Annotated in this window: 105 protein-coding genes, 1 tRNA gene and 1 riboswitch (1 of these 107 running past the window's edge); of the genes, 60 read left to right on the plus strand and 46 right to left on the minus strand. The window is 51.9% G+C overall.

What is annotated here, in order from left to right:
• The first annotated feature begins 294 nt into the window (after positions 1–294).
• The 11 genes from BCF53_RS07180 (at position 295) to BCF53_RS07230 (ending at position 10,775) form a co-directional block, all read left to right on the plus strand.
• A complete protein-coding gene (locus tag BCF53_RS07180) occupies positions 295–1,023 on the plus strand; it encodes a DUF1223 domain-containing protein (RefSeq protein ID WP_132700954.1) in 729 nt (242 codons plus the stop codon).
• 152 nt (positions 1,024–1,175) lie between these two features.
• Positions 1,176–1,364, plus strand: a riboswitch (cobalamin riboswitch).
• A 118-nt stretch (positions 1,365–1,482) separates the two neighbouring features.
• Positions 1,483–3,753 (plus strand): class 1a ribonucleoside-diphosphate reductase subunit alpha, encoded by a 2,271-nt coding sequence (gene nrdA, locus BCF53_RS07185; protein ID WP_132700955.1) that lies wholly within the window; start codon positions 1,483–1,485, stop codon positions 3,751–3,753.
• 38 nt (positions 3,754–3,791) lie between these two features.
• Positions 3,792–4,904 carry a class Ia ribonucleoside-diphosphate reductase subunit beta gene (gene nrdB / locus BCF53_RS07190; RefSeq protein WP_132700956.1) on the plus strand — a complete coding sequence of 371 codons (1,113 nt, stop codon included), beginning with the start codon at positions 3,792–3,794 and terminating at the stop codon, positions 4,902–4,904.
• Positions 4,905–4,977: 73 nt separating this feature from the next.
• On the plus strand, positions 4,978–5,484 hold the full coding sequence (cobU, locus tag BCF53_RS07195; RefSeq protein ID WP_132700958.1) for a bifunctional adenosylcobinamide kinase/adenosylcobinamide-phosphate guanylyltransferase: 507 nt from the start codon (positions 4,978–4,980) through the stop codon (positions 5,482–5,484).
• A 52-nt stretch (positions 5,485–5,536) separates the two neighbouring features.
• Positions 5,537–6,547: a nicotinate-nucleotide--dimethylbenzimidazole phosphoribosyltransferase gene (gene cobT, locus BCF53_RS07200; protein WP_132700960.1), complete on the plus strand. Its 1,011-nt coding sequence runs from the start codon at positions 5,537–5,539 to the stop codon at positions 6,545–6,547.
• Positions 6,544–7,281, plus strand: a complete 738-nt coding sequence (locus tag BCF53_RS07205) for an adenosylcobinamide-GDP ribazoletransferase (protein WP_132700961.1) — start codon at positions 6,544–6,546, stop codon at positions 7,279–7,281. Before cobT ends, BCF53_RS07205 begins: the two co-directional genes overlap by 4 nt.
• Complete coding sequence (locus BCF53_RS07210; RefSeq protein ID WP_165901835.1) at positions 7,272–7,787, plus strand: histidine phosphatase family protein; 516 nt, start codon at positions 7,272–7,274, stop codon at positions 7,785–7,787. The genes BCF53_RS07205 and BCF53_RS07210 overlap by 10 nt, the downstream gene beginning before the upstream one ends.
• Positions 7,788–7,947: 160 nt before the next feature.
• Positions 7,948–8,799, plus strand: a complete 852-nt coding sequence (locus BCF53_RS07215) for a 6-pyruvoyl trahydropterin synthase family protein (RefSeq protein ID WP_132700964.1) — start codon at positions 7,948–7,950, stop codon at positions 8,797–8,799.
• Between the two features lie 121 nt (positions 8,800–8,920).
• A complete protein-coding gene (gene cysS, locus BCF53_RS07220; protein WP_132700965.1) occupies positions 8,921–10,309 on the plus strand; it encodes a cysteine--tRNA ligase in 1,389 nt (462 codons plus the stop codon).
• A 3-nt stretch (positions 10,310–10,312) separates the two neighbouring features.
• Entirely contained in the window at positions 10,313–10,576 is a 264-nt protein-coding gene (gene yidD, locus BCF53_RS07225) for a membrane protein insertion efficiency factor YidD (protein WP_132700967.1), read from the plus strand.
• Positions 10,566–10,775, plus strand: coding sequence for a Trm112 family protein (locus BCF53_RS07230; protein WP_481404354.1), 210 nt, complete (start codon positions 10,566–10,568; stop codon positions 10,773–10,775). The genes yidD and BCF53_RS07230 overlap by 11 nt, the downstream gene beginning before the upstream one ends.
• Before the next feature lie 34 nt (positions 10,776–10,809).
• On the opposite strand, the gene BCF53_RS07235 is transcribed toward BCF53_RS07230, so the two are convergent.
• Together BCF53_RS07235 and BCF53_RS07240 are read right to left on the minus strand one after the other, a co-directional pair.
• Positions 10,810–11,922 carry a mechanosensitive ion channel family protein gene (locus BCF53_RS07235; RefSeq protein ID WP_132700969.1) on the minus strand — a complete coding sequence of 371 codons (1,113 nt, stop codon included), beginning with the start codon at positions 11,920–11,922 and terminating at the stop codon, positions 10,810–10,812.
• Positions 11,923–12,056: 134 nt separating this feature from the next.
• Entirely contained in the window at positions 12,057–12,362 is a 306-nt protein-coding gene (locus BCF53_RS07240) for a hypothetical protein (protein WP_132700970.1), read from the minus strand.
• Positions 12,363–12,565: 203 nt separating this feature from the next.
• On the opposite strand from BCF53_RS07240, the gene BCF53_RS07245 reads away from it, so the two are divergent.
• The 3 genes from BCF53_RS07245 to BCF53_RS07260 all read left to right on the plus strand — a co-directional run bounded on the left by BCF53_RS07245 (position 12,566) and on the right by BCF53_RS07260 (position 17,250).
• Positions 12,566–13,930 (plus strand): adenylate/guanylate cyclase domain-containing protein, encoded by a 1,365-nt coding sequence (locus BCF53_RS07245; protein WP_132700971.1) that lies wholly within the window; start codon positions 12,566–12,568, stop codon positions 13,928–13,930.
• Positions 13,931–13,942: 12 nt separating this feature from the next.
• Entirely contained in the window at positions 13,943–14,992 is a 1,050-nt protein-coding gene (locus tag BCF53_RS07250) for a tetratricopeptide repeat protein (RefSeq protein WP_132700972.1), read from the plus strand.
• Between the two features lie 341 nt (positions 14,993–15,333).
• The gene (locus BCF53_RS07260) at positions 15,334–17,250 is read left to right on the plus strand and encodes a VacB/RNase II family 3'-5' exoribonuclease (RefSeq protein WP_165901836.1); all 1,917 of its coding nucleotides are present in this window, start codon (positions 15,334–15,336) and stop codon (positions 17,248–17,250) included.
• 31 nt (positions 17,251–17,281) lie between these two features.
• Here BCF53_RS07260 and BCF53_RS07265 read toward each other — a convergent pair whose 3' ends face one another.
• Positions 17,282–18,217, minus strand: coding sequence for a metal ABC transporter substrate-binding protein (locus BCF53_RS07265; protein WP_207902672.1), 936 nt, complete (start codon positions 18,215–18,217; stop codon positions 17,282–17,284).
• A gap of 115 nt (positions 18,218–18,332) precedes the next feature.
• Here BCF53_RS07265 and BCF53_RS07270 point away from each other — a divergent pair, with 115 nt between their 5' ends.
• Entirely contained in the window at positions 18,333–18,800 is a 468-nt protein-coding gene (locus tag BCF53_RS07270) for a Fur family transcriptional regulator (protein WP_132700977.1), read from the plus strand.
• A 2-nt stretch (positions 18,801–18,802) separates the two neighbouring features.
• Here the strand turns inward: BCF53_RS07270 and galE are convergent, their stop codons facing one another.
• The 8 genes from galE to BCF53_RS07310 all read right to left on the minus strand — a co-directional run bounded on the left by galE (position 18,803) and on the right by BCF53_RS07310 (position 26,735).
• The gene (gene galE, locus BCF53_RS07275) at positions 18,803–19,819 is read right to left on the minus strand and encodes a UDP-glucose 4-epimerase GalE (RefSeq protein WP_132700979.1); all 1,017 of its coding nucleotides are present in this window, start codon (positions 19,817–19,819) and stop codon (positions 18,803–18,805) included.
• Positions 19,820–19,980: 161 nt separating this feature from the next.
• The gene (gene rplT / locus BCF53_RS07280) at positions 19,981–20,337 is read right to left on the minus strand and encodes a 50S ribosomal protein L20 (RefSeq protein ID WP_132700980.1); all 357 of its coding nucleotides are present in this window, start codon (positions 20,335–20,337) and stop codon (positions 19,981–19,983) included.
• 26 nt (positions 20,338–20,363) lie between these two features.
• Positions 20,364–20,558, minus strand: coding sequence for a 50S ribosomal protein L35 (gene rpmI / locus BCF53_RS07285; protein ID WP_132700982.1), 195 nt, complete (start codon positions 20,556–20,558; stop codon positions 20,364–20,366).
• A 181-nt stretch (positions 20,559–20,739) separates the two neighbouring features.
• Entirely contained in the window at positions 20,740–21,282 is a 543-nt protein-coding gene (infC, locus tag BCF53_RS07290) for a translation initiation factor IF-3 (RefSeq protein ID WP_132700983.1), read from the minus strand.
• Between the two features lie 12 nt (positions 21,283–21,294).
• Positions 21,295–23,214 (minus strand): threonine--tRNA ligase, encoded by a 1,920-nt coding sequence (gene thrS / locus BCF53_RS07295; protein WP_132700984.1) that lies wholly within the window; start codon positions 23,212–23,214, stop codon positions 21,295–21,297.
• A 216-nt stretch (positions 23,215–23,430) separates the two neighbouring features.
• Positions 23,431–24,060, minus strand: coding sequence for a cytochrome b/b6 domain-containing protein (locus tag BCF53_RS07300; RefSeq protein ID WP_243645792.1), 630 nt, complete (start codon positions 24,058–24,060; stop codon positions 23,431–23,433).
• Between the two features lies 1 nt (position 24,061).
• On the minus strand, positions 24,062–25,636 hold the full coding sequence (locus BCF53_RS07305) for a tetrathionate reductase family octaheme c-type cytochrome (RefSeq protein WP_132700987.1): 1,575 nt from the start codon (positions 25,634–25,636) through the stop codon (positions 24,062–24,064).
• Positions 25,637–25,640: 4 nt separating this feature from the next.
• Complete coding sequence (locus BCF53_RS07310; protein ID WP_132700989.1) at positions 25,641–26,735, minus strand: cytochrome c3 family protein; 1,095 nt, start codon at positions 26,733–26,735, stop codon at positions 25,641–25,643.
• A gap of 570 nt (positions 26,736–27,305) precedes the next feature.
• Between BCF53_RS07310 and BCF53_RS07315 the strand changes: the two genes are divergently transcribed.
• Positions 27,306–27,695, plus strand: a complete 390-nt coding sequence (locus BCF53_RS07315; protein WP_132700990.1) for a VOC family protein — start codon at positions 27,306–27,308, stop codon at positions 27,693–27,695.
• A gap of 117 nt (positions 27,696–27,812) precedes the next feature.
• On the plus strand, positions 27,813–28,310 hold the full coding sequence (locus BCF53_RS07320) for a GNAT family N-acetyltransferase (protein ID WP_132700992.1): 498 nt from the start codon (positions 27,813–27,815) through the stop codon (positions 28,308–28,310).
• Positions 28,311–28,658: 348 nt separating this feature from the next.
• On the opposite strand, the gene BCF53_RS07325 is transcribed toward BCF53_RS07320, so the two are convergent.
• Positions 28,659–28,735 (minus strand) — tRNA-Met (locus BCF53_RS07325).
• 113 nt (positions 28,736–28,848) lie between these two features.
• On the minus strand, positions 28,849–31,581 hold the full coding sequence (locus BCF53_RS07330) for a DUF349 domain-containing protein (protein WP_132700994.1): 2,733 nt from the start codon (positions 31,579–31,581) through the stop codon (positions 28,849–28,851).
• A 137-nt stretch (positions 31,582–31,718) separates the two neighbouring features.
• On the opposite strand from BCF53_RS07330, the gene sbcB reads away from it, so the two are divergent.
• Both sbcB and BCF53_RS07340 read left to right on the plus strand, forming a co-directional pair.
• Positions 31,719–33,278 (plus strand): exodeoxyribonuclease I, encoded by a 1,560-nt coding sequence (sbcB, locus tag BCF53_RS07335; protein WP_132700995.1) that lies wholly within the window; start codon positions 31,719–31,721, stop codon positions 33,276–33,278.
• An 11-nt stretch (positions 33,279–33,289) separates the two neighbouring features.
• Positions 33,290–34,801: a YiiX/YebB-like N1pC/P60 family cysteine hydrolase gene (locus tag BCF53_RS07340; protein ID WP_132700997.1), complete on the plus strand. Its 1,512-nt coding sequence runs from the start codon at positions 33,290–33,292 to the stop codon at positions 34,799–34,801.
• Between the two features lie 20 nt (positions 34,802–34,821).
• On the opposite strand, the gene BCF53_RS07345 is transcribed toward BCF53_RS07340, so the two are convergent.
• The gene (locus tag BCF53_RS07345) at positions 34,822–35,565 is read right to left on the minus strand and encodes an enoyl-CoA hydratase (RefSeq protein WP_132700998.1); all 744 of its coding nucleotides are present in this window, start codon (positions 35,563–35,565) and stop codon (positions 34,822–34,824) included.
• Positions 35,566–35,795: 230 nt separating this feature from the next.
• Between BCF53_RS07345 and BCF53_RS07350 the strand changes: the two genes are divergently transcribed.
• The 4 genes from BCF53_RS07350 (at position 35,796) to BCF53_RS07365 (ending at position 40,404) form a co-directional block, all read left to right on the plus strand.
• A complete protein-coding gene (locus BCF53_RS07350; RefSeq protein ID WP_132701000.1) occupies positions 35,796–37,307 on the plus strand; it encodes a fumarate hydratase in 1,512 nt (503 codons plus the stop codon).
• A gap of 367 nt (positions 37,308–37,674) precedes the next feature.
• Positions 37,675–39,177 carry a lytic polysaccharide monooxygenase gene (locus tag BCF53_RS07355; RefSeq protein ID WP_132701001.1) on the plus strand — a complete coding sequence of 501 codons (1,503 nt, stop codon included), beginning with the start codon at positions 37,675–37,677 and terminating at the stop codon, positions 39,175–39,177.
• 197 nt (positions 39,178–39,374) lie between these two features.
• Positions 39,375–39,794, plus strand: coding sequence for a DUF4174 domain-containing protein (locus tag BCF53_RS07360; RefSeq protein ID WP_132701002.1), 420 nt, complete (start codon positions 39,375–39,377; stop codon positions 39,792–39,794).
• Positions 39,795–39,858: 64 nt separating this feature from the next.
• On the plus strand, positions 39,859–40,404 hold the full coding sequence (locus BCF53_RS07365; protein ID WP_132701004.1) for a dihydrofolate reductase family protein: 546 nt from the start codon (positions 39,859–39,861) through the stop codon (positions 40,402–40,404).
• 39 nt (positions 40,405–40,443) lie between these two features.
• Here the strand turns inward: BCF53_RS07365 and BCF53_RS07370 are convergent, their stop codons facing one another.
• Together BCF53_RS07370 and BCF53_RS07375 are read right to left on the minus strand one after the other, a co-directional pair.
• Positions 40,444–41,757 (minus strand): MFS transporter, encoded by a 1,314-nt coding sequence (locus tag BCF53_RS07370; RefSeq protein ID WP_132701005.1) that lies wholly within the window; start codon positions 41,755–41,757, stop codon positions 40,444–40,446.
• Between the two features lie 168 nt (positions 41,758–41,925).
• Positions 41,926–42,813 (minus strand): DMT family transporter, encoded by an 888-nt coding sequence (locus BCF53_RS07375; RefSeq protein ID WP_132701007.1) that lies wholly within the window; start codon positions 42,811–42,813, stop codon positions 41,926–41,928.
• A gap of 139 nt (positions 42,814–42,952) precedes the next feature.
• Between BCF53_RS07375 and BCF53_RS07380 the strand changes: the two genes are divergently transcribed.
• From BCF53_RS07380 to BCF53_RS07395, 4 genes are all read left to right on the plus strand, one after another.
• On the plus strand, positions 42,953–44,632 hold the full coding sequence (locus tag BCF53_RS07380; RefSeq protein WP_132701008.1) for a vWA domain-containing protein: 1,680 nt from the start codon (positions 42,953–42,955) through the stop codon (positions 44,630–44,632).
• A gap of 64 nt (positions 44,633–44,696) precedes the next feature.
• Positions 44,697–45,302 (plus strand): sigma-70 family RNA polymerase sigma factor, encoded by a 606-nt coding sequence (locus BCF53_RS07385; RefSeq protein WP_132701009.1) that lies wholly within the window; start codon positions 44,697–44,699, stop codon positions 45,300–45,302.
• Positions 45,299–45,976 carry a hypothetical protein gene (locus BCF53_RS07390; protein ID WP_132701011.1) on the plus strand — a complete coding sequence of 226 codons (678 nt, stop codon included), beginning with the start codon at positions 45,299–45,301 and terminating at the stop codon, positions 45,974–45,976. The genes BCF53_RS07385 and BCF53_RS07390 overlap by 4 nt, the downstream gene beginning before the upstream one ends.
• Positions 45,977–46,110: 134 nt before the next feature.
• Positions 46,111–48,834, plus strand: coding sequence for a polysaccharide lyase 6 family protein (locus tag BCF53_RS07395; RefSeq protein ID WP_165901838.1), 2,724 nt, complete (start codon positions 46,111–46,113; stop codon positions 48,832–48,834).
• 75 nt (positions 48,835–48,909) lie between these two features.
• Here the strand turns inward: BCF53_RS07395 and BCF53_RS07400 are convergent, their stop codons facing one another.
• Complete coding sequence (locus BCF53_RS07400) at positions 48,910–50,289, minus strand: response regulator (RefSeq protein WP_132701013.1); 1,380 nt, start codon at positions 50,287–50,289, stop codon at positions 48,910–48,912.
• A gap of 313 nt (positions 50,290–50,602) precedes the next feature.
• Here BCF53_RS07400 and BCF53_RS07405 point away from each other — a divergent pair, with 313 nt between their 5' ends.
• The 5 genes from BCF53_RS07405 to BCF53_RS07425 all read left to right on the plus strand — a co-directional run bounded on the left by BCF53_RS07405 (position 50,603) and on the right by BCF53_RS07425 (position 54,906).
• The gene (locus BCF53_RS07405; RefSeq protein ID WP_132701015.1) at positions 50,603–51,370 is read left to right on the plus strand and encodes a substrate-binding periplasmic protein; all 768 of its coding nucleotides are present in this window, start codon (positions 50,603–50,605) and stop codon (positions 51,368–51,370) included.
• 231 nt (positions 51,371–51,601) lie between these two features.
• Positions 51,602–52,102 (plus strand): thiol peroxidase, encoded by a 501-nt coding sequence (tpx, locus tag BCF53_RS07410; RefSeq protein WP_132701017.1) that lies wholly within the window; start codon positions 51,602–51,604, stop codon positions 52,100–52,102.
• Positions 52,103–52,334: 232 nt separating this feature from the next.
• Positions 52,335–53,558, plus strand: coding sequence for an MFS transporter (locus tag BCF53_RS07415; protein ID WP_132701018.1), 1,224 nt, complete (start codon positions 52,335–52,337; stop codon positions 53,556–53,558).
• A gap of 90 nt (positions 53,559–53,648) precedes the next feature.
• Positions 53,649–54,122, plus strand: a complete 474-nt coding sequence (locus BCF53_RS07420) for a peptide-methionine (S)-S-oxide reductase (RefSeq protein ID WP_132701020.1) — start codon at positions 53,649–53,651, stop codon at positions 54,120–54,122.
• Between the two features lie 217 nt (positions 54,123–54,339).
• Positions 54,340–54,906 (plus strand): hypothetical protein, encoded by a 567-nt coding sequence (locus BCF53_RS07425; RefSeq protein WP_132701021.1) that lies wholly within the window; start codon positions 54,340–54,342, stop codon positions 54,904–54,906.
• Positions 54,907–55,023: 117 nt separating this feature from the next.
• Here BCF53_RS07425 and BCF53_RS07430 read toward each other — a convergent pair whose 3' ends face one another.
• Together BCF53_RS07430 and BCF53_RS07435 are read right to left on the minus strand one after the other, a co-directional pair.
• Positions 55,024–55,770 carry a substrate-binding periplasmic protein gene (locus BCF53_RS07430; RefSeq protein ID WP_132701022.1) on the minus strand — a complete coding sequence of 249 codons (747 nt, stop codon included), beginning with the start codon at positions 55,768–55,770 and terminating at the stop codon, positions 55,024–55,026.
• A gap of 119 nt (positions 55,771–55,889) precedes the next feature.
• Complete coding sequence (locus tag BCF53_RS07435) at positions 55,890–56,348, minus strand: YbjN domain-containing protein (RefSeq protein ID WP_132701023.1); 459 nt, start codon at positions 56,346–56,348, stop codon at positions 55,890–55,892.
• A gap of 156 nt (positions 56,349–56,504) precedes the next feature.
• Between BCF53_RS07435 and BCF53_RS07440 the strand changes: the two genes are divergently transcribed.
• Positions 56,505–57,689, plus strand: coding sequence for an amino acid aminotransferase (locus BCF53_RS07440; protein WP_132701025.1), 1,185 nt, complete (start codon positions 56,505–56,507; stop codon positions 57,687–57,689).
• Positions 57,677–58,597 carry a VanZ family protein gene (locus tag BCF53_RS07445; RefSeq protein WP_132701026.1) on the plus strand — a complete coding sequence of 307 codons (921 nt, stop codon included), beginning with the start codon at positions 57,677–57,679 and terminating at the stop codon, positions 58,595–58,597. The genes BCF53_RS07440 and BCF53_RS07445 overlap by 13 nt, the downstream gene beginning before the upstream one ends.
• Before the next feature lie 24 nt (positions 58,598–58,621).
• Here the strand turns inward: BCF53_RS07445 and hisI are convergent, their stop codons facing one another.
• Together hisI and BCF53_RS07455 are read right to left on the minus strand one after the other, a co-directional pair.
• Positions 58,622–59,032, minus strand: coding sequence for a phosphoribosyl-AMP cyclohydrolase (gene hisI, locus BCF53_RS07450; protein ID WP_132701027.1), 411 nt, complete (start codon positions 59,030–59,032; stop codon positions 58,622–58,624).
• Between the two features lie 55 nt (positions 59,033–59,087).
• A complete protein-coding gene (locus tag BCF53_RS07455) occupies positions 59,088–60,251 on the minus strand; it encodes an aminotransferase class I/II-fold pyridoxal phosphate-dependent enzyme (RefSeq protein ID WP_165901840.1) in 1,164 nt (387 codons plus the stop codon).
• Positions 60,252–60,330: 79 nt separating this feature from the next.
• On the opposite strand from BCF53_RS07455, the gene gluQRS reads away from it, so the two are divergent.
• The 18 genes from gluQRS to BCF53_RS07540 all read left to right on the plus strand — a co-directional run bounded on the left by gluQRS (position 60,331) and on the right by BCF53_RS07540 (position 82,205).
• Positions 60,331–61,218 (plus strand): tRNA glutamyl-Q(34) synthetase GluQRS, encoded by an 888-nt coding sequence (gene gluQRS, locus BCF53_RS07460; RefSeq protein ID WP_132701030.1) that lies wholly within the window; start codon positions 60,331–60,333, stop codon positions 61,216–61,218.
• 38 nt (positions 61,219–61,256) lie between these two features.
• Positions 61,257–62,882, plus strand: a complete 1,626-nt coding sequence (locus BCF53_RS07465) for a sensor histidine kinase (RefSeq protein WP_165901841.1) — start codon at positions 61,257–61,259, stop codon at positions 62,880–62,882.
• On the plus strand, positions 62,875–64,416 hold the full coding sequence (locus BCF53_RS07470; RefSeq protein ID WP_132701033.1) for an HD domain-containing phosphohydrolase: 1,542 nt from the start codon (positions 62,875–62,877) through the stop codon (positions 64,414–64,416). Before BCF53_RS07465 ends, BCF53_RS07470 begins: the two co-directional genes overlap by 8 nt.
• Positions 64,417–64,529: 113 nt before the next feature.
• Positions 64,530–64,685 (plus strand): hypothetical protein, encoded by a 156-nt coding sequence (locus BCF53_RS19195; protein ID WP_165901842.1) that lies wholly within the window; start codon positions 64,530–64,532, stop codon positions 64,683–64,685.
• Positions 64,685–67,636 carry a sensor histidine kinase gene (locus BCF53_RS07475; protein ID WP_132701034.1) on the plus strand — a complete coding sequence of 984 codons (2,952 nt, stop codon included), beginning with the start codon at positions 64,685–64,687 and terminating at the stop codon, positions 67,634–67,636. The genes BCF53_RS19195 and BCF53_RS07475 overlap by 1 nt, the downstream gene beginning before the upstream one ends.
• Before the next feature lie 60 nt (positions 67,637–67,696).
• Positions 67,697–69,154, plus strand: coding sequence for a sigma-54-dependent transcriptional regulator (locus BCF53_RS07480; RefSeq protein WP_132701035.1), 1,458 nt, complete (start codon positions 67,697–67,699; stop codon positions 69,152–69,154).
• Between the two features lie 608 nt (positions 69,155–69,762).
• Entirely contained in the window at positions 69,763–71,106 is a 1,344-nt protein-coding gene (gene pcnB / locus BCF53_RS07485; protein WP_132701037.1) for a polynucleotide adenylyltransferase PcnB, read from the plus strand.
• A complete protein-coding gene (folK, locus tag BCF53_RS07490; RefSeq protein WP_132701038.1) occupies positions 71,103–71,588 on the plus strand; it encodes a 2-amino-4-hydroxy-6-hydroxymethyldihydropteridine diphosphokinase in 486 nt (161 codons plus the stop codon). Before pcnB ends, folK begins: the two co-directional genes overlap by 4 nt.
• A gap of 99 nt (positions 71,589–71,687) precedes the next feature.
• Complete coding sequence (gene panB, locus BCF53_RS07495; protein ID WP_132701040.1) at positions 71,688–72,485, plus strand: 3-methyl-2-oxobutanoate hydroxymethyltransferase; 798 nt, start codon at positions 71,688–71,690, stop codon at positions 72,483–72,485.
• Positions 72,486–72,534: 49 nt separating this feature from the next.
• Entirely contained in the window at positions 72,535–73,377 is an 843-nt protein-coding gene (gene panC, locus BCF53_RS07500; RefSeq protein WP_132701041.1) for a pantoate--beta-alanine ligase, read from the plus strand.
• 186 nt (positions 73,378–73,563) lie between these two features.
• Positions 73,564–73,944, plus strand: a complete 381-nt coding sequence (panD, locus tag BCF53_RS07505) for an aspartate 1-decarboxylase (protein ID WP_132701043.1) — start codon at positions 73,564–73,566, stop codon at positions 73,942–73,944.
• Positions 73,945–74,309: 365 nt separating this feature from the next.
• Complete coding sequence (locus tag BCF53_RS07510) at positions 74,310–74,837, plus strand: prepilin-type N-terminal cleavage/methylation domain-containing protein (RefSeq protein WP_165901843.1); 528 nt, start codon at positions 74,310–74,312, stop codon at positions 74,835–74,837.
• A 112-nt stretch (positions 74,838–74,949) separates the two neighbouring features.
• The gene (locus BCF53_RS19530; protein WP_132701047.1) at positions 74,950–75,393 is read left to right on the plus strand and encodes a prepilin-type N-terminal cleavage/methylation domain-containing protein; all 444 of its coding nucleotides are present in this window, start codon (positions 74,950–74,952) and stop codon (positions 75,391–75,393) included.
• A gap of 53 nt (positions 75,394–75,446) precedes the next feature.
• Positions 75,447–75,980, plus strand: a complete 534-nt coding sequence (locus tag BCF53_RS07520; RefSeq protein WP_132701241.1) for a pilus assembly FimT family protein — start codon at positions 75,447–75,449, stop codon at positions 75,978–75,980.
• Positions 75,964–76,545 carry a prepilin-type N-terminal cleavage/methylation domain-containing protein gene (locus BCF53_RS07525; RefSeq protein ID WP_165901844.1) on the plus strand — a complete coding sequence of 194 codons (582 nt, stop codon included), beginning with the start codon at positions 75,964–75,966 and terminating at the stop codon, positions 76,543–76,545. The genes BCF53_RS07520 and BCF53_RS07525 overlap by 17 nt, the downstream gene beginning before the upstream one ends.
• A 1-nt stretch (position 76,546) precedes the next feature.
• A complete protein-coding gene (locus BCF53_RS07530; protein WP_132701050.1) occupies positions 76,547–77,410 on the plus strand; it encodes a type II secretion system protein in 864 nt (287 codons plus the stop codon).
• Entirely contained in the window at positions 77,407–77,832 is a 426-nt protein-coding gene (locus BCF53_RS07535) for a hypothetical protein (protein WP_132701052.1), read from the plus strand. Before BCF53_RS07530 ends, BCF53_RS07535 begins: the two co-directional genes overlap by 4 nt.
• A gap of 29 nt (positions 77,833–77,861) precedes the next feature.
• Entirely contained in the window at positions 77,862–82,205 is a 4,344-nt protein-coding gene (locus BCF53_RS07540; RefSeq protein WP_132701053.1) for a DUF6701 domain-containing protein, read from the plus strand.
• Positions 82,206–82,378: 173 nt separating this feature from the next.
• On the opposite strand, the gene BCF53_RS07545 is transcribed toward BCF53_RS07540, so the two are convergent.
• On the minus strand, positions 82,379–82,723 hold the full coding sequence (locus BCF53_RS07545) for a hypothetical protein (RefSeq protein ID WP_132701055.1): 345 nt from the start codon (positions 82,721–82,723) through the stop codon (positions 82,379–82,381).
• Between the two features lies 1 nt (position 82,724).
• On the minus strand, positions 82,725–83,645 hold the full coding sequence (locus BCF53_RS07550; RefSeq protein ID WP_132701057.1) for a flagellar protein MotY: 921 nt from the start codon (positions 83,643–83,645) through the stop codon (positions 82,725–82,727).
• Between the two features lie 327 nt (positions 83,646–83,972).
• Here BCF53_RS07550 and rnt point away from each other — a divergent pair, with 327 nt between their 5' ends.
• Together rnt and BCF53_RS07560 are read left to right on the plus strand one after the other, a co-directional pair.
• On the plus strand, positions 83,973–84,635 hold the full coding sequence (gene rnt / locus BCF53_RS07555; RefSeq protein WP_132701242.1) for a ribonuclease T: 663 nt from the start codon (positions 83,973–83,975) through the stop codon (positions 84,633–84,635).
• On the plus strand, positions 84,632–84,955 hold the full coding sequence (locus tag BCF53_RS07560; protein ID WP_132701058.1) for an MTH1187 family thiamine-binding protein: 324 nt from the start codon (positions 84,632–84,634) through the stop codon (positions 84,953–84,955). The genes rnt and BCF53_RS07560 overlap by 4 nt, the downstream gene beginning before the upstream one ends.
• Here the strand turns inward: BCF53_RS07560 and BCF53_RS07565 are convergent.
• The 4 genes from BCF53_RS07565 to orn all read right to left on the minus strand — a co-directional run bounded on the left by BCF53_RS07565 (position 84,952) and on the right by orn (position 90,929).
• Positions 84,952–85,986 (minus strand): LuxR C-terminal-related transcriptional regulator, encoded by a 1,035-nt coding sequence (locus BCF53_RS07565; protein ID WP_132701060.1) that lies wholly within the window; start codon positions 85,984–85,986, stop codon positions 84,952–84,954. The two genes, BCF53_RS07560 and BCF53_RS07565, sit on opposite strands and share 4 nt — an antisense overlap.
• A 114-nt stretch (positions 85,987–86,100) precedes the next feature.
• Positions 86,101–87,810, minus strand: a complete 1,710-nt coding sequence (locus tag BCF53_RS07570) for an FAD-dependent oxidoreductase (protein ID WP_165901845.1) — start codon at positions 87,808–87,810, stop codon at positions 86,101–86,103.
• A gap of 10 nt (positions 87,811–87,820) precedes the next feature.
• Positions 87,821–89,473 carry an FAD-dependent oxidoreductase gene (locus BCF53_RS07575; protein WP_132701063.1) on the minus strand — a complete coding sequence of 551 codons (1,653 nt, stop codon included), beginning with the start codon at positions 89,471–89,473 and terminating at the stop codon, positions 87,821–87,823.
• Between the two features lie 916 nt (positions 89,474–90,389).
• Positions 90,390–90,929, minus strand: a complete 540-nt coding sequence (gene orn, locus BCF53_RS07580) for an oligoribonuclease (RefSeq protein WP_132701065.1) — start codon at positions 90,927–90,929, stop codon at positions 90,390–90,392.
• Between the two features lie 69 nt (positions 90,930–90,998).
• Here orn and rsgA point away from each other — a divergent pair, with 69 nt between their 5' ends.
• Both rsgA and BCF53_RS07590 read left to right on the plus strand, forming a co-directional pair.
• Positions 90,999–92,021, plus strand: coding sequence for a small ribosomal subunit biogenesis GTPase RsgA (rsgA, locus tag BCF53_RS07585; RefSeq protein ID WP_132701067.1), 1,023 nt, complete (start codon positions 90,999–91,001; stop codon positions 92,019–92,021).
• A 2-nt stretch (positions 92,022–92,023) separates the two neighbouring features.
• Entirely contained in the window at positions 92,024–92,524 is a 501-nt protein-coding gene (locus BCF53_RS07590) for a DUF7931 domain-containing protein (protein WP_132701069.1), read from the plus strand.
• A gap of 22 nt (positions 92,525–92,546) precedes the next feature.
• Here BCF53_RS07590 and BCF53_RS07595 read toward each other — a convergent pair whose 3' ends face one another.
• The 4 genes from BCF53_RS07595 to purL all read right to left on the minus strand — a co-directional run bounded on the left by BCF53_RS07595 (position 92,547) and on the right by purL (position 99,124).
• Complete coding sequence (locus BCF53_RS07595) at positions 92,547–92,888, minus strand: hypothetical protein (protein WP_132701070.1); 342 nt, start codon at positions 92,886–92,888, stop codon at positions 92,547–92,549.
• Between the two features lie 36 nt (positions 92,889–92,924).
• The gene (locus BCF53_RS07600) at positions 92,925–93,863 is read right to left on the minus strand and encodes a trypsin-like serine protease (protein ID WP_132701072.1); all 939 of its coding nucleotides are present in this window, start codon (positions 93,861–93,863) and stop codon (positions 92,925–92,927) included.
• An 83-nt stretch (positions 93,864–93,946) separates the two neighbouring features.
• Positions 93,947–95,062, minus strand: a complete 1,116-nt coding sequence (locus BCF53_RS07605) for a S1 family peptidase (RefSeq protein ID WP_132701073.1) — start codon at positions 95,060–95,062, stop codon at positions 93,947–93,949.
• A gap of 162 nt (positions 95,063–95,224) precedes the next feature.
• Positions 95,225–99,124, minus strand: a complete 3,900-nt coding sequence (gene purL, locus BCF53_RS07610; protein ID WP_132701075.1) for a phosphoribosylformylglycinamidine synthase — start codon at positions 99,122–99,124, stop codon at positions 95,225–95,227.
• A gap of 103 nt (positions 99,125–99,227) precedes the next feature.
• Here purL and mltF point away from each other — a divergent pair, with 103 nt between their 5' ends.
• Positions 99,228–100,661 carry a membrane-bound lytic murein transglycosylase MltF gene (gene mltF / locus BCF53_RS07615; RefSeq protein WP_132701077.1) on the plus strand — a complete coding sequence of 478 codons (1,434 nt, stop codon included), beginning with the start codon at positions 99,228–99,230 and terminating at the stop codon, positions 100,659–100,661.
• A gap of 16 nt (positions 100,662–100,677) precedes the next feature.
• Here mltF and BCF53_RS07620 read toward each other — a convergent pair whose 3' ends face one another.
• Positions 100,678–101,550 carry a hypothetical protein gene (locus tag BCF53_RS07620; RefSeq protein ID WP_132701078.1) on the minus strand — a complete coding sequence of 291 codons (873 nt, stop codon included), beginning with the start codon at positions 101,548–101,550 and terminating at the stop codon, positions 100,678–100,680.
• A complete protein-coding gene (purU, locus tag BCF53_RS07625; RefSeq protein WP_132701080.1) occupies positions 101,550–102,404 on the minus strand; it encodes a formyltetrahydrofolate deformylase in 855 nt (284 codons plus the stop codon). The genes BCF53_RS07620 and purU overlap by 1 nt, the downstream gene beginning before the upstream one ends.
• Positions 102,405–102,642: 238 nt before the next feature.
• On the opposite strand from purU, the gene BCF53_RS07630 reads away from it, so the two are divergent.
• Positions 102,643–103,050, plus strand: a complete 408-nt coding sequence (locus tag BCF53_RS07630; protein WP_132701082.1) for a TraR/DksA family transcriptional regulator — start codon at positions 102,643–102,645, stop codon at positions 103,048–103,050.
• Between the two features lie 107 nt (positions 103,051–103,157).
• The gene (locus BCF53_RS07635; RefSeq protein ID WP_132701084.1) at positions 103,158–103,586 is read left to right on the plus strand and encodes a hypothetical protein; all 429 of its coding nucleotides are present in this window, start codon (positions 103,158–103,160) and stop codon (positions 103,584–103,586) included.
• A gap of 43 nt (positions 103,587–103,629) precedes the next feature.
• Here the strand turns inward: BCF53_RS07635 and BCF53_RS07640 are convergent, their stop codons facing one another.
• Complete coding sequence (locus tag BCF53_RS07640) at positions 103,630–103,989, minus strand: response regulator (protein ID WP_132701085.1); 360 nt, start codon at positions 103,987–103,989, stop codon at positions 103,630–103,632.
• A gap of 252 nt (positions 103,990–104,241) precedes the next feature.
• Here BCF53_RS07640 and BCF53_RS07645 point away from each other — a divergent pair, with 252 nt between their 5' ends.
• The gene (locus tag BCF53_RS07645) at positions 104,242–104,658 is read left to right on the plus strand and encodes a TetR/AcrR family transcriptional regulator (protein ID WP_132701087.1); all 417 of its coding nucleotides are present in this window, start codon (positions 104,242–104,244) and stop codon (positions 104,656–104,658) included.
• Between the two features lie 49 nt (positions 104,659–104,707).
• Here the strand turns inward: BCF53_RS07645 and dinB are convergent, their stop codons facing one another.
• From dinB to nadD, 12 genes are all read right to left on the minus strand, one after another.
• The gene (dinB, locus tag BCF53_RS07650; protein ID WP_132701089.1) at positions 104,708–105,772 is read right to left on the minus strand and encodes a DNA polymerase IV; all 1,065 of its coding nucleotides are present in this window, start codon (positions 105,770–105,772) and stop codon (positions 104,708–104,710) included.
• 67 nt (positions 105,773–105,839) lie between these two features.
• The gene (gene lipA / locus BCF53_RS07655; RefSeq protein WP_132701090.1) at positions 105,840–106,814 is read right to left on the minus strand and encodes a lipoyl synthase; all 975 of its coding nucleotides are present in this window, start codon (positions 106,812–106,814) and stop codon (positions 105,840–105,842) included.
• The gene (lipB, locus tag BCF53_RS07660) at positions 106,815–107,384 is read right to left on the minus strand and encodes a lipoyl(octanoyl) transferase LipB (RefSeq protein ID WP_243645797.1); all 570 of its coding nucleotides are present in this window, start codon (positions 107,382–107,384) and stop codon (positions 106,815–106,817) included.
• 68 nt (positions 107,385–107,452) lie between these two features.
• Positions 107,453–107,728 (minus strand): HP0495 family protein, encoded by a 276-nt coding sequence (locus BCF53_RS07665; protein ID WP_132701094.1) that lies wholly within the window; start codon positions 107,726–107,728, stop codon positions 107,453–107,455.
• Positions 107,729–107,834: 106 nt separating this feature from the next.
• Positions 107,835–109,007 (minus strand): D-alanyl-D-alanine carboxypeptidase family protein, encoded by a 1,173-nt coding sequence (locus tag BCF53_RS07670; RefSeq protein ID WP_243645793.1) that lies wholly within the window; start codon positions 109,005–109,007, stop codon positions 107,835–107,837.
• A gap of 101 nt (positions 109,008–109,108) precedes the next feature.
• Positions 109,109–109,912, minus strand: a complete 804-nt coding sequence (locus tag BCF53_RS19540) for a septal ring lytic transglycosylase RlpA family protein (RefSeq protein ID WP_132701097.1) — start codon at positions 109,910–109,912, stop codon at positions 109,109–109,111.
• Positions 109,912–110,883 (minus strand): lytic murein transglycosylase B, encoded by a 972-nt coding sequence (gene mltB / locus BCF53_RS07680; protein ID WP_132701098.1) that lies wholly within the window; start codon positions 110,881–110,883, stop codon positions 109,912–109,914. The genes BCF53_RS19540 and mltB overlap by 1 nt, the downstream gene beginning before the upstream one ends.
• A 48-nt stretch (positions 110,884–110,931) precedes the next feature.
• Positions 110,932–112,062, minus strand: a complete 1,131-nt coding sequence (rodA, locus tag BCF53_RS07685; protein WP_132701100.1) for a rod shape-determining protein RodA — start codon at positions 112,060–112,062, stop codon at positions 110,932–110,934.
• Positions 112,052–113,905, minus strand: a complete 1,854-nt coding sequence (gene mrdA, locus BCF53_RS07690) for a penicillin-binding protein 2 (protein WP_132701102.1) — start codon at positions 113,903–113,905, stop codon at positions 112,052–112,054. The genes rodA and mrdA overlap by 11 nt, the downstream gene beginning before the upstream one ends.
• 15 nt (positions 113,906–113,920) lie before the next feature.
• Complete coding sequence (rlmH, locus tag BCF53_RS07695) at positions 113,921–114,388, minus strand: 23S rRNA (pseudouridine(1915)-N(3))-methyltransferase RlmH (RefSeq protein WP_132701104.1); 468 nt, start codon at positions 114,386–114,388, stop codon at positions 113,921–113,923.
• Positions 114,389–114,391: 3 nt separating this feature from the next.
• Positions 114,392–114,766 carry a ribosome silencing factor gene (gene rsfS, locus BCF53_RS07700; protein ID WP_132701105.1) on the minus strand — a complete coding sequence of 125 codons (375 nt, stop codon included), beginning with the start codon at positions 114,764–114,766 and terminating at the stop codon, positions 114,392–114,394.
• A 16-nt stretch (positions 114,767–114,782) separates the two neighbouring features.
• Positions 114,783–115,343, minus strand: the 3' portion of a protein-coding gene (gene nadD, locus BCF53_RS07705) for a nicotinate (nicotinamide) nucleotide adenylyltransferase (protein ID WP_165901846.1). It continues 96 nt past the right edge of the window; the window shows 561 of its 657 coding nt (coding positions 97–657); its start codon lies beyond the right edge, outside the window — the gene reads right to left on this strand; the stop codon is at positions 114,783–114,785.

A 115,343-nucleotide genomic window follows, 5' to 3' on the forward strand; every position in this document is an offset into this window, starting at 1 on the left:
TCTACAAAGCAGTGTCAAAGCACTAAGGTCGGTCTCAGATTCACCTGGCTCTCGGAAAGTTATCAGCTAAACAACTTCCCTGGAGAGATACAAGGCCGGGCTTCAGCCCGACAAAGTCAGCCTAAGATGTAAAAGCAACCCTGTTGGCCTAAAGACCAACCTACAAACACACCTCACCCTGTAGGTCGGGCTTCAGCCCGACACCCGCCCGCGTTCCTTAAGCCCTCCCAAAAAAATGAATTTTTCCGGGATTAAGCTGTCCAACTTCCCACATCAGCAACTAACCCTCCCACTATGAAAAAACTCACCACAATCCTCGCCACCCTGCTCACCAGCACCCTGATACACGCCCAGGAATTCCAAAGCGAAGCCACCGCCAGCGTGGTGATAGAAATGTTCACCTCTGAAGGTTGCAGCAGCTGTGTACCGGCCGATAAGTGGATGGGAACCCTCACGGAACACCCGGCGCTGTTTTCCAGCATTGTGCCAATGGCTTTCCACGTCGATTACTGGGATTACATTGGCTGGATAGATCCGTTGGCTAAACGCGAGTACAGCCAACGTCAGCGCGCCTACCAAACGACCGGGGCAATTCACTCGGTTTACACACCAGGGTTTGTAGCCAACGGGAAGGAGTGGCGGGATTGGTTTTTTGACCGCAGCGCTATTCCCGAACAACCCCAGGCAACCCCCGGTGTTTTGCGCGGCACGCTCGCAGATGAAACCCTAACGGTCACCTTTGATACCACCGAGCCATTGCAGCTGAACATGGCGTATCTGGGCATGGGCCTGAGCAACGATATCACCGCCGGTGAGAACAGAAACCTGACGCTGCACCATGATTTTGTGGTGCTTAAACACTGGCGCAGCCGGCAGTCTGATTTAACAGACAACACCCGAACCTGGGTAGCCTCTTTGCCCGAAATACCGCAGGCTTCTCAGCAACGAACGGCATTGGTTATATGGCTTGCAGAGCGCGGCTCTGATGCCCCGATTCAGGCAACGGGCACCTACATCGATTAAACAAACAGGCTTGTGTGGCACTGCGTTTGCCACCTCCTACAAAGGTCGCAATATCTGCCAAAACACCCATATATGGTTTGACTAAAGCCAAACACCACCATATCTTGTGCGCATTCTCATCGACGGTTCTTCAGCCACCGGCATTTGTGGCTGAAAGTAAACCCGCGCTAAGTTCTAAGTATGCGCATGTTTATTCGGGAATTCGGTGCAAATCCGAAGCTGCCCCCGCAACTGTAAGGGTTGAGCAAGGCTTAAGTATTTAACCACTGAGGACGCCCTCGGGAAGGTTTAAGCCACGCGTCGACGCCCAAGCCAGGAGACCTGCCGCGATGACCATGCGATTAGTGTTAATCGTTGTGTTTAACATCGGGCGGGGTGATCCGATACAAGTGAACGCGTCTACGTTTTCTCTTGTCATGTGACATTGTCACATGCCCTGCCTTGTTCTGGAGAAACAAGGTGAACCTGCAAATTCAAAAAAGAGACGGCCGTCTCGAACCCCTGCAATTAGAAAAAATCCACAAGGTGCTCGATTGGGCACAATCAGGCCTGAGCAAGGTGTCTGTTTCGGAAGTGGAACTGAAAGCAAAAATCCAGTTCTACGATGGCATGACCACCACCGAAATTCATGAAATGCTGATCCGCTCGGCAGCCGATTTAATCAGCGAGCAGCAACCGGACTACCAGTATTTTGCAGCCCGCCTGGCCATTTTCCATATGCGCAAACAGGCCTTTGGCCAGTTTGAGCCACCGCACGTGTTTGATTTGGTCGCCAAGTTGGTGGCCGAAAAACGCTACGACCCCATTCTGCTGAAAACTTATAACGAAGAAGACTGGAATGAACTGAACGACGTGCTCGATCACAGCCGCGATCTAAACTTTGCCTACGCCGGTGTTAAACAGCTTCAGGGTAAATATCTGGTGCAGGATCGCGTGACCGGGCAGATTTTCGAATCGCCGCAGTTTGTTTACCTGCTGATTGGTGCCTGCCTGTTTTCCGGTTACCCACAAGCTGAGCGTCTGCACTATGTGAAGCGTTTCTATGAGGCGGCGTCCACTCATAAGTTCTCGCTGCCGACGCCGATTATGGCCGGCGTGCGCACACCGACACGCCAGTTCTCTTCGTGCGTACTCATTGAATGCGACGACACCCTGGATTCCATCAACGCCACGACGTCCAGTATCGTCAATTACGTCAGCCAGCGCGCGGGCATTGGCATTAACGCCGGGCGCATTCGCGGTTTAGGCTCACCCATTCGCGGTGGCGAGGCGTTCCACACTGGCTGCATTCCGTTTTACAAACTGTTCCAGTCGGCCGTGAAGAGTTGTTCACAGGGTGGTATTCGCGGTGGTGCGGCCACCATGTTTTACCCGCTGTGGCACATAGAAGTGGAAGACCTGCTGGTACTGAAAAACAACCGCGGCGTTGAAGAAAACCGCGCCCGCCATCTGGATTACGGCGTGCAGCTGAGCAAGCTGATGTATCAGCGATTGATTCAGGATGGTCATATCTCGCTGTTCAGCCCGAGCGAAGTCCCCGGCCTGTACGATGCGTTTTTTGCCGATCAGAAAACGTTTGAAGCGCTGTACGTTCAGTATGAAAACGACCCGGCCATCCGCAAGCGCAAGGTCAAAGCCAAAGAACTGTTTTCACTGCTGATGCAAGAGCGCGCCTCCACCGGCCGTATTTATATTCAGAACGTAGATCACTGCAACGAGCATGGCCCGTTCGACCCGGCCAAAGCGCCGGTACGCCAGTCTAACCTGTGTATGGAAATCGCCTTGCCGACAAAACCATTGCAGGATTTAAACGATGAACAGGGTGAAATTGCCTTGTGCACGCTGGCAGCAATCAATTTAGGCGCGTTAACGTCGCTGGATGACATCGACGATTCTGCTGATATTCTGGTGCGCGCACTCGATGCCCTGCTCGACTACCAGAACTACCCGGTAAAGGCGGCAGAAATCTCCACCATGAAGCGCCGCCCACTGGGCATTGGTGTCATCAACTACGCCTACTATCTGGCGAAACACGGTGCCAGATACGGCGACGAAAAGGCCCGCGATTTAACCCACCAAACCTTTGAGCGCCTGCAATATGCGCTGCTGCAAGCCTCGAATAAACTGGCCATCGAACAGGGTGCCTGCGAAGGCTTTAGCGATACCAAACTGGCCAGCGGCAGCCTGCCGGTTGATCACTACAAAGCCGAAGTGGATGGCCACTGCAACACCGCCCTGCTGTGCGATTGGGATGCCCTGCGCAAAAGCATTGTTACCCATGGTGTACGCAATTCAACGCTCTCGGCACTGATGCCATCAGAAACCTCAGCGCAGATTGCCAACGCCACCAACGGCATTGAACCGCCACGGGCACTGGTGAGCATTAAGGCCTCCAAAGACGGCGTACTGAAACAGGTAGTGCCGGAAATCGAAACCCTGGCCGCCAGCTACGACACTCTGTGGCAACAAAACGGCAACACCGGCTACCTGACTTTGGTGGCGATTATGCAGAAGTTTGTTGATCAGGCGATTTCCGCCAACACCAGCTATCAGCCCGATCTGTACGCAGACCGAAAGGTGCCAATGCAGCTGTTGCTGGGTGATTTACTCACTGCCTACAAGCTGGGTGTAAAAACGCTGTACTACCACAACACCCGTGATGGCTCGCAAGCCAACCACCTGCAGGAACAGGCCGCTTCCAGCTGTGAATCCGGCGCGTGCGCTATTTAATTTTTTAAGCAAATAACGAATTTAATTTGGAGAGCACCATGGCTTACCAATCTTTTAACCAGAAGCGTTTCGATGCCTTCACACAGCCCATGTTCTGTGGCGAGCAGGTGAACGTTGCCCGATACGACCAACAACGCTACCCGGTTTTTGAGCAGCTGATTGAAAAACAGCTATCGTTTTTCTGGCGACCGGAAGAAGTCGATTTGCAGCGTGACCGCAAAGACTTTATCGCCCTGCCGGAAAACGAAAAGCACATTTTCCTCAGTAACCTGAAGTACCAGACGCTGCTCGATTCTGTACAGGGGCGTTCACCGAACATGGCGTTTTTACCCATCGTCAGCCTGCCGGAACTGGAAACCTGGATAGAAACCTGGGCATTCAGCGAAACAGTCCATTCACGTTCGTACACCCACATTATCCGCAACATTGTCACCGAGCCGAACCTGATTTTTGAAGACATTATTGAAACGCCGGAGATTATCGAACGCGCGGAAACCATTTCGGATTATTACGATCAGCTGATCAATGCCATTCAGCGTTACCAGTCTGCCGATGACGGCACGCAAACCAAAGAGCAGCTGCGCAACATTAAACGCCTGTTGTTGCTGACTATGGTTTCGGTCAACGTGCTGGAAGCCATCCGCTTTTACGTCAGCTTTGCCTGCAGCTTTGCCTTTGCCGAAGGCGCAAAAATGGAAGGCAACGCCAAGCTGATTAAACTGATCGCGCGCGATGAAGCCTTGCATTTAAGCGGCACGGAATTCATCCTTCGCCAATGGCGCAGCGGCATGGACGACCCGGACATGCGTGATCTGTTTGAGCAGGAAAAAGACACCATCACCAGCCTGTTCCGCGATGCAGCCGAGCAGGAGAAGGCCTGGGCCAACTACCTGTTTAAAGATGGCTCGATGATTGGCCTGAACGCCAATATACTGCACCAGTACATTGAGTATCTGACCGATGAACGTCTGAAAGCCGTCGGTTTAGCGCCTATGTATCAGCGGGCCGATAACCCGCTGCCGTGGATGAACAACTGGCTGAGCAACGACCATGTCCAGGTTGCACCGCAGGAAGTTGAAATTTCCAGCTACCTTGTCGGGGCTATTAAGAGTGATATCGATATGGATGCGTTGTCATCGTTTGAGTTATAAACGACCGCAGTGACACCTATCGAACAGAAGCGAGCATTGGCTCGCTTTTTCATTTATCAGAATCAAGGAAATCATGGCAAACATTACCCTGATCACCGGCGGTGTAAAATCCGGCAAAAGCCGCCTGGCCATGCGCCTGCTCGAAGAGGCCACCGACAGCCCCTGTCTTGTCGCCACCGCCCGCCGTACCGATGCCGAAATGAACAGACGCATCGAGCACCATATAGCCTCGCGCGGCGAGCACTGGCAATGCATTGAAACACCGCTAGAATTACCTGAAACTCTAACCGAATTTCAGGGTGCCGTTGTTGTCGATTGCCTGGGTACCTGGGTGACCAACCTGCTGATTGAAACGCCCGGCCAACTTGAACAGCGCATCCAGGATTTCACCGCAGCCCTGCAGCAGCGAACGCAGCCTACCCTGCTGGTCAGTAACGAATGCGGCCTGGGTGTGATCGGTGCCGATGCACTGACGCGCCGCTTTGTGGATGAGCTTGGTCTGCTGAATCAGCAGGTTGCCGGCTTGGCCGACCGGGTGTGCTTCTGTGTTTCCGGGTTGGAGCACTGGATCAAAACTTAACCGACAGAATTTTTTTTGCCTGCTAAAACCGCAACCTCATTTAGGGACAACGATGACTAAGAACGACCTGAAAATAGAAATTCTTCATAAAATCAACAACAAGACCAAGCCACCGGGCTCGCTGGGCCAAATAGAAGAGATTGCCCTGCAGGTAGGCATGGCGCAGAAGACCGAAGTACCTAAGGTAGATAAACCTCAGGCATTGGTTTTTGGGGCCGATCACGGCGTATGCGCCGAAGGTGTCAACCCCTTCCCGCAGAAGGTCACCGAACTGATGATGGCTAACTTCTCCGCCGGCGGTGCCGCGATGAACGTATTCTGCCGCAGCAATGATATTCCATTGCAGATTGTGAACCTTGGCATCGTAAACCCTGAAGCCAAATGGCCCAACGTACTTGATAAAACCATTGCCGCCGGCACTAAAAACCTGCGCCGTGAGCCTGCCATGAGCATGATAGAGTGCGAACGCGCGATGGCGGTGGGTGAACAGCTGGCACGCGATGCCGTTGCAACCGGCTGCAACCTGCTGATTATCGGCGAAATGGGGATTGGCAACACAACGAGCGCCTCGGCACTGCTTTCTGCACTGACGGCACAAAGTGCCGAATTTACCGTTGGACCGGGCACCGGTGCCAGCCCGGAGCAGATAGAAACCAAAATCACCGTGATCAATGAGGCGCTGAAACGCTGCCAAAGCACCGATCCGCTGACCATCCTTGCCGAAGTGGGCGGTTTTGAAATTGCGGCTATGGTGGGTGTGTTGCTTACCGCTGAAGATCTGGGCTGCGTTGTCATGGTTGATGGCTTCATCTCCACCGCGGCCGCTCTGGTTGCCTTTAAGCATCAGCCGAGTGCCCGCGACTACTGGCTGTTCAGTCACGCCTCTGCCGAACCGGCGCACCAGCTGATGATCATTGAGCTGGATGCAAAACCGATTCTGAACCTGTCGTTACACCTCGGCGAAGGCACCGGTGCAGCACTCGCCTACCCCTTGGTTAAGTGTGCAGTGGCCATGCTCAATGAAATGGCGACCTTTCAGTCGGCCGGCATCATCACTGAATGATTCGCGACTTCCTGCTGGCGCTGGGCTTCTTTACCCGTATTCCGGTGCCGGCACACCCCAATTACAGCGATGACGCCATGCGCCGCAGCGCGCTCTACTACCCGTTGGTTGGCTTGTTCGTGGGTGCCCTGCTTGCTGCCATCTACGGGTTTGCTCAGCTGTTCTGGTCTGTAGAGGTTTCCGTACTGCTTACCCTGAGCGCAGGCTTTCTGCTCACCGGCGGCTTTCATGAAGACGGCTGGGCCGATACCTTCGATGGCTTCGGCGGCGCGTTCAATAAAGAGCGTAAGCTCGACATTATGACCGACTCGCGCCTGGGCACCTATGGCAGCCTGGCACTGTGGGCCATGCTCAGCCTGAAGGCCTTCACTCTGTTTGAACTGCTGCCCCAGGCTGGCGTGATCTGCCTTATCGTCGCCCATTGCCTGAGCCGATGGTCATCGATGACAGCAATGGTGTTTGCCGATTATGTGCGGGTAAACCCAAGCAAGGCCAAACCGGTGGTTTCGCAAATGAGTTTCGGTCGCTGGCTGGCGGCCCTGCTGTTCAGCCTGCCGGCGCTGGTCTTTGTTCCACTGCACATAGCACTGGTGCTCACAGTAACTGCACTGATTGTGGCAGCGCTGTGGATCTGGCAGACGCGGCGACAGATTGGTGGTTACACCGGCGATACCATGGGTGCCGGCCAACAGCTGGCAGAGCTTGCGCTCTACCTGGTGTGGCTGTGTTTCTGATCCGTCACGACGCCGTTGCCGTCCGCGGCATCTGCTACGGCCAAACCGACATCGATGCCGCCATCGCCTACACCGAGAGCGCGCAAAAGGTGAAGGCTCACTTACCGGCAACGCCCGCAGTGGTTTACAGCAGCCCGCTTAAACGCTGCGCCAAACTGGCCGAAGCCTGCTTTCCTGCTCAACACATCGCGTTCAGCCCCGAGCTGATGGAAGTAAACTTTGGTGACTGGGAAATGAAACCCTGGAGTGAAATAAGCCGCGCCAGCATCGACCGCTGGGCACAATCGCCTACCAGCTTTCAGTTCCCGAACGGTGAGCACTTACTCGCCTTTCAGCACCGGGTTGAAGCGATCTATACCGAACTAACCGGCCTGCCGCAGGATACCTGTGTGTTTACTCACGGCGGGGTCATTCGGCTGATGCAGGCGCTGCGCGCCAATGAGCCCTGGCAGAACTGGCTGCAAACACCGGCACCCTTCGCCGGGGTGGTTGAATTAACTGGCTAGAACGGAAAAGAGATGTCAGCCAATTGCCTGTACAACCCAATGACTGGTTCGAATGAACGGTCAACTTTTAAAGTTTAGCGCTTAGCCAACAATTGAATTTCTGTTAGACTGCCGCGCCCGCCTATAATGGCTAAAACAGCAACCGGAGCATGCCAGAACCATGAATCGTCTTTTCGTAGACAACCTGACCGTTCTCGATTTCAGCTACTTTCATCCCAAGCGCGGCGTGGTGGGCGAAAGCTGGATTGTTGATGTTGAACTGATGGGCGAACTGAACGAAGAAGGCATGGTGTTCGATTTCGGCCATGTGAAGAAGCTGCTCAAGCAGGCGCTTGATGGCGGGCTTGACCACACCCTGGCCATTCCGACCGAATTAGCCGGTGTCAGCATAGAGATGCTGGAACTGAACGATGAGATCAAGGTGGAATACCGAGACAGCAAAGGTGAACTGGCCTTTGCCTACCAGAGCCCGCGCGATGCCGTGTATCTGGTGGATGCTGAACGTATCACCATTGATAGCGCCCTGCCGCTGCTGGAAAACCACCTCAACAGCCTGGTCCCCAGTAATGTAAAGCAGGTAAAACTGAACCTGCGTACAGAAGACATCAACGGCGCGTTTTACCACTATTCTCATGGTCTGAAAAAGCACCTGGGCGATTGCCAGCGTATTTGCCATGGCCACCGCTCTAAAATCGAAATATTCAAAAACGGCGTACGCGATACCGATACCGAACAGGAATGGGCACAGCGCTTTGCCGATATCTACCTGATTACCGATGAAGACCTGCTCGAAAGCGAGCACAAGGGCCTGAACCATGCCGGGTACGACTCTGAACAAGGCCGCTTTGATGTGTGGTTGAACCCGAAGCAGTGCTACATGATGCCGACCGACACCACGGTAGAGCTGATTGCTACGCATATCTGCAGCTCTTTAGCGGCTGAGCAGCCAGACTACAGCTGGCGTGTTAAGGCGTTTGAAGGTGTGCAGAAAGGCGCGATTGCGGGTAGTTAAGCACCGGAAATCCTGAAAAACCGAGGTTAATCCGGGCGACTTTTAATAGTCCATCTGCCCAGATTCTCAACTCCAATGGTATACTCGCGCGAAATTCGATTAACTGATTGCTGGAATTTCAATGTCGCTGGTATTGCACAATAGCCTGACAGGCAAAAAAGAACCGTTTGAACCTTTAGACCCCAATCGCGTCACTATGTATGTCTGTGGCCCAACGGTTTACAACTATATTCATCTGGGCAACGGCCGCTCCGCGACAGTGTTCGACCTGCTCTACCGGGTACTGAAAGAGCTGTACCCAACCGTTGAGTTTGCGCGCAACTTCACCGATGTTGACGATAAAATCAACGCCGCCGCTGCCGAGCTGAATGCCGAGATCTCCGTCATTACCGATAAGTACATCGCCGCCTACGATGAAGACATGGCCGCGCTCGGTAACCTGGAGCCCACCCTAAAGCCAAAAGCCACCGAGCACATTGGCGACATTATTAGCACCATTGAAGCGCTGATTGAACGTGGCCACGCCTATGCCTCGGAAGGTCATGTGCTGTTCGCGGTCGATTCCATGGCCGATTACGGCAAGCTTTCCAAGCGCAATATCGACGATATGATCGCCGGTGCCCGCGTAGAAGTGGCCAGCTACAAAAAGAACCCGATGGATTTCGTACTGTGGAAGCCTTCCACCGATGACCTGCCCGGCTGGGACAGCCCCTGGGGCCGTGGCCGCCCGGGCTGGCACATTGAATGTACGGCAATGATCCAGAAGCATTTGGGTGAAACCATCGACATTCATGGCGGCGGTTCTGACCTTTTATTCCCGCACCATGAGAATGAACTGGCTCAGGGCACCTGCTGCTCGGATCATTCCGGTGGCTACGCCAAATACTGGGTACACAACGCCATGCTCGATATCGAAGGCGAGAAGATGTCGAAATCACTCGGCAACTTTATTGTGCTGCGCGATATGTTGGCCGAACAACCGCATGAGCTGGTGCGCGTAGCGCTGCTTTCAGCACACTACCGCTCCAACATGAACTGGTCGGAACAGCTAATTCACCAGAGCCGCTCGCTGCTCGACCGCATTTACACCATCAAGCGGGACAGCGCAGATATAGCCGCGACCCCGGTTGAAAACTTTATTGAGCTGCCATTTGCACAAATGCTGCTCGATGACCTGAACACACCGAAAGCCTTTGCCGTACTGCATGAACTGACCAACCAGTTCTTTAAAGCCGAAAATGCAGAGCAGCAGGCCAAGCTGAAGGGTGAAATTGAGGCGATCTGCAACTTCCTGAACATTGCGCAACTTGAGCCGAATGCCTGGTTCCAGGGCCAGGTCAGCGAAGGCGATATTAGCGCCGAAGAAGTCGAGGCCCTGATCGAAGAGCGTAAGCAGGCGAAGAAAAATAAAGACTTCGCCCGTGCAGACGCCATTCGTGAAGAACTGGCTGCGCGCGGTGTGCAAATTAAAGACACCCGCGAAGGCACGCTTTGGTCACGTGAAGGCTAAGCCATGAAGTGGCTGCTCATTAAGCTGGTGCAATTCTATCGATTTGTCATCAGCCCAATGCTGGGGCCACCGCGCTGCCGCTACTACCCAAGCTGCTCTGAATACGCGATTATCGCGCTGAAACATTATGGTGCCTGGCAGGGAAGCAAGCTCACCATAAAACGCATACTGCGCTGTCACCCGGGCTGCGAAGGCGGAATTGACCCGGTACCCGGCGTACCACTGGAATCGAATGAATCTGAGGAAAGAAAAAACGATGCTAATTGATAAACAGCTGCTGACGTTTCTGGTCTGCCCTGCCACCAAAGCGCCCTTACAGGTCGATAAAGAAAAACAGGAACTGATCTCCACAGCCGCCAAACTTGCGTACCCGGTACGCGATGGTATTCCTGTCATGCTGGAAGAAGAGGCGCGTGCCCTTACCCAAGATGAATTTGAGTTCTGGCACGCGAAAAAGAGCAGCTAAACGCTCAACCCTGCATGGTTCACCGGTTTAACAGTTACTTCATACCAGCCGGTTCCGGCTCTTCGTTCAGCAGGTGTAATGTCTGCGTTGGGAAAGCAAACTCAGCGCCATTACGCTGAACGATATCAATAACCTTCAGCATCACATCCTGTTTAATTTCGTGAAACCTTATCCATTCCGTGGTTTTGGTAAAGGTGTAGATAAAGAAATCAATCGATGACGAGGCAAAGGCGTTTACGTTCACAATCAGCGTCTGTTCGGTATCGATCTCCGGGTGATCGAGCAGCATCTGTTTTACATCGGCCACAATAGCCGCCACCTTATCGGCATCGTCATAGCGCACCCCAACGGTTTCTTTAATACGGCGGTTACTCATGCGCGACGGGTTTTCCACCGAAATACTGGCAAAGGTGGCATTCGGCACATACAGCGGTCGTTTATCGAAGGTACGAATACAGGTTAAGCGCCAGCCGATATCTTCAACGGTGCCTTCAATGTCTTTATCCGGCGAGCGTACCCAGTCACCCACCCGGAAGGGCTGATCCATGTAGATCATCAGGCCGCCAAAGAAGTTAGACAGCAGGTCTTTAGCAGCAAAGCCAATCGCAATACCACCGATACCGCCGAAGGCGAGAATGCCCGAAATACTGAAACCCAGCGTTTGCAGGATGACCAGTGCGGTGGTGATGATGACCGACAACCGGAACAGTTTACCCAGCGCCGATGCTGTGGTGGCGTCCATCTCTTTCTTCAGCACGCCCGGCTGCTGAACCAGGTCTTCCGCCTGGCGGATAAGCCGCACCGCAAACCAGGCGAAAATAGTAATGAAGGAAACTTCACGGATTGGGTCGATCAGTGAAAACACCGCCTCATCGGATACCCGGCGTACGACATCGGCCGCCAGAAGAATACCTTCAAACCAGATAAAAACACCGACCGGTTTGCGCGCGGTATCTATCAGCAGGTCATCAAAAGCGGTGTTGCTGTTTTTAGCCTTTAACGCCAAGCGGTCGAACAGCTTTTTCATCAGGTAGGCGGCCAGCAGCGTCGCCAGTACAATCAGAAACACCTGCCCCACCCAGGGAAACTTTGAACCAGACTCTAAAATAGCCTGGAAGCTTGCCATGGCGTTCGTTAACACTTCCATTCAATATCTCCCTAAGGAACGTTAGTTGGATCCAGAAAAGCGCACCATGTTAAGGGTGGCGTTGCGCAGAAATCAACAGAAGGGTTATCAAAGCGACAGAAGCAGGCATCACTCTCTTTAGTGATGCGTACTCATCAGGGGTTTTCTTTATTCGCGGGAACGGGGATCAGCGCTTTAGCAGGCCACAACAATGCCGTTGAGTAGATCCACATGCAGCCGGCAAGCGTCGCAAACAACACCAGCAAGTTAGAGCGGAACCCAACATCATCAAGAATCAGGTAAAAGCCGATCTGAATAACATAGCCGGAAAGCAGCACAACCCAGCGGCACAGAAAAGAGGACCTGTGCGTGTTCAGCCAGCAAATAAGAGGGATTAGCAACAAGGCCGCGCCGACCTGGGCTAGTTCAAGGTTTGAGAGTACAGCGTATACATCAATCATGGGGCGATTCTAACGATCAAAACAGGAAACAAACAAGTGAATAAAAAGAAATAATCATGACTTTCTTCACATTTACGGCGTCTTTCAGCTCATATGCCCGTATGCTAGCGCAAATTACTTTGCAATTACTTCAATCGGATACCGATTTACCTTTAGCAGAGTATTATTCAATCTTCCTCTAAGATTACTTTACAAAACCGGGAATGACCTTGCAGAACCTGAACTACGCACACCGGCTGGCCCTGACTATGACTGCCCTGATCCTGCTGGCTGCGGTAACCATCGGCTACCCGCTGATCTACAGCCAGTTCTCGATCATGGAAGAGCAGTTCAACTACAATGGCGAAACGCTGGCCAGCCAGGTTGCTGCCAACTCGGTGAGCATGGTGTTCTCTGAAGATCAGCAGTCACTGAACAACCTGGTGCAGTCGGTGGCGACTCAGAAGAACGTCATCTCAGTCATTATCATTGACCGGGACTACGACCTGACCGCCGCCAGCGGCCCGCAGCCGGATATGGCGATTCTGCACAACGAGGCAAACTTCTACAGCGCGACCAGCTTTACCGGCAGTGATAATCAGGTGTGGTTTTCTGCGCCGATCCTCTTCAAAGAGGTTTCCGGAGGCGTTGCCTGGATTGGTCTTGATAAGTCACCGCTGATAAAAAACCAGACCATTGTGGTCAGCTCTGCACTGACCCTGGTGGCACTGCTGGTTTGCGCCATCATCTGGCTGGGCATCCGCTTAAGCCAGCGACTCAGCAAGCCCATCAACGACCTGATCACCGCCGCCAAGGCCATCGGCTCCGGCAATTACAGCTATCGGATTGACGATAACAACGCCGGTGAATTTGCCGACCTGGAAGAGGCCTTCAACAAGATGGCACAGGGGCTGGAGCAAAAACTGACGGTCGAAAAGAACTTCTCGCGCTTTGTTTCCGGCCCCGTTGCCAGCCACTATATGACACGCGACGACTCCGAGATCACCCTCAAGGGCGAGCGGGTGGAAGCCAGCATTCTGTTTGTCGACCTGGTCAACTACACGGCGTTCAGCAACAAGCACACTTCCGAGGTGGTTGCCGATGTGCTGAATTTCTACTTTTCAGAGTTTTCTGACGCCTGCCACCGCTTTCAGGGCAATGTCGATAAGTACATAGGCGATTGCGCCATGCTGGTATTCGGTTGCCCGGCTGCAGATGCCAAGCACCGGCAGCATGCACTGCAATGTGCCATCTTCATTCGCGACCGCATTCAGCTGCTGAACGAAGGCCGCAAGGCTGCCGGCCTGCCATGGATGGACATCCGCATCGGTCTGGCTGGCGGCACAGTTCTCGCAGGCCTGCTGGGCTCAGCGGAGCGACTCAACTATTCTGTGGTTGGTGAGGCTGCGAACCTCGCCGCCCGGCTCTGCGCCAAGGCGCCACAGGGCGGCATCTTAACCGACCGGGCATTTCTCAACCTGTTAGGTGATAAAACCCGCATCAGTACGCACGAAACCCAGCGCATTCAGGTGAAGGGGTTTAGCGAAGAAATAGAAACACTGGTAATTGACGAACTGATTACCACGTAAGGATTAAACCAGATGACAGCTCTTTCCCGACTTTACCCGCTTCTGCTACTCAGCCTGCTAACCGGCTGCACCACCTTTTACGCCAACAGCGACAGTGCCAGCAGCCAGATTGACAGCTGGGTAAGCGAACATAAATACGACAAAGCGCTGGAAACCATTGCCGCCGTTCCTGAAGACCACCCGGACTACAAATCGCTGAACAACGCCATTGCCGGCATTGAAAAAAACCGTCAGCGCTACATTCAAAACATCGTTAAAAGTGCTCAGGCGTTTGAACCCGCCAATGACTGGGTAAGCGCCGAATCACTGATTGATGAAGGCCTGAAGAACCTGCCGGACGCACCCGAGCTGATGACTCAGAAGTCGTTTTATCAACACAAGCGGGCCGAGCGAATCTACAAGGATGAAACCGCCGTGTTGCTGGCGAAAGCCCACTACCTGATTACCTCCCGGCCTTATCAGGAGTCGGCACTCTACAACGCCCGCGGAAAGTATTCTGCCGAGCAGACCTTTAACCGCTACCTGCAGGAATCCAAGCAGGTCTCGCGAGAACTGTACGCGGTTGGTTATAACTACTGGCAGGAACAGAAATACACTCAGGCAAAGCAGGCCCTGACGCTGTCTATTGAAACCTCTGCCAACGACCTGAGCTCTGAATTGCTCAGCGAAATCCTGGCCATTGAGAGCACACAGCGGGCAAATGCACGAACAGCGCAATCAAAAAAGGCGCTGGAGCAGCTGCCTGAACTGGAACGGAGCTTTAAGGACCGGCTGTTTGCCAATGATTTAGCCGGTGCACAGAAGGTGCTGAACGAAATCCGCGCCATGCAGATCACCGATGTTGCCGACTATGAGGAACAACTGAAGAGCCACCGCCAGCTGCGAATTGACAGCCTGATCAAAAGCGGCGATACGCTATACACCGCTGGCTATATCGGCGAAGCCGTCATCCGCTGGCAGCAGGCGCTGAACCTCGACCCGGGTAATCAGGTGATACAGCAGCGTATAGAGCGTGCCGACACCTTCCTGAAAAACCTTGAACGCTGGAAAGACCAACCCTGATTTAACTATTGAGCGCTGGTTTTAATCTTGCCACAGCGAGTGCAACGGTACCGATTGACCAGCTTGCCCTGCTTGCTATCGAACACGGTCTCTTTATCGATTTGCCATTTGTGACGGCCACTTCTGCATAGCGTATGACCGGCCGCCTGCTTTTTTTGTTGCGCTTTTTTGAATGCATTTAACGATCGGACTTCTGCCATACCGGGGCCTGCGGGTTAATAATTGAATTTCTGAGACGGAAGTATAAAGCGATACTGACCGCAAATCTGCCGCTAAACATTTCTCGTCACGGCAGGATGCGTATAATGTGCCGCTCTTGTAAAATTGATCTGGTACCCGCAATGCTCGATGCAAAGTCTCTCGCTGTCTTACAGACACTGAAAACCGAAATCAAAGCCAGTAAAGAAATCTTTAATGGCATAGTAAAAGGCACGGGCAAATCCTTTGGTTTTGTCGTCAGTGATCAGGGCGAGGAACACTTTCTGCCACCGGATCAGATGAGTAAAGTCTTTCCCGGCGACAGAGTCACCTACACCGTTACAGAACAGAACGATGGAAAAACCCGCGCTGAACTGGAATCTCTGGTGTCGTCTGACTTCAAAGAATTCACCGGCGTTTATGTCGTACGCGGCAAAGCCCAGGGTGTAGAACCGTTCAGCGATAAATTCTCCGGCTGGCTGTTTGTACCACCCAAGCAGACCGGCGGTGCAGCCAGTAACAGCCTGGTCACCGCCCGTGTTACCCGCCACCCGTGGGCCAGTGGCAAGGCGCAGGCCGAAGTGGTCACTGTTCTCGGTGATGTAAAGAACAACCGCTCCTGGTACAGCGTTGCGCTGAATGAATACGGCATACCCGAAACCTTCACAGAGCAGGAGCTGCAAGCTGCCGAGCAAACCGCCGCCGAAAATCCTTACGATTACAGCAGCTATAACGACCTGACAGAACTGCCGTTTTTAACCATCGATGCCACCACGACCCGCGATATCGACGACGCCCTGTACGCCGAAGCCACCGAAAACGGCTGGCACCTGTGGATCGCTATTGCGGATGCGGCAAGCTTTATCAGCAGCGGTTCCATTCTCGACAAAGCCGCGCTGCAACGCCTGAACACCACGTACCTGCCCGGCCTGGTTTTGCCCATGGTGCCGCAAAAGCTCTCCAACGAAGCGATGTCGCTGGTAGAGAACGAGGTGCGCCCGGCTGTCGTGTTTAAAATGGCACTGACTAAAGATGGCAGCATCACCCGTTTTGAGCCTTCGCTGGCGAAGGTTAAAAATCACGCCAAACTGAACTATGCCGAGGTCAGCGAATGGCTGGATACCGGTGCAGAGCTGCCTGAAAACGCCAGAGCGCTGAGTACAGTATTCGATGCAACCCGTGCATTGGCGCAGTGGCGCAGGGCCAACTCCAACCCGCCGCTGGACCGTGCAGACTTCCGCATCCGCGTTGATGAGCAGTTCAACGTGAGTGAAATCGAAAAAGAACTGCGCAACAGCGCGCGTGATTTAGTCGAAGAAGCCATGGTCGCCACCAACTATCAGGTTGCGTTGTGGCTGAAGGATTCGGCAGCGCCGTTTATGACCCATGCCGGCTTTAAGGCCGACCGCGAAACCGAACTGAAGGGATTACTGCGCGAGTTCGCTCCTGCGGTTTCCGAGCTCGATGGCGCTAATCTGGAACAATTCATTCAGATTATGAAGGTCGCCAATGAAACAACCGGCTTCCCTTTGGCCAGCGTACTGCAAAAGCGCTTCGACCGCGGTCAATGGCAAACACAGGCGGCACCGCACTTCGGCCTTGGCCTGCCCTGCTACACCAATGCTACCTCTCCAATCCGCAAATACAGCGACTTGGTCATTCACCGGATCATCAAAGCCAAGCTGCAAAATGAAGAGTTCAACGCTGACAATGATCTGGTCGAACAACTGAATGAAAGAGGCAGTGCCTCGCGCTTTGTCAGCCAAAACATTGAAAACCGCCTGCGCTATCAGTGGCTTGCCAAGAACAAGGCTGCGGAATTCGATGGCACCATTGCGCACATCAATGCCAGTGGGCTGAGCATTGAGCTAAATGACAACGGTGCCCGTGGCTTTATTGATCTGCGCAAGAAGAAGGATCAGTTCAGTTATGACCCACTGCGTATGCTGCTGAAGTTTGAAGATCATCAATTCCAGCTGGGCATGCAGCTAAAGGTTAAAATCAGCCAGATCGGTGATGATTTTATGAACCTGGTAATTGTAGAGCCCAGCGAAAGCTGAGGGCTCTGTTTAGCAGCGGATTGGGACGGCACTAGTCTTGCGACAGTGCCTGCACCAACGTTGTGACGTTATGACGCATCATATCGAGATAGGTTGGTGCGGGGCCGTTTTCATCCGAAAGCGCTCCGGAATAAAGCGTGCCGCCAATGGTGGCACCGGTTTCCTGAGCAATCTGCTTCATTAACCGGTCATCCGAAATATTCTCCAGAAATACTGCCGCGATATTCTGCTCGCGGATTTGCCGGATCAGCATAGCGACATCACGGGCAGACGCCTCCGACTCGGTGCTGACATTCTGCGGTGAAATAAACTCCAGGCCGTACGCCTCACCCAAATAAGAAAACGCATCATGCGATGTAATCACGCGCCGATTGTTTTCCGGCAAGCTTGATATCATCTGCTTTAACTCCACATCCAACTGCTCTGCCTGCTCAGTAAAACTCGCTAAGCGCTGCTGGAAATAGGCCTGGTGTTCAGGAACTGCTTTCTTCAAGCCATCGGCAATCGCCGTTGCGTAGGCGATGCCGTTATCAAGGCTGTGCCAGGCATGAGGATCGTCGTCATGGTTATGCCCGCCCAACTCAAAGTGATCGCCCTCTTCTGACTCGTCTTCATCGTGATGGATCACTGTCAGGCCATCGGTTACCACGATCTTCTGCCCCTGAAAACCGGAGGACTGCACCAGTCGTTCCAGCCAGCCTTCAAAGCCCAGGCCATTCATCACCAGGATATCGGCATGCACTACCTTTCTGGCATCCGCCGGACGCGCCCGGTAAACGTGAGTATCGCTGTTGATACCGACGATTGAGGACACCTCAACATACTCGCCACCAATCTCTTCGGCGATGTCTGCCAACACCGTAAAGCTGGCGACCAGCTCGATCTTTTTTTCTGTATTATCTGCATTGGCTGCGCCTGCTGTCAGGGCAAAAACCAGCAAAAATACCCGGGATATAATCTCTAACACTCGATTACTCATAAGCTAATAACATTGATCAATGAAAAAGGCCGGAAATGATATACCATATCATTATCGGTGAGAAATCATCATGAAGTTGTAGCAGGCACACAGGAGATTCATCATGCTATTGCAGTCAGCACTTTCCCGCGCAGAACAAGCCTCTGAACGTGCCGAAATATCATTAACCTCTAAACGCAAAAACGTACTGGCACTGCTAATGGCGGCCGAGCGCCCGGTTTCTGCCTATGAGCTGGCGGATCTCTACCGCGAGGGGTTTGAACAATCCGTGCCCCCAATGTCAATCTACCGCATGCTCGATTTTCTGACCGAAAACAACCTGGCCCACAAACTGAACTCAGAAAACAAGTTCATCAGCTGCGCACATGCCACCTGTGAGCATTCGCACGGTGCGCCGCAGTTTCTAATCTGTGAGCAGTGCCATAAGGTCAAGGAAGCCGCGATCGACAAAAGTATTTTTATTGAGCTGGAAAAGGCCGTGGAAAAAGCGGGTTTCGTTTTAACCAACCCGCAATTGGAACTGAAGTGCCTGTGCAACGAATGCGCACAGGCAGGAAAGCAGACCGATTAATATCAGGCCGGGTCGTACCCATTCGGGTTTTGGCTCTGCCAACGCCAGGAATCTGCCATCATTTCTTCCAGGCCACGCTCAGCCTTCCAATTCAACTCTGCCTCGGCAAAAGTCGGGTCTGCATAACAGCAGGCAATATCACCCGGGCGGCGAGTCGTAATCTTATATGGAATAGGTCGGTCGGCGGCCTTTTCAAATGCCTTCACCATATCCAGAACACTGTAACCCTGACCGGTTCCCAGGTTGTAAGCTACGCAACCCTCCTGAACGCGGGTTTTCTCCAGCGCTTTCAGGTGGCCAATGGCCAGGTCGACAACGTGCAGGTAATCGCGAACACCGGTGCCATCAGGGGTATCGTAGTCATCACCAAATACCGAAAGGAATTCGCGCTGACCAATCGCCACCTGGGAAATATAAGGCACCAGATTGTTCGGTATACCATTGGGTTGCTCGCCGATGCGGCCGCTGGAATGCGCGCCTGCCGGGTTAAAGTATCGCAGCAGTGCGATCTTCCAGCGAGAATCGGACGCCGCCAGATCACGGCAGATATCCTCTACCATCAACTTGGTACGGCCATAGGGGTTGGTGACGCTGAGCGGGAAGGTTTCGACAATGGGGACAGTGTGCGGATCGCCGTAAACCGTTGCCGAAGAACTGAATACAAAATTAAAAACACCCGCATCTTTCATCGCCTGCAGCAAAGTAACGGTACCGGAGACGTTGTTTTCGAAGTAGTCGAGCGGAATTTGAGTGCTCTCACCCACGGCTTTTAAACCGGCAAAATGCACCACCGATTCAATATCATTTTTGCTGAAAATTTGATCAAGCAGGGCGCGATCGCGAATATCACCCTCGATAACCCTGAGTGTGCGACCGGTAATATCCATAACCCTGTTGAGAGACTCTTTAGAGCTATTCACATAGTTATCTAAAACCAGTACATCCTGCTCATCCTGAAGTAACTCCAAACAGGTATGGCTGCCTATGTAGCCTGCTCCACCAGTAACCAGAACTGTCATACATTGCTCCCTTTTATTCAGAGCTAACATGATAGGGTTGAAAACGTTTTCAACGCAAATGAATTTTTAAAGCCAACTGGCAGAGTCACGTTAAAATAAACCGACAGCCCAAAAAAAACCCGCCGAAGCGGGTTTTTATAAAGCTTGAAAAGCGCCAGGTATTAAGCCAGAGCAGCTTTTGCTTGCTCAGCGATAGCTGCAAATACAGCTTTATCGTGAACAGCGATATCAGCCAGAACCTTACGGTCAATTTCAACTTCGGCTTTTTTCAGGCCGTTGATGAACTTGCTGTAAGAAAGACCATTAACGCGAGCTTCAGCATTGATACGAGCGATCCACAGAGCGCGGAACTGACGTTTACGCTGACGACGGTCACGGTAAGCGTATTGACCCGCTTTGATGACTGCCTGTTTAGCTACGCGGAATACTCGTGAACGAGCTCCGTAGTAACCTTTAGCTTGCTTTAATACTTTCTTGTGACGACGACGAGCGATTACACCGCGTTTTACACGTGCCATTATTTAGTCTCCTTAAGATTCAGCGATTAGATGTAAGGCAGCATGCGCTTAATAAGCGGCTTATCTGCATCAGCAATTTGCAAGGTGCTTCGTAGTTGACGAATACGCTTGCTGCTTTTCTTAGTGAGAATGTGGCTACGGAAAGACTGCTTGTGTTTGAAGCCGTTCGCCGTACGCTTGAAACGCTTTTTAGCGCCAGAGTTACTTTTCATTTTTGGCATTTTCAATCTCCTGATTTACTTCAATTACCGCGTTGCGTTCGTACTGCAGGGGTTCGTTCTTAGAACCAACCTCGAAGCTGACGGTTGCCTTAAAATTAAAAAACGACCATTCAATGAATAGCCGCTTGTGAAACCGAAAGTTTCCCTTCGGGTTTAGCCAGAAGGAGCTCTTCTGACTAAATTACTTCTTCTTGACCGGCGCAAGCACCATAGTGAGCTGCCGACCTTCCATCTTAGGGCGCTGTTCAACAGTGCCGTAATCTTCCAGGTCGGTCTCTACGCGCTTCAGCAGTTCCATACCCAATTCCTGGTGCGCCATTTCACGTCCGCGGAATCGAAGCGTGACTTTCGCTTTGTTGCCTTCTTCAAGAAAACGAGTCAGGTTACGCAACTTAACGTTGTAGTCACCAATGTCAGTGTTCGGGCGGAATTTAATTTCCTTAACCTGAACCTGTGCCTGTTTCTTACGGGCTGCAACTTTCTGCTTTTTCTCTTCGTAGAGTTTTTTACCCAAGTCCATTATTTTGGCAACGATCGGGTCAGCATTCGAGATCTGAACCAGATCTAACCCAGATTCCTGAGCTTTAGCAATTGCTTCTGAAAGAGGAACAATCCCTAACTGCTCACCGTCTGCCGCAATTAAACGGACTTCGTTGGCATCAATCTGCTCATTGATAACATGGCGGCTGTCATTTTTAGCCTGTCTAGCGTTGCGTTTTATAATCTGATCTCCGTATTAGTTTGTGCGACCTTTGCGTGCAATATCGGCACTCAATAGTTCGCTGAATTCAGCCAACGGCATAACACCTAAGTCTTTACCATCGCGGGTTCTTACCGCCACAGTGCCGTTTTCGACCTCTTTATCGCCAATAACCAGCAAATAAGGGATGCGCTGAATCGTGTGCTCGCGGATTTTAAAGCCGATCTTCTCATTTCTCAAGTCGGCTTTGGCCCTAAAGCCCTGATTTTCCAGATTTTCGGTGATTTTTTGCACTGTTTCTGACTGAGCATCGGTAATGTTACAAATCATTACCTGAGTCGGCGCTAACCAGGCAGGCATTGCACCGGCGTACTGCTCAATCAGAATACCGATAAAGCGCTCAAAACTGCCAACAATGGCACGGTGCAACATCACCGGCACCTTACGCTCACCCTGCTCATCAACAAACTGAGCATCCAATCGGCCAGGCATCGAGAAATCGACCTGAATGGTACCGCACTGCCACAGACGGCCAATGCTGTCTTTCAGAGTAAACTCAATTTTAGGGCCGTAGAAGGCACCTTCACCCGGAAGAATATCCCATGGCTTGCCAGTGGCGTTCAGGGCGTCTTCCAGCGCCTTTTCTGAACGATCCCAGTCGTCGTCAGAACCAACACGCTTCTCAGGGCGTGTAGACAGCTTAAGGATGAAGTCGTCATAGCCGAAGTCGTAATAAACTTCTTCCAGCATCTTAATGAAGCTGGCGACTTCATCCTGAATTTGCTCTTCCGTACAGAAGATGTGCGCATCGTCCTGAACAAAGCCACGCACGCGCATAATACCGTGCAGTGCACCGGAAGCTTCATTACGGTGACAGGAACCAAACTCAGCTAAACGCAGCGGTAAGTCACGGTAGCTTTTAAGACCCTGGTTAAATACCTGAATATGACACGGACAGTTCATCGGCTTAACGGCGTTATCGCGCGATTCACTGTGTGTTGTGAACATGTCGTCGGCAAATTTATCCCAGTGACCGGATCTCTCCCACAGTGAGCGGTCGACAATCATAGGGGTTTTGATTTCCTGGTAGCCATGCTTACGTTGCTTCTCGCGCATGTACTGCTCAACAATCTGGTAAATGGTCCAGCCATTCGCATGCCAGAACACCATACCCGGTGCTTCTTCCTGCAAGTGGAACAGATCCAGCTTCTTGGCGATCTTGCGGTGATCGCGCTTGGCGGCTTCTTCCAGGAAGTTCAGGTGCGCTTTCAGTTGCTTTTTATCGGCCCAGGCGGTGCCGTAAATACGCTGCAGCTGAGTGTTGCTGCTGTCACCACGCCAGTATGCGCCGGATACACGCATCAGCTTAAAGTGCTGGCAGAACTTCATATTCGGCACATGCGGACCACGGCACATGTCGACATACTCTTCGTGGATGTACAGTGCCGGCGTTTCGTCTTTCGCGATGTTCTCGTTCAGAATTTCCAGCTTATAGGATTCGCCACGCGCTTCGAACGCATCGAAAGCGTCTTGCCAGCTACCTACCTTTTTAACCACATCGTAATTGGTTTTTGCCAATTCCATCATGCGCTTTTCCAGCGCAACCAGGTCTTCTTCGGTCAGGCGATGTTCCATTTCAACATCGTAATAGAAGCCGTTCTCGATGGTCGGACCAATGGCCATTTTCGCATCCGGATACAGCTGCTTCAGTGCATGGCCGATCAGGTGGGCGCACGAGTGACGGATGATTTCCAGACCGTCTTCGTCTTTTGGCGTGATAATTTCGATGTTGGCGTCTTCGGTCACCCTATCGCAGGCATCGGCACGCTCACCATTAATGCGACCGGCAAGCGTATTGCGCGCTAAACCCGGGCCGATATCTTCAGCAATTTGCATAATGGAAACAGGTTGGTCGAATTCGCGTTTGGAACCATCAGGTAAAGTAATAACTGGCATGTTGCTCTCCTTCAGTGGTGACCTCTACCAAAGGCCACATGGGGATACATTTATAGATGTAAGAAAATATTTGGACGATGGCTGCGCCGTCTACCTTTACCAAAGGACCGCACGGACACAGCGCCAGCGCTGCAACAGCGCTGGGCGGGGGATAATAACAACATGTCAGCTACAGAACAACGTGAGCCGGGCACGGCAGACCGTTGAGCTACGAGCTCAGTTTTTGATGGATTCCTCTTCAGACACCTCTTCCCAGCCAGTAATCATAGAGCGGGTGTGCTGACCAACGGTCTTACCGGTAGTGATGAGATACAGGTGAGCGACCAGAAAGATTAATACCAGAAATGCCGCCACTGTATGGATTAAGGCAATCTCTGAAAGCCCCAGCCCCAGGCTCTGCAGCCAGGAGTCGGCAAGCTCGTTATAGAACAAGTAACCTAAGCCGCTAATCCAGACCAACGGCAGAAGAAAGGCAGACACACCAAGATAAGCAAGGCGCTGTAACGGATTGTGCTTAGCCTGCTCAGTGGCATGAAACGGCTTTTCAGCGCCGGAAAAAATACCCACAAGGTAATATTGCACCTGAGGAATTACGCCTTTCATCGAGGGTAAATAGTGTCGAAACTCCCCGGTCGTAAAGTGCCAGAATATAGATAGCACCCACAGTACCATCAAAATCCAGGCACTGGTTGAATGGATATCGACCGCTTTTGCAAATCCAAACAACGAATACAAACCATGAATCTCAAAGCCGGTAAGCATCATTAAAATAATAAGTACCGCCTGAGACCAGTGCCAAATGCGCTCAAAACGCTTAAACAGATAAATTCGCTTCGCTTCACTCACGCTACTTCCTCCTGTACGAGAAGATGATGCGCAAAAATCCATGCAGCAATACACCTATAAGGGTTATCAACGCTATGCCTAAACCAACCTTGGTCAGCCAGCCCGGTTGATTGGTGCCCGGAGTGTAAAGACCTGCTATGCCTGCCATAGCACTTGGCGCGGTGTGGCAGTCGTTACAATTCAGTGCCATTTCTGCCGGTGCAACGGTGTGATTAATGACCCGGCTCATAACCGTTGAGGTAAAGCCATATTCACCGGAAAACTCCATGCCCACAGCATCTGCTCCAGCCTGCAGCGAATCTACCCACTGATAGCCATTCCAGAAGGCTGTTCTGTCGCTGCCAGCTAAATGAATAGGCAACAGCTGATTGGTGGCGGTATCGTAAGGCAGCTGCGATTCAAACTGATGGAACGGATAAATCTTAGACTTTCCATCTTCCGCACTGCCCTGCGGAGAATTAATTTCATTCAATTGGGCAGGGTCGACACTCATACCAACCCCCTGATAATTCATTTCACCATTAAACCAACGGTATACCGGAGTCAGATCTTCGCCATAGCTCATATCGCCTTTCTGGCTGCTGTAAGTCACCCTTCCTTCATCATCGTAATGGATAAGCGGCTTCTGTTTACGAGCCAGCTTACCGGCGGTAGACCAATCCCAGCTGGTTTTGGTAGCAATGCCGTTTCGCGCATAAGTTGGGATGTGGCAGGTTTCGCAGGCAATGGTATCGGTATGCTCGTTCAGCCGCTCATCTTTCATAGGAGCCAGGCCATGACAGGAAACACAGGTCGCCTGCGGGCCTTTTAAGGCGCTCACATGGCCGTCGTCTGTTGGGCCGGCAAAAGAATAAAGACTTCCTGCCATCTTGTGATCGACTGTCTGGTGACAATCTGAACAACTCAGATTTGCACCCTCTGCGCTCATATGAACGTCCATCTCGAAGGTTGCGTTAATGAGCGCGCTATCAAGATCTCCATGCTTTGCGCCGTCGGCACCACCATCGAAAAAGTGACAGCTGCCGCAGCTGGCCACACTGGTTTCACCGACCATTTGCGCCATTTCAGCAAGAGAGAAGTTTTTAAAGCGGTAGCCTTCTTCGTCTACCTGATTCTTCAATGCTTTAGCGCCATCATCGTGACACATGGTGCACTCAGCGCCATCCTGATGGAAACGGCTGAAAAAGTATTCACCGCTGGTATCGTGACAGGCCAAACAATCAACCGCCGCAGGCTCTATCCCCCCGGTCAGGTTTTTCGGAAGGCCGTAACCTATATGGCAACTGCCGCAAGCGTTGGAGTTAGAAGCGACATTCGGATGATAGTTGTTGATAACGTCCAACTTGCCATCCCACTGCCAGTGGATAGTATCGTGCAGCTCGCTTTCGCTTAAGTTATGGCAGCCAACACAGGCTGTGTTTATATCTTCAATTGAATCGAACGGGCCTTGCAGCTCTTCATACAATGAGTGGTCTGAAGACATAGAGGCAGAGTTGGCAAACCCTGCCGTCAATAATGCAAGGCAAACCCCGGCAAACCCTTTCAGCACAGATATTTGCATTCCGAATAAATTCATATATTTACTCCGGCCGTGCAGTGGAAGGTACCGAAACCTGCTCACCCAAGTCCTGGATACTGTCGTTTAACAACTGAATAACATACTGCGGGTTATGCACAAACGCGCCGTGATCTTTAGTGGCAACCTGATAGTTGTACGCCGCTTTCAACAACCGCGGAGTCCAGCTGGAGTAGCCATTAGAGCGCGCCATTTCATCGCCATCTGCTGTGCCATTTCCATTCTTATCGTTAAAGAAGTATGGATACCCATTCCCGTAGGCAATTGAAGAGCCGGCTACATCGGTCGCGTAGGTTGTTATTGCTGAGAACAGCGATTCACGCAGACCTTCAATCTCGTACTTAATGCCTTCCTGCTCATCACCATCACCATCAAAGTCACCTTCCGTGCTTCTTATAGCGGCAATATCTTCAAACTCAGTAACACCCTGGTGGCAATCGGTACACAGCTGAACCCTCACTTCTGTAGAGTGCGGGCTATGACAATCGTTGCACTGCGTTGCGTAATCATCATGGTAGAAAAATTCCATGTACGATTTGCCATCGTATTCAAAGCCGCCGCCGGCTTCGGCACCGAAACGGCTAACTGCTGCGGTCGCATAATGAACATTCAGGAAGTGCAGATCAGAACTGACTTGATCGTCTGGTACACCAGCCTCTTCAATGGCCGCTCTGACACTATTGCCAGACTCGCGGCCACTGTGACAATTCATGCAACGGGCATCGGCCTCTTCGCGTACAACTGTCTTGCCGGAAGGGAAAGTCACCTCGGTTAAATGCATAGCGACCTGGTTGTGACAAGCCACACACTGCACGCCTTCTTCAATAGGAGTAGATGATTCAACCACCCAGGCTTCAGAGCCATCGGCACCTAAAAAGTCTAAACGCCCCGTTGTCGAGTGACAGGCAGCGCAGCTTTTAGGAACCTCACCATCTTCATTCCAGTGAGCAAACGGCTCACCGGTAAAATCCCCATGAGGCGAATTTACCCAGACGTGATAAAAAGGAATGTCTACGTCTTTATCCTGAGCAAAAGCAGAAGCCAGTACGAAGGTTGTTAAAAAACAAAGTAAGAACGTTTTGCCGCTGAACTTCATCATCTGCACTCCTGATTTTGGTCGATAAACCGATAGAGATAATTACGTAAGTTTAACGTTTTATGGCAAAAACTTTGAAAACCTTAACTGATACAGATCATCCTCCCAAAAAGTATATAACCAAATTAAATAGGTAATTTTATTACCTGTAATTATTTTAATCACAACTGAGAGGTTTCACTGCATTAATAAGATCGACACTCAAATGCAAACATTTACCATTCAGACAAATACCGCGCTTGGGTGATACCTCAACAACCACAGTCACCATGAGGCATGGTAGTTCTTTTTTGACTGGCGGGGCTTTGGAGCAAAACTGAAAGAAAGAGCTCTTGTACGGTGGGAAGTCTTTCAAAACAGAGCCTCAGGACGTTAACCTGTTTGACTCTATGTACGAAGAGCCAACCGCCGACTCATATGACCTATTGGTGGAGCATTAAAGAGAAATAGCTACAGTAATTAAAGGCCTGTTGATGCCGTACTTTGAAAGCACATAAGCACTGAAACACCCTGTAAATTTCACTGATGAGATAACCCCAGACATTGCTTAACCCAACCCCGGAGAACGCTGAAATGGATAGAAATGCCGTATGCTGGTTTGAAATCTATGTAGACGATATGCCACGCGCTAAAGCCTTTTATGAGTCTGTCTTTAACCTGAAACTGACTCGCCTGGACACCCCCGAACAATCAAAAGATTTTCCGCAACCTGAAATGTGGGCCTTTCCCATGGGTGACCGACCCGGCTCCAGCGGCGCAATCTGCAAGATGGCGGGCGTTAGCGCAGGTGGCAACAGCACTTTGGTGTACTTTGATTGCGATGACTGTTCGGTTGAGGAATCGAGAGTGGGGAGTGCTGGTGGCAAAGTCGTCGTTTCTAAAATGGCCATTGGAGAGAGTGGATTCATTTCCATAGCGCAGGATACAGAAGGCAATTCTATTGGCTTTCATTCTATGAAGTAGATATTCACTGAGAGCTGTAAATTTCGGCATCGGGTCGGTATAACTGCAGATGACAGTCGTCAGACTCAGGTTTTCTGGCACAAATTTAGAGATACGTATTAAAGGGAACAATTGAAGATGGTAATCAAGGTAAGAAGGGCCGAACCTGCCGATGCTCAGGCAATTAAAGAAATTTACGAACACCCCAACGCCTACAGCGGTACTTTGCAGCTTCCCCACCCTTCCGTTGAGCTGTGGGAAAAACGCATATCGAATGTTCCGGACAATGTATATTCCTACGTAGCTATGCTAGATGACCAGATAGTGGGTAATTTAGGCATGGAGGTATGCGTAAACCCCAGACGGCGTCATGTCGCGTCATTCGGCATGGGCGTAAGGGACGATGCGGCGGGCAAAGGCGTAGGCAGTGCCCTGCTGAAAACAGCAATTGATCTGGCCGATAACTGGCTGAATTTAAAGCGCTTAGAGATCACAGCCTATACCGATAATGAGCGGGCGATTTGCCTGTACAAAAAATTCGGATTTATCGTAGAGGGCGAGTCTGAAGCCTTTGCCTTTCGAAATGGTAAGTACGTGTCGGCTTACCATATGGCTCGCATAGTAAAAGATGCTTAGCGGCGCATGAGTAAATCGAATAGATAAAAACTACAGACGAAAAAAACAGCTCATTCAGCTGGTTCTTTTATTTGGTAGCCGGTTGGTGCGGCATCCCGACCGGATTTTAATCCGGCCCTTAAACAGAAAAACCCGAAGCAACTTTCGCAACTTCGGGTCTTATTTGGTAGTGGGGTGCTGCGGCATCCCGATCGGATTTCAATCCGGCCCTTAAACGAAAAAAACCGAAGCAACTTTCGCAACTTCGGGTCTTATTTGGTAGCGGGGTGGTGCGGCATCCCGACCGGATTTTAATCCGGCCCCTAAACGAAAAAACCCGAAGCTGCTTTCGCAACTTCGGGTTCTATTTGGTAGCGGGGGCCGGATTTGAACCGACGACCTTCGGGTTATGAGCCCGACGAGCTACCAGGCTGCTCCACCCCGCATCAACTCGTTCTGATCAGGCCCTGTGCTTGTTGTTGCTCAGTGCCTGTCAACGGATGCGTATATTAATAATATTTCGGGCCATGTCAACTAACTTTTTGATTTATTTGGATTTTTACGCCAGCCGAATCTGCCGGGCCCGTTTCATCCGTGCTTCCAGCAGCTCATATTCGGCCTGTGCAACAGCGCCAATGGCCAGCCAGGCTGCCACCTGCTGATGAAAATCTGCAAGCTCGTTGGTAGCGCCAACACCATTGGAAAGCAGACTCACCTGCATGGCCATACGCTGGGCCGAATCTTCTTCCGGGCTGTCAGCTTCTGCCAGAATTTCCAGCTCGATGGTCTTGTCGTGCAGAAGCGCAAGGTTTTCCTCACTTGCCGGCAACTGCCAGGCATCAACCCGCTCGTTCAGGCCCTTTGCCTGCGCCGGTAGTTTAATTTCAGCCCAGGCTGCTGCATCGGCGCTGCCAAAGCGTGCCTGTTTTACCCAATCGATCACGGCCAGCCACTGAGCATCCTTTTCCATGCGGGCTTCCTTGGCACAGAGTTGCTCAAAGGTTTCGCAGGCTTTGTTGAACTGCGCATTAACCTTTTGCTGACGCGTGCGCGGTAAGGTACCCATCTGGCGGAACTGATCTGTCAATTCATTAAACTGGCTTTTGCCGGCTTTGTAGGGCGGCTGTTCAGCCAGCGCTTCAATTGCCGCGATAATCTTTTCTGCACTGACCAGGTTGGCATCTTCATCGGCCCTGACCCGCGAAGTTTCTTCATCCCGGCGGCCAAACAGCTCATCACAGACCGTGCGGAACTCTTTCCATAGCGCCTGCTCATCTTTACGGGCAATCATGCCGGCTTGCTTCCACTGCTGCTGCAGCGCTTTAGCCTGCTCAGTCGCTTCGCGCACATCTTCCTGGCTCAACAACTGCCGCGATTGCTCAATAATGCTTTGTTTGGCAGCCTTATGAACATCCTGCTGGGTACGCATGGCGTCAAACATCTTCTTATGCAGCGCATCGAACTCTGCCTGCACCTTCTTATTAGCCATGCGGTCGACCGGGGAATACTTGCGCCAGTCGTTGCGGGCAACCTGCAGTACCTGATCCAGCTCTTTTACATCCGGCTGCTGCCAGTTCACCAGGCCGCTGTAGGTTTTCAGCTGCTCGACCACTTCCCGGCGTTTTTCCAGATTCACTTCTCGCAGGTGACGCTGCTCTTTGAAGTACTCCCGGCATGGCTCATAGGCTTTATCGGCCAGTTCATGGAAGGTTTGCCACAGCTCCTGGTGCTTATCCTGCAGGCCACGGCTGAGCAGCTTCCACTCATCCTGCATTTCTCTGATGGAGTTGGAGCGCAGTTCCGGGTCTATGTGCTGGTCTACCAGCGCTTCCATACGTTTAATCAGGGCTTCCTTTTTAGGCAGCACGGCATAGGCTTGCCAGTCGCGCAGCTTTTCCAGAGCCTCACGGGTTTCTTCATACTGCTTTTTCACCCCGGCGTGGGCTTCCAGCTCGAATTTTTTGAGCATGTCTTCGGCACCATGAAACAAACCGGACGCGCGACGTAAATGCCCATCCGTTACCGCGGCAGTACAGCGACGCAGCTGACCTCGAATAGCGCGAACATGCTCTGCCTCTTGCGCCTGCAGTTCGGCCCGTTTTTCCTTCACGACTGCCAGTGCCTGTTGAATCTGTTCAAATATCGATACCGACTGCGTTTTCACCAGCCATGACAGCTCTTTGATAATCCCCTCAAGCTCGGCTGCCAAACTGAAAGCCTCGGTTGAATCAGTGGTTAACCGGGCAATTAACTGTTCTGTTGATTCGCTGGCTTCGACAAGTTTCAGAAACTTCGGCAGGGTTACCTCAATAGCCGTAGAAACCTGATGTAGCCGTTGATTATCAGCATCGCTGGCTTTCAGTTCAGCTTCAGACTCGCGCCATGCGTGCTGTGCCTGAAGCAATTGCTGCTGCAGTGCCGTGACCTGCTCTGCGGCCAATGGCTCCTGCTGCAGTGTCTGCAACAGGCTCTGGTTTAATTCATTCAGTAGCGCGGCGCGTGCTTCGCTGGCGGCGCTGTGGTCCGGTTCCGGCTCGGCTTCCGCATCAGCAACCGGTTCCTGAACAGCCTCTTCGGCCACTGCCTGCTCGGCATTCACCTGCTCGGCCTCTGCTTCTGCGGCGGCCTTCTGTTTTTCCGCATCAATCTTCTCGCGGACTTCCGCAACCAGCTGATCAAAACGTGCTGTTTTCTCTGCAGCCACATCGGCCTGCGCGTGCCACTGGTCAACCAAGCCTTTCAATTTAGCTTCGTACATGGGTTCCAGACTGGCTTTGGCGAGTTTTTCCAGGCCATCAAGAATAGCGACCTGCTTATCCAGTGCGGCCTGTTGCTGTTTCTTCAGTTCGGTAATGGCATCCAACTTGGCCTGAAGAATGCGGTACACGGCTTTATCTTTGCCGCGCGTCTGCTTGGCAAGGCTTTGCAACAGAGCTTCAGATTCAATATTTTCGGCTGCGGTTTTCTTTACTTTGGCGCTAAAGCCCTCTGTGACCAGTGCCTGCCACTGCGCTTCTGAAATGCTCGGAAGAGAAAGATCGAATTCAATGGCCACCATCAAACGGGCATCACCCTGCAACAGCCCGCTGGCTTCTTCGGCGGACCATTCTTTGTTGTCGATTTTTTCGGCCAGCTTGCGCAGCCGTTGTGCCTGTTCGCGTGGCTGGGCGGTGTTAATTGCCTCGACAGCCTGAGCCAGCGTGCCGGCGGGTTGCTGAACGATCGGTTGAGCAACCGGCTTGCGTTTAACGTCTGGGGTAGTCGCTTTGCGCTTAAAGAAATTCCTGAACATATCTCTTCTCCATATATACCTGACCGGTCTGCCGGGAGTCAGCAACCGGTGGAAACTGTAAAGTGGACCTTCAAAGAGTTAGCATACCCCGATAACTACCCGTGCGGAACAAAAGAACAGGGAGGTATTTCAGCAAAATGTCTGTTAACCCAACGCTACTGTGGTACGACTATGAAACCTGGGGTGCAAACCCCATGCGCGATCGCCTGGCGCAGTTTGCCGCTGTGCGGACAGACATGGATTTAAACCCCGTTGGCGAGCCTGTCGATCTTCTCTGCAAGCCTGCCGTTGATACACTGATCGACCCGGAAGCCGTCACCATTACCGGCCTTTCACCGTTACAGCTGAGTGAAGCCGGGCTGACAGAATGGCAGTTCGCTGAGCAGATTCATGAACAGATGTCAGAAAGCGGCACCTGCACCGTGGGCTACAACTCCATTCGCTTTGATGATGAATGCACCCGCTACCTGTTTTACCGCAACCTCTACGACCCGTACGCGCGCGAATGGAAAAACGGCAACAGCCGTTGGGACATCATGGATATGGTGCGCATGACCAAAGCGCTGCGCCCCGAAGGCATTGAGTGGCCGGTTAAAGAAGACGGCTCGCCATCGTTCAAGCTGGAGCACCTGACCGCTGCCAACGGCATTGCTCATGAACAGGCGCACGATGCCGTCAGCGATGTAAAGGCCACTATTGCCATGGCTAAGCTGATCAAAGACAAACAGCCCAAGCTATACGACTATGCCTTCTCGCTGCGCCAGAAGCGCGAGGTACTCAAGCATCTGGACACCATGCACCACACGCCGCACCTGCACTTCACCGGCAAGGTACCTGCGCTGGAGCATTGCATGGGCATTGAAATGCCGTTGATGATCCACCCGGACCGCAACAACGAAGTGATCGTGATCGACATTCGCAAAGACCCGAGATGGCTGCTGGAGCACAATGCTGATCAGCTGCGCGAATGGCTGTTTACCGCAACGGATCAATTGCCCGAAGGCATTGAGCGACCGCCGTTCAAAACCATTCATATCAACCGCAGCCCAATGGTGGCGCCCATGTCCCTGCTCGACGAGCCTGTGGCTGAGCGGCTGGGCATTAACCTGAATGATATTGCCACACACCGGCAGTGGGTTGACCAGCACCCGGACATCCTCAAACTGGCGCTCGATATATTCACCGCATCGCGCGAATTAACTGAACCCACTGACCCGGAGCATGCACTCTACAGCGGCTTTATTGATGATCATGACCGTGCCCTGCTGAACAAAATGCAGAAGCAAAAAATCGCAAAAGAGCACTGGCTGAATGAAACCCACAACCTGCACGACAGCCGCCTGCCGGAGCTGGTCGAAAGCATTCTGGCCCGGCACTTTCCGGACGCCCTGAGCGACGAAGACCTGAATGAATGGCAAAAACGCCGGCTACATTATTTAACCGAGCCCGATAATGCACAGGCGCTTACACCTGAAGCTGCGCTGAAAAAAGCCGAAGAACTGCTCAAAGCCGACCCCGAAAACACGGCGCTGGCAGAAACTCAGCAATATCTGCAGAATTTTTACGACTATTGGTTTGTCACAGTAAGAGCAAAATTCGACACTAATCCTGCTGAACCGAAACCAAACAGTGACAATATTCACACTGAAACTGAAGAGGATTCTGGCATTCTTAGCGACCAGCTCGATCTTTTTTAGGTACCGTTTAAATGACCGTTAAAAGCGCTGCATTTGCATTCTTTACTGTGCTCTGGTGCACATGCAGCTTTGCTAACCAACAGCAAACCATAGAGGCCATTGCCATACAGCGCGATGGCTTGTCCAATCTGCTGTCTTACATGGATCACCATTCCGAAATCTTTGCCCGCCCCAATGCCAGCAGCGAGCTGCTAAACCGTGCGCAGAAAGCACAGGTAAACGATGTTTGGCTGCTGTATCTCGATTACATGAGCAGCCTGAGCATGATTGCCGAACAAACCAGAGACTACCTGAAACTCGGCGGTAACGAACGCAAACAGCGCAAGGCGCTTCACGCACTGGCCTATAACGCTCACTACCGCTTTGGCATGGAGTTTATTAAACGCATCAAGGCCGACCCGGAGCTTATCAAGTGGCTGAACAGCGATGTCAACGAAACCGGCTTGCCAAAGAATTTCTTCAACCGTTTCACCCTGTCTTTTGTATCGGACTGGGCGACGGATAATTACGATCACTTCAACAATTCATTGCGGCTGACCGAGAGCCAGGACATCGCCGCCTTTATTGAGGCAGATATTGCGGCGGTTAAACAACTCAACCGCCGGTCAATGCTGGCGCAGGCCGATTTAAGCACAATGAACCAGACGCTCTACAACATCTATTACCCCATGCAGAAGTATGTTGCCCGCGGCATGGGTAAGGTCAAGCTCTGGCGCATCAACAAAACCCTGATCACCCAGGAGCAGGCGCTCGAATTCAGCCAGCAGATGGAGCCGGGCGACTTTTACTTCACCCGCAAGGAATGGCGGCTCACCAACGCCGGTATTCCCGGTTACTGGACCCATTCCGCGCTTTATATCGGCACGCCTTTCGAGCGTGAAACCTACTTCGATACCCCGGAAGTGAACGCCTGGCTGGCCGAAAAGGGCTTCTCCGATTTTGAATCGTTGCTGCTGGATGTCAGCCCAGTGTATGCCAGCGCCTCCGGCTACGATGAAAACGGTGTCTACCGTGCACTGGAAGTACTCGATGCCGGTGCACTTTTTAATTCCATTGAAACCTCACTCGACGCCGATGGCGCGGCTGTGTTCCGGCCACGGCTGAGCAAGCTGGAAAAGGCCAAAGCCATTTACAACGCCTTCTATTACGCCGGCCGGCCCTATGATTTTCACTTCGATTTCGACAGCGACAGCGCGCTGCTGTGCAGCGAATTAATCTACAAAGCCTACCAGCCAGCGGAAGACCAGCAAGGTATTGAGTTTCCACTCTATCAGGCGGTGGGCAAAAAAATGCTGACCCCTTCCGAAATGGCGCGCTGGTACGATGAAACCGAGGGTACCGACGCACAACAAATGGATTTAGTCATGTTCATCGATTCCAACGAAAAGGCAGGTGTGGCTTTTGTTTCCAGCGCAGAGGCTTTCACCGGCAGTTGGGAACGGCCAGACTGGTACATCTTCCAGCAGCCGTCCTATCAACCGGAAGACGAAGACCAACTGGCCTCCAATCAGGCCAGCAAGTAATACCGGTTGCGCATGGCCCACTATCCTCTGGCAAAAAAGCGCTGAAGGGCCTGCTGGCACTCCTTACTCTGCAACCGCTTGCGGAATAAATCCCCTTCTTCCTCGATAGTTTGCAGGGTTTTCGCCATGTAGGGCTGCTTGAGCAGGCGTTTGGTAATCTGCAGGGACTCGCGCGGCTGCTTTGCCAGCGTGTGCGCTTTCTGCCGTGCGGCGCTGAAGTATTGTTCATCCTTCAGCACCTCATTGATCAACCCGGCGGCTTTGGCCTCGAAGGCATCAAACACCTTTCCGGTCATCAGCCATTCAGCCGCCTTGCTATGCCCCACCCGCAGCGGCAGCAGGTAAGATGATGCGAACTCCGGTACCAGACCCAGGTTCACAAAGGGCATCTGAAAGCTGGCGCTTTCACCGCAAATCACAATATCGCAGTGCAGCAGCAGCGTAGTGCCAATGCCCACCGCATGGCCCTTCACGGCGGCAACCACCGGCTTGGGGAAGTCCGCCATGGTCTGCAGGAATCGGAATACCGAGCTTTCATCATCCAGCGGCGGGTTCTGCATAAAATCGACCAGATCGTTTCCGGCGGTAAAGCTGGCGCCCTTACCGGTAATCAATACAACGGCAACATCGGGGTTTTTGCGGGCATCGACCAGTATCTCTGCCATACGTTCATACATGGCAGCGTTAATTGCGTTCTTTTTTTCCGGGCGGTTGAACAGCATTTCCAGCACGCCATCATCCACCCGGGTAAGAATCTCATTCATATTGGGTTCCTTGTACAAGGCATTACATCAATTTAAACGATCGTTTGATTTTTGCAAACCAGCTTGGCATTTTTACCTGCACAACTCGATAAGCAAAAGGTCGATAATGAGCATTAAATGAAGCCACTCGTTCGACTATCGGCTGAGCAGCACGCAGATACGCGAGGGCGTAAACTGTTGTACACTTTTCGACAACTAAAAATTACAAACAGGACAACCGGGAGAGATAGATGACGTTGATTAAAACTGAAGACTTCGTACAGAGCGTAGCGGATGCTCTGCAGTACATTTCCTATTATCACCCGAAAGATTTCATCGATGCGGTTTATCAGGCTTACCAGCGCGAAGAATCACCGGCCGCTAAAGATGCCATGGCGCAAATTCTGATCAACAGCCGCATGTGTGCCGAAGGCCATCGCCCTATCTGTCAGGACACCGGCATTGTCACCGCCATTGTTGAAGTGGGTATGGATGTGCGCTTTGAAGATACCAGCCGCAGCCTGGAAGATATGGTCAACGAAGGTGTGCGCCGCGCCTACACCCATCCGGATAACATTCTGCGCGCCTCGGTACTGGCCGACCCGGACGGCGCCCGTACCAATACCAAAGACAACACCCCTGCCGTGGTGCATACCAAGCTGGTGCCGGGCAACAAAGTATCGGTTCAGGTGGCAGCCAAAGGCGGCGGCAGTGAGGCAAAATCGAAGTTCGCCATGCTCAATCCTTCTGATTCCATCGTCGATTGGGTGCTGAAAATGGTACCCACCATGGGTGCCGGCTGGTGTCCGCCGGGCATGCTCGGCATTGGCATTGGCGGCACCGCCGAAAAGGCCATGCTGCTGGCAAAAGAAAGCCTGATGGAGCCAATCAACATTCAGGAGTTGCAGGCCCGCGGTGCAAAAAACCGTGCCGAAGAGCTGCGCCTGGAGCTGTTCGACAAGGTCAACAAACTGGGTATTGGTGCTCAGGGTTTGGGCGGGTTGACCACGGTACTGGATGTAAAAGTACTGGATGCGCCCACCCATGCGGCTAACAAGCCGGTGGCGATCATCCCGAACTGCGCCGCCACACGCCATGTGCATTTCGATTTAGACGGCAGCGGCATTGCCGAACTGCCACAACCGAAGCTTGAAGACTGGCCGGAAATTGTCTGGGAAGCCGGCCCCAGTTCGAAGAAGGTGAATCTGGATACGCTGACCAAAGAAGAGATGGCGAGCTGGAAGCCGGGCGATACCCTGTTGCTTTCCGGCAAGATGTACACCGGCCGCGATGCTGCACATAAACGCATGGTGGATATGATCGACAAGGGCGAGCCATTGCCGGTCGATTTAAAAGGCAAGGTGATTTACTACGTTGGCCCGGTCGACCCGGTTCGTGAAGAAGTGGTTGGCCCGGCAGGCCCAACAACAGCCACGCGTATGGATAAGTTCACCGATAAGGTTCTGGAGCACACTGGCCTGTATGCCATGGTGGGTAAATCTGAGCGTGGCCCGGCCGGCATCGATGCGATTAAGAAGCACAAAGCCACCTACCTGATGGCCGTTGGCGGTGCCGCTTATCTGGTTTCTAAGGCCATTCGTGCTTCCAGGGTTGTGGCCTTTGAAGACCTGGGTATGGAAGCCATTTACGAGTTTGAACTGGATGAAATGCCGGTCACGGTGGCCGTCGACTGCAATGGCGAATCGGTGCACCAAACCGGGCCGAAAGAATGGGCCATTAAAATTGCAGCCAAGGAAATTTGAGCCACGTACTTCAGGAAAAGCCTGCCGGTTCAGGCAGGCTTAGCACTCCCCATAGCACTCATATGCGGCTTTTTGAGTCATCACCATCGTTACAGGTTATGGTCAAAACCAGCAGAATAAGCATACAAAATATCCATTTAAAAGCTGAGAACCACTCTTCAGATTTCACCTAAAAAGCCGGCCTCGTGCGTATTTTGTGAATCTCATCAAAACCCGTTTACGGACTCCACTACTAATCCATGCTGGAATACAACAACTTACCCATCAGTATGCGGTAAGCAATTGCCAATTGAAGTAACGAGTAGTGGCGCCCCATAAAAGCAAACCCGGCTCAGCAACCGAGGTTTATGGAAAGAGAGAGATTCACATGAAACTACTGAGATTATTAGGCCTGTACTTTATTCCAGTCAGCCTGTCCTTTGGCCACGGACTCATGGTTGAGCCTGCGTCGCGAAACGCGGTTTGCGGCCTCAACGAAAAACCGGATTCGGCAACATCAGAAGCCTGCATCGATGCCTTTGAAAATGATGCCAACGGTGGCTACCAGTTTATGAGCGTACTCACACACGCGGAAGGCCGGGAAGACGCAACCATTCTTCCTGAAAACGTCTGCGGCTTCGACAGCGAAACCTGGAACGGTGGTGCCACACCATGGGATGTCGCCACCGATTGGCCAACAACCAGCGCCACCGCCGGTGAGCTGGAAATCGTCTGGGATATCCAATGGGGCTCACACTTTTCCGATACCGAAGAGTTTCACTACTGGATAACCAAAGACGACTTTGTCTTTGATTCAAGCCAGCCACTTACCTGGGATGATTTTGAGGAAGAGCCCTTCTGTGCCGAATACTACGATGATGAAAATCCAACAGCCAACCCAAACATTGTTGCGGATAAATCGGCTGTGACCTTCACCACCACCTGTACCTTGCCGGCGCGTAACGGTCACCACGTTGTCTATGGCGAATGGGGCCGCAACGAGTGGACCTATGAACGCTTCCACGGCTGCATCGATTTAGGCTTTGGCGAAGATAACCTGGTTCCACCAACGGCTGAGTCTGTTGAAGTCACACTCGATCAGGACAGCTCCGCAGAAATCACTCTGCTCGGCACCGACAGTGACGGCACCATTACGCTCTATTCCATTGAAACCGAGCCAACTCAGGGCACACTCGCGGGCAGTGGCAACACTTATGTGTATACACCTCAGAGCGGGTTCTACGGCATCGACAGTTTCACTTACAGTGTGACAGACAACGACAACCAAACTTCCGCGACGGCGACGGTTTATATCACCATCAACAATACCGGCAACTCCGCCCCGGTCGCCGACCTTATCTACAGTAAATCTGGCCTGACGATCAGCGTTGATGGTTCTGGCTCTTCCGATGCCGAAGGCGATGCACTTTCCTACTCATGGGATTTCGGCGACGGCAGCTACGCCATCGGAGAAACGTCTACGCACACCTACAGCACTGCCGGCAGCTACGATGTTACCTTAACGGTTAACGATGGCGCACTCAGCGGCACTGAAGTCGTCAGCGTTTCTGTAACCGATACTCTGGCGAGCTCTTCTGAATGTGAATATGTGGTCACCAACTCATGGGGCACAGGCTTCACCGCCGAGGTCAGCATTATTAACAACGGTTCGGAAAACATTGATGACTGGGAAGTGAGCTGGAGCTACAGCGGTGATACCGTCATCACCAATTACTGGAATGCGGATATATCCGGTACCGGCCCGTACACGGCCTCGCCTGCAAGCTGGAACGCGACCATTTATGCCGGCCAGGAGCGAACCTTCGGTATACAGGGCAGCTATTCCGGTGATCTGGAAATCCCAGCCCTTGAGGGTGATCTATGCCCCTGAGCGATGGTTAACCTGGCTGACTGACTGATCATCCTGGTCTGTCAGTCAATCGCCCTGAAAAGCAGGCAGGCTTATAGCAAACGCCTTGCTTTTCAGGGCTTCAGGGGCCAGAGCTGAGCTTGTCATTTTGTAACTGAACTTTTTATTTCCCCGCCCCGTACTACCTTTATAACCCCAGCAAAGAAACGGAGGTGGTTATGAAACGGGTCGTGCTGCTGTTCGCAATTCTGTTGCCCTTCTGCGCCATTGCAGAGGAAGCCCCGCTTTCCGACATCAGCGAACTGCGCTGGCAAAACCGCATTATTCTGATGCTGGCAAACCAGTTGGATGAAGACGCTGGCCAAACCTTGCAGCATCATTCTCCCGACATTATTGACCGAGATATCATCTGGTTTATCTTTGATGACCACTCAACACAAACCAACTACCCCGGCTTGTTGGCTGATGACTTCCGCAGCAACACACTGGCGCGCTTCTTAAACCTGGAACGCGGCGTTTTACTGCTTGGTAAGGACGGCGGCCTGAAGGCGGTTTTACCGAGTTTAAATCTGCACACGCTGTTTAACACCATCGATGCCATGCCGATGCGCCAGTACGAACTGCAAAACAGAGTTTGAGCCACGTCAGCCCTGAACCTCCGCTACACTCAGGTTATAACAACCTGATTCAGAGGTTCTGCCTATGCGCACATCCGCCTTTATTGCCACCAGTCTGGATGGCTTCATCGCCCGTGCCGATAACTCAATCGACTGGCTGGAGAATGCCGATTCCGACGCCACCGAAGATTACGGATACGAAGCGTTTATCCAGTCCGTCACCACCGTCGTGATGGGCCGTAAAACCTTTGCCCGTATTCTGCAGTTCCCGGAATGGCCGTTTCCCGATCAGCGCGTGGTGGTGCTTTCCACCACACTGAAAAGCGTGCCCGAGGGCCTGAAGGATATGGTTCAGCTGTTTGGCGGCAAGGTTTCAGAACTGATGATTCTGCTGGAGTCCGACAGGGAAACCCACGTTTACGTGGATGGTTCGCGTGCCATCCAAACCTTTATCAAGGCCGGGCTGCTGGACGACATCACCATCACCACCATCCCTATCCTGATTGGCGAAGGCATTTCACTGTTCGGTGGACCATTGGCCAAAGACGTTCGGCTGGATCACATATCTACCCGCGCCTATAACAATGGCTTTGTACAATCGACCTACCAATTTAAAGTGAGCAGGTTATAACGCCCGGCTGCACAGGGCGTTCAGCCTTCTGCCCACGGCTCATTCGGTTTCAGGCAGGTGGCGCGCCAGCCAGACCCCAGCCAGCGCAATGAAGGCAAACAGCAGTACCAGTGCCGACATCGAAATAACCTGCGTCAGCAAGCCGAATACACTCATGGCCAACAGCATCAGCCCGATGACGGTATTACTGACCGCCACATAGCTGGTGCGCCTGTCGCCCTCTGCGATATCCACCAGATAGGTTTTCCGGCCAACGCGAATACCGTCGTGTGCGATGCATACCAGAAAATAAAGTACGCCCAGCAACGGTGAATACAGCGGTGATTGGGCAAAGTACAGATCCGCAATAAACAGCACCACACCAATCCCGGCACTGAGCGTGGCACCGATGATCATCACGCTTCTGCTGGAACGATCCGATAATTTGCCCCATACCGGGCCGGAAACAAAAGAAGCCAGGCCGCTGGCGAACATGAACAGAGCCAGAACCCACAGCGAGCTTTCGGTATTCTGCTGGGCCAGTATCAGGTAATAGGGCGCACTCAACGCCGTTGAAAGGAAAAGTGTACGGGTTAACACAAAGCGGCGAAAAACAGCGTCTGTTCTAAGCAACGATAACTGCTGCAGGGCTTCAAACAGGCCGTTGCGACCACCGCCGACTTCGCCCGCGTATTCCTGAATGCGACTGTAAACGAACGCCGATAACAGCCAAACCACCGCGGCTGAAAACAAGCTGACGGCATAAAACATCTCATTCGCCTGCCAGCCCCATGCACCGGAAACCGCCAAAAGCGCCGCAATGGTGACAGTGACCAGCCCGGCGGCACTGGTGGACCAGCCATTGGCACGGCCACGCTGATTCTTCGGCACGGTTTTGCCCAACACATCCTTAGATGCCACCGAATTCAGCCCGCGCGACAGGCTGAACAGCGTCAGCACAGCAATCACCGCCCAACCGGCTTTGGAACCGCTCATATTCAGCGTAATCAATGCCATCGCGAAGATACACAGCGCCTGCAACACACTGCCGGTTACCCATACCCACTTGCGAACCGGAAAGCGCCGAATGAAATGCGCAATGCTTAGCTGTGGCACCAGCGACCCGGCTTCACGGATTGGTACCAGCCAGCCGATCAAAAATAACGGTGCGCCGATACTCTGCATAATCCATGGCAGGGTCACCTTTGGGTTGATCAGAGCATCACCGAGCTTGGTTAAAAACTGGGCGTAGATAATGCGCATGAAATTGCCCGGCACTTCCTGACAGGCAGACTCCGGTATGGCCTTACAGGCACGGGCGTCTTCATCGTTAACCAGTTTTTCGTAGAGTGAATCGTGGAAATCAGATTTCATTTCAGTAGCGCGTCCCTGTCTCGCCGGCTCAAGATGAACGTTGATTGAACTAAATAAACGCGGTGAACAGAAGTTCAGATTCACTCAAGATTGATTTAATACGGGCATCACGATGAAAATAACGCTCATTAATCACTGACTGGCAGCTCATTAAACCAAGCCGGAAGCTTACAACGCCCGCCGTGCCCTTATACCGCCATAGACATTGATCAACGCACCGGAAATAATCAGCGCTCCGCCCAACCAGGTTGTCAGTACCGGCACCTCGCTGAACATCAGCCAGCCCAGCGCAACGGAAAACACCACCTGAATATAGGAATAGGCCGAGGCAACGCCGGCGTTCAGCGTTTTCATGGCCTTGGTCAGGCCAATCTGACCGGTTTGCGTACACACCCCTATCGCCACCAGCAAGAACAACTCGTAGAGGCTGGGCATCACAAAGTCATTACCCAGCAGCACCAGTGAAAGCGGGAACGCCATAAACGGGAAATAGAAAATAATCACTGAGCTGTCTTCACTGTTGCTGATGTGCCGCACGATCACATAGGCAATCGCACTGCCGGAAGCACCGACCAGGGCAATAAAGACACTGAAAATTGGCAGGTGCGACGTGCCACGCAGCAAAGCCTCGGGGCCAACAATCAACAACAGCCCCGCAATACAGCACAGAATGCAGATCAGGGTGGTACGACGAATCGTTTCGCCCAGAAACAAGAACGCCAGCAATGCAGTAAACACCGGGTGGGTGTACTGTAAAATGGTTGCCTCGGCCAGCGGCAGCGTGGTGATCGCGTAATAAACGCACATCAGCGCAACGGTACCCACCATACCCCGGGCAATCAGCAGCTTTTTATTGTTACCCCAAATGGAAATGCCTTTGCGCTTCACATCCAAAAAGCTGAGCACCAGAGACACCAGCGAGCGCGCCGCAACAATTTCAAAAACCGGAATGCCGTGCGTGCTGGCTAACTTCACCAGACTGGACATCACCGAAAAGCCCAAAGCCGACATCAACACATAACGAATGCCTGGCGGTACTTTTTGCAAAAAGGTCATTTAATTTCCTGACTAAAACGGAGCGGATGTGAACAACGAAGGCGGTAAGGATATCGGAAACCCATAAATTAAAAAGTTTTTACCCCCTTTTATCTTCCGAAACGTTAAAGGCCTGTAGAGACAACAACGGAGAATAACGATGAACACTCAGGCCATGATATTCACCACGGCACTGGCAATGCTGGTGAGCTGCGGTACATACGAAAGCAAACAGACAGCAAAAGCTTCGGCAGGTCAGCCGGAACCGACAACCGTAAAACAACCGGTTATTACCGAAACGGAACAGCTCAATGAAATCGCCGCAGATATAGCATCTGAGCGCGTGCTTTTATCACAGCCGATGCCCGTCAGCCAGGCATTGCCGGCCAGCAAGATGGCCTTTGTACAGGAGGCCACCCTGCCGCCGGAAAACCGCGAAAACTACGCCGAACAGCAGATTTCACCGGTCAAGATCACTCTCGATGAGCCCGTCAGCACCTTTTCCATAGATGTTGATACGGCCAGCTACACCAATGCACGGCGGTTTCTAACACAGGGGCAACTGCCCCCCGCCGAAGCGATTCGCGTTGAAGAGTTCATTAATTATTTCGACTATGAACTGAAAGCCCCGGGCAGCGCTGCCGAACCGATTCGGATCGAAACCGAACAGATGGCAACACCGTGGAATAAGAACACTCAGCTGCTGCGGGTATCGCTGCAGGCGTACCGAACCCGCATTGACGATCTGCCACCGATGAATCTGGTGTTTCTGCTGGATGTATCCGGCTCGATGAACTCACCCGATAAGCTGCCACTATTACAGCGCAGCTTTAACACCCTGGTCAACCAGCTGCGCCCGCAAGACCATGTCGCCATTGCCGTTTACGCAGGCAGTTCCGGAGTTGTGCTGGAGCCGACCCGTGGCGATAAAAAGACCGCCATCAACCGCGCCATCAATGAACTGCGCGCTGGCGGCAGTACGCATGGCAGCGCCGGCATTCATCTGGCGTATGACCTAGCGCAGGAGAACTTTGTTGAGGGCGGCATTAACCGAATCATTCTGGCGACGGACGGAGACTTTAACGTTGGCACCACCAGCATTGATGATCTGCAAAAGCTGATTGAAAAGAAACGCGAGCGCGGTGTGTTTCTCAGTGTTATTGGCTTCGGGCAGGGCAATTACAACGACCACCTGATGGAAGAGCTTTCCAACCATGGCAACGGCACCGCCTACTACATCGACAGCTTTCAGGAAGCTCGGAAAATCTTCGCGCATCAGCTGACATCGACACTGCAGACCGTCGCGAAAGACGTCAAGATTCAGGTCGAATTCAATCCGGCACAGGTTGCTGAGTACCGGTTAATTGGTTACGACAACCGAACCCTGAACCGGGAAGATTTCAATAACGACAAAATTGATGCCGGTGAAATGGGTGCGGGCCATTCGGTCACCGCACTCTACGAGATTGTCACCACCGACAGCAGCTTCCGTTTCAACCAGCCACTGCGCTACAAGGCAAGCACGCAGCACAGCGATAGCACCGGCAACGAACTGGCCTTTGTTCAGGTGCGTTACAAAAAACCGGAAGAAAGCCAGAGTGAACTGATGTCTGCGCCAGTGAACGACCGCAGCAATGACGAACCCTCCTCCAGCATGCAGTTGGCAGCTGCAGTGGCCTGGTTTGGTGAACAGCTGCGCGGCAGTTTATACCTGCAGAGCTACAGCAGCGGCGAGCTGGCCAATTTAATCAGCCCATCACTCAGCCGGGACGAATGGGGTTACCGCCGCGAACTACAGCAGCTGGTACACAACTACCAGACCATTGCCCAGCAGCCCTAGTAGTACAGGTTAAGCGCGGTAAACTGCTACACTAGCCAGCTATAACTCTTTATTCAGTACGGAAATGACCCTACTTTCAAGCGCGCAAAACTGGTGGCGAAAGAAGCAATCCAAGGCAAGCGCGGAGCAGCTGTCAGACGAACAACTGCTGCTCAGCTTTATTGCCGAAACAAACGCCAGCTTCATAGAAATACTGATGCAGCGCCACAATAAGGCGCTGTTTCACTTTCTGCTTTCGCTTTCCGATGCGCAAACAGCAGAAGACATCGCCCAGCAAACCTGGCTGAAGCTGCTGGAGAACCCTGAGCGCTACAACAAACAGCAAGCGGCCTTTCGTACCTGGCTGTTTACCGTCGGTAGAAACCAGCTTTTTGATGTATTGCGCCAATCTGCACGCTGGCAGTGGCAGCCCATTGAAGAAACAGCCAATGACGATCTGCCCGCCTATAACGATGAACTGCACTTTACCGAGCAGGAAAACCTGCAACAAAGATTTAACCAGGCTCTGGAAGCCCTGCCCTTCGCCCAGCGCGAAGCCATCACCCTGCAACTGGAAGGCTTCTCACTGGAAGAAATCGCAGCAATCATCGGTGAAAAACCAGAAACCATAAAAAGCCGGTTACGATTCGCCAGAAAGAACCTTAAGCAACAACTGGAGCCGACAGCATGAGTAAACACAACCCACCAAAAACTGTCTCGCTCTCCAAACTTTATGAGAACCGCAAAGCCAGCACAGACGCGCCAACCAGCATTGAAAAAAAGGTGCTGGCACAGATAAAAACCGGGGATGAAAAAACCAACCGGCGCTACCGCTTTCTTGCTGAGGCCATCGTCGGCATCATTATATTTATCATCGTGCTGCCACATGGCCTACAGGTGAATAACGAACCCGCCGTTGAACCCATGTCGATGACTGAACTGCTGGCCACGGTTCAGGAGGCCAAACCTAAAGTCAGCGAACAACTGGTCACCGCACCGGCAGCGAAAGAAGCCCAGCCAGCGGCTGAGCGAAGCTTTTCTGCAACGATGCAGGCCGATACCGAAATGGCCGAGAATGAGCTGACCATAACCACAGAACCCGCCCTGGTGGCAGCCGATGAAGTGGCGCCACCCGCAGTAAACACGGCAAAGGCGTTGAGCGCTGCAGCTGAAACTACAGAACCATTAGTGCTGCTGGTCGTCGATGGCAGTGCAGGCACCTTTACCGACTGCAACAATCAGACGATTACTTTGCCCGTTCAAACCAAGCTCACCGGCTGGGTGAAAGCTACGCTAGGCGACGAACAGAACTGGAGCTTAGAAGCGACTGAAAAACCGGACAATTGCCAGATAGAAATGGAATAGCAGGTCAGCTTTTACTAACCACGGCAACTTATAATTTTATAACTCCCGCACACTTTAGACTGGATAAATCCTATATTCTGCAGCGCCTGTAAATTTACTTTCAGACGCCCATGAATAATAAGGATAAAAACCAAATGTCCCTTCTTGCATTAGAAAAACACAAGTACATTGAAAGACCCTTAGTCGCCGCCATTCTGGCGATCAGCCTGTTAGGGCTTTCGGCCTGTGGCGATGAATCGGAAAGCACAGATACACAGCTCAACACAGAATCGGGCTCTGGTGAGCAAACTGACAGTACGGATACTGAAAACACAGATTCAGACATCAATGACTCAACCGACGCGATTACCGAAGACAGCGGCGATGGCAACTTTAGCCGTGGCAGTCTGGGCGACAACGATGACGTACCGGACTACAGCTGCGACACCATCGTAAGCTCAATATCTGCGTTGGAATCTGCCGTCAGTGAAACCATGAGCGCCGGAACAACGCTATGCCTGGCCGACGGAAATTACACGAACCTGGCGCTCAGCTTTGGCGGCACCGGCACCGCCAGTGACCCGATCGTCGTGGCTGCGGAAAACCCCGGCAATGTCGTTATTGGCGGTGAGGTAGGGGTTCGCATGGGTGGTGAATATGTATATCTGCAGGGTTTTATCTTTAAAGACGGCAACAGCGACAGCGACTTACTGCAAACCCGTCTGGGCAGCAACCCCAGCGAGTATTGCTACCATTGCCGCATCAGCGAAATAGCCGTTATCAACTTCGATGAAGACGCCGATGACAGCACCAAGTGGATTCACATTTATGGCAACAACAACCGGGTTGATCACAGTTATTTTTCCGGCAAAAGCAATGCTGGGGCACTGCTTGTTGTAAACAGAGAGCTGGGCGATTACGTGACTACTGCCGATGAGGCCTACGGAAACTACATCACCATTGACCATAACTATTTTGGCGACCGGCCACCGGCTGACGGTAAGGCCTACGCCGATAGCAGCGATAATGAATACGAGGCCGTGCGCATTGGCACCAGCGATGCGCATACTTCCAATTCAAATTCCGTTGTTGAATACAACTTCTTTGAAAAAATTCAGGGTGAAGCTGAGGTCATTTCCAATAAATCCGGCAACAACACCATTCGCTACAACACCATTCGCGACAGCTATGGCTCGCTTACGACCCGTCACGGATCTTCGGCCACAATCGCCGGCAACGTCATCATCGGCGACGACCACCCCTATGCAGGCGGTTTGCGCATCGTGGACGATGGTCACAGCGTCTACAACAACTACATTGAAGGTGCACGCTACCTCGATACCACACACCATGGCGGCATCGTTTTAATGGGTTCTGATGGCTCCACCACCAACGGCTACCAACAACTGGAAAATGTGATGGTGGCGAATAACACCATTATCGACAGCGTTAACAGCCTGAATGTAGACGGCGGCAACAAGAGCAGTAACCCTGAAAGTGTCTACCTGGTGAATAACCTGATTCAGGATGCTATTGGCGCTGTGATTACGCAATCTGATGACGGCATGCCGGTTAACTCAACCATAGAAGGCAATATTTTTTACGGTCAATCCTATGCCGACAGTGACAGTGTTATTTTGGTGCAAGGAATTAGCTGGCTTGATGCAGAGCTGGAAACCGACAGTTTAGGCATCGACCGCCCGACCGAGGCCACCAGCGCCGACCTGCAGGTAGACGCTTACCAGAACGATGATTTTGACAGCATCACAACCGACATGGATGGCCAGGTAAGAGGCACCACCACAACGCTGGCCGGTGCAGATGAGCTGATCGAATCCACCACGACACTGGGCCTGCTTAACCGTTACGATGTCGGCCCGATAAATTACACGCCGGCCGCAACGGATGCGCACGTTCAACAGGTTTCTATCAGTAATCACGATTTCGACGATGGCAGCGAAAGCTGGACACTGGACAGCGGCGCATCGATCTCCACCGACAGCGAGCACGTGTTTTCGCGCGGCAGCAGCGCCTATATTGAAACCGCCGGCAGCAAAGTCAGCCAGCAGGTTACACTGGCCGCCGATACCAACTACACCTTAACCGCATTCGCCACCGGCATCGCCACACTGGGCGCAGAGCTGGAGGGTGTCAGCTATGAAACCAGCATCAATGAATCGGACTACGATTTAGTCAGTGTCAGCTTTAACTCGGCAAGCGCCACCAGCGCCACGGTTTACGGCATGATGAGCACCAGCGTCGAAACCACCGCCGCGCTTGTCGATGGCGACTTCAGTGACTTTTACAGCGACGCCGGCACCAGTGAGGACTGGGTAATAATCGAAAGCGACAGCCAAGACGCCACCATCGGAACGGTGAATGCTTCCAGCAACAGTGCCTCGGGCGACGACGGCAGCCTTCGGTTTAAATATTCCAGCACAAGCGAAGTTGGTGAGCCAGAGGTCAAACAGCTGATCAGCGATTTACCCGCCAATACCGACTTTACGCTCGCCATCTATGTACTGGAGAAGAACGACAGCGCACTTTCGCTCACTTGGGGAGCTTATGCCGGCGATTCTGATCAGGTTCTGTATAGCGAGGAAATCGACATTCAGACATTAAAAAACTCAGACGCCGAAGAAGGTGACGATAGCTTCCTGAAAACAGAGCTCAGCTTTAACAATGGCAGCAATACAGAGCTGACCGTCTTCGTGCGTTACAACGCTCATACGCTCCTGGCTGATGGCACTCTAACAGACGTCACAAATACCGAGGTACGTATCGACGATGTCAGCCTCACCTACCAGGGCGAACCCTCCGGTGGCGACGTTGCAATTTTTGACAGCTTCCGCTTGGTATCGCACGAAAGCCTTGAATAACATTTAGCATGAAGTTTTTACCCCCGCGATTGCGGGGGCTTTTTTAAAAGGACGATAACGCAAGCGCCAACTGAATTAAAACTCGCGCAGCGCAACAGAGACGCGGTTGTTTACCAATGCAACCCGATTCCACTCTTTCGCGGTCATATCCGAGCTTATTGACGGGTATTCTTGCCGCGGCGATGACAACCCTTCCATGCTGACAAAAAGTTCTATCTGGCCACTGGTGATGGGTGATGCACTCTGTTCAAAATTCGCATAAGCAACACTGAGATAATCGGCGCTATCAAACACATCTTCAATATCTTCCAGGAAGGTGCAGCTTTGAATTAAAACATCATCGTCGGCGAGCGACCAATTTCCGCTGCTATCCTCCGTTAAACAAAAATTACCCTGATGAACAATCAGTTGAACCTCGCCCCAAAAACCGGCGTTTGCCAGCCGATAAACCAGACTGCTGATTTGTGTTACCTGATCCTCAGCCAGCGGTTCATCGTCAAAACCAAACTGTAAATCAGCATCGACTGCCCAGCCCAGAGCATCAATTAAAGCGCCCCGGTCAACCTGCTCTGACTGAACATCAGGCACGGAAACTTTGCTGGTCAGGGTTTGAATTAACGATTGCTCTTGCTGAACAATCTGAATCAAACTCTGATAGTCGGCCGACAGTCGCGTAAGTGACGACCGCGCCTGATAGTTTTGAAAAACAACAACGCCCAGTACAACCAAAATGCCCCACAGAGCCTTACTACTTAAACTGCTCGTTTTCGGTTCCACAAGCGATTCTTCTACACTTGCCTGAGACGCCTTTTCACGCTCGTTTTCTTGCTGATTTTTTTGCTCAAACTTGCGGTCAATTTCTGCCGAAAGGCGTCGCACTAACGAGTATGACTGCTCATGCAATTGCTGACGCAAACCAGAGATATGAAACTCCAGAAGACCAGAAATTTGATCGCGTATTTCCTGTGGCTGTCGTTTTGAATTTAAACCTGAAGATGAACTATTGATCTCAGGACTGTCAATCTTATCGGTACTTTTCCGGGTCTTTTTGTCCACCAGTGCAGGGGATTTTTCAGGGGTATCTTTAGGAAAGATATTCAGCATCTCAAGCATGCGCTCAAGGTTTGAAAACTGCATTGTATCCTTAGAAAGAATATCCAGCGCACCCAAAGCCCTGGCCTGACTAACATACACATCACCCTGCTGCGAGGTATACATAATAACGGGGATAACGGCCGTTTTAGGGTTCGCTTTAATAATGGATAGCGCTTCAAGACCATCCATCCCTTCCATGTGGTGATCCAGAAAGATAATCACCGGAGACTCAGTCTTCAGGTAATAGAGCGCCTCTTCTGCAGAATAAGCGGTATCTACAGCAAGGTTATAACAACCCAGCATCTTTTTAAGACGAACCTGAGCCGTTTTAGAGTCATCAACAATCAGAACACGTTGCATCCCTCGGCGCCTCCTTCAGTTAACATGAACTTAGTCAAATACAAGTTGTATCAGGCTGATTTAAACAAGGCAGCAATGAATTCACCAGCTTCTGAAGGGGAATGTGTGAACGCTTCACGTTTTTTTAAAATTAACATAGATCAGCGCACAAAATCACACCTGAGAAAATCCAGAAAAGACCGACTCAAAAAGGAAAGCCTGCTCAACTGAACGCTCAGCTTTTAGTGAACATGAGATATTTTAGCTTGATCACCGCACCCTGCTTTATTCGACTATACTTCCCTCATCCTGTTCTGGAGTCCCCAGTCAATCAATGGCAAAAGTTGTAATCGCCCGCCAGTTACTGGCAATCACCCTGCTGTTTTCTATAGAACGGCTCGCTATTGCCGATGACAGCCTAACCGTATCGATCATCGACTACCCTCCCATTAGCTACTACGACTACGCAGCAAACACCGGCAGAGGTGTGGTGGCAGACATCGTAGCTGAGGCGCTCACGGCTGGCGGCTTAACACCCACCTTTACCCCGATGCCAATGGCCAGAAGCGTCTGGTCGCTTAACGAAGGCCAGTACCGCGCCACAATCGGTCTGGATAAATGGTTTCAACATGCAGGTAGAGGCCACCTTATTGATCGTGTTGACATCCTCAATCTCAACTTTGTTTTCTTCTACAAGAGGCAGCGCTTCCCGCAAGGCATTCAATACCAACAGCTTGAAGAGCTGAACAACTACTCTATCGGTAATGTCAGGGGCAGCGTGACCACCGAGCTGGTAACCGATGCCGACCTAAAGGTTCACTACCTAACTGAAATTGAGCAAAACTTTCTTATGCTGGAATCCGGCAGAATTGATCTGGCGATCGCAGTAGAGTTTACCGGCTGGCACATCATTCAGGAGAACTTTCCCGGCCGGCAAGATGAATTTGCAGCGACAGAACAATCGATGTTCAGCTACCCTGTTTCGTTTATTTTCAGTAAGACAGATACCGTGCTGAAGGAAGCCTTTAAAAAAGGCATGAATCATATCTACACCAATGGCCGCTACACAGAAATACTGAAAAACTACCTGCCTGAGCATTAGGCGATTAACAGACACCTTAGGTGAGAAGAAGCAGTTATTTGAGTCATCTGGTTGGAATCAGGGACATCAGTAAAAATCTGTGTTCGACTTTTTATACACATTTAAACCATTCATTTAAGGCCAGCCTTTAGCCATATTTCGTATGATTATTGAAGCCGAACTTGAAACTTTCATTAATGCCTCGATACTGTTGAGGTACTCAAAACAAACTCACGATAGGAAGGCAGAAAAATGGCTACAGTTACATTGCAAGGCAACCCTGTTAGCGTTGCAGGTGAATTACCACCGGTTGGTTCTACCGCACCGTCATTTTCTTTGGTTGGTACGGATCTCTCGCCGGTTTCACTTGCAGACTTTTCAGGTAAGAAACTGATTCTGAATATTTTCCCAAGTGTAGACACCGGCACCTGTGCGGCGTCCACCCGCCAGTTCAATGCCTCTATGAATGAGCGTGATGACGTTGTCGTGCTGTGCGTTTCTCAGGATTTGCCATTCGCATTTGCCCGCTTCTGTGGCGCTGAAGGCCTGGAAAACGTTAAAACAGCCTCAGCCTTCCGCTCCGAAAGCTTCATGGCAGATTACGGCGTTGGTATTGCAGATGGTCCACTACTGGGCTTATGTGCACGCGCTGTGGTGGTCATTGATGAAGCCGGTAAAGTCGTTCATACCGAACTGGTGGCTGAAATTGCCGATGAACCCAACTATGATGCTGCGCTGCAAGCCGTTGCCTGATCTAAACTGAATATTTGACCACTAAAAAAGCGGGCATACCGCTCGCTTTACTAATTCTGCTATCAGATTTTCTTCAAAAGACCCTCTAAAAAGCACGGGTATTATCCCTGCCCGCAGCACGCCCTTCTACGATAGATTTTTTCGATAAAAACCATCGATTAAAAGCCATATCCGCCATCTTCCGTGCGTCTTATTCTAAGCCGCGAAACTCGCTCCCTTTGCATACCCACGGATGCAACTCCTGAAAACACAGCACACAATGAGGCTACGAATGCAGCTATCACAGCCGATTGCGACTCAAACCACGCCAAACAGCTTATCCGCATCAGATACTTCAATTTCCAGATTGGGCGGCTTCACGCTTCTGCTGGTTGCCACTCTCACGATTATGGTCGGTGCGGTACTAGCGCCAGGCCTCAGTTCTATCTCTCAGGCGATGGGGATGAGCGAATATGCCGCACTGCTGATTACACTGCCGGCACTGGGCGTGGTTCTGCTTGCACCGGTGTTCGGCCTGTTGATTGATAAGTGGGGCGCCCGGCGTACACTGATGCTCAGTCTGAGCGGCTATTTTATTTTTGGCAGCGGCGGTGCTTTTTTAACGCAAAGCTGGCTGATCATGCTGGACCGGTTAATTCTCGGCGGCTTTGCGGCCGGCGCCATGGCCAGCGGTACCGCACTCATCAGTCAATGGTACAGCGGCAAGGCGCGACTCGGCATGATCGCCAAACAGGGCATGGCGATAGAACTGGGTGGCGTTATCTTTCTTTTCGTCAGCGGCTTACTCACTGAATGGAACTGGCGTGCGCCCTTTCTGATTTATGGTTTTGCTGCAGTCATCCTGTTATTGGCGCTGGCAACCATTCCCAAACAGCAGCAAAACGCAGACAAACAGCAAAAGGTTATCAGCCATTCATCGGGCAGACCGGTTAAATCGGTGCTGCTGTATGCAATGCTGTCCATGGCAACCTTCTACAGTATGTTCGTCTCCTTACCCGGACACCTGGGTACGGTGGGCTTCAGCGAAGCTCAGGTGGGTTACTTCCTGGCATTCATCTCGTTTATGGCGGTGATTGCTGCCATGTTGATGCCCAGAATGATCACACAAACTAATGAAAGTACGACACTGGCGACAGCCTTCATTTGCTTCGCGATTGCGCATGCGCTGTTTGGTTTAAGTACAGCAGTGCCGGTCATTATTCTGGCCGCTGTGATTACCGGCATAGGGTTTGGGTTTTCCATTCCACTGCTGAACCACTCGATGGTTGAGCGCAGCACAGAAAGGAACCGCGGCCGCAACCTTTCTTACTTTGCCATGGCGGTTTTTATTGGCCAATTTTTAACATCGGCTTTATCTTTTATACCGCTGTCATCGCAAGGCATCTTTTTCGTTTGCGCGGCAATCGCCCTTATATGCGCAATTAAAGTTAGCTATTCCAAAGCACTTCAGCCGTAGTCGCTGAACGTAAGCTCACTGCAAATTGACCATGGCCATTTTAAAATGGCCGTGTATATTGCAGTGATATTTTGATGCGTGGAAAGACCAATGCTTGAAGAAGTTTATTTTGCCGGAGGCTGCCTGTGGGGCGTTCAGGAGTATGTAAAAAACCTACCGGGCGTTGTATCGACAGAAGCCGGGCGCGCTAACGGTAAAACAAATAAATTAGAGGGCGAATATGATGGCTACACCGAGTGTGTAAAAACCCTGTTCGATTCCAGCATCGTCTCGTTAGACAAACTGATCGCCTACCTGTTTGAGGTGATCGACCCTTACAGCCTTAACAAACAGGGCGAAGACGTCGGCGAGAAGTACCGCACCGGCATCTACAGCAAAAACCCTGAGCACCTGAAAATTGCCATCGAGTTTATCAGCAACCGGGCAGACGCCGATAAAATTGCTGTCGAAGTGTTGCCGCTCACCCGGTTTGTAAAGAGCGCGGATGAGCATCAGGACAGATTAACCCGCTGCCCGGATGACTACTGCCATATTCCAAAAGAATTGCTTTATAAATACAAGTAATAGCGTCAGGTCAGCGTGAATAGTGTTCATAGTGACGGGGTAAGGTGTAAACCAAATGCGGCTCAAAAATTTAACTGCGCCGTATTCAATTTAAACTTGCTATAAAACCCATCACTTACTTTCGATTTACATACCGAGTCACACTGCAGGGTTTGCTCAGCGTGTTACTATTCAGCGCAATCGCACTTTAAATCCCCCTTCATAAGCTGAGGTTTCGATGAAAAACTATCTTACTATTTGTCTGGTATCGCTCCTGGTTCTGAGCTGTGCAGCGGCACCCAGCGGGCAGACCGGCAGCATCGAAAACGAAGTATTAATCCAGCAAATTCCTCAGGACTGGCATGAGGTCACCTTCGTCCAGCAGGACAACATGTCAATTAAAGAAGTCATTCCAAAGGATCAGGACATCAACAGCTGGGAAGAAATTCTTTCAACAGAAATCATCGCTGGCGGCATTGATGTCAGCGTGGAAGCGTTCATACAAAACTTAAATAAGTCCTGGGCACTGGCCTGCCCTCAGGTAAGTACAAAGCCCGCGATTGAAACGGTCGAGAATGGCTACACCAGCTATTTTTGGCTGCAAACCTGCCACACCAGTCATCCCAGCACACCCAAAATGACGCTGTTTAAAGCAATACAGGGTGAGGAAAACTTTTATCTTATCCAGAAATCCTGGCGCGGAAACCTGACACCGGAATCCGTTAAGTTCTGGTCGCTGCAAATGAAAGCGATGCAATTGTGTAACTCAAGCCTGACTGGAGAGTCTTGTCTGTCAGACATCTAAACAGTCATCCGTTGTTTAAATTCAATACTTAAAGATTTTTACAAAGAGATGGCTCGGAAAGGACCTCGATCATCGAGGGTTGGTCAGGCAGCAAAGCCACTGCCTTTCACTACTTAATTAGTCAAAAACCTGCACCGGCGGTTCCATACCATAGCTGATAAAGTACTGATCAACCCTGCCGCTCTTGCGGTACTCAAGCAGCACCTCTGCAATTTCATCCTGATATACCGACTTAGGCGAGGCCTTTGCAAAGCTGATATAAAGTGGGTTGGTAAATTGTTCGCTATAGGAGGCCTTCCTGAACTCACTGCGGTACAGATCTGCAGCGTGGCGCTTTGACGTAATGACGGCATCAACCCGACTGGCTCTCAGCATTTTTATCAACTGCGGGGTTTCCGTCACCCAGGTGATGCTGTCGGGGTCTAACGCATGAAACTGAGTGGAATAATAATAGTATCGCAGCGCACCGATATTAACGGTTTTTAAATCTTCCGGGCTGGTGATATCAGATTCAAAATTGGGTGCCAGGAAATACTCGATAACTCGCTCGAAATCGCCATACACATGGCCGTCCAAAAAACCGCGGCGCTGATCAGTCATGGAATGCCGGATCAGAATATCAACATTGGCCAACTTAGCCTCAGCCAGGCTTCTGGGAAATGGAATTTCCAGCCACTTAACGTCGTGATTAAGCTCCGCAAGAATATCGACCAGCATTTCAGGGACGATGCCTGAGCAGTCACCGTCAACCACGATCATTTCCGGTGGCGAATGCCGGCAATGGGCAATGAAGGTTTCTGCAAACGCAGTTTTAACAAGCAAGACCAAAACGAGAGAAACAATGACTTGTCCCCAGCTCTTCATAACACCACCTATAGAGAATCGCCTGTGATCAGTGCCTGCGGCAGGATTCAACCGTTCACTTGAATGACTGTAAAATCAGTATAGTTGGCAATTTGGCGAGCGTTAGGGCACTGCGAAAATCAATGCAGCTGTTCATCCATGTTTTCAGCCTGCTCAATTTCCGATACAAACAGTACATCCATATCTTCCAGCTGAGCATAGATGGTATCCATCTCAGCCAGCAATTTTGGCAGCCAGTCTTTAAACAGCTCTTCGGTTAGGTGTTCTGAAGGCAGTGCGTGGGTTAACAGCAGGCGTGGTACGTCGAAGTCGGTCATGGAGAGCATGACTTTGATCAGACTGAAGTCGAAGTTCATAAAGTGAATAGCGCCCTGAAGCGGCAGAACCGCAGAGGAGCGAATACCAATCTCCACCAGCATGGCACAGCGGTCCGATTCTACAAAGCAGCGCGCTTCCAGAACCGCTTTCTTTTCTTCCCAGACCGACAGGTGCACACCCTCGCAGTTAGGACAGATATAACTGTCGTAACCTAACTCTTCGATCCACGTTTGAATGGAGTCTCTGTCTGGCGCTGTCATCGTTAACCTCGGTGTACAAACTGAAAGGCGGCGCATTGTAGTGTGTAAAGGCAACCTTTGCACCCGATGCCCGGCTATTTCACTGATCAGTCTCGAAATTTACGCAACTTTAGTTGTATGCTTGCGCCTCCCCGAAACATCGTATTAGGAGCCTTCATGTTCGAAACCATTCCAGCCAAAAAGGGCGATTCCATTGTTGCGCTGATGACTGAATTCGCAAACGACCCACGTACAGAAAAAATGGACCTTGGGATTGGTATTTACCGCAATAACCTTGGTGAAACACCGATTATGAAAGCGGTAATGGAAGCTCAGAAAATTCTGCTGGAAACCGAACCAACCAAGGCTTATCAGGGCCTGGTAGGCGATGTGGAATACACCGAACTGATGCAACATTTTTTACTTGGCGGAACCAAAGCCGCTGACCGTGCAGCCACACTGCACACCCCCGGTGCCAGCGGTGCCCTGCGCGCCGTGGCCGATCTGATCGCCGCAACCCAACCGGACGCTACCGTCTGGATCAGCAACCCAAGCTATGTAAACCACCAGCCAATCATGGAAAGGGCCGGCCTGAAAGTGCGCTCTTACCCTTACCTGAACCCGGAGACCAAACTGGTCGACGAAACGGCCATGCTTGCCAAGATTGCGGAGCTGGGCAAAGGTGATGTTCTGTTGCTGCATGGCTGCTGCCATAACCCAAGCGGTGCCGATATCACTCTGGACGCCTGGCAGAGCATTGCCGACCTTGCCAACAAGAACGGTTTCCTGCCCTTTGTAGACATTGCCTATCAGGGCCTGGGCGATGGCCTGGATGAAGATGCCCAAGGCTTACACCTGTTGGCCAATCAGGTACCGGAACTGCTGATCTCCACCTCCTGCTCGAAGAATTTCGGTCTCTACCGAGAGCGCACCGGTGCAGCCATGGTGGTTACCAGCAGCCGACAACAGGCATTAAACACCCGCGCCCTAATGTGCGAGCTGGCCCGTGGTTCTTACTCTATGCCGCCGGCACATGGTGCGGGTGTGGTTAAGCTGATTCTGCAGGATGACGCGCTGACCACGCTGTGGAAGCAAGAGCTGAAAGAGATGACAGCCCGCGTAACCGGCTTACGCTCTGCACTGGTTGAAGAGTTCCAGCAGAAAACACAGAGCAATCAGTTCGATTACTTCGCAAAGCACAAGGGCATGTTCACCCTGACCGGCTTTGATGATGAAATGCTGGAAAAACTGAAGGCAGACTTCGGCATCTACATCGTTAAAGGCGGCCGAATCAATGTTGCCGGCCTGAAAGAGCATGAAGTACCGAAGCTGGTCGATGCGGTTATCAGGTGTCAGAGTTAAGCAAAGCTAACAGGTTCAGAGGTAAAACCTTTTACCTCTGCCTGCTTCTGGCACTGCTGGCCAGCCTGTTCTTTGTTGGCGGGCCGGCTGCCTATAGTCTGCCGAGCCTCCGCTATGCCTGGAATCTGGGCCATATCCTGTTTTTCGCCTTGCTGGCCATTGCACTGCACAGCCTGAATGCAAACCTCACCCGGCAACACGCGCTGAAAATAATATTCTCGGTCTTGCTTGCCAGCATAGGTATTGAACTACTGCAAAGCCTCATAGGCCGCAGCCTCAGCGGAAAAGACATCTTCAGAAACCTGACCGGCTTCGGTTTAGCACTGGCCCTTCTGTACCGAACACCACGCTTATGGGTTTTGGCCATTCCACTGACCGCCTTCCTGGTGTTTGACCTCAGCGGCTTCGCTAAAGCACTGCACAGCGATTACCTGCTGCAACGACAGGCACCGGTCATTGAAGACTTTCAACAGGCGGTCACGCTGCGCCAATGGCTGGGTGAAATTGAGCGGGTTGCAGATACCGAAGACCGTCAGAATCAGGTCGCCAAAATCACCTTTCCGGCGAAAAAGTATTCCGGTGTTTATTTTGATTCCATGCTGCAGGACTGGAGCCATTACAAGCTGTTCAGCATGCGCCTGTACAACCCCTACCCGGCGCAACAGGAGCTGATACTGCGGCTGAACGATGTCACGCATGAACACAGCACGCAGGAATACAACGATCGCTTTAATACTGTGATCACGCTCGAACCGGGTTGGAACAGAATCAGCATTCCACTGGCAGTGATTAAAGCCGCACCAGCCGAGCGGGAAATGGACCTGTCGCACATGTACCGACTGATGCTGTTTTATGGCTCGCTGGAAGCACCGCGCGAGCTGCTGCTGGATGACATCCGCCTGAAGTAACTCAGGCCAATGATCACTGAACAGTTACAGGCCGGAATCGACGTCGTTGAGTACCGTTGCGCCGTTGCCGTCCACCTCAAAAAAGAAGCAATTACGGCGGTTGGTGTGGCAGGCCGGGCCCTGCTGATCAACCAACAGTAGCAGCGTATCGCCATCGCAATCGGCTCGCATCGAAACCAGTTTCTGGCGATGGCCCGAGCTTTCACCCTTGCGCCAATAGGTTTGACGCGAACGTGACCAATAACACACCTGACCTTCACGTAAGGTTTCCCGGATCGACTTATCGTTCATGTAGGCCATCATCAGAACTTCGCCGGTATCGTGTTGCTGGGCAATTGCCGGAATTAAGCCGTCGGCATTGTATTTCAGTGTGGCGATGAACTCATCGAGCTCAAAAGCGGTACCTGCGGGGGATTTCTCCCACTCTTTAAACATAAAAACCTCTTTTCAATGGGGTCAAATTCTGTCGTCTATGCATAGCCAGAACCTATCACGACAGGGTTGATAAATACTGCGCCATTCGTTCAACCGCCTGCTGCAGGCGCTCAACACCTACGGTATAAGCCAGGCGAATGCTGGTCTCCGGGCACGGGCCACCAAAATCGATGCCGGGCGTTACCGCTACGCCGGTTTCAAGCAGCAACTGCTCGCAGAACTGCAGCGCATTATCGGAATACTTTGATACATCGATATACAGATAAAAAGCGCCATCCGGGTTGGCCATAATGTCCAGACCCAGCGGCGGCAGCGCCTGCATCAGGTAATCGCGACGCGCTTTTAGTTCATGCACACGGTCGAAGCACAGCTGTTCCACTTCCGGTTCGAAGCCAGCCAATGCACATTGTTGGGATAACGCCGGCGAGGAAAGAAACAAATTCTGAGCAATGCGCTCACAGGCATCCACCGCGTAAGCCGGTGCCACCAGCCAGCCCAGACGCCAGCCGGTCATACCGTAAAACTTGGAAAACGACTGCGTGATCCAGGCGTTCTGATTCACCTCCAGCGCCGTCGGTGCCAGCCCTTCAAAGGTAATACCGTGATAGATCTCATCGGCAAACAGTTGCAGGCCGTGGCTGTCGCAAAAATCACTGATCTCGCGCCACTGCTCAACGCTCATCACCGAACCTAATGGATTCGATGGCGAGGCAATCAGAATGGCTTTGGTTTTCCCGGTAATGGCGGCTTCCAGCGCAGCCAGTGACAGCGCCATTCCCTGTTCCGGCTGCAGATTCACCGGCACACCCTTAGCGTTCACCATGTGCAACAGGTTGGTATTGCAGGGATAACCGGGCTCAGGCAGCAGCACTTCATCACCGGGGTTCAGTGTGGCCAGAAACGCCATCTGCAGCGCCGTGGAGCCACCGGGGGTCACGATCACCCGCGCCGGGTCAAGCTCGATACCATGCCAGCGCTGATAGCGCTCAGCAATTTTCTGCTTTAACTCGGCCATTCCGGTACTCGCCAGGTAGCCCTGAGACTGATTCTTCAACGCCTCCAATGCGGCCTCTTCTATCGCCCGGGGCGTGTCGAAATCCGGCTCGCCAACAAATAACCGGATAACGTCTTTTCCGGCGCGCTCAAGCTGCTCGACCTGAGAGAGAATCTGCACAACATAAAAAGGAGAAATGTGTTCGGTACGGTAAGCAAGAGCCATAGATGTTCCTTTAAATTCAAGCGGCATTTGCACTTGGCTGAATGATATTCTTAAAATCCGCCTATCTTAACCGACATGAATGTTTATACCAGTGACTCCTTACCGAGGGCGCTTTGCGCCAACACCCAGTGGCCCGTTGCATTTTGGCTCCCTGTTTGCCGCCGTTATCAGTTATCTGGATGCCCGTGCCCATGGGGGCCAGTGGCTGGTTCGTATAGAAGACATCGACCCGCCACGCGAGCAGCCCGGTGCGGCTGCGGCCATTCTGAAAACACTGGAAGCGCACGGGCTCGGCTGGGACGAAACCGAAAGCTATCAATCCAATAATACCGAGCGCTATTTGCATAACCTCAATGTACTGCAGCAGCGACAGCGGCTGTTCTGGTGCCGTTGCAGCCGAAAAGACCTTGCCGGTCTGGCCGTATACCCGGGAACCTGCAGAGATAACCTTAGCCCCATGCCGGACAGCGCCATTCGCCTGGCCGTTACCAGCGAACAGGACTGCTTTGACGATCTATTCCAGGGCACACAGCACGCCAATATAAAGCAGCAATATGGCGATGTTGTCGTTCGCCGTCGGGATAAACTCTTTGCCTATCAGCTGGCTGTTGTCTGTGACGATATCGCTGATAACATCAGTCATATCATCCGCGGCATCGACCTGATGGACTCAACCTACTGGCAGCGTGAGCTGTATCGTGGCTTCGAGCAAAGTTACCCTGAATACGGGCATTTCGCAGTCATTCACTCAGCCGGTAGCGACCAAAAATTAAGCAAACAAAACCTTGCAGCGGCGGTTAACGATGACCGCGCACAACAAAACCTGATGCAGGTTTTTCAGCTGTTGGAAATAGAAGCAGAGCCCGCACCACCGCTTGAAATGCTCAGCCAGGCAACCGGGCAATGGCAGCGCTCGAAACTTTTTAAAAAGTGCACACTGCATTTACCAACGGTTACGCTAGAATGATTTAATATTCAAAAATGCCCAGAGCCTCTATGTTCGGAATGAACCAACACTTAGCCCGCCGGCTAATGGTTTACATTGCCAGCAGCGTTCTTGCCGCGCTGATGCTGTCTGTTGCAATCCAGTACATGGCTTTGCAGAAGGTATTCGAACGCACACGGGTCAGTAATATTGAAGCCGCGATCGAAAACCTGGTGGATATCGTTTCGCAATCGCTCTGGGTTTTTAACGAAGAAGCCGCCACCGAAGCCGCCGATGCCATTCTGCGCGACCCCTATATTTCCGGCGTGGCGCTGAATGATCACTCGGCACTGTTTTCCTACCGTAACGGTGATTTGACCAACACCGACATCATCAACCCGAAAATTCGCGATATCGTTCAGATAGAAGAGCAGGACTCGCTTATTTATATCATTCCGCTGATCGTTGAATCGCAAAATAGCTCTCAGGAGCTGTTCAACATTGGCACCCTGCAGATCGTCAGCGATAACCAGCTGGTTAAGCAGCCGGTTGAACAGCTGACAAAGCTGACTCTGAGCGCCACCTTTCTGATCATTGTCATGCTGCAGATGCTGTTTTACCTGATGATCCGTAACACCATCGCTAAACCGCTGGAAATGTTCACCGAGCATGTGCACAAACTTGCCACCAGCCTGAGCTCGGAGGTTCAGGCGGAAAACCGGTTGTTGGCCAATCGCGAAGACGAAATCGGCCGGCTCTATAATGTCTTCAATCAACAGAGGCTTGAGTTGGTCGAACGCGACCGCAACCTCACCGAATACCGCTTTGAACTGGAGCAGACGGTACTGGAAAGAACCTCTGAACTGCGTACCTCCAACGCTAATCTGCAGGACTCACTGGATCAGCTGAGAAAGGCGCAGCAGGAGTTGATACAGAATGAGAAGATGGCCTCACTGGGTACGCTGGTCAGTGGTATTGCCCATGAGGTGAACACGCCGCTGGGTATTGCCATTACGGCGGCCAGCCACCTGAAAGAAGAATTGCGCATCACCAGCAAGGCGCTGGACGACAATACCCTAACCAAATCCGGCTTCGAAAACTTCGTAAAAGGCAGCCTGGAAACAGAGTCACTGCTTACCAACAACCTGCATCGTGCCGCTTCACTGATTAAATCCTTTAAACTGGTCGCCGTTGACCAATCCAGCGAAGAGCAGCGAAACATCAACCTACGCGCCTACATTAATGAAGTGCTGTTATCGTTGCGGCCAAGAATCAAGAGCACGCAGATTAGGGTACACAACGATATTCCGGATGACATTCAGATGAACGTTGCGCCCGGCAGCCTGGCCCAAATCTACACCAACCTGATCATGAACTCGATCACACATGGCTACGATGGTGGCCACAAGCCAGGCGACATTCACCTGCAGGCTGAAATCCGCAACAACCGGTTAATTCTGCTTTACAGTGACGATGGCGCCGGCATGGATGAAATTACCCTAAGAAAAATCTACGACCCGTTCTATACTACCCGCCGCTCCGATGGTGGCAGCGGGCTGGGAATGAATATTGTGTATAACCTGGTTACGTCTAAACTAAATGGAAACATAGAGACAAAGAGTCAGCCTGGACAAGGAATTCAGGTAAGAATGTCGCTGAAGATCTCTGAAAACGTGTCTAATACGCAGGAACAGCTCGATGACTGATGAATTAATTTTCGCCGAAGAACCGAAGCCACAGACCGAGACAGTTAAGGTTCGTCCGTGGAAGGTGTTGATCGTAGATGATGACGAAGAAGTTCACAGCATTACCAAGCTGGCGCTAAGAAACTTTACCTTTGATGACCGGCCACTGTTATTTCTTCATGCCTACACCGGTAAAGAAGGTCAGGAAGTACTGATGGAAAACCCGGATGTTGCCGTGTGTCTGCTGGATGTCGTCATGGAAACCGAGCACGCCGGGCTGGATACCGCCAGCGCCATTCGTTCCGAGCTTAAGAATATGTTCGTGCGCATTGTGCTGCGCACCGGCCAACCCGGTCAGGCACCGGAAGAAACCATCATTGCCGAATACGACATTAACGATTACAAAGAAAAAACCGAGCTTACCCGCGGCAAGCTGCATACGCTGATGTACTCCTGCCTGCGCAGCTATCGCGATATTGTCGCGCTGGATCGCTCCCGCATGGGTCTGGAGCGTATCCTGGAAAGCTCCACCCAGCTGCAGCAACGAACCTATCTGAAGGATTTCGCCAAGGGTATTCTCGAGCAAATCTCTGCTGTGTTATCCCCGGAAGAAGATGCCTTCTACGCGAAAAACAATGGCGTAGCCGCCTTCCGCCACGCCGGCGAACTGAAAGTAATTGCCGGCACCGGAGAGTACGCAAACCAGGAAACCACCGATGCACTGTCTGTCATTCCGAATGACTGCAAAGAACTATTAAAAGACCCGGGCGTTGGCTTCAGCAGCCGCATGAGCAAGAGCGGCTTTATCTGCATCTACCGCTCGGCCAATAACCATACCGGCGTGCTGTTCCTGCGCGATCTGAAAACACGCAACGAGTTGGAAAGCCACCTGCTGCATATGTTCTGCCGCAACGCCCTGACGTCTTTTGAGAACATCTCCCTGCGCACCCTGCTGGAAGAAAGCCAGCGCGAAATTGTCTACATGCTGGGCGACGCCGTAGAGCATCGCTCCAAAGAGACCGGCTACCATTTGCGCCGGGTGGCTGAAATCAGCAGCATTCTGGCTGAGAAATCCGGCCTGCCCAGTGAAGAGGCATTAGCCATCAAAGAGGCGGCGCCCCTGCACGACCTGGGCAAGATCGCCATCCCGGATTCAATTCTTAATAAGGCTGACAAGCTCGATTCCGACGAGTGGGCGATCATGAAGTCCCACGCCGAAGTTGGCCACGACATGCTCGAATCTTCCGATAAACCACTACTGAAGCTGGGTGCAGAAATTGCCCTGAACCATCATGAACGCTGGGATGGCACCGGTTACCCATATGGTAAAAAGGGCGAAGAGATCAGCATAGCCGGGCGGATTACTGCCATAGCCGATGTCTTTGATGCTCTGTGCAGTGCGCGTGTATACAAAGAGGCCTGGCCGATCAAGGAGGTAGAAGAATACTTCCAGCTGCAGCGCGGCCTGCATTTTGACCCGAATCTGGTCGACATCCTGTTTGATAACATTGAAGAGATCATCCAAATTCAGAAAACTTTCGCAGACCCAACCTGACACCGATCAGTTAAGGGTGCATTGGCCGGCCCGTTCCGGCCTGAATCATTCTTCTTATTCTCCAGCCAGCACGGTAAACTGCTGGCTTTGTTATTTCGGCCCCCTGCCCGCTCATGTTTATTAAGCTGATTATTTTACCGCTCTACATCGTATTGCCGTTTTCCCTGACATGGTTCGACTCGAGAACCTACTGGTACATACCCTTTGTACTCTGGCTCATCGGAATAGTCGTGAATGCTCTGGTTGAGCGCTCCAGAGGCGAGTACTGATGACATTCGATTGGGGTTACCTGGTACTTGCAACCGTTCTGTACATTGGCGCGCTATTTTTAACGGCCTACTTTGCTGAAAAGGGTAAGATTCCGGATCAGGCGCTGAAGCATCCGCTGGTCTACATTCTGGCCTTTGGGGTGTGCTGCAGCTCGTGGACATTCTATGGCGCTGTGGGCATGGCCTATGAAATCCAGCACGGTTATCTGGCCTTTTATCTGGGGCTTTCCATACTGCTGCTGTTCTCGGCGATCATCATACGGCCGCTGTTTAATCTGGCGAAGAATTACCAGCTTTCCTCGCTGGCCGACCTCTTCGCCTTCCGCTACCGTTCGCGCTGGGTTGGCCTGATCACCGCAACCGGCGTCTTCTTCGCAGTTTTGCCACTGCTGGCCATGCAGATTCAGGCGATTACAGACGTTATTACCATACTCGACCCGGAAGCCCATACCCGCTCTATTGCCCTCATCATCAGTGGTATTCTGCTGTACGTTACCATCCTGTTTGGCACCCGCAGCATCAAGCCCAGCGAAAAGCACCGCGGGCTGATCTTTGCTCTGGCCATTGAAGCCCTGATTAAGCTGGTCATTCTTCTGGTGATCGGCGCTGTGGCGGTGGGTGAAATTGGCGGCGGTATCGGCCCGATGCAGCAATGGGCGCAGGCAGCCCCCAAAAATCTGCTGCAGGATAATTTCCTCAACCCGATGCAGTGGTTCTCGCTGTTGCTGCTGTTTGTAACGGCCCCTCTGGTGCTGCCGCACCTGTTCCAGATTCTGTTCCGCGAAAGCTCCCAGCCACGAAGAATGCAGTACATTACCTGGGCTGCCCCGCTCTACCTGTTTTTGATGGCGCTACCGGTGTTGCCGATCATGTGGGCCGGCATTCATTCCGGCTCTAGCCTGAGCCCGGAATACTTCACGCTGGCCGTCGGCCTTTCCCTGGAAAGCCCGGCCCTGGTCTGGCTGACGTTCTTCGGCGGGTTGTCTGCCGCCTCCGGTGTTACCGTGATTGCCTCGCTGTCTATGTCCAGCATGCTGCTCAACCATGTGGTACTGCCATTTAACAAGCCCACCATGGATACCGACATCTACCGCTGGCTGATCTGGGTGCGGCGCATGCTCATCGCCACCGTTTTTGTCTGCATTTTTGGCTTTTATGTATTCCTCAATCAGGTCCATAACCAGTCGACTCTGCTGATTACCTCTTACACCGGCCTGTTGCAGATGACGCCCGGCCTGGTCGGACTGCTGTTCTGGAGCCGGGCAAACCACAAGGCCTTTATTGTCGGCGTTTCCGTTGGCCTGGCATCCTGGTTTATCCTGCAGCTGTGGCCGGTTCTGAGCGACAGCCTGTCACTGGTCACGCGCTTACCACTGCAGTTTGCTCTGGACGGCAACAGCTGGACACAGGTGGTGCTCTATTCCATCAGCCTTAACTCAATCGCCTTTGTTGTGACTGCCCTGCTGACCAAGTCTTCCTTAGAGGAACAGAGTGCCGCGGAAATCTGTGTGATCAGCCGCGTTGACCGCCGTCAGCGCCTGCCGCTGAAGGCCAAGAACGCGCGCGAATTTGTCGAATCACTCACCAAGCCGCTGGGTCAGGTCATGGCTGAACGTGAAGTCAACCGGGCTCTTGCCAAACTGCGGTTGGACCTCAGCGAATACCGCCCCTACGCCCTGCGCCGGCTGCGCGACACCATTGAAGCGAACCTTTCCGGCATGATGGGGCCATCGGTAGCGCAGGCCACTGTTTCACGCTACCTGCCTTACGAGAAGGTTGAGGCCATCCGCAGTGAAGACATCCACTTTCTGGAACAGAATCTAGACAACTATCATTTCCAGCTTTCTGGTATGGCAGCAGAGCTCGACCGGCTGCGCCGTCACCACCGCGAAACACTGTATCGACTGCCAATTGGTGTGTGCTCACTCACCTCAGACGGTGAAATCCTGCTGTGGAACCAGGTGATGACCGACCTGACCGGCATTCGCGAAGAACAGGCCATTGGTGCCAGAGTCGAATCCCTTCCCGGGCAATGGTACGACCTGCTGGACAGCTTCATTGGCGGTTCGGAAGAGAAAATCACTATTGAACAGGAAGACCCGGAAGATCCACGCAATAAAAAGTGGTTCAGCCTGCATAAAACCCGCTTCGGTAAAACCAGTACCGAGCTCAATGAAGGTATTATTCTGCTGCTGGAGGATGAAACCGAATATAAGCGGCTGGAATCCGAGCTGGTGCATTCAGAGCGTCTGGCCTCTATCGGCCAGCTGGCTGCGGGCATTGCGCATGAGATTGGCAACCCCATTACCGGCATCGATTGCCTGGCACAGGATTTAAAATATACCGAGAGCCCGGAAGAGGTTGTCGAAATTGGCGAGCAAATTCGCCTGCAGGCCGACCGTGTAACAAAAATTGTACAGTCACTGGTGAATTTTTCTCACTCCGGGCAAAACAACAAGACCGAGCACCACCCGCATTCGCTTGCGCGCATTGTTCAGGATGCCATCGACCTGCTCTCTCTTTCCCGCGATGAAAAACAGATTATCTTCGTCAACGAAGTGCCGGAGCAGTTTGAAGTCATCTGCGAGCCTCAGCGCCTGGCCCAGGTCTTTATCAACCTGCTCGGAAACGCCCGTGATGCCAGCCCTCCGTATGAAAAAGTGATTGTTGATGCGGTTATCGAACCTAAGCGTGAAACCCTGAGCATTACCGTAACCGACCGCGGAGCCGGCATTAAAGAAGACGTTATGGACCACATTTTTGACCCGTTCTTCACCACCAAGGAAGTGGGTAAAGGTACCGGTTTGGGGCTGTTTTTGTCTTACACCATCGTTGAAGAGCACTATGGCCACATCAGTGCCCGCTCACCGGTTTATTTACTCGAAGGTATTGGCACACAATTTACGATTCGGTTACCCTTACACACATCTGTTACCTCGGGTAACACCTAAACTATCACGGGTGACAACGGGTAATAGATATCAGCTTAATAAATGGCTTTGGGGGTACAGATGGGTGACATTTTAATCGTTGAAGACGAAAGCATTATTCGGTCTGCATTAAAACGATTACTCGAGCGTAATAAATACCGGGTAACTGAAGCCGAATCTGTTACCGAAGCCAGCCAAAACGATCTGGACAGCTTCGACCTGATCATCTCAGACCTGCGCCTGCCGGGCGCACCGGGCACCGACCTAATCACTGCCGCAGCCAACACCCCCGTATTGATCATGACCAGCTACGCCAGCATGCGCTCCGCTGTAGACGCCATGAAAATGGGGGCCGTCGATTACATCGCCAAGCCGTTCGACCATGAAGATATGATCCGCACCGTTCGGCGAATTATTGAAGAAGCCCGCAACCGGGCAAATGCCCCGGATGAAGAAATAACCGAAGAAGAGGCCGACAACAGCGAAAAGGAAGTCTTCCTTGAAGAGGACGGCAAGCGCGCAGCCCTTGGCGATATGGTCGGCAGTTGCGAGCCAATGCAAAACCTTTACCGAAGGATTCTTCGGGTAGCACCGGCAGACATCACGGTACTTATTCAGGGCGAGTCAGGCACTGGTAAAGAACTGGCTGCCCGCGCAATACACCAACACAGCTTGCGCAAAGATCACCCGCTCATCTGTGTAAACTGTGCCGCTATCCCTGAAAGCCTGATTGAATCCGAGCTTTTCGGCCATGAGAAAGGCTCCTTCACCGGCGCCAGCACAGCAAGGCAAGGCCTGGTTGAAGCCGCTGAAGGCGGCACTCTGTTTCTCGATGAGATTGGCGAACTGCCGATGGAAGCTCAGGCGCGCCTGCTTCGTGTTCTGCAGGAAAACGAAGTACGCCGGGTTGGTTCTGTGCATGCCCGCAAGGTTGATGTTCGCTTGGTTGCAGCAACCCACCGAAACCTAAAGAAGCTGGTCAAAGAAGGCCTGTTCCGTGAAGACCTTTATTATCGCCTTCAGGTCATTGAGATTGCCCTGCCGCCGCTGCGCGATCGCATGGAAGACGTTATCGATATTGCCGAGCACCTGGTTTCCAAGCACTGCCGCCGCATGAAACTCGATAAAATTCTTCGCCTGACCTCCAATTCCCGTAAGTTAATGATGAGATACGATTGGCCGGGTAACATTCGTGAGCTGGAGAACGCCGTTCAGCGCGCCATCATTCTTTCAGATGACGGCCGGGTACACAGCGGTGACCTGGGTATTTCTCAGGATGACTGGGAGATTCCGGCAACACTGACCACGCCGCACTCTGCGGCGGTTACCCCGATCGATGCCAAAGATGCGGAGCCGCAGCCCTCCTCTGAGGCCGATGACCTGTCGCTGGAAAGTTATTTCCATCACTTTGTGATTGAACATCAGGATGCCATGTCAGAAACCGAACTGGCTCAAAAACTGGGAATCAGCCGCAAGTGCCTGTGGGAAAGAAGGCAACGCCTCGGCATTCCCCGCCCTAAAAAAGCAGCCAGCCGCTAACACCCGCCCTTCAGGCTGTGCACACAGCCGCATCAGTAACGTTTCATAGATGCAATAACACCCGGCAGTAACAACTGCCGGTAACACCGCCCTATTGCGCCAATTTTCCGGCTCTTACATTTACTATTCCCACATCTAATCCTTACATTCGTAACAATCGTGTTGCCCAGTAACGTTACTGAGATGTTCGGTAACAGCAGCAGGTAACACAACTGTTCACTTTTTAACCAAATAGTCTTAAGCTATTGATATATAAGGACTTTTATCAGTTGGCACAGCACATGCTATTACTAATATGCAAACGCAGGTCAGCCCACCAACAAAAACAAAAACCGGGCAACCTAGTAGAATGGCAGCCCCGCCTAAAAACAAAAATAAGGGGCAGCTTATATTGAGCAATATGAAAAATAAAAATAAGAAACAAGAATAATAAGCTCTACGTCCCCTGCAGAAAGTGCTGTTACGGCCGGTGAATTCACCGGCTGGCTCCTCTCTTGCACATTCAGCACTCCCTGATAGACCAATCATTTCTGACAAAAGTAGCACCCTAGAGCGAAGTTCTATAAACTGCGCGCTTCTTTTATTCTCCCTTTCAGATTCTCAGGTTCATGGTCGTTAAATGGATTAAACGCTGGCTGAATCAGCCAGAGCAACATAGCAAACTCATTGAAGTCGAGCGCGATGACCATCAGGTCTCACGCAAGAAGGTCAGCCACAACGCCTTAAAGGTACTGTATCGACTTCAGAACTCCGGCTACGAGGCCTACCTCGTCGGCGGCTGCGTCCGTGATATTCAGCTTGGATTCACGCCAAAAGATTTCGATGTTGCGACCAATGCAACACCTGAAAACATACGCAAGTTATTCAGTAACTCGCGCATTATTGGCCGCCGCTTCCGCATCGTTCACGTCACCTTTGGCCGCGAAATTATTGAAGTCACCACCTTCCGTGGCGAAGCCAACGAGGACCATTCCGACCAGAAGCAATCCTCTGAGGGCCTGCTGCTGCGAGATAACGTCTACGGCACGCTGGAAGATGACGCCAAGCGTCGCGACTTCACCATAAACGCCATGTACTACACGCCGAAGAATTTTTCGATTCGTGCTTACCCGCAGGGTATGAAAGACTTGGCTGAGAAGAAGATCCGCATTATTGGTGACCCGGAAACCCGTTACCGTGAAGACCCGGTTCGCATGCTGCGGGCGGTTCGCTTTGCAGCGAAACTCGATTTCACCATTGAGCCAAAAACTGAAAAGCCCATTCGTGAACAGGCTCCACTGTTGACGCACATTGCTCCGGCACGCCTGTTTGATGAAGTAATCAAGCTGCTGATGAGTGGCAAGGGTCTGGAAACCTGGCGATTAATGCAGAAATACGAGCTGGTTGAGCCTTTACTTCCGCTGACTCACCAAGTGCTGCAAACGCAGAGCGACCAGCACTTCGATACCTTTATCGAAAAAGCACTGATCAATACCGACAAGCGCATCAATGCCGGCAAACCAGTCACACCGGCCTTCCTGTATGCCGCGCTGCTTTGGCCAGCTGTTCGCCAGCAAGCCGAGCACAACATGGATATGGGCTCACCGGAAATGCCCGGCTGGCACAAAGCCATGGGCCAGGTTCTGGAACGTCAGGTTAAGACTATTGCTATTCCCAAGCGCTTCTCACTACCGATGAAAGAAATTTGGGAGCTGCAGCTACGACTGCCGAAGCGCAGTGTAAAACGAGCTGAACAGCTGGTGGGGCATCCACGCTTCCGTGCGGCCTATGATTTCGTTCTGCTGCGGGAAGAATCCGGTGAAAACCTCAACGGATTGGGGCAATGGTGGACCAACTATCAGGAAGCCCACCCAGATCAGCGCGCTAAACTGGTTAATAATCTGCGCAGTGACCAAATGCAGAAGCGTAAACGCCGACGCCCGCGCAATAAAAAGCCTACTGAACAATCATGAACAAGGTCTATGTTGCTCTGGGCAGCAACCTGGGCGTACCTTCAGACTATATCCAGCAAGCCATCACCCGGCTTGCCGGCCTACCGGCAACAGAACTGCAACAGGTATCGCCCTGGTATAAAACAGCCCCTGTTGGCGGCCCTAAAGACCAGCCAGACTATATAAACGCAGCCTGTCTGCTATTGACAGAGCTAACCCCTGAAGCGCTACTGACCCATTTACAGGCTATCGAAACAGATAATGGCCGGGTTCGGGAAGTTCGCTGGGGTGCCCGCACTCTTGATCTCGACATCATCTGGTATGAAGGCTTCAGCAGCAATGAAGAAAAGCTCAGCGTTCCGCACCCGCGGGCACATCTGCGCGCCTTCGTTCTGCAGCCACTGATTGATTTAAACGCCGATTTTAAATTACAGGGCTCAAGCCTGAGCGCCTTGTTGACCGGAATTGATGATCAGGCCATTGAGCCTTTCACCAACGGGTAACGAATTCTTACCGTGTGTTCAGGTTGAATGACCCAGCTCCCTTGACTTATTTAGAGCAAATGGCAACCATTCGCCCAAATCAATAAGAGCACGATGATTATGCCAAAAGCTATCACAGTTCCAGCCATTAAAGCGATGGCCGCAAACGGCGAGAAATTTACAATGTTGACCGCCTACGATGCTACCTTCTCCAGCCTGCTGTCCGGTCTCGGTGTTGAAACCCTCCTTATTGGGGACTCACTGGGCATGGTCGTACAGGGCCAGGAATCTACCCTGCCTGTCAGTGTTGACGAAATGGTTTACCACGTTCAGGCCGTAGCCCGCGGCAACAAAGGCGCCCTGCTCGTTGCCGATATGCCATTTAACTCTTATGGCACCGTTGAACAGTGCCTCGATACCGCCGGAAAACTGATGCAGGCCGGTGCTCACATGGTAAAACTGGAAGGTGGTGCCTGGTTGTGTGAATCCGTTACTGCCATGAGCCGCATGGGCATTCCCAGCTGTGTACACATGGGCCTAACGCCACAGTCGGTCAATAAGTTCGGCGGCTACAAGGTTCAGGGCCGCGAAGACGACGCAGCAAAAGCCATGATTAATGAAGCCGTGGCGGTTGCTGAAGCCGGAGCAGACTTTATTCTGCTGGAGTGCGTCCCTTCTGATCTTGGCAAAGCAATCACCGAGGCCGTTCCGGTACCCGTTATTGGCATTGGTGCGGGTAATGATACCGATGGCCAGGTACTGGTCTGCTACGACATGCTGGGCCTAACACAGCATCGCCTGCCGAAGTTCGTGAAGAACTACATGCAGGTGCATGGCAATTACGAAGCCGCCGTCACTGCCTATATTCAGGAAGTTAAAGCGAAAACCTTCCCTTCAAAAGAGCACGGCTTCGAATAAACGCCTCTGGCTTACAGTTTATTAATTTTAAGGCATTCAGGTAATCAATATGCAGGTTGTTTCTAATCTGGTCGATTTACGATCAGCTCTTGCGGAAGTAAAAGCGCAGGGCAAAACGGTTGCTTTCGTCCCCACCATGGGAAACTTACATCACGGCCACTTAAGCCTGATTAAAAAAGCCCGAGAGCACGCAGATTTTGTGGTGGCTTCAATCTTTGTAAACCCCACTCAGTTTGGTGAAAACGAAGACATCGACAACTACCCCAAAACGCTGGAAGCAGATAAAAAACATCTCATTGAAGATGGCTGCAACCTGCTCTACCTGCCAAACGCCACAATAATGTACCCAGAGCCAGACCTCACAAGGGTTCAGGTAAACCGCATTACCAAGCTGCACTGTGGTGCCAGCCGCCCGGGGCATTTTACCGGCGTAGCAACTATTGTTCTTAAGCTGTTTAACCAGGTGCAGCCGGATGTCGCAATATTTGGACTGAAAGACTTCCAGCAGTTCCGCGTGATCGAGATGATGGTCGAGAACCTGTTCCTGCCCATCAAAATTGTGGGGGTAAACACCGGTCGCGCTGAAGATGGCCTGGCACATAGCTCACGCAATAACTACCTGACAGCCAATGAGCGGGAAATTGCACCCACGCTGTACGCCACCCTGCAAAAGGCCGCTGAAGATATCCGCGCGGGCAAAGACAGCTTTGATCAGATTATCCGGCATGCCAAAGAGGCACTGCACAATGCCGGTATGACGCCAGATTACTTCAATATCAGCCGACAGATAGACCTGGAACCGGCTGAAGAGAACGACAAGCACCTGGTGATATTGGCAGCAGCCTTTTTAGGAAAAGCAAGGCTTATCGACAACATTACCGTTGAGCTGTAAAAGCATTAAAAATCTGAAACTTAATGGCCGTTTTTGATTTCAATTTAATGACAGATACGTAAAATGCTCGCCTAAGTTACGCCTTGGCACCCAGCCGGGGCGTTTTATTTTCGTACGAAAAGACTCAGAAATTAGTTTGTGTGCCTATCTACATCGCAACCGACCTAATGCTTTAAGGGGACTGCTATGAATTTGATTATGTTAAAGGCGAAGCTCCATCAGGCTCGCGTGACTCACGCCGTACCTGACTACGAAGGCTCCTGCGCAATTAGCGGTGACTTACTCGACCTGGCCGGTATCAATGAATACGAACAGATTCAGATCTACAACGTAACCAACGGCAAGCGCTTTATCACCTATGCCATACGCGGCGAAGACAACGAAGGCATTATCTCCGTGAACGGTGCCGCAGCCCTGAAAGCCAACGTTGGCGACTGCATCATCATTTGCGCATACGCCCACTTCAAAAAATCTGAACTCGAAAACTTCAAACCAAGCATGGTGTACATGAACCCGGATAACACTGTTAGCCACACCGCTAACGCCATCCCTGTTCAACTGGCTTAACGCCACAATTCTGGGGCTGTTAACGCTGACAGCCCTCGCCTTCTGCACTACACAACCCCTGCCAACCCCAGCTCATTAATGATTTTCGATCAGGTTTTGAAGAATCCGTAAACTTTTCTATGCTGATAACCAATGCCAGTGAAGTGCCGCACGTTATAGCATTCCGGCAGAAAGCTGACCACCTGCGTCACCTTTGTCAAAATATCGACAGCTTATGAATAGCCAACTTGAAATAAGCATTTAGCATAATGGCTATCAACGCCACAAATGACGCGGATGAATTAAACTATTGCCAAAAGCGTGATACCTGTCACACTTTTTGCTAACTCAAAGCAGGTAACTAAATTTTTATGAGCAGGCAGCAGATGACAGGTTCAACACTGCGCGGCTTTACTGCCATAGAGTTAATGGTCGTTGTGGTCATTATCTCAGTGTTATTGGTTGTTGCCATTCCAAGGCTGCTGAAGGTAGAGCAGCAAGCGGAAGTTGCCGTGCTCAGTAATACGCTGGGTAGCCTGAAATCCACTGCCAGGATTGCAGAATCCAAAGCGGTGGCACAGGGTGTATCGCGCGATGGCAATGTGCAGATACTGGGGAAAACCGTTTACTTCCATAACGGCTTCCCGGTTGCACGAGCGAACATTATCGGCGAGGGCGCCCCCGGGAGCTTTTCCGGCATTGTGGACATTATGGAGCTAGATGGCGATATAAACGTCCACTACAGCGACCAAACAGAAATATTAAGCCGTGCCTTTGTTCAGGGTGTCTACCTAATTCTGGAACTGAACGGCAAATGCGTAAGCTACCGCCCACCACAAACGGACGGCAAACTACCTGAATACAGCGAAGGTATTTTCACCTTCAATGAAGAGAATTTAACGTGCACGCCTTAGTGCATGTGAAGGATCAAAGCTAAAGCAATTTGTTAATAATTGTTTTGTCTTTGTTTATTAACTCACTACACTCAAAGTGTTATTTGAACTTGAACTAACAGGGTCACCTATTATGAAAAAACAAGCTGGTTTTACTCTTATTGAATTGATCATGGTTATCGTGATCCTTGGTATTTTGTCTGCGTTTGCTCTGCCGCGGTTTGCGGATTTGGGTTCTGAAGCACGCGAGGCCACATTAGAAGGCGGGATTGCAGCAGTTCGCTCTTCGGCAGCAATTGCTCACGCCACCGCCTTAGCTCAAGACATAGATTATTCTACCGGTACTGCTACTGTCGACCTCGACGGAGCTACAGGATTAGGCCTTTCAACCGGCGGTTATCCCGATGCAGACTCATCACTTACATCAGGCATAGGCTTAGCCGCACAGCTAAGCGACGATTTCACGATTGGCACTCCAGCATCTGGTGTTGTAGTAATTCAACTTCAAACTAACTGTAGCTTTGAATACGACGAGTCAGATGGTTCCGCTAGTAGTGAAGTGGTAAGTGGCTGCTAAAACGAGCAATATTGGCAGTGGTATATTCATTGCCACAGCTTAGCTGACACTATATGAACAAAAACCGAGGCTTCACCGTCATAGAACTCGTTACCGTGATCATTCTACTCGGTATCCTTTCGGCGGTGACATTGCCCCGGTTTTTTTCTGCCTCCAGCTTTACCGATTCGTACGCAAAATCTGAATTCGAGAACGCCCTCAGCTGGGCACGCAACAGGGCGGTCACCTCGAATTGCACCTATGAAATGCGCTTAACCGATTCCGGCTGGGCGGTTTACCGCGATAACGAATGCTCCACCACCGATACAGAATCCGGCTGTTCTACTGTATTAAAGATGTCTGAACCGGCCAGCGATGGCGCCGGTATTCCTCTAACCGGGGAATCACCCTACCTGCAAAATAGCAGTAGCAGCCCGCAACGCTTAGTGTTTTTTGCCACCGGCGAGCTGGAAATAAAAAGTTCACTGGCCAGCGGCAGCTGTACCGCCAAAACCGGTACACCGGCAACTTCCGGCACAATAGCCCTGCAACCGAATAACCGCACGCTTTCTTACGATGGAACCACGGCCTATGTTGAAGTTCAGTAAGGCGCAGCAGCGGGGCGTTACCCTGGTTGAGATGATCATTGCCATTGTCATCATCTCCATTGCCGCGGTTGCGCTGCTGCAGGGCCTGGGCCAACAAACGCGTAATAATGTAGACCCCATGATTCAAAGCCAGGCCCAAATGCTGGCACGACAATACCTGGCGGAGGTATCGACCAAATCGTTTTTTGACCCGAGCGGTGACCCTCGCCTGGACCCGAACCTTTCCGAAGCGGAAGTCAACAATGCCATTTCCGACCAGAGCGAATCATCCAATGCGAATCGTGCCTTATGGAATAATCTGTACGAATACGATGGCTATTCAAGCGCCATTTACGAACTGAATGGCACCACGCCAGTGAGCGGCCTTTCCGGCTACAGCGTTGCTATTGATATCGACATCAGCAATGGCCTTGCGCTGGGCACACTCAGTAACAGCGCCACCTGCCCGCCGGTGATTGCACTGATTGAGGTTGTGGTTACCGACCCGCGCAACCAGCAGACCAAACTCAGCGGCTACCGAACCGCTTACTGGGACCCAACCGATTACTTCAGCGGTGGTTGCTGATATGAAAAAACCAAACCCTAAACAAACCGGCTTTACGCTCACTGAACTGATCATTGTTATTGTGATCATGGGTATTCTCGGTGCGGTGATTACACCGCTGATTGGCAATAAGTTTTCTGCCGCCTATGACTCCACACAACGAGCTGGCTGGGTACAACAGGCCGAGTTTGCCCTGGTCCATATGCGCCGCGACCTGGCCAACAGCGTACCGAACTCGGTTTATATTGATGATGGCAACGACACTAACGTTGAGTTCTTAACCGCACCGGCAAGCATTGCCGTATATGCCGCCCGCTACCGCGATAAAAACTATGTTCCCTACGATAACCTGAAGCTGAATAACGATGATGGCTTCGATATTTTTGGCAGTTATTCCGAAGTGCCAGGCTATGTCAGCGTTGGGCTTAGCAGTGCCAGTGACATTTGGGAGGCAAGCTTAGGCGATCTGGGCAGCCTACCGAGTAACATTCCGATTACTGAAGTTGCCAGCAGCAGCACTGGCAGCGGTGAAAACAGCAGCCCCATTGCCACCATTGTTCTAGGCAGTAGCCATACGTTTCCCGATCACTCCAGCTACTACCGCGCCTATTTTTTTGACGGCATCGTCGGTTACCAATGCGACGCCTCCAGCGGCTACCTGTACCGCTACAGCGGTTACGATTCATTAGATTCAGCAGCAACCTTCTCTACCCGCACCTCAGGCGGCCAGCAAGACAGGGTCATTTCCAACGTGCAGTCGTGCTCATTTGAGCTGATCGGCGGCTCCGTTTATAACCCGCCGGCGCTGAGAGTCGAAATTGAAATTGGCAACAGCGAAGAAAGCATTCAGCTGGTCGATACCATTCTGTTGAGTAATGCCTCATGAATAACCACCCAACCCATCCGCAACGGCAGCAAGGCATTGCGCTGATCGCCGCCATTTTCCTGGTGGTGATCATCGGTGCTGCGGTGGTGTTACTCGGCACACTCAGCTTACGTAACACCGAACAAACCACGCAATCGCTGTTACAGATGCGCGCACAACAAGCCGTTGCTGCCGCTCAGGAATATGCAGTGCAAAGCCTGATAGCAACAGACGGTAGCAGCTGTTCAACTACACTGAATGGATCAACGGTCAACATCAGTGAATTCAGTAGCTACAGCATCGAGCTCAGTTGCACAGCGAACGATTACAACCGCCCTTCGCAGCAGATCACGCTCTATTCGCTGGTAGCCACCGCCGAATACGGCAGCATCGGTGATGCAGATTATGTTTGGGCAGAACTTGAAACATCCGTTGAGTTTTAAGGGCATTATTCAGCTTACGAGTAGCGATTATGAAAAGAGTTCTCTCACAATCATCTAAAGTATTGGCCACTCTGGCGATAATGTCTCAAGGCACCGTTTGGGCGGCCTGCTCTGCATACATTGGTGATGCGACGATTAATGAAACTCATCGGGTGAACAATGCTAATCAGTCATCCACTTCGGAAGACTTTGTTGAAGTTAAAGTACTAAACAGCTCATTGGCCAGCTCGGTTATTAGTTCATGGAAACTAAAGCTCTGTTACGATCAGCAAACAGGTAACGGCAACAATGCCAGCATTACCACTTACTGCCGAGAAGAAAGCATTTCATCTGCTACCGTTACTGGTAGCTATTGGGTGCTTAAAGGCGCGGATTTTCCATCCGACTACATAGACTATGAAGACGGCTTTTCAATTGAATTAAGAGATGCCAATGGCGATCTCATCGACTATTTAAATCACAATAATTACTACACAATCGCATCGGGTGAATCGTGCTCATTTACTTACGATACAACCTCTACGTCTACCGGAAACGGACAACGCCAATTGAGACGATGGCCAGATGGTACTGGCGACTGGGATGCTCTTTCAGGAAACAGCACCGACCCCACTGAGGGGTACAGTAATGACGGCACTGATACAACAACAAATCAAATCGCCTTTTTTGAACTGAACGACACCAGTGGCAACGTTACAGACTCGTTAAACAATGTCAGCAACGGCTCGCTGATAGGAAATGCCACCATAACAAATGCAGACGATGCATCGGCTTGTTTGGCTGGATACATCACTGAAAACACTACCACTGCAGCAATTGACGCTATCGATACCGGAATAGATGTAGACGACGATATCGGAAACGCCGGAACTATCATGTTCTGGTATAAAAGCAGTGCTGAAAATACTTCCCGGCAGTTATTCGATGCATCAAGGGGTAGTAAATATTTCTATTTTGCTCTAACTGATGCGAATCAACTCTCTTTTGGTCTGGAAGATTCATCTGATAAAGACAAGACAATACTCACAGATGCTATTACCTCTCCAACTGAATGGACCCACATGGCCGTCACCTGGGATCTATCCGTTAGCAGCGAAGAGTTTTATGTATACGTTAACGGCAGTAGTGTTAACTATGCCTTTAATCACAATCAAAATTTAAGCTCCACCATTGCAGAACTCGATACTCTGTATTTTGGCGACAACAGAACCGATTATTTCGTTTACAAGTCGACCAATAATTCAGCCAATGGCTACTTTGATGACATCAGAATTTTCAGTGGCGCACTCACCAGCTCCGAAGTACTTACCTATGCGCAATCAGTGAGAATTTGCGATGCCGAACCTGCCGTATGCTTCACAGACGACTTTAACCGCTCTGAAGGCCTGGGCGCAGACTGGGCAACCACAAATAGATCAGATGCATCTGCAGCCTTCGGCGACCCAACAATCATTGCCACGAATGGAGATGGTCGTCTTCGACTTACAGATGCAGAGAATAGAATATCTACCGCGGCAACGCTCATGCGGTTGTTTCCAAGCGCAGGCAACAAACTCGTTATTGAATTTACTCTCTACTCATGGGGTTCTACAGCCAACAACGGCAACGAAGGTGATGGGATAACGATTGCACTTTCGGATGAAGCCTACACACCTCAGCCCGGTGGCTATGCAGGGTCTTTAGGGTATGCCCAAAGAACTTATGGTGGGGGTGCAACAGAAGACGGTTTTGCAGGAGGCTGGGTCGGCATTGGCATTGATGAGTGGGGCAACTATCTGCGTCAATTAGGCGGCAGAACCAGTGGTTTCAGCACATCGGACACTGGCCGCATACCCGATACAGTCGCGATTCGCGGCTCGGGTAGCGGCCAGGTTGGCTATGATTACGTAATTGCCAATGGTTTAACGACCGTCGGTGACACAACCAGTGTTATACCAACGGGCCTCGACCCAGAGGTTCCCACAAGCTCAGGGCATATTTACCGGATCACTATTGACCACGAAGATGCCAGTGCCGGCGTTCTCATTACTGTTGAACGAGATACGACGTTAGACGATGAAGATAACTTCACTGAAGTAATCAGCACGTTCAACCTGATGGAGTCCAGCGGCCAAGCAGAGATTCCGGATAAGCTTTGGCTAACAATCACCTCTGCGACAGGTGGAAGCAGAAACAACATCCACGAAGTTGATGACCTCTCAGTCTGCGCCCATGAAATGGAAGATGTTTCGACCGAATATATCGACCATTACGAACTCGACCGTGATCAGCTGACCGGGCTGACTTGTGAACCAATCAATGTAACCGTCAGAGCGTGCCTGGATGGTAACGGTACGACGTGCTCACAGTACACGGACACAATCGATGACAGTGACGATTTGACAGCAACATTCACCCCTTCTTCGGGCTGGGAATCATCGTCTACGCATACTTTTGACAGCGGAGATACCATTGAGTTTCAACAGACTACAGCAGGCACCTATACCTTAGGTGTTGCCAGCTCTACGCCGAGTTTGAAGCCACTTTCAATTACAAGCTGTTATGTTGTGGGCAGTCTTCAGGATGATTGCAGTGTTGAGTTCGTTGATGCAGCTTACCGATTCTTTGAAAGCGCCAGTGGAACCAACAGTATTTCAACCGTCGACCTGGTAGCGGCACAAACCTCTGGCTCGCTTTATATGCGCGCCATTAAAACCGATGAGGCAACCGGGCAATGTGTAAACTACGATGCAACCAACATTAATGTCTCGTCTGAAATAGGAACAACCTGCACCAGTACCGCCTCTTGCCTGGCCGGTGAACAGGTCATCTGGACTCAGAACTCTAACAGCACAAGCCTGGCTAACCCAACTGATCAGGACGGCGGCAGCGATACCACAACCCTCGATGTATCCTTTGGCAGCAACGATACGGCTGATTTTTCAGTCATCGCGCCGGATGTGGGCATTCAACCCTTAACGGTGTCGTCTGAAATATTAGATGTCGATGGCAACCCGAGTGGCGAATACATCACCGGCGCACTCAACCTCAGGGTTCGGCCAGCCTCTATAGAGCTAAATACTGATGTCAGCGGCACCCACGTTGCTGGTGATAATTTTACCTCAACCATCAGTGCCAGAGATGCAAACGGCGACTTAGTACCCAGCTTTGGCCGCATTACCGGCCTTTACAATGTTGACTGGTCGGCCTCGACAGTAGCCGGGCCATCAGGAGGAACTCTCGGCAGTATCACAACCGATACAGCAGGTTGGTCAGGGACCAATTACGACAATGACGCCAACAACATTAATGAGTCTGTTCAGGCCAGCATAAGTTACAGTGAAGTTGGTGAAGTAAACCTTGTAGCGACGATTGACAGCTTTTTAGGATCAACATACGACCTGTCCACCAGCACATACACGGCCGGTCGCTTCATACCGGCCTATATCACCGCCACACAAAATAGCCCTGGCAGCGCAGAATGGGGCACGGATGACTCAAATATTTACCAGGGCCAAATGGCTGCACTTACAGATTTAAGCTATACCGTCCAAGCCTTCAACAGTGATGGTGGCTTGATCACGAACTATGTCGGCAGTTACGTAAATTTCGGCAGCACCATGAATGCTCTGGAGAAACCCGATAACACTGTTGATACCAGTTACAGCGACATTGGTGGAAACCTGACCAACACACTGAGCTGGACAGTTTCTGACGATGGCAACTTCGATGGCTCTATCACCCTGACTGCCGCCGTCTCCGATTTGCTCTGGGACAGAAACAGCTCCGGCGCTACAACTAATGACATTGCCACCACCATTTCAGAGCTGAACCTTATCGCAGACGCATTGAAAGACAACGATAATGTCTGCGTTAAGAGCTCCAGCTCTGAAATAAGCTGCCAACAGGTTGCTGTCGATATTGAAGACCGAACCCTATACCTGGTGAGAGCCAACATGCCCGACAGCGTCGACGGCGGCTTTAACCGGGCAGAAGTAGATGTAACGCTGGAAGCATTAGTGCTCGACGCCAACGGAGACATAGACTGGGATACCCTCACCACCGATAACGATCTGGACAGTACGGTATTCAGTGGTCTTTCCGTTGTGACAAACAATTGCACGACGGCAACAGAGTGCGCCAACGCCATCACCAACGCTGCTTTCTCAGGTCCGGATGGAACAGGAACAACCCTAAGCGGCGGGCTTGGCTTACTCACGGCTACATCAACCAGTGACCTTTCCGGCGCGATTGAAGCACAGCTGATTGCACCCAGCTGGCTGAGCTGGGATTGGAACAGAGATGGCACCTACACGCTGGATACAGCCACCATCCTGTTTGGCGACTACCAGGGGCAGGCGCCGGTGCTGTTTATGCGGCCGGGGTATAGGTAAGGGCGAAAGGTGTTAGATGTTAGATGTTAGATGTTAGATGTTAGATGCTAGATGTTAGGTGCTAGCTTGTTGCGGGCGAGACGCCCGCGTTCCGGTGCGGGCTCGTGGCTCACTAACCACTGAGGTTGTAGTGGACCGCGGGCGTCTCGCCCGCATTTCTTTCATGCCTTTACTTATGCAACTCTATCCTGCAACAGCGGCCAAAGCTGCAACCGCGTCTGTTGTTCTGTATCGAAGCGCAGCAGGCCATCGTAATTAAAACCACGCCAGTTGGATAAGTAACGGCGCAGCAGGCCAATGCTGGTCATCGTTTCCGGTATTAACGCAAAAGCGCCACTCTGATCTTCCAGGTACCAATAAACTTCGCCATTAATTACCCGCAGTTCCGCCAGCCGTAAATCATCTATCTCCAAGCGGGTTATGGCACCATTACTGCGGTAGTAGGTCAGCTCGCCAAATTCGATATGCAGGCGGCTTTGTGTTGTTTCGTTCTGAGTCTGTTTGCGCCATAAAGTCATCTTATTGTGCCTCGAAATCAGGTAAGCCAAGGAGTGGGTCGTTCGGGTCGTCGTTAATGCGGTCAAACTGCACCGTCACGCGGCGGTTTTTCGCCCGGCCTGCGGCAGTTTCGTTCGTGGCGATGGGGTAGCGTTCGCCGTGGTAGCGAGTAAGGATCATACCGGCGTCGATGCCGGAATTTACCAAATAATCGGTTACGCGGTAGGCCCGCTTTTCAGAAAGGCGGCGGTTGTCGTAACGGTTACCCTGCGCATCGCTGTGGCCATCCACATAGATGGCGGTAATCAGATCATCTTCTTTCAGGTAGGTCACAATGTCATCCAGCTGCGACCGAACCTGCGCGCTCAGCGTATCGCCACCGGATGCAAAGCTCAGTGAGGTGCGTTCAATCTGACCGTAATTCACCGGCAGCAAGCCTGTCTGGCAGGCCAGGTAGTCGTTGTAATACTGTTTGAAATTGACCGGTGAGATACTCACGCTGATGCGGTCATCGCCAAATTTGGCTTTACGGGTCAGCGTGGGTGACATGCCATTGCCCAGCTCATCCATCATGCGGCCCGCACGTGCCGTTTCGATTCGTATGGGGATTTTACGGTCTTTTACTGTGGTATAGCCCAGTTCATCGGTTAACGCACTGGAACGCCATTCCGGTGCCTGAATGGTAATGGCCGCCTGCCCTTCTGCCATTAAATTACGGGTCGACTGTAAATAGAACTCCAGCGTTTCCCCGGCCTGATGAAAGAACACGGCCAGTCCATACTGCGGAATGGGCTGATAAAAACTGCAGAAATACGGTGAGGCATCGATGCGCCACTCGGTATCTGTCAAGCCGGTTCCAAAGTTCACCGCCCTTGCCTGAATAGCGGCAAAGCTGAGTATAAATAGGGTGAGTAAGGAAAATATCTGCCTGATTCTGGCCATAGTCTTCCGCTTTTTCGTCTGAAATTTGATGGTATTGAAGGTATTGCAAAGGGGGGGCCATTTTTAGTGAGACGTTGGATGTAAGACGTGAGATGTTGGATGTAAGACGTGAGATGTTGGATGTAAGACGTGAGATGTTGGATGTAAGACGTGAGACGTAAGATGTGAGTGGCCCGGCGTGCGGGCGAGACGCCCGCGTTCCAGAAACATCTTACGTCTCACGTCTCACGTCTCACGTCTTACACCTTACATTTCTCCCCCAAATCATTACCATTGCGCTTCTTTTAGAATTTAGCATTTGGAGTGCCCGTGGCCGATATTGACCCGATGAATAAATTATCTGAACGTTTTCGCGGGTATTATCCTGTTGTTGTCGATGTTGAGACGGCCGGCTTTAACGCCAAAACAGATGCGCTGCTGGAAATAGCCGCGGTTACCTTAAAGATGGACGATAACGGCTGGTTAGCGCCGGATGACTGCATGTTCTTCAATGTTAAGCCCTTTGAAGGCGCTAACCTGGAGAAATCGGCGCTGGAATTTACCGGAATCGACCCGTACAACCCACTACGCGATGATGTTGACGAAGCCGAAGCACTGAAGGCTATCTTTAAAATGATTCGCTCCGGTATGAAGGCTGCAGGCTGCAAGCGTGCCATTCTGGTCGGCCACAACGCTACGTTCGACCACAGCTTTTTAATGGCGGCCACCGAGCGTGCCGGTAATAAGCGCAACCCTTTCCACCCCTTTTCGACCTTCGATACCTCAGCGCTTTCGGCGCTTGCCTTCGGGCAAACAGTGCTTAAAAAGGCTTGTGAGACGGCGGAAATCGAGTTTTCTGACCGCGAAGCCCACAACGCCGAATACGACACCCGCAAAACGGCCGACCTGTTCTGTAAAATTGTGAACCACTGGAAGTCGCTGGGTGGCTGGCCACTGCCGGCACCGGCAGAAACCGAAAGCACCGCTGCTGATGAGGAAACCGAATCATGAAATGCATGGCCGATTTATGCGTAATCCCGTTTAACGGGCAAATATCAGTCGCCGATGAAATCGCCGAATGTCACCGGGTCTTACAGCAGTTTGATATCGACATTCAACTGCACGGCTACGGCACCAACCTGTATGGCGAGTGGGATGAAGTTTTCGCCGCCATTAAAGCCTGCCATGAGAAGCTGCACGATAGCGGTGTGGTGCGTATCTCTTCCACCATCAAGGTGGGCACACGCACCGATAAAGACCAGAAGATTGAAGACAAGGTCGATGCCGTTAACGAGCGCCTGGCGGCGCATGAGCCACCAGCAAAGCCTTAAAGAGCATTCAGGCCGGGCAGATTATCTTTCGATAACAGGTAAGAGCGCAGATTAACGCCCTTGGCGTTAAGCCCAAGTTTTTTGCGAATGTTTTTACGGTGGTGCTCTACTGTGCCGGTGCTGGCGTTCAACAGGCCGGCAATCTCCTTGGTACTTTTGCCCACCTTCACCAGGTTGGCTACCTGTATCTCGCGCGGTGTAAAAACGGAATAGGCATCATTAAACATGCGGTGCATGTTGGGTGCGACCACCTCTTTCAGGTTGGATTCAATTACCTGAATCAACGCCTGCTGGCTTTCATTCAGCGAAGACTTTTTAAGCTGCGACAGGTACGGGTCGATCAGCCCCTTAACATTGGCAACGATGTTTTCTTCTATTTCGGATTTTTCTTCATCCAGTTTGCGCAGCATCACCCGCAAAGCGGTGTTCATTTCTTCAAGCGATACATTCTTGCGGCTCAGCTCTTGCTCAGCCTGCTGGCGTTTGTGAACCTCCTGTATCAGCGAGCGTGTTTTATCTGAAAGCGCCTGCGTGCGTTCCATCACTTTGTTTTCCAACTGCTCCAGCGCGGCATCCCGCTCGGCCTCGGCTTTCAGCTGATCGGTGATGTTCTGGCCAGTACTCAGAATACAATCCTGACCATTAATCGTGACCAGCCGGCTGACGAACAAAAACTCCAGAACGGAGCCGTCTTTCTTCTTTAACTGAGTGCGATACCTGGCCTGACCGGTTTGTAGAATCTCGGGCCTGGCCTCTGCCAGTTGGTTACTTTCAGGGTTCACCAGAATGTCTTCGGGTTGCACCTCATGAAACTCTTCACTCGAATAACCCAGTGTTTTGTGGAAATAGAAGTTACCATCCAAACGGCTCAATGAGTGGGCGTCGACCAGCGTCATGGCGACATCCATATTGTCCAGAATCAGATTATATTTTTCATCCAGTCTGGAGAGGGTTTCAAACAGCGCATCCTTCGGCAGATCAGGCGATACCTCTTCTTTTCCGGGCTTCTTGTACATCTTGGGGTTTTCCATCGTTTACTCCCCTCTAACTTACGGATTGTCGATGGCGATGGCAAAAAAAAGACCGGAGCGCTGAGCGATTTACCCAGGCATCCGGCCAAGTCTACGAACAGTGAGTGCTTAAATTCAGGCGTTCAGTTCGGCTCCCCGATATTCCAATTCGCCGGGATAGCGCTTTCGGTAACGCTTTTCATACGGCAGGGTTAAATCCGGCTTCCACTCGTCTGGTATGGCTCGCTTAGTGCATTTCATCTTGCCATCTTCCTGGCTGATGATGACCCAGGCGAGCCAGTCTTCATCATTGCGGGCCGGAATATCCTCACGGAAGTGGGCGCCACGGCTCTCTTCACGGAACAGCGAAGCGCGCAGTTTCATCTCGGCATTCAGCACCATATTGGCGGTTTCATGCACCAGCCGCAGCTCATGGGAGTCTTTTGCTTTCATTTTCGGGACCACGTTTTTCTGCAGATACTCGATGTTCATCAAAGCCGCCTGCAGCGTTTCCGCGCGTTTCGCATACAGCACGAAATAAGGCGTCATCAGGTTCTGCAAATACTGCGTAACCCATGCAGGCGAGTAGCCGTGCTCGCGTTGCAGCGGCTTGAACACCAATTCAACCTTTTGCTGAATGTCGTCTTCGTTCACTTCCGGCAGCGAGTGCAGGCCACTGACATACTCAGCAGCCTCAATGCCTGCCCGTGCACCCTGAACAGACGATCCGCAGGAACTGACACCGAGACCATTAATAGCGGAATAGGTGGCATCACCCGCTGCATACAGACCAGTCACGCCGGTTTGATGACTACCCATCCGGGTAAAGATGCCATCAAAACGGTGCATCGCCATACCAGCGGTGGCGGAAAAGTGAAGTTCTTCATCTTCCGGCATGACATTCGGGCCCTTTTGACCCTTGCCACCCACCACAACCTGCGGCGTCACCGGCACATCGCCACGCAGGGCGGCGTAGGTCATCTCATCGCCTTCCACCATTGGGAACGGCGGCGGAGGCGGTGGTGGCGCATTTGGGTCCAGCGGCACATAATCCGGATCATCCGACGGGGCGCACCCATCAATAGGCGGCTTGCCATCCTTCATCGGCGGCGGTGGCAGCGTGTCGAACTTAGGCAATATCGGCCACTGGTACTCAGTCCCATAAGCGCCCCACGGGTGGCACAGGAAGCGCTTTTTAGTCTCGTGTGGATCAACGTTTTCCTTGCCGGAAATCTCCGCACCTAAGCGATAGGCCATTGCCTGACCGTCGTGTGTCAGTGAACCGATGGGGTAGCCCGGCACCTTAAAACTGCCCGAGCCGGTGCACAGAATGGTGGCCTTGGCTTTAATTACGACTGCGGTAGCGCGCTGGTTGAAAAAACCGATGGCACCGATGACCGTGCCATGCTGTTCAATCAGATCAACAATGGCGACCTTCTCCAGCAGCTTCACGCCGTTCTTGCGCAGCTGCTGACGGAACACATCACCCTGATTTTTCTCACCGTTCTTCTCAATCGCGCCCCACGCCACCAAATCGCGGTAACGCTGCAATGAATCTTCATGCCACATTTCAACGATATCGCGACGCACCAGGTAATCGCTGTCTCGGGCGGTGCTTTCAAGGGTGTGCTCTCGGGTTTGGCCGGATGCAGGGTCATAACATTGGAAAGCCGCCGCCCACGGTGTTTTACCGCCCAGGCCTGCCCGGCCTTTATCAACCACCAGAACATCCAGCCCCCGGGCTTTCGCCTTCATCGCCGCGAAGGTACCCGCATAGCCGCTGCCAATCACCAGAACATCGGCCTGGTATTCTTTGTAACGGATGTTATTTTTTGAACTGTTCATCTCTCGCTCCTTAGCCCCAGGCCGTGATTGGTGGGAAGGTACGCTCCGGTGTAATTTCGATGGCATCAACCGGGCAATAGTGGGCGCAGAGGTTGCAAATCTGGCAATCTGCCTGGTATTGAATCTCCGCCTGGCTTCCGCAGGTTAGGCAACGCTCGGCCTCGCTGGCTGCTTCATCCCAGTCGAACACCTTCAGTGTTTCTGCAAAGCTGGTTTTGCATTGTTCTATCGGTAGGCGTCGTCGCTCAACGCGCGGGAACTTAGAGATTTCGGCACAGGCTTGCTCCGTCAGTACGCTGACATCAAATGCCTGGGGCTCCGCACTCTGCCCTTCGGTCATGGCGTCACCCTTAAGAAAACGCACAACGCTGGTCGCCGCGCGCTTGCCCGCCGCAGCCGCAACAACTACGGTGGTCGGCCCGGTAACGGCATCGCCCACAGCGAATAAATGGCTGGCCGATTGCTTAGTCGATGGGTCACACAGAATTTGACCGCGTTCATTGGTTTGAAAGCCTGCCGGTACCAGCGTGGCATCGGTGGTCTGACCGATCGCCAGAATGATGAAATCGGCCTCTATCGCCTCATCTAATGGCTGTTCAGCCAGAACAGGATTGAAGCGGCCATCGGCATCGCGAACACTGGCGCATTCCACCAGGGTTAATGCGCTGGCCTGACCGTTTTCCTGCTCTATAGTATGCACACTGCGCGAGGTATGAATGACCACCCCTTCCGCTTTGGCATCTTCAATCTCTTCGCTCAGCGCCAGCATAGAATCTTTATGGCCCGGCTCAATGCGTTCCAGACAGACAACCTGGACGCTTTCAGCCCCTATGCGCACACCGGTGCGGGCGGCATCCAAAGCGACACTGCCACCGCCGATGACGGCGACCTTCTTACCCGTCAGATCCGCTGGCTGGCGGGCTTTAACGTCGTATAGAAACTCAATCGCGGTGGTAATGCCTTTGGCTTCTGCACCCGGTACAGTCAGCTTCAGAGGCTTGGAAGCACCGGTTGCAGCGATAACCGCATCAAAGCCTTTTGCCTCAAGCTCCGATGCATCGGTTATTTTTGCACCGGTCACAAAGCGAATACCCATCTTTTTATAGGCATCGATCTGCTTATCCAGAACCTCTGCCGGCAACCGGAAGGATGGAATCGAGGTGCGCAGCAAGCCGCCGATGTTGTCTTCACGCTCATAGACAGTGACGCTTACACCCTGCTGAGCCAGGTGATAGGCCGCTGCCAAACCGGCCGGGCCAGACCCGATAACCGCAACCTCATGACCAGACTCAGCCGGTGCCTTAACGGTAACGGCCTCCAGCAGATAGTCGCCCAGGTATTGCTCTAAGCCATTAATGTTTACCGCAGAATCGACGATGGCCCGTGAACAGGGCGTCTCACACGGATGCGGGCAAATACGACCGGTAATAGCCGGCATTGGGTGGTATTTAGCCAGCAATTCAGCGGCTTCGTCGAGCATATCCAGCTCTATCAGATTGTGGTATTCGCGTTGATTAACCCCCAGCGGACAGGCCGCGCTGCAGGGCGATTGCTGGTTCTTGGCCGCAGGCGATGTCAGCAGCCGCAGAACATCCATCGGACAGCGGGAAACACAGGTCCCGCAGCCAATGCATAATTCTGCATTAATAGATTGAATAGGCATTTGGTTCTCTTCCTGATGAAAATAGGCCGGTGTTTCAGGCTCATCGGCATTAACGACAAAGGCGAATTAATAGTTTTTTTAGCCTTTTCCGAATGTAATCAGAACATAGGAGAGAGAGGGTTAGTACGGATAATAAGCAGGGATATAATGGGGATGAAAAATACTCATAGTGTCTTTATGTTTGGCGGGCTGAAGCCCGATCTACAGGAGCTGCGATTTTGTAGGTTGGCCTTTAGGCCAACACAGGGTGGCTCTGTTCATCATTTGAGGCTTAGCTGTCGGGCTAAAGCCCGACCTACAGGAGCGGCGATTTTGTAGGTTGGCCTTCAGGCCAACACAGGGTGGCTCCGTTCTTCATTTGAGGCTTAGCTGTCGGGCTAAAGCCCGACCTACAGGAGCGGCGATTTTGTAGGTTGGCCTTTAGGCCAACACAGAGTGGCTCCGTTTATCATTTGAGGCTTACTTGTCGGGCTAAAGCCCGACCTACAGGAGCGGCGATTTTGTAGGTTGGCCTTTAGGCCAACACAGGGTGGCTCCGTTCATCATTTGAGGCTTACCTGCCGGGGTAAAGCCCGACATACAGATGAGCCGAGGTTGTAGGTTGGCCTTTAGGCCAACACAGAATGGCTCCGTTCATCATTTGAGGCTTACCTGTCGGGCTAAAGCCCGACCTACAGATGAGCCGAGGTTGTAGGTTGGCCTTTAGGCCAACACAGGGTGGCTCTGTTCATCATTTGAGGCTTAGCTGTCGGGCTAAAGCCCGACCTACAGGAGCGGCGATTTTGTAGGTTGGCCTTTAGGCCAACACAGAGTGGCTTCGTTCATCATTTGAGGCTTACCTGTCGGGCTAAAGCCCGACCTACAGGAGCGGCGACTTTGTTGGTCTTTAAGCTAACAACAAACAACACAGGAAACGTTACTTAAGAAAGTTCTCTTTATAAAAACGCAGCTCTTCAACAGACTCGATAATGTCATCCATCGCCCGATGTGAGCCTTTTTTGTGGATTCGACCGAGTAATTCTGGCTGCCAGCGGCGCGCCAGCTCTTTGAGCGTGCTTACGTCGATATTTCGGTAATGGCAGTAGCTATCGATTGTCGGCATGTATTTGATTAAGAAACGGCGATCTTGCCAAATCGTATTGCCACATAAAGGTGAAGCGCCCTCTTCTACCCATTCCTTCATGAACTGCAACGTTTGCGCTTCGGCATCAGCCACGCTGATATCACTGCTCTTTACCTTAGCGGTTAAGCCAGATTCACCATGATGGGTTGTACACCATTCGTCCATGGCGTCCAGCACTTCATCCGGCTGGTGCACCACCAGCGATGGGCCTTCGGCAAGGATATTGAGGTCTTTATCGGTAATCAGGGTGGCAATTTCCAATATGTGGCAGGTTTCCGGGTTGAGGCCGGACATTTCCAGATCAATCCAGATGAGGTTGGATTTTTTATCCATCAGGCTCGCCTTTATATGTTGAGATAGTAAACTTGCGCGCAAGTATAACTTATCCAATAAGCGACGCGCATGAGTAAACGAAAGCTGACCCGTCAGCAGCAATTCCGGATCAACAAAGTTCAGCAGGAACGCCTCGCGCGCGCCAAAAAGAAAGACGCAAAAATAGAAGAGCAGATCGATGCCGGCCAATTGGGTGAGCCGGAACAAGGCCTGATCATTGCCCACTACGGTGCCACCATTGATGTGCAGGCCGCTGACGGCCGCATTGTTCGTTGCAGTGTGCGCAGTAATCTGCCAGCGCTGGTCACCGGCGATCAGGTGGTGTGGCAGCCAGATGACAGCAATGGCGGCGTGATCAACGCCGTCAGCGACCGGCGCAGCATTCTGACCCGGCCGGATGTGCGCGGTAACCTGCGCCCGGTGGCTGCCAATGTCGACCGCATTATCATTGTGATTGCACCCAGCCCAAGAACACCCGTGAATCTGATCGACCGCTACCTGGTCGCTACCGCGCACGACGACATTCACCCGGTCATTTTGCTCAACAAGGCCGACCTGATCAGCAAAGCGCCGGAAATGGAGCAGGAACTGGAACAGTACCGCGAGCTGGGCTACGAGGTTCATATTGCTTCAGCTAAAGATGCGGAAGGCCTGAAGCACATTCAGGAGATGGTCGCCGACGGTAATTCAGTGTTTGTTGGCCAATCCGGCGTGGGTAAATCTTCCATCATTAACAAGCTGCTGCCCAATGAAGACATCCGCGTGGGTGAAATTTCTGAAGCCACCGGCAAGGGCAAGCACACCACCACCACGGCGAAGCTCTATAATATACCCAGTGGCGGGCGGTTAATTGATAGCCCGGGTATTCGCGAGTTCGGTTTGTGGCACACCACTGAAGAAGACTTGGCCAAGGGCTTTCCAGATGTTGACGAGCACGCTCACCACTGTAAATTCAGTGATTGCTCACACACCCACGAGCCCGGTTGCGCACTAAAAACAGCCGTGGACAATGGCGAGGTTCTGCAGCGCAGACTGGAGAGCTTCCTGGCCATTCGCGATTCGTTGGATGAAGTGACCATGAGAGGGGAATGAAGATGACTGAGGCATCTGATACCGGTGTTATCCGGCTAAACACCGCGGACGATTTTACCACCCACTCGGCAAGCATTATCGGCCAGGCAGTCCGCAAAATAGACGTTCTGGCCGGCACGCTGGAGCTTTCCTGGCTTGGCAATGCTGCCGTGGTTGATGCCCTGAAACAGGCAGTGCTCGGCAACCACCGCCTGCAGCTGCGTATTCTCATTGCGAATGTATTGCCAGTGATTGAAACGGATCACCCGCTGCTACCACTGATTCGCAGGCTTTCACGCATTGAGGCCCGTGTTATTGATGAGCAGACGCTGATCAAACAGCCATTGAAAGCTGAACTGATTCTGGTTGATCGGGGCGGTATCGTCATGCGCCAGTCAGCGGAGCAGTTCGTTGGTTTTGCACATCAGGATGACAAACAGACCGTTGCCGTGAAGCAGGGCGTTTTCGATCAATACTGGCGCTTCAGTAAAACCCATTCTGATTTGCGCCATGTTTATCTGTAGCGAACCGCTTTCTTTATAACGCCTATCGAGTCACCCGATTGGCGTAGCGTACTTCGTTTTTAAACTCATACGCCGCATCACCAAATTCGTATTCAAAGGCAAAGCGCACAAGTTTGGGGGCGGCACGGCAGAAATCCGGCTCGGTACGGCGCAGTTCAATTTCATCACCACGAACAATCAGATAGAAATGCTCAGCCTTGGTACAGCCATGCGACACCACTGAGACCTCAAGCGCGCCGGCATTGATCACTGGGTTGAATAAGACCGGTTCCTCGCCGGCCTGATCATCGGTCATAGTGGCGCAGCCGGCGTTGACTAAGGCCAGAAGCGGTAGTAATAGCGATATGATTATTTTCTTCGGCATTCTTTCTTCCTTTTCTGTCAGGCTGGTGCTGAATGATTATTGAGTGTAACCGTGACCAATGACCGTTACGCTATCCTGCACGCCTTCTTCGGCTAATTGTGTAAAGGTGTCGGTCGATGGCAGAGCGAGGCTAGAATTTTCCGGCATTACTGAAAGTTGGATCAAAGCGATGTCGTTTTGGTAATTATAATCGTCGTAGCTTTCATGTAACGTCACATCAATTCCGCGGGCAATATAGATGTTGTCGGTGCTACCGGTATAGACGATATAGCCTGTAGCGTTCATTGCATTAGCTTTACTGCTGGTGGTGCAATCGATGTCCTCATCTTCATAGCTGCAGACTTCATAGGCCATATCTTCAGAGCTGTTACCAAACACCATGTACAGTGGCTCAAACGCACCCAGATCATCAACACAATGAGCTGCTGTGATCACCAGGCCATCACCGAGATAGGTGCCACCACAGAACGGGTAGAAATAGTCCGTATAGGACGGATACCGTGTCATCAGAGCAACAAAATAGTCATGATCATCGGTAGCTGCATCGCTTCCGCCTATAATTCTGGCCGAGAAGCCTGAGCTTTCAGAGCTGCTGTCTGCAACAGCGTAGGGTGAAAGCAACGAACTATTGTCAATGATCCAATCAATGTAATTAAATACATTAGTGTACACACCATAAGGCAGGCTTGAATCAGCACAAGGAAACGGGCCCCAACTGACGATCCCCAGCAAAGTGCCATCGTCTTCATAGAACAGCGGGCCGCCGCTATCGCCACTGCAGGAGTCCTGATTATAATCGCCTGCGCAGATCATTGAGTCTTCATAAAAGGAATCACCATAGTAGCTACTGCAAACAGCATCTTGCCGGGGGGTTAGACGAACTTCCTGCAGGTCAGTAGTCAGGCTGTAGGATTCACCGCTCGAACATGAGTACATCAGCACCAGAGCAAAAAAAGGTATTAATCGAATATTCATAATAGCTTTGCTTATGTTTTAACTCAGAATAGTCGATTATCGCACCCGAACAGTATGTAAACACGCTTTCCATTCGAAGCCTGTCACAGCTTTAGTAACAATCTTCTACGGCTCAGTAATAGCAGCATCGTAAACAATATGAACCCATCCAAACTGCCAGTGCTAACCTCGGTTGAATCAACGTCAGACGAATCCGCGGTTTCCTCGCTTGCCGTTACTGAGGCAGTGCTGGCAGCAGCCACTGCATCTGACTCGCTGGCAGATTCAATAACCGACGCCACCCAATCCACATACTGATAAACATCGGTATAGGCACTGTAAGAGCCTGCATCACTGCCACACAACGTTGACCCCCAACTGACGATACCGAGCAGCGTTGCATCCGCTTCATACAGCAGAGGCCCGCCGCTGTCGCCGCTGCAGGAATCCTGGCTGACATCACCGGCACAGGCCATAGAATCACCATCGTAAACACTGTACCAAGGGCCGTTCCAATACTTCTCACAAACCGAATCTTCATAGGGTGTCAGGTACACTTCCATGAGTTGCGGGCTGGTATCGTAGGTGCTGGTATCTGAATCGGACAGCGTATCGCCATGGCCAATAACCAAAACACTGTCTTCTTCGCCAGCCTCGGCCAATGTGGTGAAAGTATCGGCACTGGGCAGAGCCAGTGTGGCATTAGTAGGTGTGCTATCAAGCTGAATAATGGCGATGTCATCGGAGTAATCATCGTTCGTGCCGGTGTAGTCTTCATGCACGGTGATGTTGGCACCGGTCACGGTATAGATAGCGGATTCATCCCCCGTGTATACGGTGTAACCGGTGTAATCTTCTGAGTCATTAGTGTCGCTGCTGTAGCAGCTGTAGCTCATGCCGGTACCGGAGCAGTTTTCATAGGCCATATCGTCTGAGTAGTTGCCGACCAGCAGGTACAGCTCATCGCTGTCACCATAGTCATTTACGCAGTGTGCTGCGGTGACAACAAAGCCATCGCCCAGGTAGGTACCGCCACACATCAGGTAATAATCATAGCCACCTGCCCAACTGTATTTGGCCATTAGCGCCACATAATAATCGTGCTCGCCATCATCGGCTGCTTCACCACCAACAATGCGGGTGGAAACCGAACTGGTGTCAGCAAAAGACAGGTTTACTGCCAGTAAGTAACTGATGATGATTGAAAAAAGCAGCCTCATGATACGAGTAATCCGTCTGTGAATTAGAGGCTAGAATGCTAATCCACGGCTGCTTTTCAGAAGCGAACTCACACCATATTTTTGTTTCTAGAAAGCATAAAAAAACGCCGCAGAAATTGCGGCGTTTTATGCATAGTTTCTTCAATATTCAGAGAACCGGCGTTAACCCAGCCAGGCCCGGGCATTGCGGAACATACGCAGCCAGGCCCCCTCTTCACCCCACTGCTCCGGCTTCCAGGAGTTAGTCACGGCACGGAACACACGCTCCGGGTGCGGCATCATAATGCTGATGCGGCCATCCGGTGTGGTAAAGCCGTTCATACCCAGCGGCGAGCCGTTCGGGTTCAGCGGGTACTGCTCGGTTGGTTTGCCATAGTTGTCGGTATAACGCAGCGCCAGCTGACCACTTTGTTTCGCCAGCTGCAGGTGTGCATCGTCTTTAAACTCGGCACGACCTTCGCCGTGGGCTACAGCCACCGGCATACGCGAACCCGCCATACCCGCCAGCAGGATAGACGGTGATTCAACCACCTCGACCATCGCGGTGCGGGCTTCAAACTGCTCAGAAAGGTTACGCACAAAGTGCGGCCAGGCTTCGGTGCCATCAATAATGGAACGCAGGTTGGAGATCATCTGACAGCCATTACAAACACCCAGCGCAAAGGTTTTCTCATCCGCAAAGAAGCTTTGGAACTGATCTTTCACGCTCTCGTTGAACAGGATCGATTTCGCCCAGCCTTCACCAGCACCCAGTACGTCTCCGTACGAGAAGCCACCACAGGCGACCAGCCCGTTGAAGTCACTCAGCTGAGCACGACCGGCGATCAGGTCACTCATGTGTACGTCAACGGAATCGAAACCTGCACGATCAAAGGCTGCGGCCATTTCGATCTGACCGTTCACACCCTGCTCACGCAGAATGGCCATTTTGGGTTTGGCTCCGCTGTTGATGAACGGCGCGGCAATATCTTCTTTAACATCGAAGGTTAAGTCGGCATGCAGGCCCGGATCGTTGGCATCCAGCCAGCGGTCGTATTCCTGCGCGGCACAGTCGGCGTTATCACGCAGCGACTGAATGCGGTAGCTGGTTTCGCTCCACATGCGCAGAACATCAGTACGCGGCTTAACGTAAACCTCATCATTTGCAGTCGTGACACGAATGTAGTCATCGTCGTTGAGGTTGCCGATAACCGCCACGCAATCTTCAAGCCCTGCCGCAGAGTATTGCTGCAGTACATTCTCGGTTTCTGACTGCGCTACCTGAATCACCGCACCCAGCTCTTCACTGAACAGCGCAGCAATGACGTCATCATCGCTCAGGCGATCGGCACAGATATCAATACCGGTGCGGCCGGCAAAGGCCATTTCCACCAGCGTGGTGAACAGGCCACCGTCGGAACGGTCGTGGTAGGCCAGTAATTTTTCATCCGCCAGCAAGCCCTGAGTGACGGCCCAGAAGGCTTTCAGGTCTTCAGCATCATCGACATCCGGCGCAACATCGCCCACTTTACGGTAAACCTGCGCCAGAGCACTGCCGCCCAATCGATTCTGACCACGGCCAAGGTCGATCAGAATCAGGTCGGTTGCCTCTTCCGTTACTTTCAGCTCTGGAGTCACTGTTTTACGAACATCCAGAACCGGCGAACCACCGGAAATAATTAAGCTCAGCGGAGCGGTAACCGCCTTAGTCTTTTTGCCGTCCTGCCAGGTGGTGCGCATCGACATGGAATCTTTACCCACTGGAATGGTAAGGCCCAGTTGCGGGCACAATTCCAGGCCAACGGCTTTGACGGTGTCGTACAGGGCTTCGTCTTCGCCCGGATGACCGGCAGCGGCCATCCAGTTGGCAGACAAACGCACCTTCTTCATGTCACCAATATAGGTAGAGGCCAGGTTGGTCAGGGTTTCGGCTACCGCCAAACGACCGGATGCCGCCGGGTTAATCAGCGCGACCGGGGTGCGCTCACCCATGGCCATAGTTTCGCCGGTATAGGAGTGGTAGCCAGAGGTGGTCACAGCGGCATCAGCCACCGGAATCTGCCATGGGCCAACCATCTGATCACGCGCAACCATGCCGGTAATGGAACGGTCGCCGATAGTAATCAGGAAGCTCTTACTGGCGACAGAAGGCAGGTGCATGACGCGATCAACCGCTTCGGTCATATCAATGCCTTTGGTGGTGAACGAATCCACCGGGCGCGGCGTGCGCTCAAATGAACGAGACATCTTAGGCGGCTTGCCGAGCAGGATATCCAGTGGCATGTCCACAGCGTTGTTATCAAAGTGACGGTCGGTCACTGTTAGCTGCCGGTCATCCGTTGCCGTACCGATAATGGCGTATGGGCAGCGCTCACGGGCACAGAATTCTTCAAACTGGGCCAGCTTCTCTTCGGTAACGGCAAGAACATAACGCTCCTGCGATTCATTACACCAGACCGCCAGCGGCGACATGCCCGGCTCATCGTTTGGAATATCGCGCAGCTCAAACTTACCGCCACGGCCACCGTCTGCGACCAATTCCGGGAAGGCATTAGAAAGACCACCGGCGCCGACATCGTGAATAAAGGCGATCGGGTTGTCGCTTCCCAGCTCCCAGCAACGGTCGATCACTTCCTGACAGCGGCGCTCCATTTCCGGGTTACCACGCTGCACGGATGCAAAATCCAGGTCTTCATTGCCTTCGGCGCTGTCCACTGAGGAAGCCGCACCGCCACCTAAGCCGATCTGCATCGCCGGGCCGCCCAGCACGATCAATTTAGCCCCAACCGGAATGGCATCCCAGGCTTTTTCAATGTGCTCAGCCTTAATGTTGCCATAACCACCGGCAATCATGATTGGCTTGTGATAACCACGCACTTCGTGACCGTCCTGGCTTGGCACGCTCTGTTCAAAGGTACGGAAGTAGCCAGTCAGGTTTGGCCGGCCGAATTCGTTGTTAAAGGCCGCGCCGCCCAGTGGGCCATCGATCATAATGTCCAATGCGCTGACAATACGGGCCGGTTTGCCGTAGCTGCTTTCCCAGGGCTGTTCAAAGCCTGGAATACGCAGGTCAGAAACCGTAAAGCCCGTTAAACCGGCCTTTGGCTTACCGCCGGCACCGGTCGCACCCTCGTCACGGATCTCACCACCGGAGCCCGTTGCTGCACCGGCAAATGGCGCAATCGCGGTCGGGTGGTTGTGGGTTTCCACCTTAAACAGGATGTGAATATCTTCTTCGCTGTAGCGATACTGGTGATCAGAACCGGTATAGAAGCGATCACCCTTAGAGCCTTCAAACACTGCGGCGTTATCTTTATAGGCCGAGAGCACCCCTTCACTGTTGTGGGTGTAGGTGTTTTTAATCATTTTGAACAGTGACCATTCGGATTGTTCACCGTCGATGGTCCAGTCTGCATTGAAGATTTTGTGACGACAGTGCTCTGAGTTTGCCTGTGCAAACATCATCAACTCGCTGTCAGTCGGGTTGCGCTGCAGGCCCTGATAAGCCGTCACCAGATAATCAATTTCGTCTTCGGCCAATGCCAGACCCAGGGTTTTGTTGGCGCTGACCAGTGCCTCACGGCCTTCACCGAGAATATCAACAGTGGTCAAAGCAGCCGGCTGGTGCTCATCAAACAGGTTTTGCGCTTGCGGCGCGGCAAAATAAACAGACTCTGTCATCCGGTCGTAGAGCGCGGCCGAGGCAAGCTTGAGCTCACTTTCGTTCAACGGCTGCTGGGCCACAATCCAATAGCGAATGCCACGCTCTATGCGGTGAATAAAATCCAGAGCACTGTTGTGTGCAATATCGGTCGCCTTGGTCGCCCAGGGAGAAATTGTCCCGGTACGCGGCGTGACCCAAACCGAGGCACATTCGTGCTGTTCTGTCTGTTCAGAAGGTCCATAGTGTAAAAGCGCATCCAGAATGGACTGCTCTTGCTCCGTCAATGCCCGGTCTGCATCAACAAAGTGAACGAATTCTGCGTATACATCGGTTATTGCCGGAAGTATTGCCTGAAGCGAAGCGGTTAGCCTTTGGCGGCGGAAGCGGGATAGTGCTGGGTTACCTCGAAGCGTGAGCATCTTTATGAACCTGTATGGCTAGTTTTTGGGAGCGAAAAAACGGCGCGTATAATACTGGATTTAACGTTAAAATGTCAGCCGCGAATACGGCTATGTGACAACTATGAGACTAATCTGGCTAAATCCTAAAAAGACCCTGCTGAAAATATTTTTACTGCTGCTTATCGTGGCAGGGCTGGGCTATTTTGTTGCAAAGGGCTTCAAGTGGCATAGCCACTGGGCTCAGATAGAACGCAGGGGCAGCCTGGTTGTTGCAGTGCGCGAAAGTGAAGGCGTTTACTGGCCAAGCGGTCAGAATTTTATTGGTCTGGAGCACGACCTGATTGAAGAGATTGAACGCCATTTGGAGATCCCCGTGCAGGTTTTTGCGGTGCGCGACCTCGACGATCTGTACCGATCGCTTGAAGTCGGTGCAGTGGATATGGCGCTGCCCGGCACCAGCATCCGGAATGTCAGTTGGCCGGTCAGCAAACCTTACGGCACTACGGTGATTGGCCTTGCCACAACCGGTAAAGATTTAACCGGTTCAGACAACATTCGCACCGGCATTCTTGATACAGTCGCCCATCAGGATGCCATCAACGTCATACTGAAAAAAACACCCTACAGCTCCGCCATCTATGAACACGGGCGCTTTAGTGCAGAGCTGTTCACCCTGCTTGAAATGGGCGATCTTGAACAGGTGCTGATCGACCGGCGCGATTTCACGCTGCAGCAAAGTATTTTCCCAAAGCTCGAGTTCACCAGCCTTAACCTGCCCGGCCGTACCTTTAACATTCAGTTCAGCCCCAACGAAGACGGTACATTAAAGGAACGGGTCGACGAAGTGCTCGATTTATTCGATCAGAGCGGTTTACTGGTGCAGATCAAAGACCGCTATCTGGGCTCGGCACTGGAATTCGATTATGTTGATAACCTGACCTTCGAAAAGCACATGGCTTCACGCCTGCCCAAGTATATCGATCTGTTTAAAACCCATGCCGCGCTCAATGACATGGATTGGCGCTTGCTTGCTGCCATTGCCTATCAGGAGAGCCACTGGCGGCCGAATGCCCGATCACCGACCGGTGTGCGCGGCATGATGATGGTAACTCAGGCCACCGCCAAAGAGATGGGCATTAGCAACCGACTCGACCCGGAACAGAGCATACTGGCCGGAGCCCGTTATTTTGCCAGCTTAAAAACGAGGGTGGTCGACCGCATTACAGACCCGGATCGCACCTGGTTCGCGCTGGCCGCCTATAACGTCGGCGCAGGCCACCTGGAAGATGCACGGAAAATAACAGATTTGCTGGAAGACGATCCGGACCGCTGGATCGATGTGCGCAAGCATCTGCCGAAACTGGCACTGAAAGACTACTACCCGTGGACCCGCTACGGCTACGCCCGCGGCGCAGAGCCGGTTGTTTACGTTGCCAATATCCGCAGATTTTATGAAAAGCTGAAGAAGGAATACCCGGAACTGGATGAAGCCGTACAACCGGAACGGCTGGATCAGTTGCCTGATGCCATCATTCCGGTATTTCCGGGCAGTTAATGCCAAGCCAGGAGGGTTAGAAAGAAACCTGTAATCCGGTTGCCCAAATCCACTGCTCTGTTTCTGTCCAGCGCTGCAGTTCAGAATAGGCAACCGAGTCGTCAGAGAGTTCGATCTCTCCACCGACAACCCAGCGCTTGTTATCGTCGATATCGTTCGCGTAACGCAGGGTTAACAGCATGGACGTCAAATCGGCCTGAATCGCATAATCCCAGGCGGCTAGCTCATCCTGATAGATCCAGGTGGCAGAAATAATAGAGGTGCCACCGTCATAACTGAACTGCAAACCCCAAACGGCATCTTCATCCGGCGCATCACGGAAGGTGACCGAGGCAGAGCCTTCATCGGTCGTCATCGAGTAGGCCAATCCGTACTCCATGTCTTCTTCGCTTTCATCCAGTACAAACTGGGCAGAAAGCGTGGCATTGCCATCGAGGGAAAAATCCAGCTGGGCGGCGTTGGTTTCATAAGCATCATAATAGCCGGCAGATGCCAGACCATTCTGTGCGACCGATCGCTGTGTCGGCGCGTTAGCGGTCAGGTAAACCTCTTCCAAACTAGGCAGGCGACCCGCCCAAATAGCGTAGGAACTCATCACCAAACTGACATAGGCCTGCTGAATCTCAATATCGGTCTCATCATCCGTTAAGTCATCGTCAGAGCCGACACGGAGATGCCCATAAATAGCACCGCTGTCGAGCTCTTCACCGGCGGTGACGCCAACATAGCTGTTAGGAACGGTCAGCGACCAGGACGATGCTTCTTCAGACTCACTGTCGTACTCTATCTGCGCCGTCAGCTGGCCGGTTGCGGTGGAGTCTGCCGCCATTGCCGCAAAGGGCGCGAATATAAAGAGCGGAGCCAATAATTTATTAGCGATTTTTCTCATTATTTAAATACCACTGTTTTATTGCCATGAACCAGTACCCGGTCTTCCAGGTGCCAGCGTAATCCCCGGGCCAGAACGGTTTTCTCGCAGTCTTTGCCCTGGCGCACCATATCTTCTACAACATCGGTATGTGAAATGCGCACGACATCCTGATCAATAATCGGCCCGGCATCCAGTTCCGCTGTCACATAGTGGCAAGTTGCCCCAATCAACTTTACACCGCGCTGATAGGCCTGGTGATAAGGACGCGCACCAATAAAGGATGGCAGAAAGCTGTGGTGAATATTGATCACCTGATTGGGCATTTTCTGACACAGAGAATCCGGCAGAATTTGCATATAACGGGCGAGTACAATGGAGTCGGCCTTGTGTTCATCAATAATCCGCTCAATTTCTGCAAAGTGTTCAGCCTTGTTATCCGGGTCTACCGGTACATGGAAGAACGGAATGCCGTGCCACTCCACCAGACCACGCAGGTCGTTATGGTTGGAGATAACGCAGGGAATATCACATGGCAGATCACCGCTGTGCCAGCGGTTTAGAATATCGGCCAGGCAATGACTGTCGCGAGAGCACATCAGGACGACTTTTTTCTTCACATAGGTATCGGTAACCGTAAACGACATGCCCAGCTCTTCTGCGATAGGGGCGAACTTTGCGGCCAACTCCCGCGCATTAAACGGGATTGAACTGGCTTTAATCTCATTACGCATAAAGAACCAACCCTGCTCTAAATCGGCATGATGATTCGCTTCTAAAATACTGCCGTTATAGTGAGCAAGAAAGCCGGAAACCCGGGCAACAATCCCAACACGATCCGGACAAGAAATGACCAATCGTAAAACGCGTTCCATATTTGTAACTCCAAAGTCTTGATTTTCCGAAGAAAGAACCGAAATATCTGTTTTAACAAAAGCGGCAATGATATATGATGCGCCGTCCTTTGACGACCGGATTGTTATCAACAATAACCTGCGTTAAATCAATACTTTAGCGTTGTTGGTACTGGTTTTAATTAACGGAAGTCGCAGCTGATAGTGCCATCAACTACACTATTTTTACTGCGAAACAATATAAGACGGGAAGATCGCTATGCTGACTGAAGAACAATTGTTGGCCGCTCCAGAAGACGACTATATGAACGATGCTCAGCTCGAGTTCTTTCGTAACTTACTGCTGACCCAGGCTGAAGAAGTCAAAGAGTCTCTTGCAAATGCACGTGCACAGCTAGCCAGTTTTGAAAACGAGCCAGACGAGTTGGATAAAGCAAGCATTGAAGAAGAGCGCCGCATGGCACTGCGTTTTCTGGATCGCCAAACGAAACTACTGCCGAAAATCATGGAATCCATTAAGCGTATAGATGAAGACGACTATGGCTTCTGCTCAGTAACCGGTGAGCCAATCGGCGTTAAGCGCTTATTGCTGCGACCGACAGCCACACTGTGTGCAGAAGAAAAACAGCGTCAGGAACTTAAAGAACGTAATTACCGAGACGCATAAGCAATACCTTCAAAGCCTCTGACCTCAGAGGCTTTTTAGTTTCAGGCCCCCATAAACCCGGCACAGCCCTTGCTGTATAAGCATTAAACTTCATGCCCGGTGCCGCTATGGAAATTGCCTCCAGCCCCATTCAATCCTATCAACACAACCAGAACATCGGCGATTCAGCCCGTAACGACGAGGCTCAGAGCCTGGTTGGCGCAAACCCGGAAGCAGAAGCAGAGAACCCGGACGATGGCGTATTCATCAGCGATCAGCGGAAGGTTTATCAATGGGTGGCCTCAGAATTTCCGCAGGTGACATCAAACCCGGCAACAGTTAGCCGCGCCAGCCAGATGCTTTACGAATACCAGCTGCTCGATTTTAACGACATCAACACCATTAACGCGGTAGTAGCGAATTCAGATTCCGCTGAAGAACCCATTACCAGTGTGCTGAATGAGGCGCTATTGGGGTCGGAATCGTACGCTGAGAAGAAATCACTGGCTCACCTGAAGCAGGTATTTTCCACCCTGGAAGCGGCTGTGACTTATTGAACAGTGAGCCACAACAACTGCGGCCCGAACTGACGGAATAGATTTATAGCCAGGAGTTAATTTCGGCCAGTAGCTCGGCCTCATCTACAGGCTTCACCATAAAGCCTTTCGCCCCCTGACGCTTACCCCAAACCCTGTCGGTTTCCTGGTCTTTGGTGGTAACCATAATCACCGGGATATCTTTTGTTTCCGGATCCTGAGTCAGTTTGCGTGTTGCCTGGAAGCCATTCAGCTCCGGCATCACAACATCCATAAGGATAACATCCGGCTTGGCGCTTTTTGCTAACGCTACGCCACTTGCACCATCTTCTGCAACCAAATGATCGAAGCCGTGAGCTTCAAGAATCTTCACAAAGTGGGCAACCTGACTTGGCGAGTCATCAACAATTAATATGGTGGCCATTTACCTGTTCCTTATCTTTTATAAGATCGCTTTGCACTGCATTCTAATCTGCTTTACCCAGTTTAGCTATTTTCACGATGCCGATTTCTTCCTTTACTGACAGATGTTTAGCGACGACTTGATCTTTCACAGGTTACGAGCGCTTACGCAAGGCCTGCTGCAGGTTACAAAAATAAACGCGGTAAATTAGCGCCGGCTAAATTCCACTGCTATTTTTTTAAAACGGTGTTTATTGTAAAGAAGTAACCAGCCATGATTAAAAAAGAAAATATATTAGAATCCGCACGCAAAGTACTCACGGAACAGGGCATCAACAAGCTATCACTGCGCAAAATTGCCGCTGAAACCGGCTGTGCAGCGCCTTCCATCTATTACTATTTCAAGAACAAGCAGGAAATAGTAGCCGGCTTATGGGAAGAGGTGGCCCCAAACCTGGAAAACCGGATGCAACAGGCTTCAGATAAAAAACAGGCCTACCGGGAGTTCTGGTTAACCCGGCCCGATGATTTCCGGCTGTTCATCACCAATGCAGAATACTTCCCGTTTGTAGCGGCAACGGAACGGTATAAGGCACTGAAAGGCCTGCTGGGGACCGAGCTGCACACTCTTAACGGGGAGTTGATGGAAAAAATCTACACCCAACAGGAAGCCCAACAGCCCGCGGCCTGAGGCCGGTACAACTCAACGCACTGGTCTGCAGTGCGTTTTTGCCTTCACCTTAAATTCTGTTGCTGTCTTCCTGCGGCCATAATGAAAGCTGCGCCTCCGGCACGCTGTTGTCAAAGCGCACACCGATGCCCAGCAAACGAATGCCCTCCTCCACGTTTTCTGCCCGAACCTGAAACAGGCGCTGAAAGCTCTCCAATGTTAAGCCCCAATTACGCTCTATGGTCTGGGTTTTAAAACTGGAGTAACGGACCTTCAGAAAGATGCCCTTCAGAGGCGCTGAGCCCTTTTTGTTCAGCCTTTCCCTGAGCTTTTCATAAAGCCTCAAAATCTCCTGCTCGCATTGCTGCGCATTGACCCTATCCTGGGAAAAGGTATGTTCAATACTCAACGATTTTCGTTCGCCGCTTCCGCCTACCGGCCGGTCATCCACACCACGCGCCCGCTGGTATAGCCAGGGGCCGGATTTTCCGAAAAACTCCACCAGTCGCGGTAAACTCCATTGCTGCAAATCGCCGCAGGTATTGATATTCATCGAGGCCAGCTTTTCAGAAAACTTCTGGCCAATACCGGAGATCTTACGGACCGGCAGCGTAACCAGAAAATCATCAACCTTTGCCGGGCTGACAATAAACAGGCCATTGGGCTTATTCCAGTCTGATGCAATCTTTGCCAAATACTTATTACCGGCCACACCGGCCGATACCGTTATACCCACCTCACTGAAGATTTCAGCGCGAATATGCTCTGCCAGCAGTGTGGCACTGCCGCCAAACCAGGTGGAATCGGTCACATCCAGATAGGCTTCATCCAGAGAAAGCGGCTCTACCAGCTCGGTATAGCGACTAAAAATAGAACGGATCTGCTCGGATACCGAGCGATACACCTCGAAGCGTGCCGGTTGCACAATTAAGGAAGGACAGCGGTTTTTTGCCATGCGACCGGGCATGGCTGAGCGCACGCCGAATTTTCGGGCTTCATAGTTGCAGGTTGCCAGTACAGAACGCGGGCCCTGGCCGCCTACAGCGACGGGCTTTCCGCGCAGGTGAGGAAAATCGCGCTCTTCCAGTGCGGCATAGTAGCAATCGCAATCGATGTGAATGATTTTCCGTTGCACAAACAACAAAGCCTGTATTTATATACAGGCTTTATTTTAGTGAAGCGAGCTTTCAGGTCAAGACAGATTAGCTAACAGCCTCACCCTTGGCCTGCATATCCGCATGGTAGCTGGAGCGAACCATAGGGCCAGAAGCAACATTGGTAAAGCCGAGTTCATAACCATAAGCCTCCAGCTCTTTAAACTCATCCGGATGAACAAAGCGCTCAACCGCCAGGTGATGCTTGGAAGGCTGCAGATACTGACCAATGGTGACCATATCTACATCGTGCGCGCGCAGGTCACGCATGACGCCCTTCACTTCTTCCAGCGTTTCACCACAGCCGACCATCAGGCCAGACTTGGTGCGTACATTCGGCATTCTGCGTTTAAATTCTTTCAGCAAGTCTAGCGAATGCTGGTAATCGGCACCCGGACGAACCTTTTTATAGAGGTTAGGCACCGTTTCGAGGTTGTGGTTGAACACATCCGGCGCACCCTGAACCATGATATCCACGGCAGTTTCCAGACGTCCGCGGAAATCCGGCACCAGCGTTTCAACGACGATGCCCGGGCTACCCTTACGAACTTCAGTTACGCAATCGGTAATGTGCTGAGCTCCGCCATCACGCAGGTCATCGCGGTCCACCGAGGTAATGACTACGTACTTCAACCCCATATCGGCAATGGCTGCAGCCAGCTCGGTCGGTTCGTTTTCGTCGAGCGGGTTTGGCCGCCCGTGAGCAACATCGCAGAACGGACAGCGACGGGTACAGATGTCACCCATAATCATGAAGGTTGCCGTACCGTGTTTAAAGCACTCACCCAAATTTGGGCAGCTGGCTTCTTCACAAACCGAATGCAGTTTGTGCTTACGCAGTTTTGCTTTAATGCCAGTCACTTCAGTCGAGGCCGGTATTTTTACCCGAATCCATTCTGGTTTTTTCGGCATCACCTCGGTTGGTATAACCTTAACCGGAATGCGGTCGGTTTTATCGGCACCACGCAGCTTAACACCACGCTCTTTTTTAACCCTGGCAGGAGTACTGTTTGTTTCAGTCATTTACGATTCCCATGACGGCTGCATGCCTAAGATGGAACAAAATGCGCCAACCCATTGCTGCATTACCCGCGGCATATCAGGCTGTGGCACAAAATCTTTTATCTGCGTCATTGCCAGACCGGCATACCCACAGGGGTTTATGCGCAGAAACGGCTCTAAATCCATATCGACATTCAGAGCCAATCCGTGAAAACTTTTCCCTTTTTTAATTCGAAGCCCCAGTGAGCAGATTTTATTGCCCTGCACATACACCCCGGGTGCGTCTTTTTTAGCCGCGGCTTCGATATCGTATTCAGCAAGGGTTTGAATAACGCTGTCTTCCAGTGCGCTGACCAGCTTGCGAACATCCGAGCCGATGCGCTTCATATCGAGTAGAACGTAGGCCACCAACTGGCCCGGGCCGTGGTAGGTTACCTGGCCGCCACGATCCACCGGTACAACAGGGATATCGCCGGTGTTCAGCAGGTGCTCTGCTTTGCCGGCCTGACCCTGAGTAAACACCGGCTCATGCTCAAGCAGCCAGATTTCATCCATCGCATCATCGCTGCGATTGAGGGTGAAATCCTGCATCTTTTGCCAGGTATCAAGATACGATACGCGGCCCAGATGACGGATTAAAACAGGGTGCTGACTCAAGATCAGAGCACCATTTTAACCGATGCTGAAACCTTCAGCTCTTCATGCAGCTGACGCAGGTCGTCCAACTTTTCAATGCGCATTCGAACGGTCAGGCTGACAAAGCGGCCATTTTTACTCGGGTTTTCTTTGTAGCAATCGATATGAACACGCTCGTCATACTGACTTAAAACATCCGTCACAAAAGGCTTTAGTTCAGGGTGATTATCGCCAACCACCTTGATGACGTAGCTTTCACATGGAAATTCAATTTTTGGCGCTTCAGGTGTTTTGTTCAACGTGCTCTAACCTTTACTACTCAATACTTAACGAACTTTTAACGATTCAATCTGTTTAGCGAACAGGCGGCGAAAAACTCTACCGGCACACGGTTCGCTACAACCATTATCGGGAGAACAGATCACTGAAAAACAGCAGGATCAGATCCCAGATGCGGGCAAAAAAGCCAGCCTTCTCAACCGATTCCAGAGCCACGATATCGCGACGGGCAACCTCTTCACCACTGATGGTAACAACCATCTCACCCAGTTTTTGACCAGCAACAACCGGCGCCTTGATAACTGAATCGATGTTCAGCTTGGTAGAAAGCTGATCTTCAGCACCACGGGCTATGGTCAGCTTCAGGTCATCGGTCAGGCCAAGTGCGAACTCCTTGCTTTCACCACCCCAGATGCGCGAGGAATACAGCTCTTCGCCACCCTTATGAACTTCAGCAGTACGGAAGAAACGGAAGCCATAAGTCAGCAGCTTCTGGGTTTCCTGAGCACGGGCATCTTCAGAGCGGGTGCCCATAACAACACTGATCAGGCGCATATCGTCGCGCTTGGCTGAAGCCACCAGGCAATAACCCGCTGCATCGGTGTGGCCGGTTTTCAGACCATCAACATCCGGGTTGGTACCCAGTAAACGGTTACGGTTTGGCTGTGCTGCCACCGGGCCGTATTTAAAGCTGCGCTCAGAGTAAATCGGGTAGAACTCAGCATTATCGTAAATAATGGCCTGAGCCAAGATGGCCAAATCATACGCAGTTGAGTAATGATCAGCACCGTTCTTTGGTGGTAAGCCAGAAGAGTTAGCAAAATAAGTATTGTTCATGCCCAGACGTTCAGCATGGGTATTCATCATTTGGGCAAATACATCTTCAGAGCCGGCGATATGTTCCGCCATCGCAACTGACGCATCATTACCGGAAGGGATAATAATGCCACGCAGCAAATCTTCGATGCTGACCATTTTCCCTTCCTGAATGAACATTCGGGAGCCGGGTGTCCGCCAGGCGTTTTCACTGACCAGGGTTTCGTCTGTCAGCGCGATACGGCCTTCAAGAATCTCCCGTTCGGCAATGTAGCTGGTCATCAGCTTGGTCAGGCTCGCCGGTGGCAGTTTTTCGTGTTCGTTTTCAGCCACAAGAATCTGGCCGGTTTCTGCATCCATCAGCAGATAGGCAGTAGCCGCCAGTTGAGGCGCAGCAGGAACGATTGGCTCTGCACTGAGTAAAGTGGCAACAAAAGAGACAGCGACCAGACCAATTTTTCTGAATTGTTTGTTTAGACTCACAATAGATTCCAATAACTTATTTAGATACCAGACTTACCGGCCTTTGCCGGCAAGCATGAAAAAGCGGCTATTGTAACAGCCGCCGGGAATTTTACACCCTGTCAGTTTTTAACAATGATCAGCGGCTTACCCAGCTCACCACCGGTGTACTGCTGCTGCAGTGCGACAGCACGGTCGTACTGAACCGGGCCAATGCGAACCCGATACAGTTCATCTTTATAGACATCGACTTTATCTTTGATTTCAGCAGCGAGCTTTTTCTCCAGATTAGAGGCCGATTCCTTTTTACTGAACGCCCCCACCTGCACAAAATAGGAGTGGGTATCGAGAGCGGCACCGTGCAGCGCCTCAACCCTTACCCGGGCGGTGCCCTTATCCTGATAACCGAGCTTTACCGCAGCGGCGTAAGAAAGATCAATGATGCGACCGCCATGAAACGGCCCCCGGTCATTCACCCGAACATCAATCGATTTACCGTTGTCGAGATTGGTTACCCGAACCCAACTGGGCAGTGGCAGGGTTTTATGCGCGGCACTGATTTTATTCATATCAAAAACTTCACCATTGGAAGTTGTATGACCGTGAAACTTCGCGCCATACCAGGAAGCAATGCCGTCTTCACGATAGTCTTCCGCACTGGCCAGCACCTGATAAGTTTTTCCGTTGACTTTATAAGGGCTTTTATTGCCGTGCCTGGAGAGCGGTTCTTTGCGCGGCGTGGTGGTTTCAATTTCATGAGCCGCCAGCGCGGTCTCCGGTGCTCTATCCTGCGCAATGCTGTAACGGCTGGCCTGCGGGTCATCGGCCAGTTGATCGCTGGATACAAACTTGCCGGAACAGGAAAACAGCAGCACGGATAAGCCAAAGACGGTATAACTCTTAAGTTGCTGAACTGCAGCTTGCATTAATCTGTACCTTCAGTCATTGCGATTTCCTCTGACAGATGAAACACCGCCATAGAATAGGCTGTTGATCGATTATAGCGGGAAATTACCCAGAAATTTTTGTAACCCAACCAGTAGTGCGGTTCATCATCACCATCCAGACGCACAGGAAATACCAGTGAAGAGCCGTCCCGGACTATTTCCGGCTGCCACCCCATGGCCTGAACCGCATCCAGAGTTCTGTCGCGCTCGAACGAGTTAATCTTCACCTGTTCATAATCGCCGCTTAGAGTCACTTCCGAGATGATCGGCTCACCCTTCTGCCAACCGTTTTCTTTCAGGTAGTTCGCCACCGAACCGATGGCATCGTACGGGTCGTCCCAAATATTTATATCGCCGTCTTCATCATGATCGACCGCATAGGCGACATAACTGGACGGCATAAACTGCGGGTAACCGGTGGCGCCGGCATAAGAGCCTTTCATCTCGGTAGGGTCGAACCCCTGCTCCACCGCAATCAAAATAAAGCGCAGCCATTCGCGCTGAAAATAATCTGCCCGGCGCCCTTCGGTTACGGCCAAAGTACCCAACGAACTGAATGTATTGTGCCGGCCTTTGGAAATTCCGTAGCGGCTTTCCACGCCAATTATGGCCGCAATGATTTCAGCAGGAACACCGTAAATTTGTTCGGCTTTTGCCAGCAGCTGCGCGTTGTGCTCAACGAAACGCTTGCCGTAACGGATGGTTTCGCGCGAGACGAACATCGGTTTGTATTCGGCGTAGGTTTTGGTTTTTTCTGCCGGTGCAGCCAGTTTTTGAACACTGGTTTCACGGAAGGTACCGGCGGCCATCCACGACTCGACCAGTTCTCTTTCAAGCCCATGTTCCTCGACCAGCTGATCAACCACCTGCTGAGCACGAGGGAATTCTGTGAAGTTTTGCGCCATTGCCGCGCAGGAGAGAAGTGCAATGAAAAATCCGACTAATCGCATAACCGCTGACCTGAAACCACCTTTAACCAAACGTATGAACAAACCGTTCTAATCTCGTTTATGCGTACTGATCGACATTAAGATACCGAAGCTTCCCAGCAGGGTAACAATCGATGTTCCACCGTAACTGACCAGTGGCAAGGGTACGCCAACCACTGGTAATAGCCCACTTACCATGCCGATATTTACAAAGACGTAAATAAAAAACGTCAGCGTTAATGAACCGGCAAGCAACCGACAAAAGCTGTCGCGCGCATTGATAGAAATAGCCATGCCACGCCAGACAATCAGCAGGTACAGCACCAGCAATACCACGGCTCCCACCAAACCCAACTCTTCACTCAAGACAGCAATAATGAAGTCGGTGTGGCTTTCCGGGAGAAAATCCAGCTGTGATTGAGTGCCGTGCAGATAGCCCTTGCCATACAGGCCGCCAGAACCGATCGCTGTTTTCGACTGAATAATATTCCAGCCAGAACCGAGTGGGTCTGACTCCGGGTTCAGAAAGGTAAGCACCCGTTGCTTCTGATACCCCTGAAGAACAAACAGCCACATTGCCGGCAGCGAACTGACAGCTATGACAGTGGCGGCGGCAATGAGTTTCCAGCTTAGGCCAGCTAAAAAGATAACAAAGATGCCTGAAGCCGCGATTAACAGCGATGTGCCCAGGTCCGGCTGCTTTAAGATCAGAATAGTCGGCACAAACAGCAACACAAGAGAGACCAGAACATGCCGGAATTTCGGTGGCAAACCTTTGCGGGATAAATACCAGGCCAGCATGATCGGCACCGATACCTTGATAATTTCCGAGGGCTGAAAGCGGAACAGGCCCGGAATCGTCAGCCAGCGCTGCGCGCCTTTGGCATCGTGCCCGGAAAGCAACACCGCCACCAGCAAACAGATACCGCCGATGTAGAGCACACCACTCCACTGCTGAAATATGCGCGGGTCCAGCTGGGCAATAATAAACATGGCAAAAAAGCCAATACCAAAGCGAACAGACTGCCGGTACACAGCCCCCATATCGGCACCGCTGGCGCTGTAAAGCACAATAAGCCCAGCACCGGCGACCAGCATCAGTGCCATTAACAGGTAGATATCAATGTGCACGCGCTGCAACAGGCTTCTGCTGCGCGAGAAGGTTTCGCTGGGCGCATGACGAATAAAATCACTGAGCATTGACGGATTCCCGCAATAGGTATTCATCCAGAAGTTCTCTGGCAATCGGCGCTGCGACTGTACTGCCGCCACCGCCATTTTCGACCAGTACAACCAGAGCGATTTTAGGGTCTTCAACCGGCGCATAGGCCATAAACCAGGCGTGGTCTTTCAGTCGATCCGGCACATCATCGAGGGCGTTGCCTTCTTCGTCGCGCTTGATCTCTGCCACCTGAGCTGTCCCGGTTTTACCGGCAATAGTGTACTGCGATTGGTAACCTGCGCGCCGGGCAGTGCCTTTGCGGCCATACATCACCTCGGTCATGGCATGATCCATTTTACTCCAGTTGGAATCATCGTTGAGCTTGATATCCGGCTGAGCTTTATCTTCAAATTCAAGCAGGCTTTCATCATTGCTGTGCATCAACAGGCGCGGCATGAACCACCGGCCATGGTTGGCCAGCACACCGGTAGCAATCGCCAGCTGCGTAGGCGTAACCAGCATATAGCCCTGACCGATGCCCAGGTTCACGGTATCGCCGGCATACCAGGAGAAACCATGACGGTCTTTCTTCCATTGTCGGCTGGGGTTATTGCCATTGGCACTGTTATAAACATCGAGCGTGGTGATTTTACCAAAGCCGAACTCGTCCAGCATGTCGTGGATTGGCTCCAGAGTCATGCGGTAGGCCAGCTCATAAAAGTAGGTATCGACGGATTCTTCGATGGCATCGGTCAGGTTGACGATGCCGTGACCGCCCCGCTTCCAGTCACGATAGATACGATCATCGTTCGGCAACTGAAACCAGCCATTGTCGTTAATGGTGTAAGACCAGGTGGTAAAGCCACCATCGACACCGGCCAGCCCGATAAAGGGCTTAATGGTCGAGGCCGCCGGGTACTGACCACGGGTAGCGCGGTTAAGAAACGGCTTATCCGGCGAATCACGCAATTCGTTGTAAAGCACGGTCGGGAAACCGGTAACGTAGAGGTTAGGGTCAAACGACGGTTGGCTGACCAACGCAAGAATGCCACCGGTTTCAGGCTCAATGGCCACAACCGAGCCACGCTTGCCATCGAGCAGCTCAAACGCCTTCTTCTGCAAGGCGCTATCAAGCTGCAGGTGAATATTGGCACCCGGTACCGGTGCCTGCTTTTCCAATACCTTTAATACCCGGCCGCGAGCGTTGGTCTCTACCCGCTGATACCCGGTCTTACCGAGCAACACGTCTTCATATTGTTTTTCAATGCCCTGCTTACCAATGAAACGGATACCGGCGTATGCGCCTTTGTCCAGGTTCTCGGCTTCCTGCTCGTTTATTCGGCCGACATAACCCAACACATGCGCGAACGCCTCGCCCTGCGGATACTGACGAATCAGCTCGGCCTCCACCTGAACGCCTTTCAAAAAGATTCGGTTGGCCGCCAGCGCAGCAATTTCATCTTCGGTGAGTTTAATTTTCAGCGGAACCGGGTCATACGGGCGGCGGTACTGCTTTAAGCGCCGCTTAAAACGGCTGACCTGATCATCCGAGACCTCGATAACGTCGCGGATATCATCAAGCAGCTGGTCGATATCGCCGGCGCGCTCAACCACAATGCTCAGCGTATGGCTGGGCAGGTTTTCTGCCAGCAGTTCGCCATTGCGGTCGTAGATGAGACCCCGGGTAGGCGGAATAGCGACCACTTCCAAGCGGTTGTTATCAGACAGGGCCTGATGCTTTTCGTGTTCCACCACCTGCAGAAAAACCAGCCGGGAAACCAGCACCATCAGCATGAGCACAACCACCACCGCGGAAACGATCATGCGTCGCTTAAAGATGCGGCGTTCCAGTTCTTTTGTATCCAGGGAGTGCTGTGTCATGGTGCGGAAATCTGCTTACTTATGATAAGGGTGGTTTTGCGTAATGCTCCAGGCCCGGTAGAGCTGCTCAGCGAGCAGCACGCGCACCAACGGGTGCGGCAGGGTCAGGTTCGACAGTGCCCACTTCTGATTGGCCCGGGCAAGACATCTTGAATCAAGCCCATCCGGCCCGCCAACCAGCAAGGCTAAATCTTTACCACCCATACGCCAGTTTTGCAGCTGATCAGACAGCTGCTCAGTGGACCATGGCTTACCGGAAAGATCTAATGCCACCACATGATCGCTGTCTTTTATGGCAGCCAGCATGGCATCGCCTTCCTGCTGCCTGGCTTTCTCAACCGAGGAGTTCTTATTGCGGTTCCCCAGCGCCAGCGGTACAAACTCCACCGGCATTTCGCGCGGCATACGCTTGGTGTAATCGCCAGTGCCCTGGTTGACCCAGTCGGGCATTTTTGGCCCGACAGCAATAATGCGGATTTTCATGGCTTACATATCGGGTTCAGATTCAGGGGTTAAGCCCGACCACAGGCTTTCCAGGTCGTAGAGTGCGCGAGCTTCCGGCAGCATGACATGCAGGACCAGATCGGTGAAATCCAGCAATACCCAATCGGAGCCAGCTTCGCCTTCCTGATGGTCTGACGCATAACCCTTCTCTTTCAGTTCTTCCGCTACGCTGCGCACCACTGCCGAAATATGGCGGGTAGAGGTACCGGATGCAATGATCATGGTATCCATTAAAGAGGTCTTGTCACGCACATCGATAATTTCGATGTCGGTGGCCTTAATGTTTTCCAGTGCTTCAACGACGGCTTGAGTCAGTTCTGCACCGTGGGCGTTCTTTTCCCGAGTTTTTTCAATCATATAAATTCTTCACTAGTTAGGTTGACTGCGCCTTCCGGTACAGCTGGTTTTCGTTAATGTAGCCGGCAATTTCATCAGGCAGGTTAAGTTCGTGTTGCAAATGCTTGCGCAAATCGGTCGAAGAGACCGGCAGATCCACCGATGCATCCAGCCAGTAGCCGCCGTTTCCACCGGTCAGCAGCTGATGCAGTGAATCACGCGGCTGCAGCCCGCTATGGGGAATTGCCGCGGCTTCGCCATTGCGATGAAACACCCAGAACGAGACCTTAGCGGCCAGTTCCTGATACTGATGCCAGCGCGGCAGGCTATTCCAGGCATCTGTTCCCAGTACAAACAACAGTTTAGCGCCTGGGTTCGCTTCTGCGATCTGGCGGACAGTATCCACCGAATAGCTGGCACCTTTGCGCGTTATCTCCTGATCGTCGATATAGATCCGCCCGGCACCGCTCTGGGCCGAACGCCACCTTTCCAGCATAGCAAGACGATGCTCAGCCGAAGCTGAAGCCTCCGCTTTCAATGCAGGAAGGTAGCAGGGAATAACGCGCAGCTGGGAAATTTCTGAATGCGACAGCACCGA

This window comes from Reinekea marinisedimentorum (assembly GCF_004341165.1).
GTDB classification, from domain to species: domain Bacteria; phylum Pseudomonadota; class Gammaproteobacteria; order Pseudomonadales; family Natronospirillaceae; genus Reinekea; species Reinekea marinisedimentorum.

Coding starts and splice junctions, on each gene's coding strand:
- BCF53_RS07425 (WP_132701021.1), top strand. CDS start 54,340: ATGAAAAACTATCTTACTATTTGTCTGGTATCGCTCCTGGTTCTGAGC.
- cobU (WP_132700958.1), top strand. CDS start 4,978: ATGGCAAACATTACCCTGATCACCGGCGGTGTAAAATCCGGCAAAAGC.
- cysS (WP_132700965.1), top strand. CDS start 8,921: ATGTCGCTGGTATTGCACAATAGCCTGACAGGCAAAAAAGAACCGTTT.
- purL (WP_132701075.1), bottom strand. CDS start 99,124: ATGCTCACGCTTCGAGGTAACCCAGCACTATCCCGCTTCCGCCGCCAA.
- BCF53_RS07250 (WP_132700972.1), top strand. CDS start 13,943: ATGACAGCTCTTTCCCGACTTTACCCGCTTCTGCTACTCAGCCTGCTA.
- lipB (WP_243645797.1), bottom strand. CDS start 107,384: ATGCAGGATTTCACCCTCAATCGCAGCGATGATGCGATGGATGAAATC.
- rplT (WP_132700980.1), bottom strand. CDS start 20,337: ATGGCACGTGTAAAACGCGGTGTAATCGCTCGTCGTCGTCACAAGAAA.
- BCF53_RS07270 (WP_132700977.1), top strand. CDS start 18,333: ATGCTATTGCAGTCAGCACTTTCCCGCGCAGAACAAGCCTCTGAACGT.
- BCF53_RS07245 (WP_132700971.1), top strand. CDS start 12,566: ATGACCTTGCAGAACCTGAACTACGCACACCGGCTGGCCCTGACTATG.
- BCF53_RS07375 (WP_132701007.1), bottom strand. CDS start 42,813: ATGACCTTTTTGCAAAAAGTACCGCCAGGCATTCGTTATGTGTTGATG.
- BCF53_RS07605 (WP_132701073.1), bottom strand. CDS start 95,062: ATGAGGCTGCTTTTTTCAATCATCATCAGTTACTTACTGGCAGTAAAC.
- lipA (WP_132701090.1), bottom strand. CDS start 106,814: ATGACTGAAACAAACAGTACTCCTGCCAGGGTTAAAAAAGAGCGTGGT.
- gluQRS (WP_132701030.1), top strand. CDS start 60,331: ATGTTTATACCAGTGACTCCTTACCGAGGGCGCTTTGCGCCAACACCC.
- BCF53_RS07435 (WP_132701023.1), bottom strand. CDS start 56,348: ATGACAGCGCCAGACAGAGACTCCATTCAAACGTGGATCGAAGAGTTA.
- BCF53_RS07535 (WP_132701052.1), top strand. CDS start 77,407: ATGAATAACCACCCAACCCATCCGCAACGGCAGCAAGGCATTGCGCTG.
- rlmH (WP_132701104.1), bottom strand. CDS start 114,388: ATGAAAATCCGCATTATTGCTGTCGGGCCAAAAATGCCCGACTGGGTC.
- galE (WP_132700979.1), bottom strand. CDS start 19,819: ATGACAGTTCTGGTTACTGGTGGAGCAGGCTACATAGGCAGCCATACC.
- BCF53_RS07420 (WP_132701020.1), top strand. CDS start 53,649: ATGCTTGAAGAAGTTTATTTTGCCGGAGGCTGCCTGTGGGGCGTTCAG.
- panB (WP_132701040.1), top strand. CDS start 71,688: ATGCCAAAAGCTATCACAGTTCCAGCCATTAAAGCGATGGCCGCAAAC.
- orn (WP_132701065.1), bottom strand. CDS start 90,929: ATGGATAAAAAATCCAACCTCATCTGGATTGATCTGGAAATGTCCGGC.
- BCF53_RS07340 (WP_132700997.1), top strand. CDS start 33,290: ATGACCGTTAAAAGCGCTGCATTTGCATTCTTTACTGTGCTCTGGTGC.
- BCF53_RS07345 (WP_132700998.1), bottom strand. CDS start 35,565: ATGAATGAGATTCTTACCCGGGTGGATGATGGCGTGCTGGAAATGCTG.
- panC (WP_132701041.1), top strand. CDS start 72,535: ATGCAGGTTGTTTCTAATCTGGTCGATTTACGATCAGCTCTTGCGGAA.
- BCF53_RS07405 (WP_132701015.1), top strand. CDS start 50,603: ATGGCAAAAGTTGTAATCGCCCGCCAGTTACTGGCAATCACCCTGCTG.
- BCF53_RS07320 (WP_132700992.1), top strand. CDS start 27,813: ATGGTAATCAAGGTAAGAAGGGCCGAACCTGCCGATGCTCAGGCAATT.
- sbcB (WP_132700995.1), top strand. CDS start 31,719: ATGTCTGTTAACCCAACGCTACTGTGGTACGACTATGAAACCTGGGGT.
- panD (WP_132701043.1), top strand. CDS start 73,564: ATGAATTTGATTATGTTAAAGGCGAAGCTCCATCAGGCTCGCGTGACT.
- BCF53_RS07465 (WP_165901841.1), top strand. CDS start 61,257: ATGAACCAACACTTAGCCCGCCGGCTAATGGTTTACATTGCCAGCAGC.
- tpx (WP_132701017.1), top strand. CDS start 51,602: ATGGCTACAGTTACATTGCAAGGCAACCCTGTTAGCGTTGCAGGTGAA.
- BCF53_RS07330 (WP_132700994.1), bottom strand. CDS start 31,581: ATGTTCAGGAATTTCTTTAAGCGCAAAGCGACTACCCCAGACGTTAAA.
- BCF53_RS07595 (WP_132701070.1), bottom strand. CDS start 92,888: ATGCCGAAGAAAATAATCATATCGCTATTACTACCGCTTCTGGCCTTA.
- BCF53_RS07370 (WP_132701005.1), bottom strand. CDS start 41,757: ATGAAATCTGATTTCCACGATTCACTCTACGAAAAACTGGTTAACGAT.
- BCF53_RS07440 (WP_132701025.1), top strand. CDS start 56,505: ATGTTCGAAACCATTCCAGCCAAAAAGGGCGATTCCATTGTTGCGCTG.
- BCF53_RS07600 (WP_132701072.1), bottom strand. CDS start 93,863: ATGAATATTCGATTAATACCTTTTTTTGCTCTGGTGCTGATGTACTCA.
- BCF53_RS07510 (WP_165901843.1), top strand. CDS start 74,310: ATGACAGGTTCAACACTGCGCGGCTTTACTGCCATAGAGTTAATGGTC.
- BCF53_RS07570 (WP_165901845.1), bottom strand. CDS start 87,810: ATGAACAGTTCAAAAAATAACATCCGTTACAAAGAATACCAGGCCGAT.
- BCF53_RS07360 (WP_132701002.1), top strand. CDS start 39,375: ATGAAACGGGTCGTGCTGCTGTTCGCAATTCTGTTGCCCTTCTGCGCC.
- BCF53_RS07385 (WP_132701009.1), top strand. CDS start 44,697: ATGACCCTACTTTCAAGCGCGCAAAACTGGTGGCGAAAGAAGCAATCC.
- BCF53_RS07630 (WP_132701082.1), top strand. CDS start 102,643: ATGCTGACTGAAGAACAATTGTTGGCCGCTCCAGAAGACGACTATATG.
- BCF53_RS19530 (WP_132701047.1), top strand. CDS start 74,950: ATGAAAAAACAAGCTGGTTTTACTCTTATTGAATTGATCATGGTTATC.
- BCF53_RS07565 (WP_132701060.1), bottom strand. CDS start 85,986: ATGGAAAACCCCAAGATGTACAAGAAGCCCGGAAAAGAAGAGGTATCG.
- BCF53_RS07480 (WP_132701035.1), top strand. CDS start 67,697: ATGGGTGACATTTTAATCGTTGAAGACGAAAGCATTATTCGGTCTGCA.
- BCF53_RS07530 (WP_132701050.1), top strand. CDS start 76,547: ATGAAAAAACCAAACCCTAAACAAACCGGCTTTACGCTCACTGAACTG.
- BCF53_RS07635 (WP_132701084.1), top strand. CDS start 103,158: ATGGAAATTGCCTCCAGCCCCATTCAATCCTATCAACACAACCAGAAC.
- rsgA (WP_132701067.1), top strand. CDS start 90,999: ATGAGTAAACGAAAGCTGACCCGTCAGCAGCAATTCCGGATCAACAAA.
- BCF53_RS07235 (WP_132700969.1), bottom strand. CDS start 11,922: ATGGAAGTGTTAACGAACGCCATGGCAAGCTTCCAGGCTATTTTAGAG.
- BCF53_RS07640 (WP_132701085.1), bottom strand. CDS start 103,989: ATGGCCACCATATTAATTGTTGATGACTCGCCAAGTCAGGTTGCCCAC.
- mltB (WP_132701098.1), bottom strand. CDS start 110,883: ATGCGATTAGTCGGATTTTTCATTGCACTTCTCTCCTGCGCGGCAATG.
- BCF53_RS07560 (WP_132701058.1), top strand. CDS start 84,632: ATGAAATGCATGGCCGATTTATGCGTAATCCCGTTTAACGGGCAAATA.
- BCF53_RS07315 (WP_132700990.1), top strand. CDS start 27,306: ATGGATAGAAATGCCGTATGCTGGTTTGAAATCTATGTAGACGATATG.
- BCF53_RS07260 (WP_165901836.1), top strand. CDS start 15,334: ATGCTCGATGCAAAGTCTCTCGCTGTCTTACAGACACTGAAAACCGAA.
- BCF53_RS07475 (WP_132701034.1), top strand. CDS start 64,685: ATGACATTCGATTGGGGTTACCTGGTACTTGCAACCGTTCTGTACATT.
- BCF53_RS07550 (WP_132701057.1), bottom strand. CDS start 83,645: ATGGCCAGAATCAGGCAGATATTTTCCTTACTCACCCTATTTATACTC.
- cobT (WP_132700960.1), top strand. CDS start 5,537: ATGACTAAGAACGACCTGAAAATAGAAATTCTTCATAAAATCAACAAC.
- BCF53_RS07430 (WP_132701022.1), bottom strand. CDS start 55,770: ATGAAGAGCTGGGGACAAGTCATTGTTTCTCTCGTTTTGGTCTTGCTT.
- BCF53_RS07455 (WP_165901840.1), bottom strand. CDS start 60,251: ATGGCTCTTGCTTACCGTACCGAACACATTTCTCCTTTTTATGTTGTG.
- rodA (WP_132701100.1), bottom strand. CDS start 112,062: ATGCTCAGTGATTTTATTCGTCATGCGCCCAGCGAAACCTTCTCGCGC.
- folK (WP_132701038.1), top strand. CDS start 71,103: ATGAACAAGGTCTATGTTGCTCTGGGCAGCAACCTGGGCGTACCTTCA.
- BCF53_RS07205 (WP_132700961.1), top strand. CDS start 6,544: ATGATTCGCGACTTCCTGCTGGCGCTGGGCTTCTTTACCCGTATTCCG.
- BCF53_RS07355 (WP_132701001.1), top strand. CDS start 37,675: ATGAAACTACTGAGATTATTAGGCCTGTACTTTATTCCAGTCAGCCTG.
- BCF53_RS07310 (WP_132700989.1), bottom strand. CDS start 26,735: ATGATGAAGTTCAGCGGCAAAACGTTCTTACTTTGTTTTTTAACAACC.
- pcnB (WP_132701037.1), top strand. CDS start 69,763: ATGGTCGTTAAATGGATTAAACGCTGGCTGAATCAGCCAGAGCAACAT.
- BCF53_RS07590 (WP_132701069.1), top strand. CDS start 92,024: ATGACTGAGGCATCTGATACCGGTGTTATCCGGCTAAACACCGCGGAC.
- mltF (WP_132701077.1), top strand. CDS start 99,228: ATGAGACTAATCTGGCTAAATCCTAAAAAGACCCTGCTGAAAATATTT.
- hisI (WP_132701027.1), bottom strand. CDS start 59,032: ATGTTTAAAGAGTGGGAGAAATCCCCCGCAGGTACCGCTTTTGAGCTC.
- BCF53_RS07215 (WP_132700964.1), top strand. CDS start 7,948: ATGAATCGTCTTTTCGTAGACAACCTGACCGTTCTCGATTTCAGCTAC.
- BCF53_RS07390 (WP_132701011.1), top strand. CDS start 45,299: ATGAGTAAACACAACCCACCAAAAACTGTCTCGCTCTCCAAACTTTAT.
- BCF53_RS07240 (WP_132700970.1), bottom strand. CDS start 12,362: ATGATTGATGTATACGCTGTACTCTCAAACCTTGAACTAGCCCAGGTC.
- BCF53_RS07400 (WP_132701013.1), bottom strand. CDS start 50,289: ATGCAACGTGTTCTGATTGTTGATGACTCTAAAACGGCTCAGGTTCGT.
- BCF53_RS07395 (WP_165901838.1), top strand. CDS start 46,111: ATGTCCCTTCTTGCATTAGAAAAACACAAGTACATTGAAAGACCCTTA.
- BCF53_RS07575 (WP_132701063.1), bottom strand. CDS start 89,473: ATGCCTATTCAATCTATTAATGCAGAATTATGCATTGGCTGCGGGACC.
- BCF53_RS07545 (WP_132701055.1), bottom strand. CDS start 82,723: ATGACTTTATGGCGCAAACAGACTCAGAACGAAACAACACAAAGCCGC.
- BCF53_RS07180 (WP_132700954.1), top strand. CDS start 295: ATGAAAAAACTCACCACAATCCTCGCCACCCTGCTCACCAGCACCCTG.
- BCF53_RS07470 (WP_132701033.1), top strand. CDS start 62,875: ATGACTGATGAATTAATTTTCGCCGAAGAACCGAAGCCACAGACCGAG.
- yidD (WP_132700967.1), top strand. CDS start 10,313: ATGAAGTGGCTGCTCATTAAGCTGGTGCAATTCTATCGATTTGTCATC.
- purU (WP_132701080.1), bottom strand. CDS start 102,404: ATGGAACGCGTTTTACGATTGGTCATTTCTTGTCCGGATCGTGTTGGG.
- BCF53_RS07520 (WP_132701241.1), top strand. CDS start 75,447: ATGAACAAAAACCGAGGCTTCACCGTCATAGAACTCGTTACCGTGATC.
- BCF53_RS07645 (WP_132701087.1), top strand. CDS start 104,242: ATGATTAAAAAAGAAAATATATTAGAATCCGCACGCAAAGTACTCACG.
- BCF53_RS07365 (WP_132701004.1), top strand. CDS start 39,859: ATGCGCACATCCGCCTTTATTGCCACCAGTCTGGATGGCTTCATCGCC.
- BCF53_RS07305 (WP_132700987.1), bottom strand. CDS start 25,636: ATGAATTTATTCGGAATGCAAATATCTGTGCTGAAAGGGTTTGCCGGG.
- BCF53_RS19195 (WP_165901842.1), top strand. CDS start 64,530: ATGTTTATTAAGCTGATTATTTTACCGCTCTACATCGTATTGCCGTTT.
- mrdA (WP_132701102.1), bottom strand. CDS start 113,905: ATGACACAGCACTCCCTGGATACAAAAGAACTGGAACGCCGCATCTTT.
- nrdB (WP_132700956.1), top strand. CDS start 3,792: ATGGCTTACCAATCTTTTAACCAGAAGCGTTTCGATGCCTTCACACAG.
- BCF53_RS07350 (WP_132701000.1), top strand. CDS start 35,796: ATGACGTTGATTAAAACTGAAGACTTCGTACAGAGCGTAGCGGATGCT.
- BCF53_RS07620 (WP_132701078.1), bottom strand. CDS start 101,550: ATGAGAAAAATCGCTAATAAATTATTGGCTCCGCTCTTTATATTCGCG.
- BCF53_RS19540 (WP_132701097.1), bottom strand. CDS start 109,912: ATGCAAGCTGCAGTTCAGCAACTTAAGAGTTATACCGTCTTTGGCTTA.
- rpmI (WP_132700982.1), bottom strand. CDS start 20,558: ATGCCAAAAATGAAAAGTAACTCTGGCGCTAAAAAGCGTTTCAAGCGT.
- BCF53_RS07415 (WP_132701018.1), top strand. CDS start 52,335: ATGCAACTCCTGAAAACACAGCACACAATGAGGCTACGAATGCAGCTA.
- rsfS (WP_132701105.1), bottom strand. CDS start 114,766: ATGATTGAAAAAACTCGGGAAAAGAACGCCCACGGTGCAGAACTGACT.
- BCF53_RS07525 (WP_165901844.1), top strand. CDS start 75,964: ATGTTGAAGTTCAGTAAGGCGCAGCAGCGGGGCGTTACCCTGGTTGAG.
- BCF53_RS07230 (WP_481404354.1), top strand. CDS start 10,566: ATGCTAATTGATAAACAGCTGCTGACGTTTCTGGTCTGCCCTGCCACC.
- BCF53_RS07540 (WP_132701053.1), top strand. CDS start 77,862: ATGAAAAGAGTTCTCTCACAATCATCTAAAGTATTGGCCACTCTGGCG.
- thrS (WP_132700984.1), bottom strand. CDS start 23,214: ATGCCAGTTATTACTTTACCTGATGGTTCCAAACGCGAATTCGACCAA.
- BCF53_RS07380 (WP_132701008.1), top strand. CDS start 42,953: ATGAACACTCAGGCCATGATATTCACCACGGCACTGGCAATGCTGGTG.
- rnt (WP_132701242.1), top strand. CDS start 83,973: ATGAATAAATTATCTGAACGTTTTCGCGGGTATTATCCTGTTGTTGTC.